Genomic DNA, 115,343 nt, shown 5'->3' on the forward strand with positions numbered 1-115,343 from the left:
ATAGTGACCAAAGCGCCATTAAGTGAAATGTCGTGGATAGTAACTGGATAATTCTGCTGTTCAACCTCTAATATCGCATTGATTGAAAACAAAACTCGCGTGAATTGACGTCTATTTTCCATTGCTTAAGTTCAAATTATAAATGGGTATCTTTAGCATAGCTCCCTTTTAGCAAAAAGGCACTTTATTCGTGTGGATTTTTATAAAACCACAAAAATAAAGTGCCGATAACTATTTAATAACTAATAGGTAATTTAAAAATTATCTATTAACTTTAGCTTAGCCAATTTTTTTGTATCTAATTCTGTGAGGCTCAGTAGCTGCAGGGCCCAATGTTTTCTTTAACCAAGCTTCATAGTCAGTAAAATTACCTTCATAGAAGTTAATTTTACCTTCATCACGGTAATCTAAAATGTGAGTTGCAATGCGATCAAGGAACCAACGGTCATGCGAGATAACCATGGCACAACCGGGGAACTCTAACAACGCTTCTTCAAGCGCACGTAAGGTTTCAACATCAAGATCGTTGGTTGGTTCATCAAGAAGTAATACGTTACCGCCGGTTTGCACTAGTTTAGCTAAATGAACTCGGTTACGTTCACCACCCGACAACTCACCGATGATCTTTTGTTGATCGTTACCTTTAAAGTTAAAACGGCTGACATAAGCACGGCTTGGAATTTCAAAATTACCAATTTGTAATATCTCATGGCCTTGAGATATTTCTTGGTAGACGGTTTTACTATTGTCCATGTCATCACGGAACTGATCTACACTGGCAAGTTTAACCGTATCACCTAGCTCTACATTACCCGAGTCTGGTTTTTCTGCGCCTGACATTATTTTAAACAATGTTGACTTACCTGCGCCGTTTGGTCCGATAATGCCAACAATAGCACCTTTTGGCACACTAAAACTTAAGTCATCAATGAGCACTCTGTCACCAAAAGATTTTGTTAAGTTATTAACATCTAAAACCTTATCCCCTAGACGAGGTCCAGGTGGAATGTAAAGTTCGTTGGTTTCATTACGTTTTTGATGATCTTGACTATTAAGCTCTTCAAAGCGCGCCATACGGGCTTTACTTTTTGATTGACGAGCTTTTGGATTTGAACGCACCCATTCAAGTTCTTGCTTAATGGTTTTTTGTAGTGCACTTTCACCTTTACTTTCTTGTGCAAGACGTGCGTCTTTTTGTTCTAGCCATGAAGAATAGTTACCTTCATAAGGAATACCGTGCCCTCTATCAAGCTCTAGAATCCAACCCGCTACATTATCAAGGAAGTATCTATCATGGGTAATTGCTACCACAGTGCCTGGGTAATCGTGTAAGAATCGCTCTAACCAAGCAACAGACTCAGCATCTAAATGGTTAGTTGGTTCATCAAGTAATAACATGTCTGGTTTTTCGAGCAATAAACGACAAAGCGCGACACGACGGCGTTCACCACCACTTAGTACCGCGATTTTTTGATCCCATTCAGGTAAGCGTAAAGCATCAGCCGCACGTTCTAAAACGTTATCAAGATTATGACCATCTTGCGCATTAATAATATCTTCTAAATCGCCTTGTTCTTTGGCTAAGGCATCAAAATCAGCGCCTTCTTCTGCATATTCGTTATAGACTTGGTCTAAACGAGCCATAGCATTTTTAACTTCAGCAACCCCTTCTTCAACAGCTTCACGCACTGTTTGGCTTTCATCAAGTTGAGGCTCTTGCGGTAAGTAACCAATTTTTGTACCGGCTAAAGACGTTGCTTCACCTTCAAAATCTTTATCAACACCTGCCATAATTCGAAGCAGCGTTGATTTACCTGAACCGTTTAAACCTAAAACACCAATTTTAACGCCAGGGAAAAATGAAAGACTAATATCTTTAAGTATTGTTCTTTTAGGTGGAACCACTTTTGATACGCGGTTCATCGACATGATAAATTTATCTGGTAATGGTTGTGCCATGAAAAACCTTATTATTTGAAGGAAAAATTAACTTGTCGATATTTTAGGTTAAAGGGGCTGGGCAAGCAAATGTGTTTGAATCGTTTTAGCGCTGGTGTTTAAAAAAAAAGCGGTTTGTAGATGATAAACTGGTTTTAAAAGAGAGCTTCTAAAACCAGTTATTCGATCTCACCGGTTATACACTTAATAATATGAATTAAAAAATCAGGTTAAACATGTACTTTTAATTGCTCAACGATAGCGATAAAGGTGGGTCTTTTAAACGTATCGGCTTGCATACAACGCTCTTTTATTATCAACAGCGCTTGGTATTGCGCAGTGTTTTCTAAATGAAGAGACAAAGGCAATAAATCATCTAATAAACAGCCTAAAGCTCTCACTTCTATCGCTTGCATTGCTTTTTGTTGTGTTGCAGGCAAAACCTTTAAGTTAGAAGCGGCGCCAAAATCACCAAACAGCATATTTGCGTTTTCATCGACCATAGTATTATGAGCATAGATATCACCATGGCTGACTTTATTTTCATGTAAATGACGTAAAGTATCAGCCATGCTAAGGACTATTTTTATTATCTGACTTGTTGTTAATGTGGCAGACTTAGGAAAAGTATCACGAGTACAGCTTGTTAACGAAGGGGGTAAACCTAAGTTATAAAAACGCTGAGGAATTAACTCCATAATTAAAGCAAGTTGCTCTTTCGACATGATTTTAGCAATGACTTTGATTAAGTTTTTATGTTCACCGGCTTGCAAGCAATTATTTAGTTCATCAATAGGGTAACCATCACTGGTTATTTCACCTTTAAAAATCTTTACTGCTATATCGTCATCTGAATCAATGGTGATAGGTTTAGTTAACCATGTTGCTTGATGAATTATCCCTGATGCGCCTTCACCTAATTTTTGTTTTAGTTGAAAGTCTTGCTGTGAAACACTTGTCATCTGATCAATCACTGGTTGAACACTGCGCGTTAACTTATTACCCGAAAAAGCTAGCCACGCCAATTTAGGTAGTTGAAAGAGCCAATCGGGAAGTGTGACTAATTGATTAGCCGAAAGACGTATTAATTCTAAATTTTTACAGTTCTGCATACTATCGGGCAGTTGCTGTAATTGATTGCCAGCCAATGCTAATTTTTGTAAACGGCTTAGCTTGCCGACTGAATGGGGTAGTGCTGATATTTTATTATCAGTTAATATCAACCAACGTGTTCCTGTTGGCAGCACGTCTTCATCTACTCGGCTTAATTGATTACCCTTGAAACTGATCATTTCTAGTTGTGGGCAAGCCGCTAAGACTTCAGGAATACTTTTAAAGTTATTATTAGTTAAAAATAATATCTTTAACTTCTTCATTGAAGAAAACTCACAGGGTAAAGCCGTTAATTTGTTATTTGCTAAGTCTAATACTTCAAGAGAGTTTGCTAATGAAAAGATTTTTTGCGGAAATTCAGTTAAATTCTCACTGAGGGTTAAATGCGTTATATCTGAATATTTACCTGAATTGAGCTGGGCTAATGTTTGCAAGATAAAGCCTAATAGGGCGCTAAAATTTGCCGCTATTTTACCGTTAAACTGAACTAAGCTAAAGTGCTTTAATATTTTTGGCGCTAAAATTTGCCGTTAAACTGAAATAAGCTAAAGCGCTTTAATATTTTTGGCGTAAATTGGCTGTCCTTATGCGAGTATGAATGATTGTTTCCTGTTTGGTTAACGTTAAAGCGATTATTGTCATAATGACTTAACTCCTTTATTAACCTTAGTTTACTCATTTACCTTTCGATAAAATAAGAGTCGCCATGTATAAAATACAAAAAACAATGATTATTACCAGTGTCGTGATAGCTTTTTTCGTTGGTGTTTCAGCGAACGCACAGCATTACCAACAAGATATCGATAAAAATAGTATTGTAACGTTTAAACAGGTTATGCAGGCATTGTTATCTGACACCAAGATGATCACACAAGGAATTATTTTAGAAGACTTTAGCCTTGTTGAAAGTGCAGCACAGGGGATTATTAATCACCCAAAACCGGCAATGTCGCAACGGAAAAAATTGATGAGAGCCTTAGGATCAAAAGTCGCTACATTTAAAGGTTTTGACAAAGTTGTTCATGGTGGCGCTATCAAAATTAAGCAAGCGGCCAAAGAAAAAAATATGGTTGTTATTGTCGCTGAATATCAAAAATTAATACTGGGTTGTCAATCTTGCCATAGCACTTTTAAAGCTTCACTGACGATAGCTTTGCAATAGTGAGTGCTAGCTTTTACCTGAGTAGATATTACTTTTTAATGATATTTATAAGTGAATAACCTAAATCAGCTTTTTGTTTGAAATGAATATTGCAATATAGAAACTGACAGTCAATAATTCCCTTTCAATTCTATTTTTCAATTAGTCGCTTATTTTGTCTTACTTAGATTTCAATATTGATAATAGCTTTTCTTCACAGTTACCTGAAGATTTAGAAGAGTCTATTTTTCCGCACCAAGTTCATGCCGCTGCTTTTTCTTGGGTATCGCCTAAAAGAACGTCAAATCCACAGTTGGTTACGACTAGTCGTGATGTTGCCTCAATATTAGGGTTAAGCGAAGAGCAGCTTAAAAGTGATGAATTTTTACAGTTGTTCACGGGGAATGTCGTGCCTGAAGAATTTGCCCCTTATGCGATGTGTTATGGCGGACACCAGTTTGGCCATTGGGCTGGACAATTAGGTGATGGCCGCGCCATTAACTTAGCTGAAGTAAACACCCCCTTAGATGGCCATAAAGTTCTCCAGCTAAAAGGTGCAGGACCAACACCGTTTTCACGAACGGCTGACGGCTTAGCGGTATTACGTTCATCGGTACGAGAGTTCTTATGTTCAGAAGCGATGTTTCATTTAGGTATTCCTACCACCCGAGCACTGAGTTTATCGTTAACCGGTGACAGTGTCGTTCGGGATATGTTTTATAACGGTAATGCGAAAGCTGAATTAGGCGCTGTTGTCTGTCGAGTGTCATCGTCATTTATGCGTTTTGGAAGTATTGAGCTACCGGCTTACCGTAAAGATAAGGCTTTGTTAAAGCAGCTCGTTGATTATTCGATAAAACGAGATTTTCCGCATTTATTAAATGACCACGAAAATGACTCGGTACAAGGTTACTTAGCTTGGTTTGATGAAATTGCCCAACGCACTTGTCGATTGATGGTGCATTGGATGCGGGTTGGTTTTGTTCATGGCGTAATGAATACCGACAATATGTCATTAATCGGTGAAACGATTGATTATGGTCCTTATGGTTGGATTGATAATTTTGATTTGTCTTGGACACCAAATACCACAGATGCCCAAGGTAAGCGTTACAGCTTCGGCAAACAGGGTGAAATTTCACAATGGAATTTATTTCAATTAGCGAACGCTATCTATCCATTGATAGAAGAATCTAAGCCACTAGAGGTGATATTAAATAATTACAGTAAAACGTATCAACAACAGTGGCATGAAATGATGTCGAATAAACTGGGTATTACGGCTGAAGATATAAACCATAAAGCGGACACAGCATTGTTTTTAGCACTTGAAACCTTGTTGGGTGATATAGAAACAGACATGACTATTTTTTATCGTTTACTGGCTGATTTTAGTTACGACAAAAAAGTTAAAGCAAATAACGTCAATCATTTTGCCGATTGTTTCTATCTAGACGAGCAGTTAACGCCACAGCATCAAGCACGTTTTTCTTCTTGGCTAGAAAGCTACGCTAATCGAATTCAGCACGACGAAAAAACAGCAGCACAAAGAAAAGCGGCGATGAATAAGGTGAACCCTAAATATGTATTGCGTAATTATTTAGCACAACAAGCCATTGAGCTTGCAGAGCAAGGTGATTTTAGTAAATTACATGAATTACAAAAGGTTCTGGAAAAACCTTATGATGAACAAGTTGAGTTTCATCATTACAGTGAGAAACGTCCTGAATGGGCGAGAAATAAGGCGGGTTGTTCGATGTTATCGTGCAGCTCTTAAAGCGTTGTTGAATAACGCTTAAAACTAAAACCTTACCGACCTGTGTTTTTCACGAGGTCGAGTAAGGTCAATATTGCTGGCGTAGAGACTTTATCAAAGCCATTAACTTAAAAGTTAAGCGACAACGGCTAAGCGTTTATCGCGCTACTTGGTACACTGGTTGGGCTAATATGTTCAATAGGATAACAGCCTAATATTTTAATGAAATTGGTAATTGAGGTTATTTCATTAATTGCCTCTTGCAGTACAGCACTCTTCAAATTGGCTTCAACATCAATATAAAACATTTCTTCCCATGGTCTCCCTTGAATAGGTCTAGATTCAAGTTTACACATGTTGATACCTTTTGCTTTTAAAATAATAAGACAATCAACTAAGGCACCTGCTTTTTGTCCTGTTGCCAAAATCAATGCCGTTTTAGCCGGGATTTGTTCAGCGACATCAATAGGTTTACGAGCGACTAAAATAAAGCGACTGTGATTTTCTGCTTGGTTAGCAATCGACTTTTCTAAAGCATGAAGCTTGTAGAGATGACCACCTTCTTCACTGCCAATAACGGCGACTGTAGGGTCTTGCAACTCATACGCTTGGGCCATTGCATCAGCGGTACTGTCACAATATTCGATGCGAATGTTTTTTTGTTTGTCGAGAAAATTACTGCACTGAGTAAAGGGTTGTCCGTGCGCGTAAATCGTTTTTATTTTGCTGAGTTGGGTATTTACTGCGGTTAATAAGCAGTGCTCAATAGGCTGAGTTATCTCACCAACAATTGACAAGTTAGTGTGTTGCAGGGCGTCATAAACTTCGTTAATACTACCTGAACTGGTATTTTCAATGGGCAGCATACCGTAATCTACATGGCCAGATTCGACTTGTTGCATAATTTCTTTGAAACTTTGGCAACCGTATTCATTGATTTTTGCTGCACGGCGTGAAAAATATCTATGACTGGCTAAATAGCTATAAGAGCCCTTATTACCTAGAAAAGCGACGCTAACCGTAGGCACTTGGATATTGGGGTTGGCCAATGTTTGTAAGTAGGCTTGTTGATTTAATACTGAATCTTCAATAATTGTTTGATAAACGCTGGTAACATAGTGAGCGTCTAAACCAAGCACTTTACCTTGGTTAATTAAACGTATTAATAATTCTTGCTCGCGTTGTTGATCGCGAACGGGGCGTATCTGATGCGCTTTACTTTTTGCAACACTGAGAGTGAGAGAACGGCGTTGAGCAAATAACTCTAATAATTGCTGGTCAAGTTTGGTTATTTTTTCACGAATTTTATTCAGATCTAAATCTTCACTCACAGTACTTCCACCCTATATATTATTTTCGAAAATGGTTAAAAAGAAAGAATCCTGATGTTTTAGTAAAGGAAAGTCATGAAGGCGACTAAAACAAGCTATTAGCTAGGATATATAGCATTACTTTAGCGAGGGCGAAGAAATTGTTCAAGCCTTTATTGCTAAAGGCTTGTATTAAAAAAATCTATAATAGAAATAGATTTTTAGCTTTGCGGAAAACATTGCCAAATAATGGCAAAAGAAGACACGGTTGCTACTCCCCAGACAATTGAGCGCAGTAGTCCAATATTGAATAAATATAATAAGTTGTAAGCCACTCGAGCGACAACGTGGGTAATTGCTAAGAAGGTTACACTGTCGGTTATTGTATTTGTGGTTATTGCGAGTAAAACCGCAGGGACAAAAATAATCAGTGATTCAAAAGCATTTTGGTGAGCGGCGAGTGCACGGGCTCCAAAGCCAGTTAGTTTTGCTTGTTGCGCACGCGGGTGGTTATTGTCATAACCATCGAGTTTACTCATAGCTATTGCGACAGGGGCTTTAGCTAAATAAGGCAATAGAGTGGCTGCAAATAAACACCAGATAAGAATCGTCATACTTTTCCTCTTTTTATATTGTAGATATTAATTTTAATGTTGAAAATTTAGCTTAATAGCTCAGTAATGTCAGTGTATATTTTGTCTCACCCGGTAAGAAAGGTGAGGGCTTTCCTTGTACCCAATCATCATGACCTAAACCATAATAAGGGCTCCACGGGTGGCCAGACTGGCTGGTTGGCATATGTAATATTCCTGAGGCCTCATGACCCGGTGAAACCACCATACGCTGAGAGGCACCAAAAGACTTTCCTTGGACACGAGGCATATAGCTATCGCCAGCAAGAGGTATTGGCAGCATATCTAACCAACGACCAATAAAGGGTATAGCGTTACTAAGTGGGTGTTGTATTTTACTGGTGTTTTGTTGCCCCCAAGTCGCTTTAGCCAATGGTTGGTCTTGGGTCATATCCGTTAAGGTGGTAGAGAGTGCTCGCTCAAAAACTTTTTGCCAGTTATCTTCGGGCAACCATAAAAAGTTGCTTGGTTGTTCATTAATCATTTGCCAAAGCGGTGTTTCTACTTGGTGGCGAATGGTGTGAAAAGAGTAGCCATTATCTAAGTGAGTTAAGTTTTCGTTGAGTAGGCTAAAAACATCATTACGCACATTCAAGCGAAAATTATTAACAAGGCGATAAGCAACCGAGTCTGTGCATGCACATAAATTATCAGTATTAAGGGTTTCTTTCACTGCTTGCCAACGCGGATGATTGATAATTGCGTCTGGTGTTAGTACTTTATCAATTAAAAATTTCTGCCAGCGTTTTAAAAAAATGGCGCGGTCATCCAGCGCAATATCAAGTAAGTTTTGTTCTGAAAATATCTCTTTTGCAAGCAATCCCTCTCTGATTTGTTGTGCCCTTGCACCAAGTGCATAACCGCCGTTGCCTAATTTTTCTAACATTTCCCCGCCAACCACACGAGCATTTGCGGTCCATAAACGATTATTTTGCGGATTTTTAATTTTAGGATACAGATCCGCTTTTAAATATCCCTGCCAATGATTGATACCGTCACCCCAATGTGTAGGCGTTTCGCCAAACGAGGAAGACTTTTTTGGAATAGGCCCCATGATTGTCCAGCCAATATTTCCCGCTTTATCTCCGACAACTAGATTTTGTGCCGGAATACCTGCATGGTTAGCAATGTTAAATGCCTCATCAACGCTAGTGGCTAATTCGAGTTGAGTTTGGTGCAGATTTACGGCTTGTACATCATGAGCAACCCAGCGATAAGCTAATAATTGTTGGCTGTTGTTCGTTCCTATAACTGGCCCCCAAATTGTTTCTTTGACTATGATTTCCTGCGCGTCTTGACCTTTTACCGCAATAACATGTTTATGCTCAGTAAAGTCTTGATAGCCTGCAGGTGTTAAGTATTGGCTCTTATCTGCATTGGTATCTAAAATAATTATATCGCTCCAATCGCCGTAACTATTAGTAAACCCCCATGCAATATTACCGTTACTGCCAGCAATGATATTAGGTGTTCCCGGGAGGGTCAGTCCTGTTACTTTGATGGCTTTATTGTTATCGCTTTGATATTCAAAGGTTGCCCGAAACCAAGTGTTTGGTACGCGTATTCCTAAATGCATATCGTTAGCAACAATAGCACTTCCTGTTTTACTTATTTCCCCCGATACCGCCCAGTTGTTTGAACCTGGGAACTCCTCACCTTGATACCTTTGCTCAGGTACATCTGTTACTAAATTTTGCACCGTATTAGCAGCTAAAGCATCTTGTTCAGATGAGGCTGAAGGCCATGCACGTGTTGGCATTTTACTTGATGGATATTGACTACCATCAATGGCTGCATCCCAGATACTGCCTTTAGGATTCAAAAATTTAAAGACATCTTCACCTAAGGTGTTTTTTATATTTCCTAAGGTTCTTTCACGGTCACCTGCCGCATATTGCAAGTCCATGTACATACTTAATACGGTTAATATGGTGTCTTCTTCTTGCCAAGAAACGGGAGCTTGTTGAAGTAATAAATATTCAAAAGGAGGTGAACTTAAATTATTTATGCCCTGATTCACACCACGGGTATAGGCTTTTAATAAGGCTAAATCTTTTTCAGGAAGTTGTGCAACTATGGCTCTAGCACGCTCACGAAAACGATGACGGCGGATCTCTTTATCATGTGGCAAGGCTTTTTCGCCAAATAAGCTGGCGAGTTCACCTGCTGAATTACGGCGCAGTAAGTCCATCTGAAAAAAACGTTCTTGGGCATGTATAAACCCTGTGGCGACTGCAACATCGTTACGTTTCTTCGCTTTTATGGTGACAATACCCTGACTATCGCGCTCAACAATGGCCGTATCACTCAAGCCAAGTAATGTTCGCTTTCCTTCAAGTACCGGTAACGCGCTATCAATTTGGCTGTAAATCCAAGTACCTAAACTTGTAACAACTAAAAATAAGATCAGCAAGAAACCAATTAATATATGTTTAAATCTATTCATAATGTGGTGTATTTAGGATATTTAGACGTGCTAGATTACCTTATTATTTATAAAGTTAACATTTAATGATAGAAGATTATTATCGGTTTATGTACAAAGAAAAGCCGAGCTACTTTTTTATTGCTATTTTTCCCGATAGAATAGCAACAATTACTATTGATAAACCTAATTAAGGAGTTTGTATGGCATCTTTACAAGATCAGCTATTAAAAGCAGGCTTAACGACTAAGCAAAAAGCGCGACAAGCAAATACAAGCCAGCGTAAATCAAATAAACAAAAACGCAGTGGCGTAGCAAAAGACGAAAGTTTACAAGAACAAGTAAAGCAAGACTTAGCTAAAGCTCAAAAAGAAAAATTGGCGAAAGACACCGCGCTCAATGAAGAAAAAAAGCAACAACTCGCCAACAAAGAAAAAATGCTACGCATCCAACAAATACTCGAACACCATCAAATAAAAAATGTTAGTGGTGAAACAGAATATAATTACACCTTTAACAGTAAAATTAAAAAGTTATTTGTTAACGCGGTTACCCATAGAGCTTTAGTTAATGGACGATTAGCGGTTTGTGGGTTAACCGAACAGAGTTATTTAGTGACAGCTGAAACCGCAGCAAAAGTAGCGACTTTAGATGCTAGTGTTATTTTAGTACAAAATGATAAAGTGGAAAGTGATTTAGTTGAAGCTGACGATCCTTATGCCGATTATCAAATTCCTGACGATATGATGTGGTAGATAGCCATTTGCGCGAAATGAAAGCAGTGTTAACCAAGTAGTTATGTTAAACTCGCGCAAAATTAGGGTGGCTGTTTTTAGACAGTCTAGTGTTTTTTTTTAAATAAAGAGAAGTTGATTTATGTTTATTGTTCGCTGGATTATTGGTCGTATTATCTTATTGTTAAATTTTGTTTTTTCACCGAGCGGCCCAAAAAGAACAACTCAATTGCAAGCTGAAATAGATACAAGCACACAACACTTGAGCTTATATCAATTACCCGCTTGTCCTTTTTGTGTGAAAGTTCGTCGTTCTATAAAACGCGATGGTTTAAATATCGAATTACGTAATATTAATCAAAATGAGAATTATCGTGAAGAGTTAATCAAAGAAGGTGGAAAACGTACGGTACCTTGTTTGAAAATCACTGATGAAAACCAAAAGGTTACTTGGTTATATGAATCTTCTGCTGTGGTTGATTATTTACATCAATTTGCCCGTTAATTGATAGAACAGTAATATTATTTTATAAATAATGAAGTATTTCTCTATTTCTCGGGTCTATTGGTTTATCGTTAGTTAATTAATAACCTGAGAAGTCGCTTTATGTTAATTAAATCTCTTGGAAAATCTGCACTAAAAGAACATCAAGTTACCAACGAAAGTGTTTACTTAAAGCGTAGGCAGCTTATTAAGCAAATGGGTTTCTTCGGTGCCGGTACTTTATTATCTTCAACTATATCTAGTACTGTAAACGCCCAAGGTTTAGATTTTTTTTCATCAGAACCAGAAAACACCTTTCAACGTTATCCTTTAAAGTTCACGGCTGACGCTACTAATAATACTGAAGTGCTGACACCTGAAGCTAAGGTAACCAGCCATAATAATTTTTATGAATTTGGTATAGGTAAAAACGATCCCGTTAATAATGCGCAAAACTTCAATATTAAACCTTGGCAGCTCACGATAAGTGGTGAGTGTGATAAGCCTTATACTTTAGATTTAGATGATTTAACGAAAAGTTTTGCCCTTGAAGAGCGTATTTATCGGCTGCGATGTGTAGAAGCTTGGTCAATGGTTATCCCATGGGTTGGCTTTGAATTATCAAAACTATTAAAAAAGGCACAGCCGAACTCTCGGGCTAAGTATATTGCTTTTGAAACCTTACACGACCCAGAACAAATGCCAGGACAAGCAAGTAGACGGATGGGCGGCGGTATTGATTACCCTTATGTGGAAGGGTTACGTATTGATGAGGCGATGAACCCACTTACCTTAATGAGTGTCGGTCTCTATGGCAAAACATTACCAGCACAAAATGGTGCGCCAATCCGTTTAGTGGTGCCATGGAAATATGGTTTTAAAAGTATTAAATCGATTGTTGCAATAAAATTTGTTGAACATCCTCCTGCGTCAACATGGAATATTTTAGCCCCTAACGAATACGGCTTTTATGCCAATGTTAATCCTGACGTTGACCATCCAAGGTGGAGTCAAGCCAGTGAACGAAGATTAACTTCTGGCGGATTGTTTGCGCGTAACCGTATCGATACTTTGCCTTTTAATGGCTACGGTGAGGAAGTTGCCGATCTATATAGAAACCTTGATTTACGGAAAAACTTTTAAAAATAGCGACAGGGTAAAATCGTGAGTAGGGGCTTTATTGCCCCACTAATCTGTAGTAATAACTTGAGTCGTATCATCTCTATGAAGTATAAAGTTATTTTGTTTAAAGTTTTTGTCCACCTCGCGGCTTTTTTACCGCTAGCCAATGCTTATTATCTGGCTTTTACTGATCAACTAGGCGCTGATCCAGTTGAGGCCATTATTCATTTTACCGGTATTGGTGCGTTTAATTTATTGTTGTTAAGTTTAATGATAACGCCTTTAAGTAAGCGTTTTAAAATATCAATATTATTAAAAGTTCGCCGTTTAGTAGGCTTATATAGCTTTACTTATGCTTTCCTACATTTAACCAATTTCCTAGTGTTTGAAGTGCAGTTTGATTGGTCACTATTTGTGAGTGAAATACTTGAACGACCTTATATTACTATTGGTATGGCGGGGTTATTGATTTTGTTAACGCTTGCGATAACATCAATTTCGTTATTAAGAAAAAAAATGGGTAAAAATTGGCAAAAGCTCCATAATTGGGTTTACTTAGCTGTTGTTCTTGTTGGGATTCATTTTTATTGGTCGGTAAAGTCTGAAATCATAGAACCGAGTATTTATCTTTTTATTACTTTTCTTCTTTTAGCACTTCGTTTTAAAAAACTAAATAAGTGGATAAAAAAAGACTAGCCAAAAGCACCGGCTAGTCTTAACTTATTTATTATTTATAAAGTAATGACTATAAGTAAGTTTATGGATTTGCTTGCAATGTTAACGTCATACCTGAAGCTGTACTATAGCCAAATATATCTATATACCATGTACCTGCAGCAGGGTTTGTAAAGCTACAGCTTTCATTGTTACCATTTTTATAAGGTCGACAATCATAGGCAGAAGCTGTTGATTGTGCTCCTCGGCGAATATATAAGTCAGCATCACCTGACCCTCCTGAAAGGCTAATAGTCAGATCGGCATAACCTGCAGGTAAAACTTGAGTAAAGCGCTTCCACTGTCCTTTTGATACAGCAACATTCGACTCTGAACCATTAAGCGCAGGATTTCCTGTAGCAGCTTCTGTAAAACTACCTGTTAAGCTAACTCCCGAAAATGCTGAATAGGCTTTGACTCGAACATAATATGTTCCACCCGTTGATGTACCTGCACAAGACTCTACATTTCCGCCTTTATAAGGACGACAGTCATAGCTTGAATCGGTAGGTGCTGAACCAAACTTAACATACATATCAGCATCACCAGAACCACCCGTTGTTAAAAAGCTGATATCTGTTGCGCCCGATGGAACTTCCATCGTGTAAACAACGTCTGCATTTGTTGACGCACTTAGGTTCGTGGCAGCAACACCATTGGTTAATACATTACCCGTTGGAGGTGTTCCTGTTGTCGGACAAGCACCAACACCTACAGCACACCAAGCCGTTTCTACTGCTGTTTTTTCGGTAGCACCATATAAATCTTGTGCGGCTTGAGCTGTTGCCGCTCTTGCACCCGCAAAATTAGTATTTTGATTCATGTAGGTAACAAGTGCACGATAGAAAATCTTTTCGGCCTTTGCCATACCTATACTGGGTACTTGTGCCGTTGATTTGTTGCGCGGATGAGTACCACCGTCTACCAACAAAACATAAGCTAAATTAGCAATACCTGAGTTACCGTGAACACCACCTTGGTCATTACTATTACTTGGGTTACTTACAAAAGGAATGCGCTCTGGGTACCAATCTTTTGAGTAATTATCTTGAGTTGGATTATCCATGTAACGTAAGGCCTGACCTTGAGTGTTATATAAACCATCTCCCAATAACCATGAAGAACTTGTTGTGCCATTACGGTAAGCTTCGGCTGAGATACCAAGAATATCTGACCAAGCTTCGTTTAAGGCGCCTGATGCATTGGCATAAATTAGGTTTGCCGTTTTATCTGTGACACCGTGTGTTAATTCATGACCTATGATATCAAAGTCACTGGTAAAGTCGTTCATGCCACTAGATGCTTGACCATACATCATTTGTGAGCCCGTCCAATAAGCGTTGACTACACCTAAATCAACACTAGATACGAGTGTCATTCCATTGTTATCAAGGCTGTCGCGACCAAATTTACTTTGATAATAGTCATATACTTTTGACGCGCCATCATGTGCACGTTGTGCTGCGGCGTTACTGCCACAACTTTGTGTGTTAGTACATAACAAAGTACCTGGAGCCGAGTTTGCCGAACCGCCATTAAGCGTGTATGTCCGCCAATTTTTAGCAGAATGTACTTGTGGCTCTCTCGCTAAGATTTCAGAAGTATTCACATCAAAGTATATAAAATCACGACCAAAGTCTTCACCGCCATTATCCCATGATACTTCTAGTCTATAAGCGAGTTTAGTTTCTTCTGAAAGTGGTAGGTACACGTAAGCAAGCTCAGGAATATTTAACACGTCTCCAACACTTTCAGCAGCAACCAGTGCTTGTGCAGAGTCATTGCTTAATGCACTAGCGTTGTTCATTACTGAAAACGAAGGTAATGAATTAGTGGCTAATTTACCCGTAACTTTATAAACGCTACTTGCACTGTTACTTGCGTTAAAAGTATTTATTGGCGAATTAGTATGCATAATCATACTTGTACCATAAACTTTAATACCGTTAATCGTTTGATCAAAGTGAGTATGGCTTTTACCTAATTCATCAGTCCATTGGCGTCGAACTTTAAATTTTTCATTACCAACTGAGCCGTATGAGCTTTGATTTGAAATGATGTTTTGAAAGGCTTGTTCTGCAGGGTTTTTGATTACCAGTGGGTAATTTCCAAGCACTGGACTTGGGCTTGTTGGTGCCATAACCGGTGTTCCGGTGTTTGTTTCTTGTTGCAGTGAACTGGCGCTCATTTCAACAGCTGTTGCGTTCATTGTTGCAGCGGTAAGTGCTGCGCCAATAAGGAATGAAAGTTGAGAAATCTTATTATTTTGCATTAAGTGTTCCTAATTTTACTTAATTTATACTTGCATTAAAAGCCAAGTGATATTTTTATTTTCCTCCCTCATTCCTTTGATTAATTTGTCCTCCAATGGCCTTGAGGATTTTTTAGCCAGTCTTTGCTGACAAATCAACCGTAACATTGATTTAACATCTTTAGCAACAAATTGATCTATTATTAATATTTGATTAACAACTATATCAATAAATTATTGTTTAAAAAAATTTATGCGAAGTGATATTTGTGAAATAGGCAATGATTTATATAAGGAAAAATAAATAAAGATTCGAGAAAATAATAAAAGTATCTAACAAATTAATAAGGTATTAACGCGTTCGTTAATTAATAAAGGTTAGCGTGTTGGGTAGGCTATTGTTTAACGTTACAAAGGTAACCTTAGGTTGTTCTTGGTTATTAGGTACTATGCCTTCAACAAGCGCGACAATGGTTGTTGATGGTGCATTAGCACTTCTAGACGTTACGACGACAGAAACGAGTTTTCGCCACTGGCAACCAACAAATCCACAAATATCACCAAGCTCGAGTTGCTGGTAAGTTATTTGAAAGTTAGTGATAGATTTATCAGCAAGGTAATGAATTATTTTTTTATCTGCTTTTACCGCGTCAATTGCAATAGAATTAGCTTGGCAGTGATTTGAAATCGATAAAAGAAGCATCAATATTATAATTTTTGCCATTGATAACCTTTCCTTTATCGATTTTTGAGCAAACTGACTATTAAGAGCGAGCCGTTACTTCTAATAAATGATAACCAAATTGCGTTTTTACTGGTCCTTGAACTGTGTTTAAATCAGCAGTGAAAACCACTTCATCAAATTCTGGTACCATTTGACCACGGCCAAATGATCCTAAATCTCCACCTTGCATTTTTGAAGGACAGTTTGAGTGCTCCTGCGCTACAACCGCAAAATCTGCTCCATCTTCGATTTGTGCTTTAAGCGTTAAACATTGCTCTTCTGTATCTACTAATAAATGACGTGCTGATGCTTGTGACATGTTGCTTCCTATATGATGGTGTAAATTAATCCTCTAACTTTACCGTATCTTTAGAAAAAATTAAAGAAATCGATGGATTGAATTAATATTCATCAACTTTATACTCGATTTATTGATTAAAATGACAAGTTAACAATAAATTTATACTTTTGTCCTAGGGTCCTTATTCGGTGTTTGTTAAATCATAATCGTTTTATTTAATTGTGATGTGATAAATTAATCGTCATTACCCTTTGGACTTTGCCTTATGTTTTTACCGAATCTTAAACATTTACGCTATTTAATTGCGCTTTACCAAGAACAAAATTTTCATCGAGCAGCTAGTGCATGCTTTGTTAGTCAGTCAACCTTAAGCAGCGCTATTCTAAAATTAGAAGAACAGCTAAATTGTCAATTAATTGAACGTGACAACAAATCTTTTTTATTTACTACTCAGGGCATTGAAGTTGTTGAAAAATCCCGACAGTTATTAGTCTCGGCCAACGAATTAGTCAACTTTGCAAAACAACAAGGTAGTGAGTATACCGGCACCGTACGTATTGGTTGTATTCCAACGATTGCGCCATTCCTATTAACCGATTTTGTACGCGCCTGCCAAAGTAAACTTCCTGATTTAGCCTTGTTTTTACGTGAAGATACTACTGAAAACTTAATGAAGATGCTTAATAATGGTGAAATAGATGTGTTGATTCTAGCGTTGCCAATAGCAGTAAACAACTTTCATTGTCGATTAGTAGGTAAAGACAGGTTTTTTATGGCAGGTAATAAAAGGCTAGTAGAGACCTTTCAAAAAACAGACAGTTATAAACATTTACCAGAACAGAGTATTTTCTTATTATCATCAGAACATTGCCTTACTGAGCATGCCTTGTCGGCATGTAAACTTGCTGATAAATCGCGTATTCATTCTTTTTCTGCGTCAAGCTTGTCAACATTGGTACAGATGACCGCTTTTCATCAAGGTTTTACTTTTTTGCCTGAAATGGCGGTAAAGAAAAATATTGGGGAAAATGAGGGGTTAACCATTGCACCATTAGATCAAGATTATTATCGAGAAATTGGTGTGTTATGGCGAAAAACGTCAATGAGAAATGTTTTATATAATCAATTGTCAGCTGTGATAACTGACTTATTAATTTAATTAATCAAACTAACTAATCGATAACTCAGCTCACGGTAACGATTTATTGAACAATAGCTAAAGCATTATTTGCTAGTTAATTATAGTTAAGTGGTCTTTGTTTGTTCTAGCATAAGTTAATTTTTATACTGCTTGTTATTATAATTGGGTTATCGTTATTTTAGGAAGTTGTAGATGTTATTTTTGTATTTATATATTGGCTATTGTTTGGTTAAACTTTACTCAATTATTAATGTTCTATCACAGCAAAGTCTTGCTTTGTCAGCCATTATATTTTCAATAGTGGTCTTCTTTATTTGGTCTTTTATACCTGTGTTAGGCTATTTGTTGGCCAAACTTATCGGAGCAAAAGGGCAGTCTAGTGGCTATATTTTATTTATTATCGGTGTGGGTGTTGGCTTATTAGAGAATGCTTTATTTTATTTAAATGTTATTACACCTTATCAGGGAGACACCGGCACATTAATCGTTATGGGCGTATTTTTTATCACCGCTTATTTTTCTTTTAAAACGCCAAGATGTTTTACTCATAATAAAGCCTAAAGCATCACCTTAGACTTTATAACAGGGGTGCTATTCTATCTGGCTAAAAACCATATTAATGTAATCAACCATGCCAACAATTTCATTGTCTGCAACAACGGGGGCTAAGTGAATGCTAAAGCGTTCAAATAACCGAGCGCAATATCTTACATCCATATTTGGGTTAACACTTAAGATAGGTTTTGCCATTATTTCATATAAGTTTACCCGGTCGGGCGAACGGTCTTTTGCTAAGACCTCTTTCGCAATATCAGCAAGCATCACTAAACCGTATTCATCTTGAGGATTACGCTTATTGATAATTAAGGCATTAACATTATGCTTTTTTGCTAATTTAATACCTTCAGCAACAGTCATCATGCCATCAGCAAATTGATAGTTATCAGTGGTCATTGCATCTTTAACTTGTACTAATTTATGGATCATAGTTCTTCCTCAACTTTGCCTTTTAAGCGTTCTACTTGATGAGCTACGCCAACAGCATCTTCGACATTTAGTTGAATCGCAATACCTTTACCCGGATCTTGGTCAAACCCTGCGATTTTACTGATCCGTTCTAGAATTTTTCTTGATAAATGTTCTTCAACGACAAAAAGTAATACGTCTCTTTGTGTCTCAAGTTGCATACCAAAAAAGGTTCTTTGGCGTTTAATACCTTCACCTCTAGCATTATTTATTATCGTTGCGCCAGTGGCTCCAGCCATTCTGGCGCCTTTCATAACTTCGTCTGTTACACCGTCGTCAACAAATGCGACAATTAGTTTGAATTGCATGTGATCACCTGTTTAATTTATCTTGTCTTGAGCTTTTTGAGGGCTCTTGTTTTTTTCTTAAGCTGCGTTTATTAATATTAATTCGTTTTCTGTTTTCACTTTTTCGTTCGATTTGTTGGGCTTTTGCTTGGGTTAATTGTGCATAAGCCATTACAGCAATAATAGGAAATAAACTGGCAAAAGCGATTAAGCCAAAACCATCAATCAGTGGACTACGTCCCGGAATGGTACTGGCTAAACCTAAGCCTAAAGCGGCAACTAAAGGGACTGTGACTGTTGATGTGGTTACACCGCCAGAGTCGTAAGCCAGAGGCACAATTAGCTTAGGACAAAAAAAAGTTTGAATGACGACAACGATATAACCAGAGATAATATAGTAATGAATAGGATGACCAACCACGATTCGATAACTACCAAGGGCGATACCGATAGCAACACCAATCGCCACAGATATTCGTAAACTATTGGCCTTTATGGCTCCACCAGAAACTTCTTCTGCCTTTATTGCTACAGCAATCAATGACGGCTCAGCAATTGTAGTGCTAAAACCTATTGCAGCTGCAAAAATATATACCCAGAAGTAATCTGACCAATGAATACGAGTTAATACCTGTTCGCCAGTATGGATAAATTCTGGCGCTGTTAATTGTGTTGCCATCATTTTACCCAATGGAAATAAGGCTTTTTCTAGACCCAGTAAAAATAAAGCTAAACCAATTAATACATAAATAAAACCAAAGCCGACTTGTTTAATATGTGGAATGGGTTTGCGGATCACTAATAGTTGGAAACCTAAAATAATTGACAGTATTGGCAGTACGTCAATAATGGTGTTTTTTAAGGTAATTAAAAACTCAAAAAGTAAAGCCATTAATTGATCACCATGCCGTAAATCATCACAAAAACCATCGGGGTTAATGAAGCTAAAGCGATTAAGCCAAAACCATCGGTCATCGGGTTTCTACCTTTGATTGCAGAAGCTAAACCAACGCCCAGTGCAGTGACTAAGGGAACGGTAATGGTTGATGTAGTCACGCCACCTGAATCGTAAGCAATACCGATTATCCAACTTGGAGCAATCATTGTCATCATCACTACAAGTACATAGCCTCCCAAGATGAGGTATTGAATTGGCCAGCCACGTATAATACGTAATACACCAATCACAATGGCAAGCCCTACGGCAAATGCAACAGTAAAACGCAGTCCATTTGCATAGGAAATTTGTGCGGCTAAAGTATCTTTTATAATGCCACCAGAGGCGGCCACACTTGCTGCTTCTTTGGCTACAGCAATTAATGAAGGCTCGGCAACGGTGGTGCCAAAGCCCAGGCAAAAAGCGAAGGTAAGTAACCAACTAATGCTGCCTTTTTTTGCAAAGGCTTGTGCCATAGATTCGCCAATGGGAAATAGTCCCATTTCTAGGCCATAAATAAAAAAAGTCAGGCCGAGCACAACTAATGCTAAACCTACTAAAATATCACCAATATTTGGCATGGGTTGTTGGAGAACAGCAAATTGAAAAAAAGCGATCACTAAAATTATTGGCAGTAAGTCTTTGCAACTACCGAGTAATGCTTTTAAAAAAACGATAAGCTGTTGATTCATAAGAATAGTGTTTTAGTGGGTTTAGGGTATTATATAAAATGTGAAAAGTATTACTTTGTGCTGAATCAAACTAATTGTTTTATTTAAATTTAAGCTAAGCACAACGGATTAACCTTATATAAAATCAAGATGTCGCCTAACATTGTTAGGGTTTTCAATTATCTGTGCTAGAGTCATACTTTGATATATAACGGTTTGTGACTGGCTAAAGTAATTAACGCTTAGTCGTTAGCCTTATTTTATTTTACAAGTATCACTATTAATCATTAAGCGAGCAATAACATGAAAAAAATATCAATAGTATCCTGTGCAATATTTACTGTGTTGTTTAGCATCTCAAATGCTTTTGGCGCAGTTGTCCCTTCAAGCAATGTTATTCAACAGCAGCAAAGTTTGTATAACACCCAACAAGTTTTAAGCTTACTTGATGGTGCAGAAGTTCAAGAAAAGTTAGTTTCTTTGGGGGTTAATGTTGCCGATGCTCGAACTCGAGTGGCTAATATGACACAACAAGAACTCAATACTTTTAATTCAACCCTAAACGATATGCCTGCTGCTAGCGGAGTCGTTGGTACTATAGTCACTGTGCTAGTGGTTTTAGCTGTTTTGGATGTAATGGGTATAACTGATGTTTATTCATTCATTAGACCCATAAATTAAATTATAGGTGTTAAATTATACCTTTTGTAAAGCTGGCCTATTGTTCAGCTTTTTGTTTTTAGCTAATGGCTGTGCAACGCCACCGCAAAGCAAGGCACTCTTGGCTTCACCGCCTGACATTACGGCTAAACATCAAATTAACAACGTACCTTTCTTCCCCCAGCAAGATTTTTTTTGTGGTCCTGCAACGCTGTCTGAAGTTTTTAATTATTATGGGGTGGAAAAAGATCAACAAAGCTTAGCGGCTGAGTTATTTGTTCCAAAGTTAAAAGGTAGCTTTCAAATTGAGATGGTTGCTGCTGCTCGTCAAGCTGGTTTTGTTGCTTACGCACAAGAAGGTAATTTGGCTCAGTTATTGTCGTTAGTTAGCGAAGATATACCTGTTGTTGTTTTGCAAAATGTCTCAACGCCTTGGTATCCGATGTGGCATTATGCTGTGGTTACCGGTTATGACTTAAAAAAACAACTTATTACCCTGCATTCGGGTGACCTTGCTAATAGAGTTGCTGAGTTTAGTGTTTTTGAAAGAACATGGGCTAGAGGTAAATATTGGCTTTTAGCTGCGCTCCCCCCGACTAAAGCCAGTCAGTATTTGAAGCCATTCATTTATACGCGCGCAGCCCAAGATTTAATTTCAGTAGGGAAAAGCTCAGCGGGCATAACAGCGCTTACCCAAGCAACCAAGCAATGGCCAGATTATTGGCTACCTTATTTTTTATTGGGTAATTACTTTTTAAGCCACGATGTAAAACAAGCAAATTTTTGGTATCAACAAGGCTATAAATTAGCAACACAAGAGTCTGCTTACCTCAATAATTATGCTTATGCATTAAATGCGATAGGCTGTAACCAATTGGCAAAACAAACGATTGAACAAGCCTTAAGACTCGCACCGAAAGACGCTAACATTATTGATAGCCAACAAGCTATTTATCAAAGTAAAGAAACTGCACAATGTTCGATGTCATCTGTTTCACTGCATTAATGAGTTTAGCTTTTTCATGAACCTTTTAAAATTAATACTATGCGGTCAAGGAGACCTATTAATAACAAGTTCCCCCTTAGTGTTAGTACCGCTCAGTATTAGTTCACGCTAGTGCCAATCTAAGTAGGGGGTACTAATGGGGGTCACTTAAATAGTATGGTTGCTTTTTCTTTTGGTAATAAGGCGTCTGGCTGTTCTACTCGATAAAGACCATTAGTGTGCTTTTTTAATAACCAGAGACCCTCATTACCTATTTCTAAAACAACATCAGTACTCTTTAACATTCCATTAGCTGTGAAAGGTGGGAGTTCTATTAAAAGACTCTGTTGACTCGGTGATAGCCCTTTAAATACCTGTTCGATATAAATAGCACCCACACGAATAACTTGTTTGTTTGTAAGTGTTATATTTTGTTTATGTATTAGCTTTCCTGTTACAGCAACATCAGAAGCTTTAACAAGCGCTTGCGAGCTTAAAAATATTTGATCGCCATGAGCGACAAACGAATTTAGTAGCATAAATAAAAAAAGTAAACACGTACGTAGCTTAGTACAAAAGACTATTTTTTTTTGTACTATAGAACTATTTTTTAATAAAATAAAAGTCACCACTAATATTTTTTTCTTTTTACAACAAGCATAAGCAAGGCAGTTAACAATAACAAAATAGTGCTTGGTTCTGGAATAGCGGCGATTTGAACATCTCGAAGACCTACTCTCGTTATTAAAGTATCGAAATTTCTATTAGAGAAGGCACGGTCTAGTACTCGTTGGTTGTTTGGCATAGACGTTGGTGAAGCACCTGTTGCCATCAAACCATAATCCGACTCACCGGGGTTAAGTTCTTTGTTCGTTGGATGTGATAAGGAAAGAGAATGGCCAATTTCATGTGATGCTGTACCGGCTATCAGGTTAATCAGTTGTGTATTATTAGCGGCATAGCTGGCTAAGTATGTTGCTATATTATTGGTAAAAATTGAACCAATAACCTTCCCTTGCCCATACGATGTTAAAGCACATCCTGGGCAGGCATGACCTAAATATGACTCTCCACTGGTTACGTTACCGAATTGAAAATACGAGAATTGACTATCGCCATTGCTTGGGCCTGAACCTATTACGCCAACTTCGAAATTAATATTTAGCTCTTTGCCAGCCGATAAACCAGCATAGCTATAGCCAAAGAAGTCATTGCTGATCGCCGACGATATATTGTTAATAACGTCATTTAAGCCCATGTTACTAAAGCCATAGATAGATTCATCAAAAGCATTAGTCTTAGCGCCATACATATCAGTAGAGTCGATAGTCGTGAAGTCTAAAATGATCGTGGTTGCTGCAGATTTTGGCATAAATAATGCCATTGCAGTAACCAATAACAGTAAAGTGAATATTCTTTTTTTTATTATTTGGTGGTTTTGCATGGTAAGCCTTTGTGTTTGCCAAGTTATATATGAAAAAAATTACTCTATGGAGCTTAAAATCAATTAAAAAATGATTGTAGTTCGTTGTATAATACGACCAAGTTGTAGTTATCGCTATCTTATTGGTGATGTTATTGTTTAATATAATATTGCGTTATTTTAACGCATAAAAATGCCAAGTCCCAGTGTTGTATTGTAATCTCCATAGTTTTCTTCGTCATAAAAGGGTGTTGATGTTAATAACTTTATACGTCGATTAATGCCCTGTAATAGTTGTGTTACTTAAAGAATTTTTAACTAGCTGGCTAGTCTTTATTTTATTTGTCATTAAAAGGGTTATGGGGAAATTGACATTTAATAGTGCTAGCTGAGCTCTTTTCAAAGACAAGTAAACGGCTTTTAAAATAGGTGATTTCAGCAAGTGCTACTTTAAAGAGCAGATAATAATAATTAATAGAATTTATCCCTAATTAGAGGACAACTTAAAGGCCAATCTTGTTGCAAGTGAAATACTTTAATGTCGCGTAAAAATGATTTAGCGGTTGTCTATGAAATCATCATTTAATTGACAATAAGGTACCAACAGAAGTTGAAGTGTATTCATAAAAAAACAAGGTAAGCCATGCGTTTAGCGCTAATTAAATGGTCGTAATCACTGTTGGGAATGCAAATCAACTCCTCCCCCAATCATTGGTTATTAAAATCAGCCCTATGAGTCACTAACTAGATTATTAAGTCGGTAGGTTTGAAGTTATAACTTTCATTGATAACAACAATAAGCGGCTAATATTTGTTAGTCGCTTTTTTTTAGCTAATAAACCCTTATAATGTCAGCACACTTGCAAGAGAAGTACTTTATGACCATTGTTTATAAAACCCGAACTCAGTTAGTTGTTGAAACCCTTAGAGAGAAGATCCTCAGTGGCGAAATTCAAGCAGGACAACCTTTACGGCAAGCGGCATTAGCCGAAGAGTTAAATGTTAGTCGAATTCCGGTACGTGAAGCGTTACTACAATTAGAAGCTGAAGGTTTAGTTGCTTTTGAACCGCATAAAGGCGCTACAGCTACCGAGCTAAATGCTAGTCAAGTTGATGAATTATTTGAACTACGTGCTATGTTGGAAGCTGATTTGTTGGCGTCATCAATCCCTCGTCTTACGGTTGAAAAACTTGATGAAGCGACAGAACTTCTTGGAAAATTAGACAAAGCGCTTGGTAAAGAAAATGCGGCTAATACCTGGAGCGAATTGAACTCTGATTACCATAACTGTTTATACTCAGGGGCAAATCGTCCGCAAACACAAGACTTAGTAAACACCTTAAATAAAAATGCAGACCGTTATATTCGCATGCATTTATTATGGGCAGGGGGTATTTCAAAAGCAGAATCTGAACACAATGAATTACTCGCTTTATGTAAAGCCGGTAATATTGAAAAGTCTGTTGCTTTGTTAAAACAGCATATTTTGGGTTCTCGTGATGAAATAAAAGCGTTCCTTTGTGCAAGAGAGCTCGCAGAAGGATAATGTTAATTCAGCCTAACCAATAAAGTAGCGGCAAAATATTGTCTGTACTTTATATTGTTGGATAGTAAAACATAACGGCTACTATGTTTATTTGGGATGTATTAAATCACTTATAATATTTTTGCGTAGAATTTAGCCTGATAATATTGAGCATTGAGCATTGAGGCTAAGGTAACAGTCGAGCAGACACGGTAGAAATTTAATTATCCAAAAAATCCTTAGTAAGTTTATCGCGACAGTGTCAGAATATCACTCATAACACAGTGATTAAATAAAGTATCACTTTTCCATCGTCATCCTGAATGAATTTCAGTATCAATATGACGGCTTTAAGATCTCGGATCTATTTAAACAAGGACTAAAAATGAGTTTATTAATCACCGGCGGTACTGGATATATCGGTAGTCATACCGTGGTAGAGTTACTTAAATTAGATAAAGATATTGTTATCGTTGATAACTTATCAAATTCATCTACCTTAGTCCTTGATCGCGTTAAAGCGATTACCGGGAAAACAGTAACCTTTATTAAAGCTGATATTTGCGATGAAGCAGCGCTCGATGCTGTTTTTGAGCAATATAATATCGAAGCAGTTGTGCACTTTGCTGGCTTAAAAGCGGTTGGTGAATCAAACGAAATTCCACTGAGTTATTATCAAAATAATGTCTCAGGCTCTGTTACTTTATTTCAGGTGATGGCTAAACATGGCGTTAAAAATTTAGTTTTTAGCTCATCTGCAACTGTCTACGGTGAGAATAACCCATCACCATTAGATGAAACTATGCCAACTTCTGCGACTAACCCATATGGGCAAACTAAATTAATGGTTGAGCATGTGCTGTTTGATTTAGCGAAAAGTGATAGCGAATGGTCAATCGCATGTCTGCGTTATTTTAACCCGATTGGCGCACATGAATCAGGGACTATTGGTGAAAATCCTAATGGTATTCCTAATAATTTATTACCTTATGTTGCCCAAGTAGCTGTAGGACGTTTACCTCAACTACAAGTCTTTGGAGATGATTACGACACGCCAGACGGCACCGGTGTTCGTGATTACATTCATGTGGTAGATTTAGCGATTGGTCATGTTAAAGCGTTAGAGAGTTTAACAAAAATACAAGGCTGTAAAGCCATTAATATCGGTACGGGAAATGGTACATCGGTATTAGAAATAGTGAATACTTTTGAACAAATTAGTGGTCAAAACATCGCTTATAAAGTTGTACCGCGCCGCGCGGGTGATATTGGCACTGTTTACGCTAATGCATCATTAGCAAACAGCCTATTAGGCTGGCAAGCAACACGTAATTTAAATACTATGATTGCTGATACTTGGCGCTGGCAGTCACAAAACCCTAATGGGTTTGAGTAAGTTAATTTATTCAGTAAACCGCAATTTTAAGCATTGCACATCAAACTAAAAATCACTAAAGTAGCGGCCTTAATTGCCGCTATTTTTTTATGTTGGAATTGGTCTTAATTACACTTATGCACGCTGTACATAAACTTCATCATTATCGTATGAGTCTGAGCACGACGACTTACAAGTCTCGTGGGCAACGTGTTGTACGTTGTGACTTATGTCGTCTAGCAAAACCTCATTGTATTTGTTCATATTCGCCAAAATCTACCAGTAATGCCGGTTTTTTATTATTGATGTATGACACAGAAGTACTAAAACCAAGTAATACAGGCAAGTTAATTGCTGATGTCGTGCCAGATACCTTTGCATTTCTTTGGTCAAGAACTAAAGAAAATAAAGAAATGTTAGCCATTTTAAACGACGAGCAATGGCAACCTTATGTTGTTTTTCCTCAACAGTATGCACAGGCTGAACGTGAGGTTTTTTGTAATGAAATGACCATACCTTCAGGTAAAAGACCACTCTTTGTTATGTTGGATGGTTGCTGGCGTGAAGCGAAAAAAATGTTTCGTAAAAGTCCTTACTTGAACCAATTCCCCATTGCTGCTTTTGACCCACATTTACTTGACGAAGCGGCTAATACCTCTCGCTATCAAATACGCATTGCCGAAGAAAACTATCAATTTGCTACCGCAGAAGTCGCGGCAAAAATGTTAACAATGGCAAAAGAACCGGTCAATGGACAATTATTGGATCAATGGTTTGATATGTTTAGTTATCAATATCAAAAAAGTGTTTGCCAGAAAAATAAAGGTAACCCCAAAGCCTTAGAAGATTATCTTGATTTTACTAAGCAAAAGGGGATTAAATTAAAAGCAACACTATAGGGTAATACAACTAATGTCATTAACTGTTTCGGTATTCACTGTTTCGGTATATAATGCGACCGCGAATTTAATGAGGGTAAGTTATGAGAATATGTGGTGTTGAATTAAAAGGTAATGATGCAATTATTTGTATTATGTCACGTGAAAACGGTTTGTATGATATTCCGCAAACACGCGTGCAAAAAATATCTTTAGTAGATGCAGGTGATTCCGAAGCAGTACAACACTTCCAATTTACCTTTGCTAAATTGATGGAAGACTATCACGTTGATAAAGTTGTTATCCGTGGTCGTGCTTTAAAAGGTAAATTTTCTGGTGGACCGATTGGCTTTAAATTAGAAGCGTGTATTCAACTTATAAAAGAACTACAAGTAGAAATTATTGCGGGTAGTTTTGTTAAGAAAACCCTGGTAAGAAGTCAAATAGATATTGATTTTCGTGATACCGGCTTGAAGCAATATCAAGAACCTGCCTTTGATACCGTTTTTGCTTTTTTTGAAAGTGACCCTTACATGAAGTAAGTGTTTCTTTTAGTTTAAGCTGATAAAAACCCCAGTAAGTTTGCACTTACTGGGGTTTTTACGTTTAAGACGAACAGTAGGATATGGTGCTAATAGCCGGATTAATATGCTTCAAATGTGCTAACAGATAAAATGATGAGAAACGTTATCAGTCACTTTTGTTAATAACCGTTAATAACGCCGCAATAAGCTCATGGGTGCTAGATTTAATAGCGGCAGAATTTTTTTTCTTAATTTTGGACTCTAAGCTCATTGCGACTCGTGTTATGTTGCTATAACCAAACATTTGTGCGGCTCCAGCTAGTTTATGTGCTTGCTTAGCAAGTGCATCATTATCATTCGTTTGGTTCAACAATATGAAGTTTTTATGTTCTGCAATTAAACCCACTTCAAATTTAGCAACCAAATCAGATATATCAATGTTGCTATTAGTTAGCGAGCTATTGTCTTCGTGGTTGGTTTTGATAGGCTGTTCAAAATACTTAGCGATGGTATTGATAAAGTTTTGTCGCTCAAAAGGCTTAGCTTGAAATCCATTAAATCCTAGCGCTAAATATTGTTCTAGATCTTTGGCTAAGGTATTTGCCGTTAATGCAATAATCGGTACTTCACAAGATCTAGCTCTTAGAATTTTTATCGCTTCTATACCATCCATTTTTGGCATCTGAATATCAAGTAAGATTAAATCAGGTTTATTTTTAAAGTAAGACGCTATTACTTCGTAGCCGTTTGTCGCAGTATAAACCTCAAAACCTAGTCCGGTCAGTAGCCTGCTCATTAAATGCCTATTATCATCATGGTCTTCAGCCAATAAAATAGCGCCACTGAAGGTCTTCTTTGTTACTTCGAATTCTTTTACAATCTCAGTTGAACTGGTGGGAGTGAACGGTAATATCAAGGTAAAAATACTGCCTTGACCTATCTCACTTTCAACATCGATTATTCCCCCCATGAAGTCTGCTAATTTTTCAGATAAATTTAGCCCTAAACCTGAGCCACCAAAGCGCCGACTAATGCTGGTATCTGCTTGCGTAAAGGCGTCAAACACTCTTCTTAATTGTTCATCACTGATACCTATGCCTGTATCACGTATTTTGAAGGTTAATTCGTTGATATGATTATAATGTTGCGCGTATATTTCAATAGCAACATCCCCTTTTTCAGTGAACTTAATGGCATTTGAACAAAGGTTAATAAGAATTTGCTTTAAACGAAAGCCATCAATATTGATCATAAAAGGGGAGGGCAAAGTATGGTATATGGTAAAATTTAAGCCTTTAGATTTAGCTTGTTCTGAGAAAATATTTTTAATGTCGACAAGTATTTGTATCAGATCTAAGGCCGTTATTTCTAATTCAAATTTATTTGCCTCTATTTTGCTTAAATCTAGGGTGTCATTCAATAAGCTAAGCAAGTGCAAGCTATTATTATATATGACTTTTATGCTGTCAGCACTGTTATCAATATCACCATGTAATATCGCTTCAGTTTGGCCAATAATAGAGGTTAAAGGTGTTCTTATCTCATGGCTCATATTCGCTAAGAATTGAGATTTAACTTCATTCGCTTTAATAACCTTTTTCGATTCTTGTTTGATTGAAGCCGTTTGTGTGGAAACTTGATGCTCTAATTGCTTAATAAGGTCACGTTCAAAAATTGCTTTTTTTTGATGAGCCCTAATAAAAAAGACTAATATGAACAAAGATGAGATGAAATATAAGGTATATGCCCACCAAGAGTTCCAGAACGGTGGTTGCACGGTTATTTTAAGTGAAACACCTTCTTCATTCCAAATACCATCAGGGTTGCTTGCTTTTACTCTTAGTAAGTATTCACCACCAGATAGATTTGTGTACGTTGCTCGGCGATTTTTATAATCGGTCATTATCCAATGGTCATCAAAACTTTCAAGCTTGTATGCATATTGATTTTTTTTTGGGGCAGAAAAATGTAAAGCACTAAACTCAAACGCCACTAAATTTTCTTTGTGGGTTAAAGTGATTGCTGATGTTGCATGGATCCCTTTCTCCAAAAAAAATGTACCATCTTCTGGTTTTGCCTTATTTTTATCGTGTTCTTTATTGGCATCGATAGCGACTGATTGATTCAACAATAGCATTTCGGTGAAAACGACCACAGGTTTATTGTTATCCTGAATTAGCTTATTAGGAAAAAATCGATTAAAACCATTAATGCCGCCAAAAAACAATTCGCCACTGTCACTCTTATAAGAAGCGCCAGCATTAAATTCATTACTTTGTAAGCCGTCGGCAACATCATAATTTTTAAACGTTTTAGACTTGGGGTTAAATTGAGATAAGCCTTGATTGGTACTTATCCATAAATAACCTTGCTCATCAATCTCTATTGCATAAATGGTGCTATCAGGTAATCCATCCTCTTCGGTAAAACGTACAAACTCCCCCGACTTCATATCCATAAGGTTTAAGCCATTCATGGTGCCTACCCAAAGGTTACCCTCGTCATCTAAAGCTATTGAGCTAATATAATTATGACTTAAACTGTTTGGTTGAGTCATATCATGACGATAATGAGTAAATACTTCAGTCTTCGGATTGAAATAATTAAGGCCCTCAACAGTAGCCACCCAAAGATTTTTTTGGTTATCTTCAGTTATTGCTAAAACATGGTTATGGCTCAAACTGTTTAAATTAACTTCACTATGCTGATAGGTCCTGAATTTTGCAGTTTTAGGGAGAAAATAATCTAGGCCATTAGCAGTACCTACCCAAAGGTTATTTTGGCTGTCTTCAGTTATCGCTTGGATACCTCTGCTACCTAAACTGTCTGAATCATCCAAGTTATGCCGATAAGTACTGAATACCTCCGTTTTGAGGGTGAATTTATTTAATGCACTCCTAGTGCTAAACCAAATATTGCCTTGGTGATCTTTAGTTATTGCGTTAACCCAGTTATTACTTATATTTTCTGGGTTAGTTTTATTTATACTATAATGCTCAAACTGCTGAGTTTTTTTATTAAAGCGATTAATACCTTCTGAATCAACCCCCACCCAAAGATCGCCTTGCTGGTCTTCAACGATCGCAGCAACCCAATTACTACTTAAGCTCCCGGGGGTAAAGGCATCTCGACGGTAATGACCAAACTGCTCTATTTTTGGATTGAAGCGGCTAAGACCCGCTTTGTTAGTCCCTGACCAAATATTACCTTCTCTGTCCTCTAAAATAGCCATAACATTACCTGAGCCTAGGCTATTTATATTAGCCTCTTCATGACGGTAATAGGTGAAAGCCTCAGTTTCAAGGTTCAGTCTATTCAATCCCATATTTGTCCCAATCCAAAGGTTGCCGTTTTTATCAGCTGCTAACGTTAAAACTACTCCATCACTTAAACTATTAGCATTATTAGCCTCATGGCGGTAATGAGTAAATTGCTCAGTCTGCAGACTAAATCGATTTAAGCCGTTTTCAGTAATCATCCAAAGATTATCTTGCCTATCGGTAATTATTGACCAAACTGTTCCTTGAGTTATGCTATTGGGGTCGTTAGCATTGTGAACGTAATGAGTAAATTGCTCGGTTTTTGCATTAAAGCGACTAAGACCAGCATGAGTGCCAACCCAAATTTCGCCGTTATTATCCTCTAATATTGCCCAGACATTATTATGGCTTAAACTCTTTGGATTATTTATATTATATTTATAATGAGTAAACTGCCCTGTTTTTGGATCAAAACGATTAAGTCCGCCCCGAGTACCAATCCAAATATTGCCTAAGCGGTCTTGAGTTATTGCATTGACAACATCATGGCTTAAGCTATTTGGCTTATTAGCATTGTGACGAAAGTGGCTAAACTGTTCAGTTCTCGGATTAAAGTGATTAAGTCCAACTTCTGTACCTATCCAGAGGTTAGCACTTTTATCTTCAAATATAGTTCGAATCACATTGCCTGTTAGTGAGTTCTGATTTTTACCACTATGTTTAAATACTTTAAACGTATAGCCGTCATAACGCGCTAACCCGTTGGAAGTCCCTACCCATATAAAGCCTTGTCTGTCTTGTAGTATTTGAGTTACATCACTTTGTGGTAGGCCATCTTCAATAGATAGACGCTCAAACCGAGTTGATTGCACTGCAGCGAATGAAACGCAGGAAGGAAAAAGTATCAGCAAAAATAAAAACAGCGAAGGCTTTATTTTACGGTTATTGAAAATAACACTCATTTTTACAAAACCTTTCAATATGAGTAATACAGCAGATTTTAACTTCATAATTGGGGGTTAACTTTAGTGAGCTATATGGCGATGAAAGAATATTATTATTACATTATTAGGTTATAAACAATACAAATAAACTTTTATTAAAAATTTTTAAAGCTGGACGTTATTCCGCTGAAAAGGACTTTATTGGATATAAAATCAGCATGTAAATATAAGCACTTAGCTTTTTTAGCAACCATAAAGCGCTATGTCAGTTAATATCTTTTTCAGTTATAAATCGTCATGCTGAGACTCATATAAATCTAGTATCAGCATGACGGAGTCTTAAATAACGGATATTAATAATATTAGGGTTAACGTTACTTAGTTGTCGTTAAACCACGACGGTCAAGCAAAGGTTGAACTTTAGGGTCTTGACCTCTAAAGCGACGGTACATTATGGTAGGATCTTCACTACCACCGGGCTCTAAGATATGCTTACGGTATAAATCTGCAGTTTTCTCATCGAATATGCCATTTTCTTTAAACGCTAACCAAGTATCTGCATCATAGATATTTGACCAAATGTAGCCGTAATAACCTGATGAATAACCGCCAGAGAATATATGAGAAAAGTAACCTGTTCTATAACGAGGTGATATCTCTTTGATTAAGCCAATTTCTGATAAGACCTTTTTCTCAAATACTGCAGCATCTTGCAACTCTGCTGTTTCTAAAGAATGCCAACTCATGTCAAGTAAAGCTGCACCAAGGTATTCAGTGGTACCAAAACCTTGATTAAATTTACCTGAAGCTTGAATTTTATCAACTAATGCCATTGGAATAACTTCACCGGTTTTATAGTGCTTAGCAAAGTTTGCTAATACTTCTGGTTCAGTCATCCAATTTTCCATGACTTGTGAAGGATATTCAACATAGTCACGTGGTAAAGCAGTACCTGTTTGTGAGCGGTAATAACCGTTAGACAACAAGCCCTGAATTGCATGACCGAATTCATGAAATAAAGTTGACGCTTGATCAAAAGTTAATAATGTTGGCGTATCACCGACCGGGCGTGGATAATTTAATACGTTGTAGATAATAGGGGTAACTTCTTCACCATACATACGATGTTGTTTACGGAAGCTGCTCATCCAAGCACCACCACGTTTACTTTCGCGCACGTAATGGTCAGTCATATAAATACCAACATAGCTGCCGTCTTTATCAAAGACTTCAAAGGTACGTACATCTTCATGGTATTTAGGTAAGTCGTTGCGTTCTTTGAAGGTTACGCCCCATAATTTCTCTGCGGTGAAAAATATTCCCTGTAAAGTACCTTCTAGCGAGAAATATGGCTTAGTTTCTGCTGCATCTATATCGTAGCGAGCTTTACGAATTTTCTCAGCGTAGTACCACCAATCCCAGGCTTCTATTTCAATTTTAGTGCCTTGTGAGTTAGCCAGCTTTTGCATATCAGCTGACTCTTCTTTTGCTCTCGCTAAAGCAGCTGGCCATACTTGATTTAATAAACCAAATACGTTTTCAGGTGTTTTAGCCGTCGCATTTTCAAGGACAAAATGTGCGTGAGTTTTATAACCTAATAATTGTGCCTTTTGGTAACGTAAGCTGGCTGTTTCTGCAGCAATACTCTTGTTATCAAACTCATCATCATTGTTACCGCGCATGGTGTAACCTTTATATAAGGTTTCCCGTAATTTACGATTAGTTGCATAGGTTAGAAAGGGGTTTTTGCTAGGACGATGAGTGGTGAATACCCATTTACCCTCATGGCCTCTATCGCTTGCCGTAACAGCGGCGGCGGCAATAATATCATCAGGTAAACCGTTTAGATCAGCCTTGTTATCAATAACCATTTCAAAGCTGTTCGTTTCGTGTAATAAATTTTCGCCAAATTTTAAGCTTAATTCACTCAATTGCGTATTAAATTGGCGTAATTTTACTTTGTCAGCATCTGATAAATTAGCACCACCACGGACAAAACCTTTGTAGGTTTTCTCAAGTAAGGTTAATTCGTTTACTTGTAAATTCAGTTGATCTTTTTTGTCATAAACCGTTTTTACCCGAGCAAATAATTTTGCATTAAGATTAATGTCGTCATTTAGCGCTGATAATTGTGGTGATACTGCTTTGGCAATATTACGCATTTCTTCGTCAGACATTGAACCGGTTAAACCGTAAAATACATTACTGACGCGGTTAAGAAAGTCACCTGACTTTTCCATCGCTTCAATGGTATTTGCAAATGTTGCTGTGTTAGTGGCATTGGCAATAGTGGAAATTTCTATTTTATTTTCACTAATAGCTTGCTCAAATGCGGGTAAGTAATCACTTTTTTTAATTTGATCAAAAGGGGGGATGCCGTGTGGCGTAGTAAATGCACTGAACAATGGATTTATATGTTCAGCTTTTTTAATTTTTTGCTGACTTTCTTTGGTTTGATTCTTGTTATCGTCGTACGACTGACAACCGGCTAATGCGATAGCAATAGCAAGCGGGGCGAGTAAGCGCTTTTTCATAAATGACCTTTATTAAATGTTAGACAATTAAATGACTTTGTTAATATCGTATAGACAAAGCTAATGAATTTATTCTATGTTGCACTCGGCCAAGCTACAAGATGCAGCACGTTTAAAAACGGTGAGTAACCGGTTAAAAAAGCTGAATTGTTAAGTTGTCAGCTTTTACCTTGATTATTTTTGTAAAATACAGAATAAGATAAATAAGTAGGCTTTAGTGGAAATAAAAATCCCGTGCGAGCACGGGATTATATAAGTGCAATATGTAGCTGAGCTTAATCAGGAATATAATCAAGTACTAAGCTATTTGCAGTTGAATTGTAGTGAATAATTCGCTGGTAGTTTGGCGATATATAACTGTCAACAGAACCAGCTGTATATCCGACGGTAAATAAAGCTTGTTGGTTTTCATCATATTTACTAAGAATAAAAACGCCACTACTATCGAAACGATAGAAATAACTATTATTAGCCGAGTCAATGGCTACGTTAACCGTTCGTATACTCGCTCGTAAAACGCCTTGGTCAGTAAAACTTGTACCATCAAAAGTTGTCCACTCTGAAGTGGTGCTCGCTGTATAAAGGTCTGCACCACGACTACTGGTGACTATATTTGATAAAACGCCACTATAAGCGCTGTTAATATTTTCATCACTGGCAATTTGTTGAACACTTTCAGCAGTAAAGGCATTGTACGCTAAGGTATATTGTAGCAATGCTGAGGTGTTAGCGTTATAAGCAATAACATGATTGCTTGCAGGTACGTCATAGATAATGGGTGAGTTGAAAGTATTTTCTCTATCCCAGAACTGCACCGCTAAGGCTAAGTTTGCATATTCTAACGCTTGGCTGATAACAATGGCTTTACCGGCGACCATCGCGATAGTTTTAGGCCTAAATTGTAGATCTATGTCAGCAGCTGGCAGTAAGTTAATACTGAAATCGTTAAGGTTTATTTGATAATGATTAATACGCGTTTGTGGCTGCCCATTTTCATCGTTGTAGTTTTCACTATTTGAAGCTAACAAGAGTGAGCCATCTGGGTGAATAACCAAGTCGGTTAAATCAGCACCGCCAAGTGGTGAATTAATCGTTGTTATTGCAGCGCCAGTAATAATATTAAACACTTTTATCACATCACCTTGGCCGATATAAATATTAGGACGCAGTGGGTCTAATACGACAGCTGAGGTATTAGGTGTAATATCAGTGATAACAATTTCACTGATGCTTGTTGTGTCAAAATCGCCTTTTTCAAAGCTGACTTTTATTGTACCCTTGACGCTTTCAGAACTATTGACCGGTGCTAAGGTGATTTCGCCATAGTACAAACCATTAGTCGTTATTTTACTTGGATCGGCGTCGATCGCTAGGGTATTATTAACGGTATCAGCCGTTAACGTTAACCAATTAACATTACTTTGTGCTTGCCAAGCTACCGCACTGGATTTATTGGTGACAATATCTACCGTATGACTGAGCGTTGACTTGTCCGCTTGTGAAGTAAAGGTTAGTGCTGAAGCGTTACTGAATAACCTTATTTCATCAACCGCTAACTCAACCACTACTTGTACATTGATGCCCGTCTCTGGGTCGGTAAAAGTAATGATACCGGTAAATAACCCCCAACCGATGATCTCATTTGAATCAATGGAAATAACAAGCGTTTTACTCTCTTGCGTTGTTGTTTGAGTCAAAGATAACCATGAAACATCTGTTGTTGCTTGCCATGAATCACTCACGCCTGAAATAGTCAATTCCTGGCTAGCAACGCTGGCATTGCCTAAGGTAGTATTAAAGGACAACTGAGATGCCGACACATCAAACTGCGCTAAAGTTACCATTTCTATTTGAGTACTATTTACCGCGTTCACTAACAAGCGTTTATTATCAGATGAAATATCAATGCTGGTGGGCTGTTGTCCCTGAGTTTCAATGGTAGCAGTCAGTGCTGATGCTTGGTTGTAAACATTCACAACGAAGCCGCTAGCGGGAACAAAACGAAGATAATGGGCAAAATTGTTATTCGACTTTTCAACAAATAACGTCGTTGCACCGTCTGCTTGGTTGAGTAATCCCATATCGGTAAAAGCGTTGCCATCAAAGCTAATGTGTTCACTTGTTGGGCTAATAAGATAAAGCGCCGTTTCGTTATCATTAACGACAAAGCTTGAAATACTATCGGCTTCAGCTAACCGTTCTGGTTTATATTCATGGGTTAAGCTCGTAATGATTTTATCTTGACTGAAGTCATTAATTTTTGCGTTATAGCGATTTAAGGTTGCTGTTTGAAAGTCTAATGCATATAAAGCTTCTGTTTCACTGGCTTGGTCAATGGTTTCCGTGAAAAAGATATTTTCACGATCCCAAAATAAGCGTTGTAACTCTTCATTTGCGTATTCAAGTGTTTGCGTGACAAGAAAGTATCGGCCAGAAAATTGTACGTAACGGCTAGGTTCAAACTCTATGGTTGGTGATGAAATTTCAGTAAAACTATAATCGCTTAAATTGATATTATAACGATGAACAACTTCAGTGGTGGTCTCGTCTTCATTGATAACAACTTCAAGCGCTTTTGCTAGTAATTTACTACCGTCAGGATGAACAATAAATTGCTCAAGTAGGGTGTTATCAGGAGCGATAGCGATGGTTGCAATTAATTCACCACTATATTGTTGATAAACAAGTAAGTTGTTTTCTGAGCCAACATAAAAGTAGGGCATGTTAGGTGCTGCTATCACGGTATCGATATTTGCGGCTATGTCCGTGATGACTTTAGTTTCTGTTTGCTCAGTACTTTGAAATAATGATACCGGTAGAACATGCCCAATAACAACTTCATTTTCAATGGCATTGAGGGTTATTTCAGTTTGACTTATCGCCGCTACCGGCATGGCATTAACATCAACAGCAACTTTAAGAAAATCATTGTCGAGTTTTGTTAAGGTTAACCAGGTTGAGGCGGAACTTGCTTGCCAATTTATTTCAGCGCTGCTGTTGGTACTGACTTTGATGGTTTGCTCAAGCACTGAAATATTCGCGGTTGACGTAAAAGCCAAGCTGGCTTGGTTGGCATACAAATATTGATTATCTAAACCAACTTCTACAGGGATAAGCTTAGTATCACCCGTTGTTGTTTCGGTGAGTATAATATTTCCGCTTGCTAACTGCGCGGCAGTAAAACTGCTAATATTCGGGGTAACGGTGACCGTTGCATCACCTGAGCCCGAAGATATGTCAAAAGTTATCCAGTCAATATCACTGCTTAACTGCCAGTTATTACTCTCACTGGTGATAGCGATTGTTTGGCTAGGAATGCTGACATCACCAAAGGTGCCACGAAAACTGACCAGCTCAGTATCTATATTTGCTTGCCAAATAAGTAATGAAACGTTGATGTCATGATGCACTAAGGTTGCGCCATTATCAGAGAGTTCGCCCGTTGAAAAACGCAGCTTTGTGACGTATTCACCTAAATTAATTTGGTCTGCTTGGGTTAAATCAATATGAACAGTAGCAGAATTACTGGTTAGGTTTTCAGTTCTAAAGGCTAGCCAGCCCACGGGTTGGGAGTCAGGGGCATAACCCACTAATAAACCGTCGCCAGCAAAAGTAACATTAACGGTTATTGAATCGTCAAACTCAGTAATTATCTCATTGCTAAAGCTAATCGTTGAAACATCAGCGTTGATGGCGTAATTTTTTGATTTATCATTAGAACCACCACAGGCAGAAAGCAATAATGTTATACAAAAAATGGTGAACATTTGACTGAGGTTCTTAAAACATACCTTCATACAGATCCCTGTTTTATTTTGCTGTTTATCTGCAAACTTTACGCTTACTTTTATAACAACTTATTCTGCGTGATTATTCACTCAAAGTAAAAACTTATTATTTATCTAAAATTTAAATAATTGAACACTATAATTATCCGTTAATTTAAAGGTAAAATAAGCGGTAAAACGTCTTTAAAGGTGATGAATCATTGAACAAAGCTATCTTACATTGTTCGGTAGGTATCCTCTCTCGTCGCGAGCATTCTTATGAAGAGTTAATGCAAAAGCTCAAATTTCGTCAACACAGTGAAGATGAAATTACGCCAGTCCTTGAATTTCTAATTAAAAAAAACTATTTGAGTGACCAACGTTTTGCCGAATCTTTGTTTGGTAGCCGCCTTAATAAAGGTTATGGTTGGCTTTATATTAGCAATGAATTGGAACAAAAAGGTGTTTGCGATACTATTATAGTTGAACTGAGTAAAAATCAGCAAATTGATTGGTATCTTCAAGCCGAGCTTGCGTATAATAAACGCTTTGGCGAAAGTACAATTAAAGACCAAAAAGATAAATTAAAACGCATTCGATTTATGCAGTCTCGAGGTTTCTCTTCGGATGAAATCATGATATTGATTAAATATACTCATAGCGATTAAACGAATAAATTCAAGAATTAACTTTTCAGAGAGTGAACATTCCCATGATTAAAACTAGTGCACAATTACGACAGACTTTTTTAGACTTTTATGCTTCGAAGCAACATCAAATTGTTCCAAGTAGTTCATTAGTTCCAGGTAATGACGCGACGTTATTATTTACCAATGCTGGTATGGTTCCTTTTAAGGACGTTTTTTTAGGGGCAGAGAGCAGAAGTTATACCCGTGCAACCTCGTCGCAACGTTGTGTTCGTGCGGGTGGTAAACATAACGATCTAGAGAACGTTGGCTACACGGCGCGCCATCATACTTTCTTTGAAATGTTAGGTAACTTTAGTTTTGGTGATTACTTTAAAGAAGACGCTATACGTTTTGCCTGGGAATTTTTAACTGTCAAATTAGCCTTACCTAAAGAAAAGCTATTAGTGACTGTTTATGACAGTGACGAAGAAGCCTTCGCTTTTTGGCGTGACGAAATAGGTATTCCGGTAGATAAAATTATTCGTATCGGTGATAAGTCACCCAGTAAAAAGTACGAGTCAGACAACTTTTGGTCAATGGGTGATACGGGGCCATGTGGACCTTGTTCTGAAATATTCTATGATCATGGTGAAAATATTTTTGGTGGACCTCCAGGCTCACCAGATGAAGATGGTGATCGTTTTATTGAAATTTGGAACTTAGTCTTCATGCAGTACAACCGTCATGCTGACGGTACTATGGAAAACTTGCCAAAGCCTTCTGTTGATACAGGTATGGGCTTAGAACGTATTTCAGCGATAATGCAAGGCGTGCATAGCAATTATGAAATTGATATTTTTCAAGGATTAATTAAAGATACTGCTGAGTTATTACAGTGCAATGATTTAGAACATAAGTCTTTGCGTGTAATTGCCGATCATATTCGCTCATGTAGCTTCTTAATAGCAGATGGTGTTATGCCTTCAAACGAAGGTCGTGGCTATGTATTACGTCGTATTATTCGACGTGCCGTACGCCACGGTCATAAATTAGAAGCAAAATCACACTTCTTTCATCGACTAGTTGTTTCATTAGGTAAGCAAATGGGTGAAGCCTACCCTGAGCTTATTAGCCAACAAGCGGTTATTGAAAAAATATTACGTATCGAAGAAGAGCAATTTGGCCGCACCCTAGATCGTGGCATGATCTTACTTGAAGATATTTTAGCGAATCTTAAAGGCGACACTATTTCAGGTGACGATACCTTTAAACTTTATGACACCTATGGTTTTCCTGCCGATTTAACGGCAGATATTGCCCGAGAACGTCAATTAAAAGTCGACCACAATGGTTTTGACATTGCTATGGGACTTCAACGCGAACGTGCTCAGCAAGCAAGTCAGTTTGGTTCTAACTATAACGACCAGCTTAAATCTGATCACAACACGCAGTTTAAAGGTTATACCCGTAATGAATTCTCCGCAACTATTGTTGAATTATTCAATAACGAAGCGTCGGTTGCTGAATTAAAAGCAGGCGAGCAGGGCATTGTTATTTTGGACAAAACACCTTTTTATGCGGAGTCGGGTGGCCAAGCAGGAGACCAAGGCCTTCTTCATATTGATGACGGTATATTTGAAGTACATGACACCACTAAAATGGGTAACGCCTTTGCTCATAAAGGAATTGCTCGCGTAAATATTGGCTTAAATCGCCTAGTAAAAGCAGAAATAAATACTGAGCGACGCGCAGCTATCGTTAAAAACCACACGGCTACTCACCTTCTTCATGCCGCTTTACGTAGCGTCTTGGGTGAACATGTTACGCAAAAAGGTTCGTTATGTGATGCTGAAAAGTTACGCTTTGACTTCTCTCACTTTGAAGGGGTTACCGCGCAAGAGTTGCAAACTGTTGAACGTCTAGTTAACCAAGAAATACGTAATAACTTGTCTCGTGAAACCAACTTAATGCAGATAGACGAAGCTAAAGAAAAAGGCGCTATGGCTTTATTTGGTGAGAAATACGACGATGAAGTACGAGTGGTTACTTTAGGTGGTTTTTCTACCGAGCTTTGTGGTGGTGTTCATGTTGAGCGTACTGGCGATATTGGCTTTGTTAAAATAGTGTCAGAATCAGGTATAGCTGCAGGTGTTCGTCGTATAGAAGCTGTTTCCGGTGAGTGTGCACTTGCTTTTACTGAGCAGCAAGGTTCAAATCTAAGCTTAGTTGCCTCAATGGTTAAATCTGATGTGGCGAGTATGCCAGGAAAAGTTGAGCAATTAATTAGTCGTGGTAAGCAACTCGAAAAAGAAATTCAAATCCTAAAACAGCAAGTGGCGGCTCAAGCCGGTTCTGATTTAATCAGTGAGGCTGTAGATGTTAATGGTGTGAAAGTACTTATTGCAGATTTAGCAGGTACCGAGTCTAAAGCGCTTCGTGGCATGATGGATGAACTCAAGAATAAAATAGGCTCAGGGATCATTTTATTAGGCACAGCATCAGACGGAAAAGTAGGTTTGATCGCTGGTGTAACTAAAGATCTCACTGGACAGGTAAAAGCCGGTGATTTAGTTAATGCCGCAGCACAGCATGTCGGTGGCAAAGGAGGTGGGCGTCCAGATATGGCACAAGCTGGTGGCAACAAGCCAGAGAATTTACCTATGGCATTAGACACAGCGAAAGCATGGCTAATTGACCAGTTATCGTAATATTATAGTAAGCTAATATATTTCATTAAGGAGCGTTTTAGCTCCTTTTTTGTGGGTAAATCTTTTAAATAGTAAGTTAGGTTACTTAGCGGTTAATGCAGAGTTAACATACGTCAACTACAATATTAATAATAACAAATAGTTATAATTATTTCCAAAAAATAACTTTATTGCTTGAATAAGCTTGCTAGAATGCCAATATTGGTTATAAGTGCAAAGTTAATAACTGATTATCACTCGTGGTAATAAAATCTTTGTAAATAGTGGTAAAACTGGGTCTTAGTGAACTTAAGTAACTATTTTTTACAAAGTTTTTAATTTTTATTATGTACTTTTACCAAAATTAAACTAAATTTATTACTAGCTTATAATTTTTTAGTGGACTGGCTTTTAAACATAAAGGATATTTAGGATGTTAATTTTAACTCGTAGGGTTGGTGAAACGTTAATGATTGGTGACGAAGTTACCGTCACAGTTTTAGGTGTAAAGGGTAATCAGGTTCGTATTGGCGTAAATGCGCCAAAAGAAATATCTGTTCACCGTGAAGAAATTTACATGCGCATACAAGCAGAAAAAACAGGAAGTGACAGTAGCGAAGCCGAAACAGGTAATAAATTTTAGCTTTGTTGAACACCTTCATTAAAAAAAGTCGGCAATTGCCGACTTTTTTAATGACTAATATTAATTTTTTTCAGCATTAATTTAGTGACAATAATCTTTTTGAGCTTGAAAAATAGCCTTGTTGGTTGAAATCTCGGCAAACAGATTTAAAAGTACAGAAAAATAGAAAATATTGTTGACTTATTTTCTCGATCCATTAGTATTCGCACCCACTGGAGATGTGACCGATTGGTTGAAGACGCTCACCTGTTAAAGGAGTATCTGGCTACTAGCCTGATAGAGAGTTTTTTCTAAGATGTATTTCAAAGTACGTATTAGAACTCAACAGTAAAGAAGTAAAAATGGAGAGCTGTCCGAGTGGCCGAAGGAGCTCCCCTGCTAAGGGAGTAACGGCTTTAAATCCGTTCGAGAGTTCGAATCTCTCGCTCTCCGCCATTACTTTTATTAAAGGTAACTGCGGTAAAAGTAATAAATGCAAAGCAATTTGCTATCTTTAGACTAAGATATAAAAAATAGTTCATGTGAGGGCGCGTAGCTCAGCTGGATAGAGTACCTGGCTACGAACCAGGCGGTCGCAGGTTCGACTCCTGCCGCGCCCACCACTTTTCTTTATTGAAATGTGGACTAAGCAAATATCATCGCTTATAAAATTAATAGATATTATCTTCAAACGAGATATTAAATAAGGTTTAATGTGGGCGCGTAGCTCAGCTGGATAGAGTACCTGGCTACGAACCAGGCGGTCGCAGGTTCGACTCCTGCCGCGCCCACCACATTTGCTGTAAAGCTGGAATAAACCAATCTTCGGATTGGTTTTTTTTCTTCTGTAATATAGCAGTTAAAAACTCAAGTATCATCCTTAGGAGGTATTTTGAGTTGTTAAGCAAATACCAAGGCTTATAAAAATAATGGGTGTTATCTTTGAACAAGATAGTAAATAAAGTTTAATGTGGGCGCGTAGCTCAGCTGGATAGAGTACCTGGCTACGAACCAGGCGGTCGCAGGTTCGACTCCTGCCGCGCCCACCACATTTGCTGAAAAGCAGAAATAAACCAATCTTCGGATTGGTTTTTTTTCGTCTAGATTTTGCCTAGGATAAAGTGATAGTTTATCTAACCTGCTGGAGAGATCGAGCATATAATAGCAGCTACGAAACTAACCGCTTCCGGTCGCAGGTTCGATTCCTGCCGCGCCCACCACATTTGCTGAAAAGCAGAAATAAACCAACTTTCGAGTTGGTTTTTTTTCGTCTAGATTTTGCCTAGAATAAATATTATATAGAAGAGTCGCTACGAAACTAACCGCTTCCGATCGCAGGTTCCACTCCTGCCGCGCCCACCACATTTGCTGAAAAGCAGAAATAAACCAATCTTCGGATTGGTTTTTTTTCGTCTAAAGTAAAGTGAGAGTGTATCGAACCTGCTGGAGAGACCGAGCATATAATAGCAGCTACGAAACTAACCGCTTCCGATCGCAGGTTCGACTCCTGCCGCGCCCACCACATTTGCTGAAAAGCAGAAATAGACCAACTTTCGAGTTGGTTTTTTTTCGTCTAGATTTTGCCTAGGATAAAGTGATAGTTTATCTAACCTGCTGGAGAGATCGATTATATAAGAGTCGCTACGAAACTAACCGCTTCCGGTCGCAGGTTCAACCCTGCCGCGCCCACCACATTTGCTGAAAAGCAGAAATAAACCAACTTTCGAGTTGGTTTTATTTGCCTGGAATTTGGTTTGTTCCGTCTGTAAAAAGTTAAAGTCGCTTTGGAGGAAAGCTTGCTAGATAAACAGGGTTTTTTAATATAGCTATTTTAAACGGATCTATTTCTGCCTTGCTTTTTGGCTAAGTATAAATTTTCATCGGCTTGGCCAATAAGCTTTGTTATGAACGTTATACGTTCAGACCTATTTTTCAGGGGCTCTACAAGTGAATTTACTACGCCTACGCTAATGGTAATATTTGATGATACCGCAGAGTGTTCATGGTTTATGCCTAATGTATTAATGGATTTTATGCAAAGGTCGGCAAAATTTTTAGCTTGTTGTTGGTCAATTTCTGGTAATGCAATAATAAATTCTTCCCCGCCGTATCTAGCCAAAATGTCACCGCTACGGTGCAAGCAAGATAAAAGATTTTGTGCAACCAGCTTTAAGCATAAATCACCAGCTAAGTGACCATAATTATCGTTATACTGCTTAAAATAATCTATATCTATCATTAGAATACTAAAGTGATACTTATTTCGGCTGGCTCTTTTTATTTCTTCATCCACGAAATTTTGAAAGGCCCTACGGTTATTTATTCCAGTTAATTGATCTTTGTTTGACAGTAGCTCTAATGATAGATTCATCTCCTGCAGTTTTTGATTGGCAATTGACAAATCTGCCGTTCTTTTTTCGACAATCCTCTCTAGTTCTAAATGACTTTCATATAGTTTCCAAAAATTTTTGCGCTGTTTAATTTTTATGATACTGGTTGCTATGGCTTTTTTTATCCATGTTAAAAGCTTAAAAATAGTCCCTTTCCTGATCACTTTTATTAAAAGTAGTTTGATCTTTTGATTTGACTGGGCTAAACCGCACTTAACCTGAACTTCTAGTAAATATTCTCCAGAAGGAAGGGCTGAGTACATTATTGGTTCGTGTTTGGTTTTTCGCCAATTATCGTGAAATCCAACCAGTCGATAGTGATAACTAATGCTTTTTTCTTTCCACAACCAATAAGAACAAAGCATAATGTCGAGGTTCCAACTACCTTCTTCTATGGTTAATATATTGCCATCAAGCAGGAATTGGCTACTGCTCGAAACAGATTTTATCTCAGGTATTGGTGCTTGTACGGTATCAATTAATCTGGGTATTTCAATGACGTTTAAGCTTTCATTGAGACCACACCAGTAACTATCTTCACCTTTCCTCAATAGGCTACGGCTGGTTGTAAACTCCCAAAACTGACGTTCGGGAACATTATTAATAACGTACTTTGGTTGCCGACAATTGATGTCAAACAACTGCAGACCTTGCGACGTACCAATGAGTATTTCATCTTGATTGTGCCATCGGCAGGTCCAGGCTGCGATAGAATCGCTAGACTCGAAAATTTCGGTGACTTGTGAGTCAATCATCAATAATAGTTTATTGTCAGCTGCTATCGCGTATGCACCCTCTTTATTAACGTTGATATCGTAGATGTTAAGGTATTTATTCTTTAATTCGACAGAAATGAGCGTGTTGTCATCGGTGTTATAGATCCACAGTCCTCGACCAAGTGTTGTAACAAAATAGTTATTTGTATCTTTTGGGACTATTGTGTAGATATAACTTAAGGTTTTTCCTAATGAATCATTGATAGGTTCAAACTTTTTACTGCTTGGATAAAATATGAATAAACCGTAAACACTGCCATATAGATAATTTTCTCCAATATTCTGAATACAACGTCCAGCACCAATGTTTTTGTCAGTAAAAAGTTGTACAGAAGAATTATCTGTCATTTCACAGATGGCTAGCCCTTCATTACAGGCAGCAAAGATTTTTAGCTGTTTGTCTTGGTAAATATCCCAACAAGTTAAGTTTTTTAAGCTGCTTATTTCACTCTGTATCGCATCATTTTGCGATGAAAGTGAATAACTATGGCCTGTGCCTCCAATAAGAATGTCTTGTCCATTTTGAGCCAGTCGAAGCGTTAGTATTGATGTAGCTTTTTTAGGTACAAACGTTCGAATATAGTCATTCAAAGCTGGATACTTAATTAATCCACTGAAGTCGGTAGTAGCCCAAAGATTGTTGAATGAATCGTAACAAAGATCGGTGATTTTTGCGGTGGTAAATAGCGTCTTTCCTTTTTTCCAAATGTAATCGTGCTTTATTAGTTCGTATACACAGGTTTTCTCTGCAATGATCATATGATTTGAATGAGGAAACAATATACGGACAATCGTTGACTCTATATCAGGGAGTTGGATATGCTCTTTAAGTTTTAAATCAAAATCTAAAATGATGATGCTCTTGTTATTAGCAATGAGAAAGCCTTGCGTCGATGCACTAATATGGTTCGCCGAGTTAAAGCTCTTGGTGTATTGATTAATAAGAGGTCGAATCATTTCATTTTGGTACACCCAAATGCCTGACTGTGACATTTGAATAAGAATAGTTTGATCTTTGCTTTTAACAATACTGAGTACGCCTTCGCCGGAAACGTCAAGGCTTACTTTGTTCAATTCATCCGACTTGCTATTCCATCGATATAGCCCTTTGGCGCATCCTAATAAATAGTCGTTGTTATCAATAGATATCGCGCATTGGCACCAACCAAGGCCAAGGTCAACTGTATTAAGATCAACGATGGATTGATGGGTTTCAGCGTTTATAATTGAAATGCCTAAATCTGAGCAGGCTAAAATAGTATCTCTATTTGAAGTAACTGAACGTTGACCGTGAGTTAAAAGTCCTGAATGTTGATTAAGAATTTCAACGTGTTCACCATCATATATAGCTAATCCATTAGGTGTGCTTAGCCAAAATTTTCGGTGAGAATAACACAGACTATGTATTTGTTGTGATGGCAGTCCTTCAAGGCGGGAGATATTCTCGATTATTAAAGAAGGCTTAAGGGGGTGACTATTCATAGAATGACCATAGTATATTTCAGATAAGCCTTATAACGTATTCTTTCAAAACCAGTAACAACGAAGTGAATCAACGAGTAATAAGATCAGTACCTGTAACAATAGTTTAAATTTTACTTTTTAGCATAGATAAGTTCATAAATTCAGTAGTTAAAGTAAATCAGTCAATTAATAATTACCTGATGGTTTGTGTATTTAAGATAAGTTTCAATTGAAATATGAATACCGCAGATATCGTTAATCAATACGCAAATGATTACGTAATAACATGTGTGTAAAAGATGTTTTTAAATAAAAGCCACGAGGCAGTGTTCGAAAGGGCTCGCCGTGTTTATTAAAGGCTTGTGTTTTAGCTTGGCTATTGGCCGCTTTGGGGCGAAGTTGTAACACTTGGCCATGTTTTCCTGAGATGTTTTCTACTTCACCTAATACAATCATATCGGTAAGCTCTTGCCAGTCTAGGGCGAGTAATTGTTCTTCTTCATAAGACGGGGACCAAATAAAAGGGGTGCCAACTATACGCTCGCCTATTGGTATATGTCGTTCAGAAATTACCGGTACCCATAAAACACGTGCCATTTTGTTGCGTATATGGCTGGTTTTCCAACTAGCCCCTACTAAGCCAGTCAAAGGTGCAACACATACAAATGTTGTCTCTAAAGGTTTGCCTTGCATGCTAATGGGTAACGATTTTAATTCAATACCTAAATGTGGAAAGTCAGGTTCAGGTTTTGACCCCGCACTAGCGCCAAGAACCTGCTCAAGTAAAAGACCTATCCAACCTTTTTCTCTCGTTAAATTCTCAGGGACTACTACGCCTGCTTGTTCAGCTATTTCAGCTAAATTAAGTCCAGCAAGCGCTTGCGCTCTTTTTAGTAAATCATCTTCGTTAGTAGGGATATTAATTTTAATGAGTAAACTCTTTAGTCGTGACTTTTCTTTACTCAGTATAAAGATTCATAACTTTTGACGCTATGGTCTAGATAAAATAAAAAATTAATTAATTGCCCGCAAGCCCATATTATGGAAGAATCAAGATATATTTTATGAAAGTTATTGGGAATTCCTTTGATAGATGCCGAAGGCTATAGAGCTAATGTCGGCATAGTCATAATCAATGATAGAGGACAAGTATTTTGGGCTAGGCGTTATGGTCAACACTCGTGGCAATATCCACAAGGGGGGGTTGATGAGGGAGAAACAGCAGAAGAAACCATGTACCGAGAATTACACGAAGAAGTGGGATTAAAACCGGAACATGTCAGTATTGTTGCTTCGACCAAACACTGGTTGAGATATAAATTACCAAAACGTTTAATTAGGCATGAAAGTAAACCTGTTTGTATTGGGCAAAAACAGAAATGGTTTTTACTTAAGCTAACTTCAGAAGAGTCTGCGGTTGATTTACTTCACTCTGATCATCCAGAGTTTGATGATTGGCGTTGGGTAAGTTACTGGTACCCAGTGCGTCAGGTAGTGTCTTTTAAACGTGAAGTTTACCGTAAAGTGATGAAGGAATTTGCTCAGGCGTCTATGCCTTCTTATCGCCATCAAAACCGTAAACGTCGTAGTTGATTATTATTATGTAGCAGTTTTATACGACAAAACAAAAATGTATAATATACCCGTATCACTTAAAGATGACCCTATATCTTAAAGTGAACGGGCATTTTTATTTAAGGAGCCGTATGTTAACTATCCTACGGAGAATTGTTCTAGAATTTAGCCAAAACGCTGAACTCGACAGTGCATTACATCGTATGGTGGAACAAATAAAAGAAACGATGAATACTGACTGTTGTTCAATTTATCTTGCTGACCACCTCAAACAACATTTTTTATTGGTTGCCTCTGACGGTTTGGCAGAAGGTTCATTAGGTCAAACAACCATCGGTTTTACTGAAGGCTTAGTCGGTTTAGTGGGCCAGCGAGAAGAACCACTTAACATTGCTAATGCGCAAAACCATCCTCAATTTATTCATGCCCCTGAAGTTGAGGAAGACGAATTAAATGCCTTTCTGGGGACCCCCATTATTCATCGACGAAAAGTGCTGGGCATACTGGCGATTCAACAAAAAGAGGCTAGGCATTTTACTGAAAATGAAGAAGCATTCTTAGTTACCTTATCAGCCCAACTAGCTACTTCATTGGCCAATGCTGAAGCTAATGTGTTAATCACAGAGCAAGATGCTAATAGTCATTGGACTAAAGCATTACAGGGTGTTGCTGGCTCCTCAGGGGTAATGATTGGTGAAATGTTTGTTGTGTATCCAGCGGTAAGTTTAGCTTCTGTTTCTTTACAACGAACTAAAACCCCAACGCTAGAGTTACAATTTTTTGAAGAAGCCGTGGCGAAAACACGCATAGATTTTGATTTCATGGCCAGTAAGTTACAAGGGATTATTGCGGAGAGTACTTTAGATATTTTCGATATGTATAAGCAATTATTAAATAATGCAAATATTACTAAAGAAGTTACCCAGAAAATAATATCAGGTTGGACTGCTGAAAGTGCTTTAAAACAAATCATTGATAGCTATATTATTCAGTTTGAAGCCTTAGATGACCGTTATTTGCGTGAAAGGGCCAGTGATATACGCGATTTAGGTAATCGATTATTACTTAACTTAAAAAAACTAAATATAAAAGAGCAACAACTTCCACGAGAATTTATACTAGTTGCTGAAGAAGTAACGGCAGCTATGCTTGCACAATACCAGCACCAAGGCTTAAAAGGTGTAGTCTCGCTTCAGGGCTCCAATAATTCTCATGCTGCTATTTTAGCAAGAGCACTAGGTGTGCCAGCGGTAATGGGTATTGAGAAAATTTCGCTTAGTCGATTACACCAGAAGAACTGTATTGTAGATGGCTTTAGTGGTGAGCTTTTTGTTCAGCCTAATGAAGCCTTACAACGTGAATATCAACACTTAATCACTCAAGAGATATTACTCGCCGATAAGGTTAAAAAAGTAGCGCAATTGCCTGCTATTACCAAAGATGGTCAAACCATTGAGTTGCAACTTAATGCTGGGCTTTCATCAGGGTTTGAATATTCAAAAAATTCAGGTGCTGTAGGGATCGGTTTGTATCGTACTGAAATTCCTTTTATGAACCGCAGCTGCTTTCCCTCTGAGTCAGAGCAAACTGAACTTTATCGTCAAGTATTAAGTGCTTTTCCTGATCAACCTGTAACTATGCGTACCTTAGATGTTGGTGGTGACAAGTCGTTACCCTATTTTCCGATAAATGAAGATAATCCATTTCTTGGTTGGCGTGGTATTCGCATTACACTTGATCATCCTGAAATTTTTCTCTTACAAGTACGAGCAATGTTGCGAGCGAATGTTGGCTTAAATAATTTAGAAATTATGTTGCCGATGATTTCAAGTACTTTAGAGGTAGACGAAGCAACTCGTTTAATCAATCAAGCTTATTATGAACTGTCTGGTGAACTTGATTTTATCGGTGAAGAAAAGCTCACTCGTCCAAAAGTTGGTATAATGATCGAAGTGCCAGGTATTATTTATCAATTGCCTGAATTAGCCAGTAAAGTTGATTTCTTTTCGGTGGGCAGTAATGATTTAACTCAATATTTATTAGCAGTTGACCGAAATAATGCCCGCGTATCAGCGTTATATAATTCATATCATCCAGCTGTTTTAAGAGCGCTTAACCATATTGCAGAACAATCAGCTCGCTCATTGGTACCCTTGAGCCTATGTGGCGAGCTAGCCAGTGAACCAGCAGGCGCTTTATTATTATTAGCGATGGGATATGACAAATTGAGTATGAACGCGCATAATATCGCAAAAATTAAATGGGTGATCCGCCATGTTGATTTTCATCAAGTAAAAATGATGTTGGCACATGTGTTAACCCTTTCAACATCCAAACAAGTACACAGTTATTTAAATGAACAACTTGAACAATTCGGTTTAAGTAGTTTCGTACGTGCCGGTAGGTAATGTATCCGGTTAATTTAACTTAAAAAGCAGTAAACAATGTTATTAAGTATCTTTCTAATTTGCGTGTTACTCGGCTCAGTGGTCGGTTTCTCTGCTGGTCTTTTAGGCATAGGTGGCGGGTTGATAATTGTACCCGCTTTGGTGTATTTATTACCGCAGCTAGGCATTGAACCGAACTTAGTTATGCCAATGGCGCTTGCGACCTCGTTAGCCACTATTGTTGTTACTTCACTTTCCGCGGCATTAGCTCATCACCGTAATAGCAATATACCTTGGCCACTTGCTAAGCAACTCATGATGGCGATTGCATTAGGATCGTTACTTGGCGGATTTATTGCTGATATGCTTTCTGTTGTTGCACTAAAAAATACTTTTGCTATTGCTGTTTTTTTACTTTCGTCTTATATGTTTATTGCTATAAACCGAGCGAAGAAAAATAAATTAATTAATCACAACGATGATGAAAAACTACCCAAAAATATCATTGTTAAAGGTATTGGCTTTTTTACTGGTATTTTAGCAAGTCTAATGGGCATTGCTGGTGGTGCTATTCTAGTCCCGATATTAAGTTACTTTAAAGTTCCTTTACGCCAATGTATTGGTGTTGCCACGGTCAGTGGTATGGTTGTGGCCATATTCGGTGTTAGCGGCTATGTGATTGCTGGTTGGGGAGAAGAGAACTTACCCAAATATAGCTTAGGCTATGTTTATTTACCTGCCTTGCTTGGTATCATTATTACGTCTTCTCTTTTTGCTCCAATAGGTGTTAAAGCGGCGAGTAAGTTACCGGTCGGTACTATCAAGAAAGCATTTGCGATATTTTTGATGCTAGTAGCAGTTAAAATGATATTAAGTTAGTACAATAGCGTTTGTTTAAAATTAAAATTTTTTAGAGAAGGAAAGACAGTGAAAGAATATTTAGATCTCATGCGACATGTTCGTGATAACGGCGTACAAAAATCAGACCGCACAGGTACAGGCACCAAAAGTATTTTTGGTTATCAAATGCGTTTTGACTTAGCAAAAGGCTTTCCACTGGTCACCACTAAAAAATGTCATCTAAAATCAATTATTCATGAATTATTATGGTTTATTAAAGGTGAGTCTAATATTGCTTACTTAAGTGAGAATGGCGTTAAAATTTGGGATGCTTGGGCAACAGAGTCGGGCGAACTAGGGCCTGTATATGGAGTACAGTGGCGTAATTGGCCATCAGCCAATGGCGAAACAATTGATCAACTTACACAATTGATTGATGATTTAAAAAATAACCCAGATTCACGACGTCATATTATTACCGCTTGGAATCCTGCATTATTACCTGATACATCTATAAGCCCTGCAGAGAATGCTGCACAGGGCAAGCAAGCATTACCCCCGTGCCATACGCTTTTTCAATTCTATGTACTCAATGGCAAGCTGTCGTGTCAATTATATCAACGCAGTGCCGACATCTTTCTAGGTGTACCCTTTAATATTGCAAGTTATGCACTATTTACCATGATGATCGCCCAAGTCTGTGATTTAGAGCTAGGTGATTTTGTTCATACTTTCGGAGATGCTCATTTATACTCAAACCATATGGAACAAGTTGATGAACAACTAAGTCGCACTCCGCTACCTTTGCCAACTATGAAAATTAATCCTGAGATAAAAAGTATTTTTGATTTTACTTTTGAAGACTTTGAATTAGTGAATTATCAATGCCACGCTCATATAAAAGCCGCTATATCTGTCTAAATACAAACTTAATCGACTGAGCAATTGCACGTTATTGTTTCAGTCGTAGTAGGTGCTGTTAACCATGCATAGCGATAAATTTAGCTAATAACGTTTGCTCATTTTCATTATGCTTTGGATCTTTTTTGATACAATCAATAGGACATACGCTAATACAAGTCGGCTTGTCATAATGGCCAACACATTCAGTACATTTATCCACGTCAATTTCATAAATCATGCTACCCAATGCAATGGCCTCATTAGGACATTCTAGATCACACATATCACAGTTAATACATGCATCTTCTATAATCAGTGCCATGGCCCTATTACGCTACTTGATTTTGTGTAAACGGTTGGCGTGTTGTGCCACCTTCATTAAGGTAGCGCATAATAATACCAAAAGTTAAATCGTGCTCGCTTACTAGCGAAATTGATACTTTATGACCGGACCCTTTTGCGTCAATAATAACTTCACCTTTGGCGTTCTCCATATGAGATAAAACAAAAGATGTATTACCTAGCGGTGTCATTAACTCTAAACGGTCACCGACTAGAAATTTATTTTTTACTTCTATTTCTACTAAACCTGTTATTTCGTTGCGGCCTAATATTTCACCAACAAATTGCTGAGTATCACTTTTTGAATAACCGTAATCAGAATTTTGTGTGTCACTATGGCGGTGACGTTTTAAGAAACCTTGGGTATAACCTCGGTGAGCAAGATGTTCTAAATCGGTATTTAAATTTTGATTAAAAGGTTTATTACTTAAAGCATCAGAAATAGCTTGGCCATAAATTTGTGCTGTTCGAGCACAGTAATAAAATGATTTAGTTCGACCTTCAATTTTTAATGAATGCACGCCTATTTTTATTAAACGTTCTACATGTTCAACGGCACGTAAATCCTTTGAATTCATTATATAAGTACCGTGCTCATCTTCAAATGCTGGCATATATTCACCGGGTCGACCTTGCTCTTGCAATAAAATAATATCCTCAATTGGTTGTTGCTCTGGAATAATGATTTTAGCTGAATCAGGGATAAATAGTTCTGGTTTTACTTTAGTGTCTGGCTGTACCGCTATTATATCACCGGTTTCGTTTTCTTTTGCTTGGTGGCTATCATATTTCCAACGACAAGCATTTGTACATGTTCCTTGATTTGGGTCGCGTTTATTAATGTAACCAGACAACAAGCAACGACCAGAATATGCCATGCATAAAGCACCATGAACAAAAACTTCTAATTCCATTTCAGGGCATCGAAAACGAATCTCTTCAATTTCATCAAGCGATAATTCACGTGATAAAATAACGCGCTCAACACCTTGTTGATACCAAAACTTTACGGTTGCCCAATTAACCGCATTAGCTTGCACAGATAGATGAATTGGCATATCAGGGAATTTTTCCCGTACCATCATGATAAGGCCGGGATCAGACATGATCAGGGCATCGGGCTGCATTGCTATAACGGGCGTAATATCTTTAATAAACGTTGTTAATTTACTGTTATGTGCAGCAATATTATTGACTAAGTAAAACTTTTTACCTAGGGAATGAGCTTCATTAATACCAATTTTAAGATTCTCTAAATTGAATTCATTATTTCTCACCCGTAAAGAGTAACGGGGTTGCCCTGCGTACACAGCATCAGCTCCGTAAGCAAAAGCATAACGCATATTTTTTAAGGTTCCAGCAGGCGATAATAATTCAGGTTTTAGCATAATGAACAACATAGATGATTTATATTAGCGGTATTATAAAAACATCGTTTGTCATAGGTAAACAGCTTATCAGGCGGTTCTTTGATGAAAATCATATTAAGTGATTAAAAACTAGAATTTTAAATATTTGAGCATTTGTCTAATAAAGATACAGTATTGAAAAATTTACTAATATTTGACCTAAAATAATAATATAAGCAAAAAACTGTGCTACTTTTTAATGTAATACAATTGATAATTGACAAATGATAATAATAATTAAGGTGAGACTATGGGAACTGAAAATGCCCTTTATACAATTTTAGTAGAAAAAATTAAACAAGATGCGCTTGTACTTCCAACCTTGCCAGAAGTAGCACTGAAAGTGCGCCAAGCGGCGGATGACCCAAACATTAACTTAAAACAAATGAGTGATATTATCGGTCATGACCCTGCTTTATCTTTGGGTATGTTGAAAGTAGCGAATAGCGTTATTTTAGGACGTTCTGTTAAAGTTGAAACAGTCAACCAGGCTGTAACTCGCATTGGTTTGCGCCAAATCAAAAGTATCGCAACAGCGATGGCGTTAGAGCAAGTATTTGTTTCAAAAAATGAAATAGTTTCAATGTATTTGAAAAAGTCATGGAAAAAAACCGTCGATGTAGCCGCAGTTGCCATCAGTTTAATGACTTTTTATATCCAAGACCATAAACACACATCATTAACGTTAGACACCTTAACATTGGCGGCACTGGTTCATAATATAGGTGTTTTACCCATTTTAACTGAAGCTGAAAATCATCCTGATGTTTTCGCTAACCCGACTTTTTTACAGCAAGCTATTGCTAAGTTAGCTGCGGATATTGGTGGAGAAGTGACTAAAGCGTGGGGATTCTCAGATGAATTTGTCACTTTAGTAACCAGTTGGAGTGATTTAACGGTATTACCTTCTGAAACTCATTATTTGGACTTCATTCGTGCAGGTGCTATTCACAACGGTATTTTCAAGAATGTATCAACCTGTGAAGTGTTATTAAAAAGCTATGTGAATAAAGGTATTTTACCTGACGTGGACTTTATGAAAAGTGAAGAATTTCAACAGATGGTTACTGATGTAAAAACTATGTTTAGTTAATAACAATAAAGTTGTAGACAATAAAAAACCCTGAAATATCAGGGTTTTTTTATATCTATAACTTTTAAACCTACAATTAATACTTCACAAAGGAAGTTTAATAAGCTTACTTAGCGGCACTTAACCCTTGATTGATGTTGATTAAGTCTTGCTCACTGATTGTACCTGCCGCACGTTTTAACGATAAAATTGATTGTACATAATTATAGCGCGTTGATGATAAGTTACGTTTTGCGTTATATAAATTACGCGTGCTATCTAACACATCAACAATAGTACGAGTTCCTACTTCAAAACCAGCTTCCGTTGCTTTTAATGCACTATCAGCACTAACAACAGATTGCTCAAGGGCTTTGATTGCCGAAACAGCAGCAATAACGGTGTTGTAAGCATTACGTGTATTACGAACAACATTACGATAAGTTAACTCTAAATCTTGGCTGGCAGCAACATAGTTGCTCTGTGCTTCGCGAACAGCACTTGACGTAGCGCCACCAGAATAAATAGGTACGTTTAACGTTATGCCGATAGACTGACTATCTAAAGCAGGGTTTTCAAAAGTGGCATTGTTTACTTCGTTATCTTGATCTCTAGCACCATAACTGCCCGATAAACTTAATGTTGGATAATGACCAGATCTTGCGATATTAATATTTTCTTTAGCAACATCAACCGCTATTTTTTGGCTAATTAAATCTAAATTTTTTGCTTCTGCTGTTTGTTGCCATTCATTTGCACTGTCAGGTATCGGGCGTGAGGTACTGAAACGTTCAGTGTTTAAAACACTTAAGTCTCTTGGATACACATTGGTAATTACCCTTAACGCTTCTTCTGCAGTGTAAACACTGTTTTCAGCGCGAATTTCAGAAGTAACGGCATTATCGTATTGCGACTGTGCTTCATGCACGTCTGTTACTGCTTTTAGACCAACAGAGTAACGTTGTTTTGTCTGTTCTAATTGACGCTCAATAGCCGCTTTCTCAGCTTTAGCAAAATCTAAATCGTCTTTAGCACTTAAAACATCAAAATAAGCGGTCGTTACTCTAACAATCAATTCTTGTTTTGCTGCTTGATAAGAAACATCACTGCGGTGCGCGGCTTTTTTGGCATTATCTAATCTTAACCATGTACTATGATTGTATAATGACATACTTAAACTCAAGCCATAGCGCAAAGTATCAGATTTATTGGTCAATGTTCTATTTGATGATTGCCCATCATCCGATGTTGGAATAAATTGATCTTTACTCATTGTGTAGCTAGCTGAAGCACTGATCTCTGGTAATAAAACAGCTCTGGCTTGATCTATGCCTTCTTTTGATGCGTTAAATAAAGCCTTTGATCTCAATACGGTAGGATCATTTTTTTGTGCTTGTTGATAAACGCCCAATAAATCTTCAGCGTTAACTAACGTAGTATTAGTTACACAAACCAAACCAATGATCAGTGCCGTAATTGTTTTTTTCATGAGTGAGCTATTCCTTTGAGTGTGCCATGTACGCTATATTATTATGATACTATCGTATCTTGATTTTTGAATTAGCTAAATAAAATAAGTGTTTGCGAATGCATTCTAGTGTAACAAAATGTTTTATGCTAGTGCTCGCTTTATTATAGTATCTTCATTTATTTTAAATTTTTATATGGGAAATAAAGCCACTCAATGCCTAACAAAAATACAAAACCATCAAAGTTTTCAAATAAAGACGTCACCATTTATCAACAAAAAACCTGCTACCAAGGTGTGTTTAAAATGGATGAGTATCAACTTAGTCATCGACTATTTGATGGTGGCGAAAGTAAAGTATTAACGCGCGAAGTTTTTGAACGTGGTCATGCGGTAGTCGTTATTCCTTACGATGCGACCTATGATCGTGTTGTGTTAATCGAACAATTTCGAGTTGGCGCTATTGGTCAAGGAGACACGCCATGGCTATTAGAGTTTGTCGCCGGTATGTTTGGTCAAGATGAATCGCCTATTGATGTTGCTATTCGAGAAGCTAAAGAAGAAGCCGACTTAACGTTAAATGCTAATCAACTCGATAAAGTGCTGGAGTATTTTTCAAGTCCTGGTGGTATGAGCGAAGTTATACATTTATATGTTGCTAATATAGATAGCAAAAATGTCTCAGGGGTGCACGGTTTAGAAACTGAAAGTGAAGATATTTTGTTGCATGTCATGTCAAGAGAACAAGCCATGTCGTTGTTAGAAAATGGAAAAATCACCAATGCAGCAACAATAATTGGGTTACAATGGCTACAGAATAACTTTCATCAACTACAGCAGAAATGGTCTTCGTAAATGATACAGCAAAGTAAAAAATATCAGCCAAGATTATCAACCTTAATGAATCTTTGTGAAGTTAACTATATGTTTTTAGTTCGCTTATTGGCCAGTCATAACGATGAAGAAGCGGTTGGTGATGAGCGGTGTTTTTTTATTTCTGATTTTTTATCTTACAAGATAACAATACTCGAAATTACTCGCTACACCAGCTTGGTGAGTATTCGCCAAGAACTGCCTAAGACAAAAGCAGTCGTTACTGGAGAAGATAACAATAATAAAACGGTATTTGACCACATTTTACGTCCCAAAATGATTATCCGTTTATATCATGATGCTCGAATGGCTGAGGTGATCAGTAATCAAGACATCAAACAAGTTAAACCTCGTTACGATTATCCTAATAGTAAAATGCATTTACCTGATGAAAAAGAGCAAATTAATCAGTTTCTTAAAGAATGGCTGCAACTTTGTTTAAAGTTAGGCCAAGTCAACTTATCACTTTTTGAGTAATCCTTTTGTCTTCTATTTTTAAAATTGCGCAAATAAGCGACTGCCATTTGTTTTCTCAAACAGATGGTTTGCATCATGGTGCTAATGTTTACCATAATTTAGTCAGTGTTTTAGACGACATTAAAAATCAGCATTTAGTCGATGCTATTGTATTCACCGGTGATATAACTCAAGACCATAGTGAAAAGTCTTATCAACTTTTTGTGCAAGCTGTTGTTGAAAGTGACATAGCGATACCTTTTTATTATTTGGCGGGGAATCATGATGAACTCGAGTTATTGGATAAATATTTATCTGTTCCTCCTTTCAATCATGAAAAAGTCTTTAATGATAAATATTGGCAAATTGTTTTACTTAACAGTAAAAGTGAAACACCGAAAGGTCTGGTAACACCAAGCGATTTATCTGCATTTGAGTCACTAATTGATGATAAAAAACATCAATTAGTGATGATGCATCATCACCCATTAGATGTTGGTTATTTTATTGATCAACACGGTTTAGAAAATCAAGCAGAGTTTTGGCAAACGATTAATAAGTTTTCGAGTATCAAAGCTATTACCTGTGGTCATGTGCATCAAGCATTAACCTTGTATTCAGACCAATCACCAGCCATTCCCTTATTTACTTGTCCCGCTACATCGATTCAATTTGACACCAATAAAAGCGCTGGTGCTTCAAATGGACAAGGGCCAGGCTATCGTGTTTTTTCGCTATTTACTGATGGAAAAATAAAGTCAGACAGCTACTTTTTAACAAAGGAATAAAATGTCTAAACAGGTTAATATTTTATATCTACATGGTTTTAATTCATCACCACAATCGATGAAAGCACAACTGACAAAGCATTACTTTAATGAACATTTTCCCGAAGTCTCATTTTTTAGCCCTCAGTTAGCTTCGTCACCAACGGCTGTTATCGAACAATTAACGACACTAATAGACTCAAAAAGCGATAAAGAAAACATTTGGTATTTTATTGGTTCGTCACTAGGTGGCTATTTTTCAACGTATTTATCAGAGAAATATCAAGGCAAAGCCGTATTAATTAATCCGGCGGTAAAGCCCTTTGAATTATTAGTTGATTATTTAGGTGAACAAACTAATCCTTACACACAGGAAGTTTATTACATTGAAAAGCATTTTATTGAGTCATTAAAAAGCCTTGAACAACAATTTATTTCGAAAAATAATTACTTGGTCATGGTACAAACAGGCGATGAAGTGTTAGATTATCAAAAAGCTGTCGATAAATATTGTGACTGCCAAATAATTGTCCAGCAAGGCGGGGATCACAGCTTTATTGATTACTCGAAAGTGTTACCTAAAATTGCGATGTTTTTTAATTTATACCCAACGAGTCAATAAAGTAGACCGATAGGTATTAAAACATTTTTTAATCATAATCATTATTAGAATAGTTAAATGAGCGAACAATATAATTCAGACTCCATTGAAGTCCTCAGTGGTTTAGACCCAGTACGACATCGTCCAGGTATGTACACAGATACTTCTCGCCCTAATCATTTAGGCCAAGAAGTTATTGATAACTCGGTTGATGAGGCTTTGGCTGGGCATGCGCAAAATATCACCGTTGTGCTCGATAAAGACCAATCACTGGAAATTATTGATGATGGTCGAGGCATGCCAACCGATATTCATCCCGAAGAAGGTGTCTCAGGTGTTGAGCTTATTTTCTGTAAACTTCATGCCGGTGGTAAATTTTCTAATAAAAATTATCAATTTTCTGGTGGTTTGCATGGTGTTGGCATTTCTGTGGTTAACGCACTTTCTACCCGAGTTGATGTTTCAGTTCGCCGTGACAGTAAAGTGTATGAAATGGCTTTTGAGCATGGTGAAAAAGTTGAAGAGTTACATGAAACCGGTACGGTTGGCCGAAGAAATACCGGTTCACGCGTAAAGTTTTGGCCTGATCCTAAATATTTTGACTCAGCAAATTTTTCAGTGCGTCGCTTAGTACATTTATTAAAAGCGAAAGCTGTTTTATGTCCAGGCTTGACCATCAAGTTTCATGACAAGAATGAAGATAAAAAATATCAATGGTATTACGAAGATGGTTTAGTCGACTACCTGAAAGATTCTCTTAAAAGCTGTATTTGTTTACCTGAAGACCCTTTTGTTGGGACTTTTTCTTCTTCGCATGAAGCCGCTGATTGGGCCGTAACTTGGCTCTCTGAAGGTGGAGAGGGCATTGGAGAGAGTTATGTCAATTTAATTCCAACCATCCAAGGTGGCACACACGTCAATGGTTTACGTCAAGGCTTATTGGAGTCAATGCGCGAATTTTGTGAATTTAGAAACCTCATTCCTCGCGGTGTAAAATTAACGCCAGATGATATATGGGACAAATGTTCATATATTTTATCGGTGAAAATGCAAGAACCACAATTTGCAGGACAAACTAAAGAACGTTTATCTTCTCGACAATGCGCCGCTTTCGTTACCGGTGTGGTAAAAGATTCTTTTAGTTTATGGTTAAATGAACACACTGAAATCGCAGAAAACCTTGCTGAATTTTGTATTTCAAATGCTCAGCGACGCTTGCGTGCCAGTAAAAAAATTATTCGTAAAAAAATTACTCAAGGACCTGCTTTACCCGGGAAATTAACTGATTGTGGCAGTCAAGATATTGCCCGAACAGAATTGTTTTTAGTGGAAGGAGACTCGGCGGGAGGTAGTGCTAAACAAGCTAGAGACCGTGAGTTTCAAGCAATTATGCCGCTTAGAGGTAAAATTTTAAATACCTGGGAAGTCGATTCCGGACAAATACTGGCTTCACAAGAGGTCCATGATATTTCAGTGGCATTAGGCATAGATCCAGATAGCGATGATTTATCAGAATTACGCTACGGTAAAATTTGTATTCTTGCCGATGCCGATTCCGATGGTCTTCATATCGCAACGTTATTATGTGCTTTATTCATGCAACACTTTTTACCTTTAGTGCAACGTGGCCATGTTTATGTGGCTATGCCACCACTTTATCGTATCGATGTCGGTAAAGAAGTTTTCTATGCCTTAGATGAAGCCGAAAAAGACGGTGTTTTAGATCGAATAGAAGCTGAGAAAAAACGTGGTAAAGTTAATGTACAACGTTTTAAAGGTCTGGGTGAAATGAACCCTCTGCAACTACGCGAAACGACTATGGATCCAAATACACGTCGTTTAGTGCAATTAACGGTAGATGAGCACTCTGAAACGATGGAGTTAATGGATATGCTACTGTCAAAGAAACGTAGCCCAGATAGAAAAACATGGCTGCAAAGTAAAGGTGATATGGTCGAAATTTAGCCATATTTAGTTTCTTAACACCAAAGCATGAGTTAACTCATGCTTTTTTTTGCGCTTTTATCTAACAACTGTTTTTTTAAAGGTTATTTGCATACTCTCTCAATATGAAATAACATATGTTTTTCCATATATATGAAAAAACATATGTTAAATGTGTGTTGTTATTTTATGTATGTTCCAAATAAGCTTTCGAATTAATGCGGTGCCAGTTATGAATAATGATAGGGTGGTTCAATTTTTTAAAAATTTAGCTGATGATACTCGGCTAAAAATAATTTTACTTATACAAATGGAAAAAGAACTGTGTGTCTGTGAATTAACGGCCGCTTTGTCTTTATCTCAACCTAAAATATCACGTCATATTGCCCAACTTAAATTACATCATATTCTCAGTGAACGAAAAGTAGGACGCTGGGTTTTTTATAGTCTCGTTGATGCAATGCCATTTTGGCAAAAAGAAGTCATCGAGTTATCAAGTCTTAACAATCAAGCATATTTAACCGCATGTGTAACAAACCTTATTGATATGGGCAATCGTCCGAGCAGACAGCAAACATGTTGCGAATAACCTTAATAAATAGGAATAAATCATGACAATTAAAGTAGGAATTAATGGCTTTGGCCGCATCGGACGTTTAGTTTTACGTGCGGCATGGCAATGGCCAGAAATAGAGTTTATTCAAATTAATGATCCCGCAGGTGATGCTAAAACATTAGCACACTTACTGAATTTTGACTCTATTCATGGTCGTTGGAAATTTGATGCACAAGTCGACAATAACCAAATGATCGTCTGTGATGAAGATGGTGAACATCACATTAATATTAGTCATAATTTAACCATAGCTGAAACTGACTGGTCACAATGTGATGTTGTTGTAGAAGCTTCTGGAGTGATGAAAACGACCAAACTATTAAGCGCTTATTTAGCACAAGGTGTTAAACGGGTTATGGTTACAGCACCCGTAAAAGAAGAGGGCGCCTTAAATATTGTCATGGGCGTTAATCATCATCTTTATAACAAAGCACAGCATAAAATTGTCACTGCTGCTTCTTGTACCACTAATTGTTTAGCGCCAGTGGTTAAAGTTCTCCAAGACAGTGTTGGCATAAAACACGGCAGTATGACGACTATCCATGATATTACCAATACGCAAACAATCCTTGATGCGCCTCATAAAGATTTACGTCGAGCGCGAGCTTGTGGCCAAAGTTTAATTCCAACGACTACCGGGTCTGCAACCGCTATTACCCATATTTTTCCTGAGCTAAAGGGAAAATTAAATGGTCATGCCGTGCGAGTTCCGTTAGCGAATGCCTCAATTACTGACTGTGTATTTGAGCTAAATAGAGCCGTAACAGTTGAAGAAATTAATCAATTGATGTCTACGGCGGCACAAGGAGACCTAAAAGATATACTTGGCTATGAAGAGCGTCCTTTGGTCTCTGTTGATTATAAAACGGATCCACGTTCATGTATTGTTGATGCGCTATCAACCATGGTTGTTAATGACACCCAATTGAAAATGTATTTGTGGTATGACAACGAATGGGGTTATGCCAATCGAGCTGCAGAGTTAATGTTGTTAGTTGGACGATCTGATATTAAGGACTAGTCTTTGAGAATATCGACATAGACTGCGTTTTTAAACGAATAATATCTTGGCGTTACGCTAATGTTTAATACTCTTGATTATTTATTAGCATACGCCAACATCAATCGAAAATACCATCATTGGTACCTTTATGTTAAACAAAATAACTGCACTGCCTAGTGCGGTAAAACAGTACCTATTAATTACCGCTAACTATTGGTTTTTCACCTTAACCGATGGTGCTTTGCGTATGCTGGTATTATTACATTTTCATCATCTAGGTTATTCCCCGCTTGCCATTGCGATGTTATTTCTATTTTATGAAGTTTTTGGCGTGATAACCAACCTAGTTGGCGGGTGGTTAGGAGCAAAAATTGGTTTGAATAAAACCATGAATATTGGTCTGTTCAGTCAAGTTTTTGCTTTATTAATGCTAACAGTTCCTGAACAATACTTAACCGTTATCTGGGTTATGTTGGCACAGGCGCTGTCGGGTATAGCTAAAGATCTTAATAAGATGAGCGCTAAAAGCAGTATTAAAACGTTGGTACCAACGAGCAATAACAACCAAGATCACGCTGTTCTTTTCCGTTGGGTTGCTTATCTTACAGGATCAAAAAACGCCTTAAAGGGTATCGGTTTTTTCCTAGGTGCCTGGTTACTAAGTACCGTGGGATTTTCAGTAGCCATGCTAATAATGGCGAGTGTGCTAGCGATTGTTTTTGTGCTTAGTCTGTTATTATTGCAAGGTGATTTAGGTAAGGCAAAGCACAAAGTTAAATTTAAAGAGATATTCTCAAATCACTCATCATTAAATTATTTGGCGGGCGCGCGCTTATTTTTATTTGCTGCTAGGGATATTTGGTTTGTTGTCGGATTACCGATATATTTGGTCAGTAATTTAGGTTGGCAACATACTAATGTTGGGATATTTATGGCGTTATGGATTATCGCTTATGGTATTGTTCAAGGCTCAACACCTAAATTTTTTATTAAAAATAACCAACATAATATCAAGGGTCATTTGTTATTTACTTGGGGGATGATTTTATCCGGTGTTACCTTGTTGTTAGCACTGTTGATGTTTTATGCGACCAAGCTCAACATCAGTACTGAAATCATTATTATTGCAGGCTTATTTATTTTTGGGGCTGTTTTTGCTATTAATTCTGCGCTACATAGCTATGTGATTGTAGCCATGGCGAAAGAAGATGGCGTTTCTATGGATGTTGGCTTTTATTATATGGCTAATGCCCTGGGAAGGTTATTAGGGACTGTTATGTCAGGTGTTATTTATCAATTTACTAACTTAATTACCTGTTTAATCATTTCCGCTTTGTTTGCTGGACTTTCAGCCTTATTGATTAAACGTATTAGTCTGTCAAACGAATAAGGCGCAAAACAGTGACAATGTTAACGTTAACAGCATGCTGGTAACGTTAACATTCTATATAGCGATGAAGTTAGTAACGCACCGCTAAATCATTTAATTGGATGTTACCCAATAATTGCCCGTCAGTAGTCATTGCCTGTGCGCTTTGCTGAGACACTTGGGTTATTTTTACTGTGTAAGGGCTAACGTTAAAACCTGCATAGGTTTTTCCTGAGTCAGTAATGATATTATTTAAGTGTAATAGAGAAAACTCATCTCCAACTTTTACGCCATGCCTTTTACCTAAATTAATCGTTAACGAATTACCAGCTATTTGCACTACCTTGCCACGAGTAGGTTGACACATCATATTTTCGTCGATATCAATGATCATATCCCCTAACACTTTTTCAATGGCCATTCCGTATTGGCTTTGCCAGAATACTTCGCTATGAACATCAACTTGCTGACGTTTGCCAAATTCCCATGGGGCAGAACTACGGTACTGCTTAGTGAAGACAGATTCACCATTAGTACCGTTGTAAATATATAGGCTGACACTAAACTGACGGTTAAAAACATCTTCTTGCCAGAACTGCCAACCGTTGGTTGAGGCTTGTGCAAAGCTAATGTCATTAATTTCAGAATACATGACATACTGAGTATCGCTGATATTAGCTAACGACATGGTGAGATTTTTTATTGCTTCAACTTGTAAGCTGTTATTTAATCTTGAGAACTGAGACTTCTCTTTTAATAACAATCTGGTGTCTAGATAAATACCTTGGTTGTTAATTTTATAAGCAAGTTTAGCCATCAATTTATTATCAAGAGCATAAATTTTACCGATACTCGCTTGCTCTCTATGCATTAAGTTACTACGGGTAATTAATAAAGACTTTCGATAATCAGAAGAGAAGCACTGTTTACTTTGTGGGAAGATGTCAGCACGAATGGTTACGGTGACCAAATTGCCCTCATAATTTTCATCAACCAGCTCAAAAGAGTTTACGGTACCGCTGGCGCGAATATTTATTTCATTTTGTGTCAATAATCCGTTAACCGTTTTTTGCACACTCGATACGGAAGCTCCGGCAACGAGTAAGGCTTTTTTTAATGCATTCTCTATGGCTAATGTTTTTGCTCGTTCGGCATTGCCCTGCATTATTACTGACTTTCCCTGAGCTTCATACCACTGGGCATCAGCAGAATGAGTGATAAAAAATAAAAGTAGAGCTGATATAAATAAGCGCATATGAAGTCCGTCAGTAAAAAAGGTTTAATATCTACTGTCGAATATGCAGTTTCTATGCCCACTTATTTTAATACGCAAGTAACTTTATAGATTGGCGCGATTTGTGCTTTATTTATATTAGAAACTATTTGATGTCGTTTATCGATATTACTGCAAAACTGATTATTCGCTTTCAGAGCGATCAAGGGGAGCTCAATGAAAAAGTGGCTTATTCCATTATTTATTCCAACGTTGATGTCGTGTTCATCAATGAATATGATGAGTGATGAAGATAATTTTTATAAATCAAAGCAAGAAGTACGAGGTGAAATTGACAGTTTCAATCTACCTCGACATGCGATAGCAGATGTTGTTAAAGGGCTTACTTATCAGATGCTTGAAAGCAGCTCTTTTGTAAACCCTAAAACACCTATCGCGGTAGCTTCTTTTGTCGAATTAGAAAACCTTGAGTCAACTAATTGGCTGGGTAATCAAATATCAGAGAACTTTGTTCATGAATTACAGCGCCATGGTTTAGTTGTTATTGATTTTAAAACGACGGGACATATTCGTGTCACTGCTCAAGGTGATTATGTTTTTAGTCGCGACTGGAAAGAGCTGCCAGAGCGGCAGATTATTGACTATGTTGTAACCGGTACCATGATGGAACAAGAAAATGGTGTGATGATTAATGCTCGGATGATTGGTATGCAATCACGTGTTGTTGTTGCCACGGCACAATCTTTTATCCCAAGCTGGGTAATTGGTGAACAGATTAATCAAGATGAAAGTGTTCGGATAAAAGATGGATTAATCATTCGAAACAGCGTTATGTTAGCAGAAGACGAACGTTCAATTAAAATTGTTAATTAGTTTTTTATATTGATGTAGGACTAACTTTTGGTATTTATGATGAAAAAAATTATTCTTAATATATTAACCGCTGGTAGTTTAGCTTTGTTACTTGCCAGCTGTTCTAGTGTTTATGACAAACACGTACAATGGCAAAGTGTTAAGCCTGAAACCTTCCCTGTGTTACATGCTATTGGCCAAGCGCCGATAAGTTTGCAAAACTCACAACATGAAACGCAGCGTATGTTGATGGCGATTAATGCCTCAAAGCTTGCCGCTTATGCAGAACTTGCAGAACAAGTTTATGGGCAAAAGATAAATGGTGAAATGACCATGTCACAACTGATAATGGGTAAAAATGAAGTGTCAGCGTCAGTTCAAGGTGTCATCCGCGCAGCTAAAGTGATTAAAAGCTATCCTGTTGGCGACAGTTACACCACAGAGTTAAGTTTAGACTTTGAAGATGTTTATAATATTTATTTAGCTTCTTCACCCAAACGTGAAATTAAAGCGGTTACCTATTATTAAGTGTTAACAGCACACCCTTAAAAATCATATTGCAGACTTGCATAAAAATATGCGCCGTTAAAACCGAAAGGAGCTGATCGGCGTGAATATTTGAATACACCTGTGCTATCAACAATGATATTACCTTGTTGATCTTCAATTGTGCCTCCTCGAGAGTTTCCTATACGATTTTTGTCAGGCATAACATCAAATAAATTATGACTACCCACAGTGACCGCAAGATTTTTTGACATTTGATGGCTAACGCTAATATCAGTTAATAGCTCTGCGCCATAAGTTTGTTTACCACCATCGGTTATTGTATATTTACCATAGTGATTGAACAATATATTGATGGTCCAGTGCTGGTTTTTATAAAGGGTGTTTACACTTATTTTATTGCGTGGTTGCCACTCTTCAATGATAGAAATATCTTGCTGTGAAAAAATTTCTTCAACGCTAATGGTATGCAGTGTGCTGTGATCAGGTGTAAATAACTTGGTTACCTCTGTATTGGTAAAGTTTGCCGCTAAGGTGAAGTTAATATCTCCAGAAAAAGCTTGAGTCTGCCAAGTAGCAACAATATCTGTGCCTTGAGTTGCGGTATCTGCACCATTTAAGAAAAACTGTCCTTTGGTAACAGACTCCTCAGTAAAAGCTTGGTCGAGTAGAGGTGATATTCCCATACCCAATTTACTACTAATGACAATACGATTATCAATATCAATCTGATAAAAATCAAAGCTAATATCTACATTTTCAGTAGGGCTATAGATAAAGCCAACACTGAGGTTGTCAGATTCTTCTTCTTTTAAAGAAGGCACCCCGAGTCGAGTGGTCAAAGTACTATCATTTCTGAATGTTTCCACTTCCTCACTCAACAATGAGCCACTTTCGTCAACAATAAACTGTGTACTGATATTATTGAAATACATTTGCTGCATAGAAGGTGCACGAAAACCTGTGCTATAGGCTCCGCGCAAAATAAGTTGCTGGTGTGCTTGCCAATGCACCGCAAGTTTTGTATTGGTGCTGTTACCAAATATATCATAATCATCATAACGAATGGCCGCACTGAGCTCGATAAAGTCATTGATTTGGGTCACAGACTCCGCAAAAAGTGAAACAACATCACGGCTCTCGTTAACCGCAAGTTCAGGTGCAACCCCCGGAAAACCTTGAATACCACCAGCGGCATCTTGGTCAAACAATGCTTGATTATTGTCGGTATCATAATCCTGAAAGCTGTAGGGGTTACCTGGTATTATTTGGTATATTTCTTGGCGAAACTCTGCGCCTAACGCGAGTGAATAATTTTCATAGTCTTGGCTAAAAAGTAAATTTACTGTCTCAAGTGACAAGGATAGCCCGTAAGCAAAAGCAGACTTTGGTAATTGAGCACGTAATTCATCTACTGTTAAGTCACTGGTTTGTAATAGATAGTTAGTGTAAGAAGCATTAAGTGAATCTTTAGTCGTATAGTCTATTTGGTTCTTTCCATAGGTATATGAAATATCAATGGCGCTGTCATTATCGAAAGCCACTTTATAGCCAAAATTGTATGACATATCTTTTATATCTGAATCTATTTTGGGTAAATAACCCTGAGGAATCGTTGCTTGACCATCGCTTAATAGTGGGTTTTCATTGTTATTCGCGCTGTGACGAAAGAATGCGGCAGATTGGTTTTCTCGATGTGAATAGGTTAAAAAGCCATAAAGTTGCCCGTTATTCAGTTCAAATGTACTGTTTGCGGCAAAAGAAAGTTGTTGATACGAAGGGTCGCCAATACGAAATGTTGCTCGGTTAGCGGATAACTCTCGAGGATCATCGGTTTGCCAATGACCATTGTCCAATTGAGTGCACTGGCCAAATTGGCAGGCACCATGTAAACCTGAGCGGTTGGTACTTTGATGGTCGACTAAACTTAATGTGGCATTGATAAAGCCATCATCACCCAGCGGTAAACCTTGCGTATAAGATAGCTGAAAATCTTGACCATCACCTTGCTGATAAGCACCAGCTGATGTTATTAAGGTCGCTTGCTCATTACTATCGTTTAGCACAATATTAATAACACCCGCTATGGCATCCGAGCCATATTGTGCGGCTGCACCATCACGTAAAATTTCAATACGTTTAATGGCTCTTACTGGAATGGCGTTCATATCTGTACCAGCTGTACCTCGGCCAACAGAGCTATTAATATGAATTAAACTCGCTTGATGACGACGCTTACCATTTAATAAAATCAGTGTCTGATCCGGTCCTAAACCACGCAATGTTGCTGGCTGTAATACGTCACTGCCATCACTTATTGCTGAACGAGAAAAATTAAAAGAAGGTACTAGTGCTTGCAATATTTGACCAAGGTTAGTCTGGCCACTATTACGCAGAGTGTCCGCAGATATAATATCAACAGGAACAGGTAACTCTTTTACGGTTCTGCCATTAATATGACTACCAACAATAACTATTTTTTCAATGGCTTTGACTTTTTCTGTGGTCTTAATTTCTTGTTTAGATTTGCTCTGCGCTGTAACGTTATTTTTCTGCTTTATCGACCATTGGCCTTTATTATTTATTTCTGCATGAAGCCCCGTGTTTTTAAGGAGCTTCCTCAAAGCCAAAGAAACTGAGTAATAACCCTCTATGGCATTACTGTTAAAACTTCGGGTTAAATCATAAGAAAATATAATGGTCTGATCGGCCTGCTGGGCAAGTTTAATTAATGCTTGATCAACGGATTGAGCGGCGACAGTAAAGTGCGTTATATTGGGTGCAATAGCTTGTACTTTAGCTTGAGTGGTTAAACTAAAAGATAATGGAAAAATAATAAAGAATGAACAAAAAAAATGTGTCAATAGTTTTGTTAAAACGGCACGGTGTTGCTGTTTTTTTCTTTCTTTAAATAAATAGTTTAGCAAGGTGTCAACTAGTGCTTTGATTGTGATCGTTGAATACAGAAAGCTCACCTTCTATTTATAATTTTTATTCATTGTACTTATCTATAGCCTATTTGAGGCGTTGACCATTAAATTATGGCGTCAGTTGCTTTGGTGATAACTACAGTGTTGTGACTTGTCTTGGTATATTTTAGGTCGAAATTATAGCTAATTGAATCTAATAAAGTACCAACATCGTCTGACTTAAAATAACCGGACACTTTCATTTGGGCAAGCGCTTTATCTTTGATGGTAAATTTAACATCGGTATAGCGACTAATTTCATCAAGTGCAGTGGCCAGTGATTCACCATCAAAAATAAGTATGCCTTTTTTCCAGGAAAGTTCCTGAGATAAAGTGAGTGATGAAATTTTATTTGTCGGTGATTGAATTTTGTTGATTATAGTCGATTTTTCACCTGCAACTATAATGCTATTTTTTTGCGGAAATTGAACCGTACTGGCTATTTTTTTCGTTAATGCCGGTAATGTTTCATTCGAATCAGCGATTAATACTCGCCCTTCGGTAACAATTAACTCTAACTGATTATTATCGCTTTTTTGTACATTAAAAATGGTGCCTAAAGCGGTAAATGATTGTTGCCCAGACGTGACACTAAAGGGGCGTAATTTATCTTTTGCGACTTCAAAAGAGGCTTCGCCTTTGATCAAATTTAATTGACGATGTTCTTCACTGAAGCTAATAGTGAGTAAACTATCAGTGTTTAACTCGACATTTGAACCATCGGGTAAGGTCACTTTTTTATGCTCGCCTATTTTTGTTGAAAATTGATCATAAATAACTTCAGATGACGTTGATTGAAAAAACGAAAATATAGGTTTATTTAAAAAAAACTCACTGGTAATGATACCAAAGAAAATAACACTGGCAGCCATTGATAATTGCATGAATAATTTTTTAGAGTGAGGAGAATGTTTTTTTTCTAAAGGAAATAAACCATTAAACTCGGCAAGTAACTTAGAAATTTTGGTCGAAGGTGAGTACTTATGAAGGGCTAAGTGATGATTGTTTTCTTGATTAACCCAAGCAACAAAAGCTTGTCGCTCTTGTTGCGATAATCCTTGTTCAATGCGAGATAGCCAATACTTGGCCTGCACTTCTATTTCATTATTATATTGTATTTTAGCCATAATAAATATTTTGTCTTCATTCAATTCACGCAAACATCGATATATTTATTCGACCATGCCGTGCATCCTAGCGTAATAGCAAACGGTTTTTTATTATCAAGTAAAACTTACTTTACCTAACAAATCAATATGATAATCAGGGCTTTCAAAACTAGAAAACCCTCCTATATTTTCTACTCTACCTTTATTTCTTTTTGTTTGCACGTTTTGCTTGTTTTTTCGCCTTAGCTTTTTTCTGTGATTTACTAATTTTGATCTTAGGTTTTTTCAAGGCAACTTTAGACTCTTTATATTGTGGTTTTAAGCCTTCAATATTTCGACGTGATAAACGCTCGTCCATGTAACGTTCAATCTTGGCAATGACAGGCATATCGTGTGCTTCAACTAAAGAGATAGCCGTACCTTTATTACCCGCTCTGCCTGTACGACCAATACGATGTAAATAAATATCTGCTTTGCGTGGCATATCAAAGTTAATAACATGAGTAATGTCATCAATATCTAAACCACGAGCAGCAACATCAGTAGCAACCAATACTTTTACCATACCTGAGCGTAAACGGTTAATGGCATGATTACGTTTGTCTTGTGGCATTTTACCTTCAAGCCAAGCACAGGGGATTTCTTCAGCGTAGAGTTTTCCTGACAAATGCTGGACCGTTTCACGTTTGTTGGCAAAAACAACCGTGCGTTCAAAGCCTTCTTGTTTTAACAAGTTGATTAATAATTTAAATTTATGTTCTTTGTCATCTGCTAAGTGAAGCCATTGGTGAATTTTGGCTTTTTCTTTTCGTGATGGGTGAGACTCTAAAAATACTGGCTCGTTAAGTACTTCTTTTGAAAAACGTAAAACACCCGCACCTTCGAGGGTTGCTGAGAAAAGCATGGTTTGCTTACGCCAGCGAGCTTCACCAACAATACGGTTAATCGCATCAGAGAAACCCATATCAAGCATACGGTCAGCTTCATCAAGTACAAGAATTTCAATGTCGCGGGCTTCAAATTGTTCTGATTCAAGATATTCAAGTAGACGGCCTGGCGTAGCAACTAGAATATCGGTGTTCTTAGTTAAGACATCTTTATGGCTGTCATAACTAACACCACCAGTGATCAACCCAGTTTTAATATCAGTTAATTCAGTTAATTGTGTACATTGCTCACTGGTTTGAATAGCAAGCTCGCGCGTTGGTGACAAAATAAGTACCCGAGGAAAACCTGGGCTTTTACGCGGGTAATCTAGCAGATGTTGAGCGATAGGTAATATAAAAGCAGCTGTTTTACCTGTGCCCGTTGGCGCTGAAGCTAAAACATCTTTACCTGTCATGGCGACAGGTAAAACCAACTCTTGAATAGATGTTGGTTTTTTATAGCCAGCATTTGTAATGCCGCCTAGTAGTGCTGAATCTAGGTCAAATTGCTCAAACATAAAGTATAATTTCGGTCAGGATAATATTGCCGTGAATTATAAAGCGAAACAGGCTATTTAGCTAAAGCTAAAGCTATTTATTTTTAGTTTTTATTCACTTTCAATAATCTCAGCTATTTCTCTTTGAATTTGTTGACACCACAATGCAATACGTTCATCACTTTGTTCGTATTGATTGTCTTCATCTAATGCCAAACCGACAAATTGACTATTATCTTCGGTGAGCGCTTTAGAGGCTTCAAACTCATAACCTTGGTTGGGCCAAAAACCAATAACAAAACCATCTTGGGCGATGACTTGTTCATGCAACATGCCCAGCGCATCTTGAAACCACTCGGTATAACCAATTTGGTCACCCATGCCATAAAGGGCGATAATTTTTCCTGATAAATCTAAAGTCGCGATATCATCCCAGTGGCCCTCCCAATCTTCTTGAATTTGACCATAATCCCAAGTAGAAATACCCATGATAACCAGATCGAAATCGTCAATCTTACTTAGTGGTGTCTCTTTGATATTAAACAATTCAACGTCGAACTCTGTCTTGAACTTTGCTTTGTCAGCAAAATATTGTTGAATTTTCTCCGCCGCCATTTCAGTATAACAAGTGGTAGAACCGTAAAATAAACCAATTTTCATGAGGTAGCCTTTAGCATCTTTTTTGAGCTTAGAAGTAAGATATTGACCGATTAACATTAGGGTCACTATTTTTGCGAGAGTTTAACAGATAGTTTATATCAAGGCAGTAAAATATATATATCGTTATAAAGTGGCTGTTTACACTTATTAATAGAGTGATATGACTAGGTTTATTGCATTTTATTTCAATTCCCTGTAATTTTACTCACTAAGAAACGGTCATGTTATATAGCTCAATTAATCTTGTGTAATCACTGAGATTACCGATTGTTAGTTCTACTTTTAGGAAGTCATTAATGTTTAAGAAAATTTCCCTTGCCCTTACGGCGGTTTGTATCGGTGTTGCTGGTTTAGTGTTTGCTGTAGAGCAGCCGACTGTGGTTGCAAGTAGCGCCTCAACCACCACATCTACCATCAATAATCCTACCGAATTCGATGCGGTTCAATTAAAAGCAAAGCTTAGTTTAATGTTAGGCCTAGAAATTGATGCGGTTAAACCATCAGCTATGCCTGGTTTAGTTGAACTTATCACTAACCAAGGTTTATTCTATGCGAGTGCCGATGGTCAATTTTTCATTCAAGGTAAACTTTATGGTTTAGGCGGCAAGGTTGTCAATTATTCAGAAGCAAGTTTAGCGCAAGTTCGACTTGATGGTTTGGACAAGTTTGCTGATGCGATGATTGTCTATCCAGCAAAAAATGAAAAGCATGTTGTTACCGTATTCACCGATATCACTTGTGGCTACTGCCGTAAGATGCATGAACAAATGGATGAATATAATGAAAAAGGTATCACGGTACGTTATTTAGCTTACCCTCGTTCAGGTGTGAAAGACCGTTCGGGTCAATATTCTCAAGGCTTTAAAGATTTACGCTCTATTTGGTGTCACGAAAATCCAGCAGATGCGTTAACAAAAGCTAAAATGGGTTCAAATGTTGCACAACGTATATGTGATAAACCCATTGAAGATGAGTTTGATTTTGGCCGTCAAGTTGGGGTTAGTGGCACACCGGCTGTTATTTTAGAAAACGGTATGATGTTACCTGGCTATCAAGAACCGGATGCGCTTGTTGCTATAATTGAACAGATGAAAGCGGCAGGATAAATTATAATCGTTTGTTAATGATTTAACCTAAGTGGCAGGCCAAATAGCCTGCCATTTTGCTCTCTTAACCTCATTCAATTAATCATCAGAAACTCTCCTTATGCAAAAGCAAATAGTACGCCGTGTCAAAGTTGAAGATAACCATCTTCCCAATCATCTTCATCCACTTATTAAGCAGATATATGCCAGCCGCGGTATTGATAAGGCAATTGAACTCGAACTTAATGTCAGCCAACTCTGTGCCATTGAAAGTTTAAAAGGGATTAATCAAGGCTGTGAGGTTTTATATGAAGGCTTAGTCGCGAATAAAAACATTGCCATTATTGGGGATTTTGATGCAGATGGTGCGACTAGCACTGCATTAATGATGGAAGCTTTACGTTTGTTTGGCTGTGATAATTATCAATTCCTAGTACCTAATCGATTTATATATGGTTATGGTTTAACACCTGAAATTGTCGAAATAGCTGCTAAGCAAGGCGCTGAGCTATTAATAACCGTTGATAATGGTATTAGTTGTGTTGCCGGCGTCGCTAAAGCCAAGTCATTAGGATTAGGTGTTATTGTTACCGACCATCACTTACCGGGCATGACACTACCTGATGCCGACGCTATTATTAATCCAAACCAAGTTGGCTGTGACTTCGCCAGTAAAGCGCTGGCGGGTGTTGGTGTTGCTTTTTATTTTATGATGGCAATGCGTAAATATTTACGTGACAAGAACTGGTTCGTTGACAAAAAAATAGCAGAGCCTAATATTGCTCAACTCCTTGACTTAGTTGCCTTGGGGACCGTAGCCGATGTTGTTTCTCTTGACAACAATAATCGAATTTTGGTTGAACAAGGCTTGAAAAGAATTCGTGCGGGAGTTACGCGCCCAGGCATTCAAGCGTTGCTCGAAATAGCCGGTAAAGATCAGAAAAAGATAGTTGCTAGTGATTTTGGTTTTGCTTTGGGTCCAAGAATAAATGCCGCAGGGCGTTTAGACGATATGTCTTACGGTATTAATTGTTTGCTTGCCAAAGACCTTGCTTCTGCTCGAGTAATGGCTGCTGATCTTGATGATTTAAATAAGTCGCGCCGAGAAATCGAGCAGGGCATGCAGCAAGAAGCAGAACAAGTGCTGAAAAGCTTAAATTTTTCTGATGATAACTTACCGCACGCGATTTCTTTGTTTCAAAAAGATTGGCATCAGGGGGTTATCGGTATTGTTGCTGGTCGTTTAAAAGAAAAGTATCACCGACCCAGTATTGTTTTTGCTGGCACGAGTGATGACCTTTCACTTGAGAAAACAGGAAAAACCAGTGAAATTAAAGGTTCAGCACGCTCTATTCCTGGTTTACATATTAGAGATTTACTGGAACATATTGACACGCAGCACCCAAATATCATTATTAAATTTGGTGGCCACGCCATGGCAGCTGGCTTATCAATAGCAGAAGAAAACTTTGAAGAATTTCAGCGCTTATTAAATCAATATGCCGAGCTTTGGTTAAGCAGTGACGATCTCAAAGGTACGCTCGCCTCCGATGGCGAACTACCCACCAATGAAATGACCTTATCTTTTGCTCAGCTATTACGTGATTCTGGCCCTTGGGGACAAAACTTTATCGAACCTTTATTTGACGATAAATTTAAGCTGGTTCAGCAACGTATTGTCGGCCAGAAACATCTGAAACTGGTTGTTGAAAAAGCGGGGCAAGTTTTTGATGCTATCGCTTTTAATGTTGACTTAAGCCGTTGGCCTGACCATCAAACTCAACAAGTCCACCTTGCTTACCGTCTCGATATTAATGAATTTCGTGGCAAGCAAAGTGTGCAATTTATTGTGGAATACCTTGAATAAAAGCCTGGCGATTCATTGCTTTATTTTCAGCCAGTTTAGTCAGTTAAATCGTTTATTTAGCGATGAAATTACGCTATAATGCGCGACTATTTTATTTTATTCTTTCGGGCGTGCATCTTGACGCCAAATTTGCGATGTAAAATTATAAACTATGATTGAAGCTAACCCGGTATTAAACAAGATTAAAGACATCCGCGAGCGTACAGATATGCTTCGGGGGTATCTTTGACTACGACCAAAGATCAGAACGTTTGGTTGAAGTGGTGCGTGAATTAGAGTCACCTGAAGTTTGGAATGATCCTGAACGAGCACAAGCACTCGGTAAAGAGCGCTCTTCTCTTGAAGCCATCGTTGAAACCATTGATGAAATGGATCGAGGCTGTGAAGACGTTGAAGGTTTAGTTGAACTTGCTCTAGAAGAAGACGACGAAGAAACCTTTAACGATGCGAACGATGAAATTCAAGCGCTAGAAAAAAGTTTAGAAAAATTAGAATTTCGCCGGATGTTTTCTGGTGAACATGACGAAAACAGCTGTTATTTAGATATTCAATCGGGCTCTGGTGGCACTGAAGCACAAGACTGGGCTGAAATGTTAATGCGTATGTATTTGCGTTGGGGTGAAGCACACGGTTATAAAACAGAAGCGATTGAAGTGACTGACGGTGATGTTGCCGGTATTAAAGGGTGTACGATTAAGTATACCGGTGAATACGCTTATGGCTGGTTACGTACAGAAACAGGTGTTCATCGCTTAGTAAGAAAATCACCATTTGATTCCAGTGGTCGTCGTCATACCTCATTTGCTTCGGCATTTATTTATCCTGAGATTGACGATAATATTGAAATCGATATTAATCCTGCTGATTTACGTATTGATACCTTTCGTGCCTCGGGCGCTGGTGGTCAACATGTTAATAAAACTGATTCAGCTATTCGTATTACCCATGTTCCAACGGGCGCTGTTGTCGCTTGTCAAGCTGACCGCTCTCAACATAAGAACCGTGCAACGGCGATGAAGTTGTTAAAAGCTAAGCTCTTTGAAATGGAAATGCAAAAGAAAAATGAAGGCAAGCAAGAATTAGAAGATGGTAAATCTGACATTGGCTGGGGTAGTCAAATACGCTCATACGTTTTAGACGACAGCCGAATTAAAGATTTACGCACAGGCGTTGAAAATCGAAATACCCAAGCAGTTTTAGATGGCGATTTAGACAAATTTTTAGAAGCCAGCCTAAAATCTGGTTTATAAAGTAGAAGAGCCTTGCGTGGCAAGGTTCGACAATCAAAACTTAAAAAGTTAACGAGAAAAAAAATGACCGACCAAGCACAAGTAAATCAGCAAGATGAAAACAAATTAATCGCCGAACGTCGCGGTAAATTAGCGAAAATTCGTGAAAACTGTCCGGCTAATGGCCACCCAAACAAGTTTGACCGAAAACACTACGCTGCTGATTTACAAGCTGAGCATGGTGAGAAAGATAAAGAAACACTTGAAGCTGAAACCGCAACCTATAGTATTGCTGGTCGAGTTATGGCTAAGCGTGGGCCATTTTTGGTACTACAAGATATGTCTGGTCGCATCCAAGCTTATGCACATAAAACAGTGCAAAAAGATATTAAAGAGCGTTGGGGCACTTTAGATATCGGCGATATTATCGGTGTTACCGGCACTATGCATATGTCTGGTAAAGGCGATTTATATGTCAATATGGACGAATATCAATTACTCACTAAGTCATTGCGTCCGTTACCTGAAAAATTCCACGGTTTATCTGATGTTGAAACTAAGTATCGTCAACGCTATGTTGATTTAATCATCAATGAAGAAACGCGTAATACTTTCCTTATTCGTTCAAAAATTGTTGAAGGTATTCGTCAGTTTTTAACTGTTCGTGGTTTCATGGAAGTTGAAACGCCAATGTTACAAACTATTCCTGGTGGCGCAACGGCTAAACCTTTTGAAACTTTTCATAATGCCTTAGACATTCAAATGTATATGCGTATTGCCCCTGAGCTTTATTTAAAGCGCTTAGTCGTTGGTGGTTTTGAAAAAGTATTCGAAATTAACCGTAACTTCCGTAACGAAGGCTTATCTTCACGTCATAACCCAGAATTCACTATGATTGAATTCTATCAAGCTTATGCAGATTACATTGATTTAATGAATATCACTGAAGATATGTTACGTACTCTTGCTGAAAACGTACTAGGTAGCTCTGTTATTCGTAACACAGTTAAAAATAGTGATGGCGAAGTCGTTGAAGAGAAATTTTATGACTTTGGAAAATCGTTTACGCGCTTATCTATGGTTGATGCTATTTTATTATACGGTAACGACCTAGACGAAAACATTTTACGTAACCCAGAAGCAAACTTCGACGCACTTAAAGCTATGGCCAAAACTGTCGGTGTTAAAGAAACAGAAGCATCAAAAGTATGGGGCCCAGGTAAATACATTTGTGAAATATTTGAAGAAGTTGCTGAGCATATGCTTGATCAACCTACTTTCATTACAGAGTACCCTTGGGAAGTTTCACCATTAGCACGTCGTAATGATGACAACCCATTTATTACTGACCGTTTTGAATTTTTCGTTGGTGGCCGTGAATTAGCGAATGGCTTCTCTGAGCTTAATGACGCAGAAGACCAAGCAGCACGTTTCCGCAACCAAGTTGAAGGCAAAGATGCTGGTGACGATGAAGCGATGCATTATGATGAAGACTATATTCAAGCGCTTGAATATGGTTTACCGCCAACTGCGGGTGAAGGTATTGGTATTGACCGTTTAGTGATGCTGTTTACTGACTCACCAACGATCAAAGATGTTATTTTGTTCCCTCATATGCGTCCTTTAGCTGAGTAACCTTTATAAAGAACGCTTTTAGAAGCGTTCATTTTATTTTATAAAAGCCGGATAAGTTAATTACTTATCCGGCTTTTCTGTGTAGAAAGAACGAAGGTGTTATCAAAATGACTGAGCCTTATCCCTTTATCGTCATGCTGAATTTATTTCAGTATCTGCTTTTTGTGTTGTTAACGACGAGATCCTGAAACAAGTTCAGGATGACGGAGGTGGTATCAGGATGACGACGGACGTGTTATCAGGATGAAGGAGGTGTTATCAGAATGACTGAGGCTTATCCCTTTACCGTCATACTGAATTTATTTCAGTATCTGCTTTTTGTGTTGTTAACGACGAGATCCTGAAACAAGTTCAGGATGACGGGTGTGGTATCAGGATGACGACGGATGTGGTATCAGGATGACGGATGTGGTATCAGGATGACTGAGGCTTATCCCTTTACCGTCATGCTGAATTTATTTCAGTATCTGCTTTATGTGTTGTTAACGACGAGATCCTGAAACAAGTTCAGGATGACGGATGCTTATCCCTTTACCGTCATGCTGAATTTATTTCAGTATCTGCTTTTGTGTTGTCAACGACGAGATCCTGAAACAAGTTCAGGATGACGGGTGAGTTATCAGGATGACTTAGGTGGTATCAGGATGACGACGGATACGGTATCTGGTTGACGGAATCCATATCAGCATAACGGGCTTGTATCAGGGCAGGGTAACTGAAACTGTTAGTTAAATATCTGTTAAGCCCCAAACGAAGGCAATTACACCTGTGAAGCCAATAAGTATCATATAGGCGGTGCCGATAAACGAATATTTGATAAAGGTCAAAAAATAACCCTGTTTATAGACGCGCTTTTGCATGATAAATAAATATATCGGGATCCAAATTAATAAGGCTTTACTGGCAAATTCAATCGAGCCAGTAAGTACAGGGAGGACTGTTTCACTATAGCCAGCAAACACATCTAGTAACTCTACCAACAATATAGTAAAGAAAATAAAACTATGGCTGTGCAAGGCAACCGTTAAATGTTCCATATACAGTCGTTTGGAAAATATAAACATTATTTTTAATAAAACAGCAAAAAGAGGTAGTAAAACAAACATTAATTGCGGTAATTTTCCAATAACTTCTTGCACTAGTGGCGTTGCATCAGAGCGGAAGGCATTTTCTGCTTTCTTGATCAAAGACTTTGTAAACACATTAAGGCTTTTATTATTCTCGTCACTTAAAAAATCAAAAGACAAGGTACCATCGGCATTATTGCCTATGGTCGTAGAAGTTTTTTCTACATTATCTAGTTCCTCACCATTTTTAAATTTTGCAATATTTGAGGTTAATAAATCATAACGTTCTTTTTTATTCCCACTAAGTGCTTGTCCATCTTTAAATTGTCTTAATTCTAAATCGACAAGTGTTTTGGTCATATCAATTAACCGTTTATTTTTTTCAATACTGTAATCTTTATTAATATCGGTTAAATAGGTTTCAAATTTTGCGATACTTTTTGTTGTTTCTGACAAATCAACGGTATTGTCTGGTGAGCCATCAATGGCTTTAAGCTTGTTTTTTTCAAGTAAAATAAGCTGATCTTTGATTTGAGTGATTGATGTCTGATTGTCGCTTACCGCGAGAAGAGTATTACTGTCTGAGAGCACAAAAAATTTTAAGGTAATAAAAAAGACAATACTCACAAAAAGGTACAGACGTAGCGGAGGCACGTAATGCACGCGTTTTCCCGCAATATACTCATTAGTTAAAAAACCAGGACGAGCAACTAATGGCAATATAGTTCGGGCGGCACGAGAATCAAAACTAAAAATATCATCAAGAAGGTGTAATATCACCACCCAAAAATATTTCAATGTTGATTCTGCTTGTTGACCACACTGACCACAAAAAGGACCGTTGAGTGGCTGATGACAATTATCACAATTGTTATTTACTGAACTTCTCATGGTATCAGGCTGTTCAGAGACTGATGGCGTGATATCAAGATCACTATTTTTTTTAACTAACTCGGTATTTTGCATAAAAGTTTCAGAATAAATACAAACAATAGAACAAAATCATAGCATTATGTTTATAAAAGTGTGAATGAAAAGTTATAAATATTTACAAATTAATTGAGTTAACTGCGTGCTGTTTGTATAACTATCTGCTAAATTTACTCTAATAAGAAAAATAGGGTTGAATGTACTATGTTTACTATTATGCAAAAAAGTAAATAATAAACAAAGTGTAGTAATAGAAAAGCCAAATACAGGAGAATTATAATGGCGTTTGAAGTTAAATTTGAATTAACAGAGTCAGACTTAGACCACTTCCGTGATGTAATGCGTAAAGCACAATCAGGAGCTGCAAAACTTAGTGAAGCAGTTATTTTAAGTAACGCTAAGAGTATTAGCCAAGATATTAAAGGAAGTGTTCCAGAATTTGTCAGCGAGCGCATTAAAAAACTAGAAACTTTAGTGGCGATGATAGAAGACTCTGAATGGAAAATTCCAGCAGAAGAGCGCAGTGATGTGCTAAGTGCATTGGCTTATTTTAGTGATCCAGAAGATTTAGTACCTGACCATATTCCTGTATTAGGCTTTTTAGACGACGCCATCATGATTGAATTAGTTGCCGAAGAACTGAAAGACGATATCGAAGCGTTTCTAGAGTTTTGTGCTTATCGTAGCCGAGAAGAAGGTCGTAGTGGTGATGCTACAGTGACTCGTGAAGAGTGGCTAGATTCTAAACGTCGCGAACTTCATAGTCGTATGAGAAACCGACGCTCTACTCGTCGTAGCGGTCGCTCATCATTTCGTTCAGTTTTTTAAACACTACTTTAAAAACATTGAATTCTAAAAGCTTACTCATTTTTTGAGTAAGCTTTTTTTATGTGTTTTTTATGAGGAGATCCTGAAACAAGTTCAGGATGACGACGGACGTGTTATCAGGATGAAGGAGGCTTATCCCTTTGCCGTCATGCTGAATTTATTTCAGTATCTGCTTTTTGTGTTGTTAACGACGAGATCCTGAAACAAGTTCAGGATGACGGATGTGGTATCAGGATGACGACGGACGCGGTATCAGGATAACGGCGGTGTTATCCGAATGACTGAGGTTTATCCCTTTGCCGTCATGCTGAATTTATTTCAGTATCTGCTTTTGTGTTGTCAACGATGAGATCCTGAAACAAGTTCAGGATGACGGAGGTGGTATTAGGATGACGGAGTTGTTATCAGGATGATGGGTGTGTTATCAGGATGACGACGGACGCGTTATCAGGATGAAGGAGGCTTATCCCTTTGCCGTCATGCTGAATTTATTTCAGTATCTGCTTTTGAATTGTTAACGACGAGATCCTGAAACAAGTTCAGGACGACGGACGCGTTATCAGAATGAAGGAGGGGGTATCAGAATGACTGAGGCTTATCCCTTTACTGTCATGCTGAATTTATTTCAGTATCTGCTTTTGTGTTGTTAACGACGAGATCCTGAAACAAGTTGAGGATGACGGAGGCGGTATCAGGATGACGGCGGACGCGTTATAAGGATGAAGGACAACGGAGGTGTTATCAAAATGACTGAGGCTTATCCCTTTACCGTCATGCTGAATTTATTTCAGTATCTGCTTTTGTGTTGTTAACGACGAGATCCTGAAACAAGTTCAGGATGACGGAGGTGGTATCAGGATGACGACGGATGTGGTATCAGGATGAAGGAGGGGGTATCAAAATGACTGAGGCTTATCCCTTTACCGTCATGCTGAATTTATTTCAGTATCTGCTTTTTGTGTTGTTAACGACGAGATCCTGAAACAAGTTCAGGATGACAGAGGTGTTATCAGGATGACTGAGGCTTATCCCTTTTCCGTCATGCTGAATTTATTTCAGTATCTGCTTTTGTGTTGTCAACGATGAGATCCTGAAACAAGTTCAGGATGACGGATGTGGTATCAGGATGACGACGGACACGTTATAAGGATGAAGGAGGTGTTATCAGAATGACTGAGGCTTATCCCTTTACCGTCATGCTGAATTTATTTCAGTATCTGCTTTTTGTGTTGTTAACGACGAGATCCTGAAACAAGTTCAGGATGACGGATGTGGTATCAGGATGACGACGGACGCGTTATAAGGATGACGGATGAGTTATCAGGATGACGACGGATGTGGTATCAGGATGAAGGAGGTGTTATCAAAATGACTGAGGCTTATCCCTTTGCCGTCATGCTGAATTTATTTCAGTATCTGCTTTTGTGTTGTTAACGATGAGATCCTGAAACAAGTTCAGGATGACGGATGTGGTCTCAGGATGACGACGGACGCGTTATCAGGATGACGGAGGGGGTATCCGAATGACGGATGAGTTATTAGGATGACGGATTAGTTATCAGAATGACTGAGGCGGTATCTGGTTGACGAAGGTGGTCTCAGAACGATGGGTTTGGTATCAGGGTATCAGCACTCGTCATCCGTGAGTAACGTATATCATTACCACTAAAAATCCAATGAGTACGGTATTTAAAGCAATAATATAAGCAAAACCTTTCACACCTTCTTTTACACTAAAGCCTTTAGCATCTAGATATCGCCACCAAAAAAGGCACATGATAATAGGGAGTAGAAAGAACAGTTTAATCATATTAATTCCTCGGTTTTATTTTTTGTTTCGAAAGGGACTTTTTCGCTCCAAGGAGCAACTTTAAATAACATAAGCATTCCTGGGATCGCAAGGAAAGTACAAAGAAAGTAGAACGATGTCCAACCTATTTGCTCTACAATAAGGCCAGTTGTTGCATTGGCAAAGGTTCGAGGCAAAGCGGTTAGCGCCGTAAATAGTGCAAATTGCGTTGCAGCAAAAGCGGGGTTGGTTGTTCTTGCTATAAAGGCAGTAAATGCAGCAGTACCTAAACCAACACCTAAGTATTCAAAGCCCATCGCAAAAGCTAGAGCGTAAGTATTATGACCTATTTCTGCTAAAGCGGCAAAGCCTAATATGCTGATGATTTGCACAAAGCCAAACAACCATAATGCCTTATTTATACTGAGCTTTATCATTACAATGCCGCCAACAGCAAGCCCGATAGTCATCGCAATAAGCGACGCTGTTTTAGCAACCACACCAATTTCTGTTTTAGTAAAGCCTAAGTCTATAAAAAAGGGAGTTTGCAGGGCTGTAGCCATACTGTCGCCTAATTTGTATAAAAATAAAAAAATGAGAATTTGTAAGGCACTTTTAAAACCTTTTCGTGAAATAAAATCTCTAAAAGGCAATACAACAGCATCATGTAATGTTTTAGGAGCAAGATGTTCGCTTTTACTCTCTTTAATACATAAGGTCAGTAAAATACCGATGAGCATAAACGCAGCAACAATAAGAAAAACTGATTGCCAGCTGATATGGTCAGCCAATATAAAAGCTAACGAGCCCGGCACTAAGCCAGATAGACGATAAGCCTGTACATGGATAGAATTACCTAAGCCCAGTTCGTGTTCTTGCAATAACTCCCTGCGATAAGCATCAAGAACAATATCTTGGCTTGCACTAAAAAAAGCAACAGCAGCGGCAAGATAAGCGACAGACCAAATATTTATAGTAGGGTCTATAAAACCAAAACCAGCGATTGAGAAGAGTAATAAAACTTGCGTAGCGAACATCCAGCTTCGACGTCGACCTAGCATCGGAAAAGAATACCTGTCCATCAATGGTGACCAAATAAACTTCCAAACATAAGGAATGCCAATTAATGAGAATAAACCTATCTCAACTAGACTTACTCCTTCTGATCTTAACCAACCAGGTACCAGTTGATATAAAATAAATAACGGCAAGCCCGAAGTGAATCCGGTGAAGATACAAATCAACATTCTTTTATTGAGAATAGCTTCTTTGAATGTTTGTTGAGTGGTCATGCAATTGCCTACAAAAATCTTAGTAGGCATAGGCTATCAAAATGTTATTGAAAACAGAAGTTTATTCTTGAGTTCTGTGAGCAAGTGTCGAGGATTTTACTAACGTTAGCCTAAGGTAACGGACGCCAACCAATACAGTCAATAGGATAACTGCCAGTACCTGTGAAGAAATCTAAACAGGTCGTTATTTCACTTTTAAAATACAAGTCATGGCTCAGTGATTGTGCTCCATGTAAACTCATCTCATGGACTAAGTGCCAAAAAACGCGCTCTTTTGCACTACTCGGCATTTCATCATTTACCTTGAGCAATGTCCATTCCTCCATGGTATCAAGGATGAATGTGTCGAGTTCGGTATAATGCAATGATTGGTTAATCACAGCTTTAATATAGTAAGCTATTTGTTGTGTTTTTTCGTTGATAAACGGCTCAATTATCATGGCATCCTCAGTTCACTTTCGTATTTAAATCATTCGAGTAGGAAAGTAGCTACCACTTTATTGAAATGGTGAAAATAGTTGTTATTGTTTATTTACTACCTTATATATCGTAGATTAAAAACAGTTTGTCAAAGGTGTAGGCAATTTAATTTTCATTTAATTGTAAGAACGTACAAAAAAGAATGTTTATTATGGCATTATTATAGTCAGAAATATTGCCTCCTGACTATAATTTACAGCTGAAATTTTATTGGATAAATTTATTCTTCTGGTAATAAAGTGGCTTTAATTAAGGTAATAGGTTCTACGGGCACATCGTCCCAGCCCATCGCATCGCTATAGTGTGTTTTAGCTAAATTCATAGCATCAACAACTGCCTGACCTTCAATAATGGCGCCGAATACGGTATATCCCCAGCGACGGCCTGGATCTAAACTTTTATTGTCAGCCATATTAAAAAAGAATTGACGATTTGCGGTATGTGGGCGATTTTCTTTTGCCATAGCAATAGTGCCACGTTCATTTTTTAAACCATTACCTGATTCATTAACAATATTTCCAGTGACTTTTTTAAAATTGAAGTCCTCATCATAGCCACCGCCTTGTACGATAAAGTCTGAGACAATACGATGAAAAATCGTATTGTTGTATTCACCTTTAACCACATACATTAAAAAATTATCAACAGTTAATGGCGCACGAATGCGGTCTAATTCAACAATGATGACTCCTTTTGATGTTTCTAATTTCACTTTTGGAAATAAGTTATTAGGATCAATGGCAATATTATTCGCTGATAGAGTGCCAGATAAAAATATAAGTAAAAAAAATAAACCTTTCATTATCATTTCTTCTTTTAAAGGAGCTGTTAAAAATTACTTTATAAAACGCTGAATTTCAATGTTATTAATAACTTGAGATAATAACTGAGTAAGTTGTTGACTAAAGTCTCGCTCTAATACCGCAATATCTGCGCCCAATGGGCCTTCACTAGTTCCGCGAACTTTAAAGGTGTTGCTCAACGTTTGTGAGCCATTGTTTACAGTTACGCGGATCACAAGTTCATTGTTAACTTGATATTTCATCATTTCTTGTTGCACGCTGCTCAAGCCATTATCAATAATTATTTCAATTGCATTACCCGCTTGAGCGTTAATGTCTAAGCCCTGTTTTTTAAATTCAGCGGCTAACGCTTCCTCAACAATACGGTTTAATGGTTGCTGACTAGAATAAACCTCTGCTGCTTCATCTTTTCTTAATACTTGCACAACATGCTGGGCACTTCGCAAATCAGTGACCGTTAAACTCGCTTGTTTATTTTGATAAGCACTTTGGCTAGATGCACCATTATTTATGCTTAAATCTGGAGCAATAACCACGTAAGTGGGTTTGTTGGCACAAGCCGTCAGTACAAGCAGTAAAGTTGTTGCGGCTAATGTTTTAATTTTATTGTTAATGAATATATTTTTCATGATCTGATTAACTCCATTATTTTATTGATGAAAGCGTGACAAATTTATCATTGCTGGCAATGAGTTTTTCATTACCAAAAAGTCGTTTAAGTTTAATATGGTATCCGAGTTGCCGATTACCAATAATGCGTAACTCACCACCGTTCTTTAATGCTCTATGGCTATCGCGAAACATCTGCCAAGCGATATGGTCTGTGGTTGCATTTTGCTGGTGAAAAGGAGGGTTACACAAAATCAAATCAACACTATTAGGCTCCATATCGGCTAAGCAGTCATTTATCATGAACTGACACTGTTCGAGTTGCTCTGGTAAGTTTTTACTGATATTAGTCTTAGCAGAATCAACAGCCATATAAGATTCATCAACAAAAGTAACTAATGCCTGGGGTTGCTCTGCCAGTACGGCTAAACCAATCACACCATTGCCGCAGCCTAAGTCAATAACACGACTACCTGCTTTGACTTCAGGAAGGTGCTTAATAAAGTGGCGAGCACCAATATCAAGTTTTTCACGAGCATAAACCCCTGAATGATTACTGATAATAAAAGCGCTATCTTCTAACGGCCAAACTGTTGGAAAAGGTGAAGATAAAACTTGCTTGTTATCAAGTTGAGAGAATACTAAACGTGCTTTCTTTACCGCTAAAGACGTTTTTGTTGTCCCTAAATATTTTTCAAATAATTTTAACGTCGAGCTATGGATATCTTTGGCTTTATCGCTAGCAATAAAAATAAGCTCTTGATTATATTTAGCTTTAATCGATAAAAGTTGATCGATCATTAATGACTTACTTTTAGGTATCTTGTACAACACCACGGTAATATTATCGGGTAGGTCATCCAAACTCGTTATTTGGCTAATATTGTCAAGCGACAAACCGTTTTGCTCAATATTATATCTTAACCCTTGGTGGCTTATCCAAGAATCGGAAACCGTAGTCACATTTGACTGAGTAAAGTTAGCGGTAATAGCGCCAAAGCTATCATTGAAAATTAGTAAGTTGTGCTGGCTATCCGCTAAACTTTGCTCATTAACATAATTAATTAAATACTCGTCGGCTGAATCCCAAGCAACTAGTGCACGGTTAACTTGACCAACGGGGTAGCGATCTAAAAAAAGGTTCTTGTCATAAACGCCATCTGCGTTAACAATAAAAGGGCTGATCATAATAAAGAGGTTCGATTTTCACCTAGAAGAATGTCAGCTATTGTGACAAAATATAGGGAATTGAGCCAGTGATAGTTGCCTCGAGCGCTTAAAAACTATTTTATAAATAAATGAATTTTTTTTTATCAATAATGGCAACTGTTTACTCGCCATTAATGCCAATGAAACGACTATAGCCATCCAGACTGATGGCATATTGTCTGTAACAAACTAAAATTACTCCACTACAGAAAAACACATCAGGGATTTAATAATGACCATTGAAGCTGTAATAGAACAAAAACTTCTTTCCGCATTTTCTCCAATACATCTCGATGTTATTAATGAAAGCCATCAGCATAATGTTGCACCGGGCAGTGAATCTCATTTTAAAGTGATTATTGTTACCGACGACTTTATCGGAGAGCGCTTAATTAAACGTCACCGAGCCATTAATTCGTTGCTTTCAACAGAGCTTGCCGAAAAAATACATGCGTTAGCGCTTCATACTTATACTAAAGATGAGTGGGACAAGTATTATGCAGATAATACCCCTTTGTCGCCTAAATGCTTAGGCGGTGGTAAAAAAACAGCGTAACTTTTGCTAATAAATGGGGTAAAACGCTAGCTAACCATGATTCGCGATTTTATCCCTAATTTATTCTACCCTCATAATTGTATTCACTTTTCGTGAAATACCTGTTATTTACTCTTATCATTATCTATGTAAAATGAATAATATTTGGCAACAGCTATGTTACTTAATGGGTTAATTTAGCTAACAAGGTTATTGATGGGTCACCGATAACCCGAAACAATCATTTCAGGATTATTATGACTGATGGTGTGATTTACTTTGCTCATTGTGGTGTTGCGATTTAACTTTAATGTTGGTGGGATGCGGTACAATATTTTGCATTGTACTTCCATGCTAGGGTCATTATGTTAGGCGCTGTTTATACGTTAAAAGCTGATGGCCGGGTTTAGGCAGATGTTTTTTATTAAAATAGCTAGCGGCTTTAATCCTTTATTTTGAGGTAAATGTTTACTGGTCATACCTCGTATTCTTTTTAGTAGCGTAAACTATGCGACAATTTTTAAATTTATGTCGCAATAAATATTGAATAATTACTAAATTGCCGAGTCGTTTGGCGATAAAAATAGTATTAATTAAAAGGTCTTCTTATGGTTATTAAACCTAAAATTCGTGGTTTTATTTGTACAAATGCACACCCAGCGGGCTGTGAAGCTCATGTCAATGAGCAGATTTCTTATGTAAAATCTCATCAACAGGCTAATGCCAAGCCAAAAAATGTTTTGGTTATTGGTTCATCTACTGGTTATGGCTTATCGTCACGTATAACCGCCGCATTTGGTAATAATGCTAAAACATTAGGTATTTTCTTTGAGAAACCGCCCACTGAAAAGAAAACAGCAAGTGCAGGTTGGTACAATACTTCGGCGTTTCAAAAGGCTGCTGAACAAGAGGGGCTTTGGTCTAAAAATATTAATGGTGATGCGTTTTCACATGAAATTAAAGCAAAGGCTATTGAAACAATTAAAGCTGAATTAGGTGAAATTGATCTAATCGTTTACTCACTTGCTTCGCCTCGTCGAACTGATCCAGATACCGGTGAAGTTTATTCATCGACGCTTAAACCTATTGGTCAAAGTGTAACCACTAAAAACCTAAATACCTCAAAGCGTGTTATTGATGAAATTTCTGTTGAAGCAGCAAATGAAGCTGAGATACAAGGTACCATTGATGTAATGGGAGGCGCTGACTGGGAACTATGGATTAAGGCATTGAATGAGGCTGGCGTTCTTTCAGAAGGATTTAAATCAGTAGCTTATACCTATATTGGTAAAGAATTAACTTGGCCAATATACGGAAAAGCGACCATAGGTAAAGCGAAAGAAGATTTAGACCGTGCTGCATCGGCAATTAACAAAGCTACTGCTAACCTTAAGGGCGAAGCCCATGTTACCTCATTAAATGCGGTCGTTACGCAGGCGAGTTCAGCAATACCTATCATGCCACTTTATATTTCAGCAATGTTTAAGGTGATGAAGGCAGATGGCACTTATGAAGGGTGTATCGAACAAATTCAGAACCTATTTGTTGATAACATCTACAGTGAAACACCTCGCTTAGATGATAAAAATCGTTACCGTCAAAATCATAAAGAGCTTGAAGATAGCGTTCAAAAACGCGTGACAGACATTTGGAATACCGTTGATTCTGATAATATTGATGAGTTAACTGACTATGTTGGCTATCATCAAGAGTTTTTAAAGTTATTTGGCTTTAGTGTTGCAGGTGTTGATTACGAAGCTGATGTCGATACAATGGCAGAAATTAAGCATCTTTTATAACGATTAACTTTCATTATTTACGATTAGCATCAATAATAAAAAGCCGACATAAAATGTCGGTTTTTTTAGGTCTGACAAAATTTTTGGCTGATAAATGAGCGAAATCAATAATATTCAACTAATTTGTAATTTAAGTAACTGAGATCGTAGATAGCCTTAGAGTTTTTGTGTTAAAATCGCGCTAGAAATTTTAACTTAGAGCCAGTGGGTCTTTTTTATTCTAAAGCAACTTCCTTTGTTGCCAAGAAAGAAGTACTTACTGAAATACACTGAAATCGATAATTTGCTTTACCTAAATAATATTGATTACAAGTCATCGTAAAATAGTTTGTTTAGGTAAGTAGATGATTGGTTTTGATACTCCCATCAAAAGTAGTGCATGTGTTTATGATTACAATAAAAAAAGGTCTGGATGTTCCTGTCGTTGGTTCTCCCCAGCAGGTAATCCATGATGGCAACGCCATCAAAACCGTTGCAGCATTAGGTGAAGAGTTTGTGGGTATGCGACCAACCATGTTTGTTAAAGTGGATGATCGTGTTAAAAAAGGTCAGATTCTTTTTGAAGATAAAAAGAACCCTGGCGTTAAATTCACAGCTCATGCTGCCGGTGTTGTTAAAGAAATCAACCGTGGTGAAAAACGTGTTTTGCAATCAGTCGTTATTAAAATTGACGGCGATGAGCAAATTACATTTCCTTCATACACAGCGAATGAACTTAACTCAATAAAACGTCAAGATGTTGTTGATAACCTTGTTAATTCAGGTTTGTGGACAGCATTGCGTACACGTCCATTTAGTAAAGTTCCTGCCGTTGATTCAACGCCAACCGCCATTTTTGTTAGTGCAATGGATACTAATCCGCTAGCCGCTAACCCTGAAGTGATTATTAATGAACAAAGTGAAGCCTTTAAAAATGGCTTAACAATACTTACTCGTTTAACGAGTGGTGAAGTGTTTGTTAGTAAAGCGCCGGGTGCTAATATTCCCGTCGAAGCTAATGTGCAAGTTAACGAATTTGCAGGAAAACATCCTGCTGGTTTAGTTGGCACACACATGCACTTTTTAAAGCCGGTTAGTGCAGAGAAGTCTTCATGGAACTTAGGCTATCAAGACGTGATTGCTTTTGGACAGTTATTTACTACTGGTGAGTTAAATAACACCCGTATTATTTCACTTGCTGGTCCTGCTGCTAAGAACCCTCGTTTAGTGCGTACTATTTTAGGTGCAAATACTGACGAATTAATCGCTGGTGAATTTGCCGACGGTGAATTACGTATTATATCGGGCTCTTTACTTTCAGGAGCAAAAGCAAAAGGTGTTCACGCTTATTTAGGTCGCTACCATGTGCAAATTTCGTTGATTTTAGAAGGTCGCGAGAAAGAGTTTATTGGTTACATGTATCCTGGACCTAATAAATTCTCGGTAACACGTGCATATATGTCTCATTTCTTCCCAAAGAAATTATTCAATATGACCACAACAACTAACGGTAGTCCTCGTGCCATGGTGCCAATTGGTAACTTTGAACGTGTGATGCCATTAGATATTCTCCCAACAATGTTATTGCGTGATTTATGTGCCGGTGATACCGACAGCGCGCAGCAACTTGGTGCTTTAGAGCTTGATGAAGAAGATTTAGCCTTGTGTACATTTGTTTGCCCTGGCAAAACAGATTACGGCGTTATTCTTCGTGAATGCCTAACCACAATAGAGAAGGAAGGTTAGACATGGGCTTGAAAAAGTTTATTGAAGATATTGAACCGCAATTTGAAAAAGGCGGTAAGCTAGAAACGTGGTACGCTTTGTATGAAGCTGTAGCCACCGGTTTATTTACTCCTGGTCAAGTGAACAAAGGTGCTACTCACGTTCGTGACAGTATTGACTTAAAACGCATCATGATAACGGTATGGTTAGCTGTTTTTCCTGCTATGTTTTTTGGTATGTACAACATTGGTTTTCAAGCAGCTGATGCCTTAGCTGCTGGTTATGCTTTACCTGATACTTGGCAAGTAGGCTTGTTCGAATTCCTTGGAGGTAGCTTATCTGCTGACTCGAGTGTCTTCGGTATGATGCTTTATGGAGCAATGTTCTTCTTACCTATTTATGCGACTACCTTTATTGTTGGTGGCTTTTGGGAAGTTCTCTTTGCTTCAGTACGCAAGCATGAAGTTAACGAAGGTTTCTTTGTTAGTTCAATCTTGTTTGCCTTGATCTTACCTGCAACAATTCCATTATGGCAAGTTGCTATTGGTATTACTTTCGGTATTGTTATTGCTAAAGAAATCTTTGGTGGTACAGGTAAAAACTTCTTGAACCCTGCGCTAGCGGGTCGTGCATTTCTGTTTTTTGCTTATCCAGGTGAATTATCAGGTGATGCTGTTTGGGTTGCTATTGATGGTTACTCAGGTGCGACACCATTAAGTGCAGCAGCAGCAGCCATTCCAGGATCGGTTGATTTTGCAATCAATACTAACTGGTGGAATGCATTCTTGGGCTTTATCCCAGGTTCTATGGGTGAAGTATCAACAGCTGCTATTTTCCTAGGTGGTGCATACATTCTGTATAAAGGTATTGCTTCGTGGCGTATTGTTTTAAGTGTTTTCGCCGGAATGGTGTTCACTTCATTACTGTTTAACAGTATTGGTAGCGATACTAACGCAATGTTTGCTATGCCATGGTACTGGCATTTAGTCACCGGTGGTTTTGCTTTTGGTATGATGTTTATGGCTACTGACCCTGTCACTATGTCTTTTACTAATACGGGTAAATACTGGTTTGGTGCATTAGTTGGTGTAATGGTTGTACTCATACGTGTAGTTAACCCGGCATACCCTGAAGGAATTATGTTAGCTATTTTATTCGCTAATTTATTCGCCCCTCTTTTCGACTATTTTGTTGTTCAAGGGAATATCAAACGGAGGCTCGCTCGTAATGTCTAGTAATAAAGAAACTCCAATTAAAACAATCGGCTTTGTGTTTTTAGTTTGTCTGGTTTGTGCTGCGTTAGTCTCTGTTGCTGCGATTAGCTTAAAACCGTTACAACAAGCTAATAAACTACTTGATAAGCAAACTAAAATTCTTGAAGCTTCCGGCTTATTAGAAAAAGCAGGTACTGATATTGTTGGTACTTACAACAAGTATGTTGTTGCTAAAATGATTGACCTAGATTCAGGGAAAATTATTGAAGGTAACACCGATATATTTGACGAACGTGCAGACGCTCGTGATGCTGCTAAAAGCTCAAAGCTTACTAACGATACCGCAGGTATTAATCGCCGTGCTAACCGCGCTGTTGTTTACTTAGTTAATAACGAGCAAGGTCAGCTAAATACTTTAGTTTTACCTATTGTTGGTTCAGGGCTGTGGGACTTAATGTACGGTTATATTGGTTTAGCGCCAGATTTAAATACCGTTCGTAGTCTTATTTATTCTGACTTAAAGGAAACTCCGGGTTTAGGCGCTGAAGTACTTAACCCTAAGTGGAAAGCTTTATGGCCAGGTAAGAAAATTTACAATGATAGCGATGAAGTGGCTATTAAAGTGATTAAAGGTGGTGCTAAAGCCGGTGATGTTCACGGCGTTGACGCATTGTCAGGCGCTACATTAACCAGTAATGGCGTGCAAAACACCTTACATTTTTGGTTAGGTGAGCAAGGTTATGGACCTTTTATTACTAAATACCGCAGTGTTGCTAGCGAAGGAGAGATGAACTAATGTCTTCAGATACTAAAAAAGTACTATTTGGACCTATTGTAGATAACAACCCTATCGCTTTACAGGTACTAGGTGTTTGTTCTGCTCTAGCGGTAACCAGTTCAATGGCAAACGCTTTGGTTATGACCATAGCGGTAATGCTAGTTACTGGCTTTTCTAACTTTTTTATCTCACTTGTGCGTAATCATATTCCATCAAGTGTGCGTATTATTGTGCAAATGGCGATTATAGCGTCATTAGTAATTGTGGTTGACCAAGTATTAAAAGCCTTCTCTTATCAGTTGTCGAAAGAGTTGTCAGTTTTCATTGGTTTGATCATTACTAACTGTATTGTAATGGGCCGTGCAGAAGCCTTTGCTATGAAAGAAAAGCCGGGTGTTAGCTTTTTAGATGGTATTGGTAACGGTTTAGGTTACGGCGCAGTTTTGATGATTGTTGCTTTTTTCCGTGAATTATTTGGTTTTGGTGAGATCTTTGGTATTGAAGTGTTTAAATTAGTTCAAAACGATGGTTGGTACCAAGGTAATGGCTTATTAGTCTTACCATTTAGTTCATTCTTCATTATTGGTTTAATCATCTGGGCTGTACGCCAGTGGAAACCAGAACAAGTAGAGAAGGATTAGCCCCATGGAACATTATTTAAGTATTTTTATTAAAACCATATTTATTGAGAATATGGCGTTAAGCTTCTTCTTGGGTATGTGTACTTTCTTAGCTGTGTCTAAGAAAGTAAGTACAGCCATTGGTCTAGGTGTTGCGGTTGTGGTGGTATTAGGTTTAGCTGTTCCAGCTAACCAAATTATTTATCAAGCTATTTTAGCGCCAGGTGCTTTAGACAGCATGATGGGAATTACTGAACAGAAAGATTCAATTGATTTAAGCTTTTTATCATTTATTACCTTTATCGGTGTTATTGCTGCTTTAGTACAAATTTTGGAAATGATTTTAGATAAATATTTTCCTGCTTTGTATCAAGCCTTAGGTATATTTTTACCTTTAATCACTGTTAACTGTGCAATTTTTGGTGCGGTTTCTTTCATGGTAGCGAAAAACTTAACTTTGGGTGAAAGTGTTGTTTACGGCATTGGCTCTGGTGTTGGTTGGATGTTAGCTATTGTGCTATTGGCTGCCATACGTGAAAAGATGAAATATTCTGACGTACCAGACGGTTTGAAAGGTTTAGGTATCACGTTTATCTCCGCTGGATTGATGGCTTTTGGCTTTCTTTCTTTTGGTGGTATTTCACTTTAAAAAATATCGGTCTAAGTCACTTATTACCAAAATAATTTGAACTTAGGCCCTAGATAATTTAAGGAAAAGTCGATGGAAATCATTCTCGGCATATCGATGTTTACCGCGATAGTGCTAGCATTAGTTTTAGTTATTTTGTTTGCTAAATCTAAGTTAGTCTCTTCAGGTGACGTAACAATTAGTATAAATGGTGACCCAAATAAATCAGTAGTAACCGCTGCTGGTGGCAAGCTTCTTGGCGCTTTAGCAGATCAAGGGATTTTTATTCCTTCTGCTTGTGGTGGTGGTGGTACTTGTGGTCAATGTCGTGTTGACGTGCATTCAGGTGGTGGCGATATTTTACCAACTGAAACGGGTCATATCACTAAGCGTGAAGCTAAAACAGGTTGTCGTTTAGCCTGTCAGGTTGCTGTTAAGCAAGACATGGTTATTGAAGTAGAAGATGAAATCTTCGGTGTTCAACAATGGGAATGTGAAGTTATCTCTAATGATAACCAAGCAACTTTCATTAAAGAACTTAAACTTCAAATACCCAATGGGGAATCTGTTCCGTTTAAAGCCGGTGGTTATATACAGATAGAAGCTCCAGCTCATCATGTGAAATATAGTGATTTTGATATTGATGATCAGTACAAAGGCGATTGGAACCATTTTGGCTTTTTTGATGTTGAATCAAAAGTTAATGAACCAACGTTACGTGCTTACTCAATGGCTAATTATCCAGAGGAAGAAGGCATTATTATGCTTAACGTGCGTATTGCTACGCCTCCTCCAGGACGTTTACATTTACCAGCAGGTAAAATGTCATCATATATATTTAGCCTTAAGCCTGGCGATAAAGTCACTATTTCTGGTCCGTTTGGTGAGTTTTTTGCTAAAGAAACAGATAATGAAATGGTGTTTATCGGTGGTGGTGCTGGTATGGCGCCAATGCGTTCGCACATCTTTGATCAACTTAAACGTTTACAATCTAAACGTAAAATGTCGTTCTGGTATGGCGCTCGCTCTAAACGTGAAATGTTCTATGAAGATGATTACAATGGTTTAGCCGCTGATAATGATAACTTCAAATGGCATGTTGCGTTATCAGACCCACAAGCTGAAGATAACTGGGAAGGCATGACAGGTTTTATTCATAATGTACTTTATGAAAACTACTTAAAAGATCATGAAGCACCAGAAGATTGTGAGTACTACATGTGTGGTCCTCCAATGATGAATGCTGCCGTTATTCATATGCTTAAAGATTTAGGCGTAGAAGACGAGAACATCATGCTAGATGACTTCGGCGGCTAATCGTTTATTTTAACTTGCCTATTGGCTTTATTTCGTCGGCTGCTGTGCTCATTGACTAACGTCAACTCCGCGCAGCCTTCTCGAACTAAAGGCAATATACAGCGTTTAAATTAAACATTTACTCAATGAATGAAAGCTTCAAATAAAAGACGACTTTGGTCGTCTTTTATTATTTATATAAGACGTTTTCCCTAGACGTTTTACCTAAATAATAAATTTATAGGTATCAAAATGATTAAAGTAAAAGTATTGATGATCAGTTTTATGCTGGTGTTTTTTGCCGGTTGCTTTCCAAGTAGTGATTTAAGTAAGCAAGAAGTCTTGTTGCAAGGTCGTACTATGGGGACTACGTATAATATTAAAGTGGTCATCGAGAATAATGCGATTGATACTAAACAAGTCCACACAGGCATTGATGCACTATTGGTGCAATTAAATCAAGAAATGTCGACCTATATCGTTGACTCTGAATTATCACGATTTAACACATCGACATCACTTACGCCTGTTGCAATATCTGTTGGTTTACAACGCGTTATTAAAGAAGCGATTCGCTTGGGGCAATTAAGTGAAGGCAATCTTGATATTACTGTCGGGCCTTTAGTCAACCTTTGGGGATTTGGCCCAGAATATCGGCCAAATACTATACCAACGGCGGAGGATTTACTGTTAGCGCGCCAACAAATAGGTTTGTCAAAGCTGGTGTTAGACGGGAATAAACTTTCTAAAAAAACGCCTAGCCTTTATGTTGATTTATCAACCATTGCCAAAGGTTATGGGGTCGATTTAGTCGCAGAATATTTAGAAGAAAAAGGCATTAATAATTACCTAATAGAAATTGGTGGAGAAATGCGTTTAAAAGGTTTTAAACACACCGGTGAACTTTGGCATGTCGCGATAGAGAAGCCTATTCAGGATGCAAGTGGTGAGCATCGCTCTGTTTATCAAGTGATCATTCCAAAAGACAATGCAGTGGCAACATCAGGCGATTACCGTAATTATCACCAAGCCAAAGATGGTCAACGTTTTTCACATATTATTGATCCAGCGACGGGCAAACCCATCAATCATAAGTTAGTCTCAGTAACGGTCATTCATCCGTCTTCTATGACCGCAGACGGTCTGTCTACCGCGATGATGGTTATGGGTGAAGTAAAAGCCATCGACTTTGCAGAGAAAAATGGTATAGCTGCTTACATTATTGCTAAGACAGAGCATGGCTTTGTTGAGCAAAGCACGGTAAAATTCATGCAGTATTTAAAGTAACTGGTTAAAGCGAGTTACTGTTTATTCATCTTAATAGATAAAGAAAATAAGTAGGTTAGTTTATGATGATATTTATGATCACTTTAGGTTTTTTCCTTGTAGTTGTTGTTGCTATGTCGGTTGGCTATATCTTTCAACAAAAGTCGTTAGCAGGCAGTTGCGGCGGATTAGCAACAGTGGGTATTGATAAGTCGTGTAATTGCGATAACCCTTGTGAGAAACGCCAAGAGCGCGAACGTATTGCTGCGGCTAAAGAGCAAATGATTGATATTAAAATTATCTAGCTGAGTAACACTTTTATTTTAGCTTGAGAAACATAATCAGTATCTGCTAACTGTGGATACTGTTTAACACTAATGATTTTAATAAAATTGGTTATTAATTTACAACACCAATAACTTGCTAAGCCACACTTAACTTATTCATAATAAGAATTACCATCCCCTCCAATGCTACATTTCGCCTACGATTAAAAATTATATGATTAACAAGCTCGACAGCATACTTGCAGGTATGCGCAGTTAATAAACGACTACAAGTATCGACAAAGCTTACCTGAATATTCATCTTCTAAGTCATTGTTACCCGGGGTGATGAGCGCTTTTGCAGTACTCAACTATAAACTTAGATAAGCATTACTATATAGGTTAAATCACTGCGTAATTTAGGTGATAGCTAGCATGTGTAAACGTCTTAAAGAAGTGCTTAGTTATTACTTAGTCGCGATTATGATGGGTGTAACACTAAGTGCAAGATTGTTGAAAAGTGGTAAATCATTGAAGTCCGCAGATGTGTCTATGCGCGTTATTGTTATTAGAAATTTACAGCGAACTGTTTAATACCATCGCTTAATCATCATAGGATAGAATTAGGCGACTTAGATAAAAATCGTCTTCTCTTACTAGGCGCGATAGTGTCAAATGTTTGTACTTTTTAATTCTTGCCGATTTTTTGTGATAAATACGGAAAATTGTTATTGTGTTCGGCTTACCTAGCCAAATTAAATTCACCTCTATTCTTGTATCCTACATCGTTGATTTACTGTTCAAGCCCGCGTATACACTGGATCCTACTAACTATACTTATAGATGTTAGTTTATTTTTTTATGACCACTTCCCTTACTGGGCATAATTTTTGCTTTATTATTTTTATATAAGCTATTATCTAGATAACACATTATTTTTAATGATATTTCTTACTGATGTTATTTCATTACAAATTAATTTATAGTAGATTTACTACATAGAAAGTAAATGATTATTTCTTTCAATTCATTGCATATCACAAGTGTTACTAAAAGAAATTAAAGCAGATATGACTACAGATTTTTTAAAGTACCAAAAGATAATTGAACAGTTTCGTGGGAAGGTTTTAAAGAACGATTTTGAAACAAATTTTTCTGCGATGACTCAACATATCCCCAAAACAGAGCGCTTTTTGCTTAAAATGGAGCTCAAGCGTTTAGCTGTTCCATGTACGCGTCTAATCGATTTGCGTGGTCATGTTGATGGTGAATGTCGATCTTTTGAGCATGATGGACGCGTTCACTATCTTGATGATATTGCGATTAAAGTTTATCAAGAAAATATAGGTTTTTATCAGGGATATACTTTTGGTGTTTACGAAGCAGTAATGAACACTGAAAATAACTTTCGGGTTATATATCAAAAAGAAAAAAGTAACATGGGTAAACCGGTACAAGTTGAGACGACTAAAGCCAGTAAGACCTTTGAAAAAACGCAGTACCCAGCAAGTTTGTTTACTTTTGGTCCGTATCATAATCGTAGTGAAGAGCGAATGAATTTCGCTATTACCTTAGACATACTGCTTGAAAACGATAAAAATGAATACGAGTGTACGAGTTCAGATATCAGTGTTGAAGGGTGTAAGTTTCGCTTTAATTTCAAAAATACAATTACGGTTGGACAACATATAAGTATTCGGTTTCGAGGTCTCGAAGACGAATTTCAATTTGGTAAAGAAAAAAGTTTTCATTTTGAAGTTAAAAACATACAAAAAATTGAGAAAACTCAGTTAATTGGCTGTCAGAGAGTTTACTCGAAAGATAAACGCGTTGACGGTTTTCAAACTTTTCTTCAGGGCTTCATCCAAGGCAATAAACGCCGTTATAAAGTTAACCTAGACAATACTATTCATGCTATTCAATCACGTAGCTTTGAGCAATATAGTTTACCTAAATTAAATGAATTACCGATTTTTGTAGAAGATAACAAAGGCGATCTTTTACCTAGATACGCGCTCACCTGTCATAATAACCAAGCCACTTTTCAATATTGGCAAGATGAAAATCGCCACTCAACCTTATACTGTCTGATAACACCTGAACGCTTGCTCAGAATGAGAAAAGCCCATGCTTTAGGTAAGTCATTATTAGTCTATAGTTTCGTGCACAAAAGCCAAGGTAAATCATTTTTTTATACGGCAGATGTGGAGCAATTAAATAATGATAGTGATTTTAAGGTACAATTTTTAGGATTTGCTGCGTCAAAGCCGAGCTTTGCTATTACTCAACTATCGATTATGGACGTTGATAATGATAAAGCGCATTCGCCGTTAACGTTATCGAATACGCTAACAAAAAAGAATGAATACTTAAATCTCCCTATCCCTAGTGATGCAATAGAAACCCTTCATAATCTGCAAAGTATCGTGGTCGCTAGTGATGTAACCAACCCAGCATCAACTAGGCAGTATCAACAACTATCATTTGAAAACATTGATACAATTCGGTTAAAAAACTTTGGTCATAAACGACTTACATTACCGCTATTGATGGATGAAGTAGGCATTAATTATAAAAATCAACGACAAGAGTCAAGATTTAAATATGTTACTCCTGTTGAACTTGAAATTGCAGGTGTTCGTTGCTCAGGTAAATCGCATGATTTTTCCATTTTAGGTTTAAAACTAGAACTTGATAAACCTTCGGTATTAAACAAAGGAGACGTTGTCTATTTAACTTTTCCTGGCTTGCAAAAAATTACCTCTGCCTTTGATTTAAAAGGTTTGCCTTATGAAGTTATGCGAGTTAATAAAAAGAAAAACATACTTAACTTACGGGTTTATGTTGAAAAGCATCAACACATGGGAAGAGCATTCTTTAAAGCATTAATTACAAAAAATCGTGATAAGTTAACGCCAGATGAATATGCCTTAATGATACCTGGCCTTGCTAAGGCATTGAGAAATATTTACAGTAGAAGTTTAACTATTCCGACATTAATGGTACAAACCAGTGGCAGTCGCTATAAGTTAGAAGCTATCGTTTGTGGTACTGTTAAAGATAAGTTATTGCCGGTTATGAAACAGTTAAGTGATTCGCCATCACAGTATAATCTATACCCATTACTCAATAATTTACAAGCAACTAGTACCTTAACCTTACCATTGAAGAAAATGCAAACCGATGATACTCCGGTGCTTGAAACATTATATATTGCTGTAAATTTAGATAATGAAATCATTGATCAAGCGGTTACGACCAAAACATCAAGCGAATTAGAGTCGCCGATGTTGCAGCGAATGTTTATATCGCGGGCATTAAATCGTGGTTTATTCTTTTGCGTACAGGTTAGATTATCTCGAACAGATGACCCCGATATGGACCATCTTAATCCAGAATTAAGCTACATAAGTTCCTATGCTATTCACCGTGGTAAACAAATAGAGCAAGATATTTGGAGTGTTGCTGGGGTTATGCAGTTTCTTGATATTACTCAAGAAACTTTAGTTCGTCATGAGCTATTAAGTAACGTTATTTAAAGGGTCCTACGCAAGCCAATGTAAAAGACAATCAAGACCATCGGCATTAATGGCAGTGTCTGCCTTTGCTAAAACTAGTGGCTTAGCATGAAATGCTACGCCCAAATGTGCAGCGGCCATCATGACTAAATCATTGGCACCATCACCCATAGCGACGGTTTGCTCCTTAGCTAAGTGATATTTCTTTTGTAAAGCGACTAAACAATCTGCTTTTGCTTGTGCATCAACAACATCTCCTAAAACTTTACCCGTTAACTTGCCATCAATAATTTCTAAGGTATTAGCGTGGGCGGCATCAAGTTCCAGTAAACCTTTTAAGTGATCGGCAAAGTAAGTAAAGCCACCTGAGGCAATCGCAACTTTCCAACCATGGGATTTTAATGTACTAACAAGTATCTCTAAACCAGCCATTAACGGGATATTCTTAGCAACCTCAGCCAAAATGTTTTCTGAGGAACCTTTTAAGGTGGCGACCCGTTGATGCAAGCTTTGTGCGAAATCAAGTTCACCAAGCATAGCAAGTTCAGTAACGGCTGCCACTTGTTCTCCAACACCGGCAAGTATTGCGATCTCATCGATACATTCAATCTCTATGGTCGTGGAGTCCATATCCATAACCAAAATACCTGGTTCTGATAATTTTGGCGCGTTTTCAATCAGTGCGGCTTCGATTTTATTGCTGAGGGTAAAGTTGACTAAGCTTTCTCTTGCAGTTTTTAAGTTTGCACAAGTAACGCTAAAGCGATAGCTAGTAAGATTATTCCTTAGATTGATAGCATTTACCGCCCAAATTGATAGTTGGCATTGACTGATTAAATTACTGAGCATACTAAGACTAATTTCACTGAAAACTACAAGCTCTAAGGCTGTTTTAGCGTGTATCTTTTCGGCTAAACACGTTTGACCACCTTGTTGTTGGGTAAGGCGCAGATCAACGCACCAGTCACTACCTTCGAAAGTGGTAAAGCAAGGCAAACATTTTTCTGATGTTGTTGAAGAAATAAACTCAGCCAAAGTAAGTTGTTGAATATGCTCAAGGGAAAAACGTTTAATAGCAATGGACACAGTACCGCCTTTTATGTGAATGTTAGTTTTAGCGATTATTTTCAATGAATAATGCTATAGTATAAAAATGAACGTAATGATAAATTTTATACATTTGTAGTGCTTATGACACAAATAGAACAGCCTTTATACCCTAAATTATCATCCATTTATAATAAAATTATGCAATTAGCTATAGCGATTGTCTTTATTGTCGTGCTAATGAATCTATGGATATACAGCCAGACACAAAATAAGCAAACTATCGATCAACATTTTTATGATGTTGGTCAGCAGTATTTGCAACAAGCTTCAGCAGGTTTATCTGTATTAATCACCGAGGTTAACACGAAAGAGAGTCGACAATTACTGCAAAACTACGTTGATGAATTGCAACTGGCTGAGGTAATAAAAGAAATTCATCTCTATGATTTATCAGGGCAATTAATTATTAGCAGTCAAAATGCAAAAAGCGTCAAAGCTCTTTTTGGGCTGTCTGAATATAAATTAAATAAGAGTGAATTCGCCGTGCCTTTCGTTAGTGAAATCCGTAAAGAAAGATTAATTGGCTACGTTCGCTTAACCCTAGACAAAAACTATTTAACCACTAAGTTATTAAAAAATAATGATCAACAGTTTACGCTGTTACGTTTAATGATGATAATCGCTGGCGTCGTTGGCTTTCTGCTTACCAGAGGTCTCAACCGGTTTAGTCGTCAGGGGTTTAGATTAGTCGATAAAGATAAAAGGCTGACTTAAGTAGGCATCATTTGATGGAGCTAGTTAATCCGTTTCATCGCTGAGCCAACTGAAAGAGGGTTGAAATATTATCTTCAATTTTTTCGGCTATTTCTTCTTTGCTCTCTTGGCGCAATTCGGCTAATCTTTCAAAAACATCAATAACACGCAGAGGTGAGTTATCTTCGCCTTGAAAACCATTTAGCGGCATCGAAGGTGCATCTGTTTCTAATACTAGGCTACTCAAAGGTAAGCGCTTAATGGCTTTTATTGTTTTCTCCGCTCTAGGGTAGGTGATTGTGCCACCGATGCCTAACTTAAATCCCAAATCTATATATTGGCAAGCCTGCTGGTAGCTTCCTGAAAAAGCATGAATAATACCTCCTCGGGAAACTTTTATTTGTTTTAATAGTGTGATCGTTTCGTTGTGCGTGCGCCGGTGATGAACAATAATCGGCAGTTGATGCTGTTGTGCAAGGTTAAGTTGGAATTCAAAAAATAACATTTGTTGGTTAATATTATCTTGCTGCTTTGCGATAACGCCATCAAGCCCAGCTTCGCCAATTGCAATTATTTGCGTTTTATTCTCTAATATTTTTTGCGCTAAGTCATCGAGATTTTTTTGCGCTAATCCCTCTAAAAACCAAGGATGAATACCTAAGCAGGCAAAAACATTGCAATCACTCAAAGGTTGGTTTTTATTATGATGGGCTAAGGCTAAAACATTTTGCCAGTTATCTGGTCTAACCGCAGGAACAATAATTTGATGAATACTTTCCTTTGCACATTGCTCAAGCAGTAAATTTGTTGAAGCACTACCTTTATGGGTAAAAGCTTTGAAATCTAAATGACAGTGGCTATCGGTAAATTTCATAAATTAATCGGCTTTACTTGAAGTGTAAATAATGGATGTGTGAAATTATAGCTTATCTAAAGTTTAGCTTGGTGATTACTGCCTTAGCTTTGCTGCTCTTTTTTCCAAAGCGCCAAGCACATTTTCTAATTTAAAATGCTCGATAAATTTTGGCTCGGGTTGTTGCTCTCTTAATAATATATCGGCTAGATAAACGGCTTGTGCGATACCAAATGATTTTTTTAAGAGCTTCTCCGGCTGATGATGCATAACTACCGCCTCAATTAAATGATAAGAAAAGCTCCACAGGTGCAGGAGATAGCCACCAACATGGTTATGATCTGTGCCAAATATTTTTTGCTCTAAGGCATTATTGTTGGCATTTTTAAGCCGATATTGAAAATATGTTTTTGTAAGTGTTGGGTCCATCTCAAATAGTACAATTTTACCAATGTCGTGCAATAAACCCGCAAGTAGAGCATCTCGCTTAAGTTCTACTTTCACCATTGAAGCGGCCAAGCGGGCCGTTGATAAACAGTGTAGTTGTTCTTTGATCAATGAAAAGTCAGCAATGTCGGGTTCATAAGAAAAAAGTTCAGCCGTCATAACAATACAGCAGAGTGTTTCTAGTCCCATACGTGTTATTGCTTCGCTAATGTCGTTGATTGGCTTGCCTTGCTTCATAAAGGAACTATTGGAAAACTGCAATACTTTAGCGGCTAATGCTGGGTCTTGAGAAATTATCTCTGATATTTTTCCTGAATCGGTATTACTTTCTTCTAAAATTGCATTGAGTTGTAAATAGACTTTGGGTGGGCTTGGTAATGTTTTAACTTTGGCAACTGCCTTGATAATATGATCTTTGGTGATCGCTTTATTATCATCGCCAAGGGCTGTGATGGTTTGATGAATATTTTCAACGTTAAGCGGCAGTGCGTAAGTGTAATGGCAATTATTAGCGGCTTGACCATTAAGCTGGCTCTGTGCGATGTTATCATTAGTAATTGCTATTCGTATCATAGCAGGATGTTTAAGTGCTATGGCTTTAAGAAGATCTAAGCCACTTATTTGTCCTAAATCCAATACGCTAATAATAGCGTCAAATTTATATTTCTTTAAGGCTTTCAGGGCATGTTTGCCGTTATCAACATAAGCGGTTTGGCAAGGACCATTATAAAATGCCTGCTTTAATGGCAAGAGTTTTTGGTCTGTACTATCAACGATTAGCACTTTCATTTATTGACACTTCCTACCTTAATACTTGCTCTATGCTGAAACTATTTCAATTTTTTGGCATTGACCCTTGAGTAAACAAGGGCTAATGCCATATGTGCTTTTATGCAGACTACATGCGTTCCATAACGTCAATGCCAAGAATATCTAAGCCTTGTTTTAAGGTTTTCGAGATACTTAAACAAAGTGCTAAGCGAGACTGTTTTACATCTTGGTCAATACCCTCTTTGAGAATAGGGCAAGCCTCGTAGAAGCTCATGTATAAACTCGCTAACTCATATAAATAATTACACAATAGGTTAGGCATAGATTCGCTAATGACCGCATCTAGCACTTCTTCAAGCTGGAGTAATTTTAACGCTAAGGCTTTTTCTTGTGGTTCAATAATGGTGATATCAGCGCTAAAGTTTACTTGTTCAATTTTTGCCTTGCTGAAAATACTTTGAACACGTGAATAAGCATACTGCAAGTAAGGAGCCGTAGCGCCTTCAAAACTCAACATGGTTTTCCAGTTAAAAATATAGTCGCTGGTTCTATTCTTAGATAAATCAGCAAATTTAACCGCACCAATACCTACTTTTACTGCAATTTCATTTAGCTTATCTTCAGGATAATCTGGATTTTTTTCTTTAATGACCGCTTTTGCACGAACAATGGCTTCATCAAGTAATTCTGCTAATTTTATAGTACCGCCAGTTCTTGTTTTAAATGGCTTACCATCGTCACCCATCATCATACCAAACGGGCAGTGATCATAACCAACATGTTCTGGCAGTAACCCTGCTTTACGCGCTACAATTTCTACTTGTTTAAAATGTAAGCTTTGACGGGCATCGGTAAAAATAATGATACGGTCAGCTTTTAGTTCATTGCTACGGTAGCGACAAGCAGATAAATCTGTGGTCGCATATAAATAGCCACCACCGGTTTTTTGGATGATAAAAACGGGGGCATCACCGTCTTTATTCGCCATTTCATTAATGAAAACCACTTTTGCGCCTTCGCTAACTTCAGCAATACCCTTAGTCATTAATTCATCAACAACCTTGGGTAAATCTTCGTTATACGCACTTTCGCCCATGATATCGTCGCGGGTTAAAGTAACATTAAGTTTTTGATAAATATCTTCACTGTGGGCAATAGATATATCAATGAATAATTTCCATAAGACTAAGCAATCTTTGTCGCCACCTTGCAGTTTTACCACATAATTACGAGCACGGTCAGCAAAGCCTTCTTCGTTATCAAAACGTACTTTCGCTTCGCGGTAAAAGTTTTCTAAATCAGAAAGTGCAGTTTCAGCAACTTCGTTGGCATTGAGTTTGTCGCTTAAGTGCGCCAATAACATGCCAAATTGTGTGCCCCAGTCACCCATGTGATTCTGGCGGATGACTTTGTCACCACGAAACTCTAATGCACGTACTACTGCATCACCGATAATGGTTGAACGCAAGTGGCCAACATGCATTTCTTTGGCAAGGTTTGGCGCTGAATAATCAACAATAACCGTTTGTTTTTTGTCTTCTTCAGTGGCACCACGTTGGGTTACACCTAATTTTTCATCATCAGTCATTTTAGCGAGTTGAGCGGCTAACCATGATTTGTCTAAATGAATATTAATAAACCCCGGTCCGGCTAATTCTATATGGTCAGCAATACCAGCTAAATCTAAGTGGTTAACAACGGTGGTCGCTAATTCGCGTGGGTTCATTTTCAGTTTTTTAGCTGCACCCATAACACCATTTGCTTGGTAGTCACCAAAATTAGGGCGACTTGACAGGCTTACCGCTGGGTTAGTGCCTTCAGGCAATCCAGCCAAAACCATGGCCGCAGATACTTTTTCACTTAGTAATTGCTTAATATTCATTTTGATCTCTGTTTTCTTTTAATAGAAATTATTTGCTCATTTTTTGCAAGTATATGGCATTTTAGCAAAGCGTTTGTTACTTTTTATTGGTGAGTTTAGTTTACTAAATAAGCCAATAAAAAGTATCGAACAACGCGGGTAAAATACCTACTACGCAGAAAAACTTAGTGTTCTCGGGTCTTGTGGAACTGAATGTCAGGATGACGCTCTTGTGCCAAATTCAAATTCACCATAGTTGGAGCAATATACGTTAAGTTATTACCACCATCTAGTGCTAAATTGTCATAAGCTTTTTTGCTAAATTGCTCTAGTGTTCTTTCATTATCACAAGTACACCAGCGTGCAGTTGCTACACTTATCGGTTCGTATATAGCGTCAACTTTATATTCAGTTTTTAAACGTTGTACAACGACTTCAAACTGCAATACACCGACCGCGCCAACTATCATCTCGTTTGAGTTGAAAGGTCTGAATACTTGCACAGCACCTTCTTCTGAAAGTTGTATTAAACCTTTTTGTAATTGTTTAGCTTTTAATGGATCACGTAAACGAATACGACGAAACATTTCAGGGGCAAAGTTTGGAATACCACTAAATTTCATCATTTCGCCTGAAGTAAAGGTATCACCGATTTGAATACTACCGTGGTTATGTAAACCGATAATATCGCCGGCATATGCTTCTTCTACATGTGCACGGTCTCCAGCCATAAACGTTACGGCATCGGCAATTTTTACATCTTTGTTAATACGTACTTGACGCATTTTCATGCCTTTTTCGTATTTACCTGAGCAAATACGCATAAAAGCAATACGGTCACGGTGTTTTGGATCCATGTTCGCTTGAATTTTAAAAACAAAGCCAGTGAATTTTTCTTCTTGAGCGGTTACTTCTCTAACATCAGTTAAACGAGGTAAAGGTTTTGGTGCCCATTTAGTTAAACCATTAAGCATATGGTCAACACCAAAATTACCTAAAGCCGTACCAAAGAATACTGGCGTTAGTTCACCTTTTAAAAACTCTTCCAAATTAAATTCATGTGATGCACCCGCAACCAGTTCTAATTCTTCACGTAAATCGTCAGCATAAGTTCCAATGACCTTATCTAACTCTGGGTTATCAAGCCCTTTGATAATTCTTTCTTCTTGGATCATATGGCCAAGTCCTGACTTATATAAAAATATTTCGTCAGTTAAAATGTTATAGACACCTTTAAATTCTTTACCCATACCAATCGGCCAAGTAATAGGGGCACATTTTATTTTCAGCACATCTTCCACTTCATCCATAACTTCCATTGGGTCACGAACATCACGATCCATTTTATTCATAAAAGTAATGATGGGCGTATCACGTAAACGCGTTACTTCCATTAACTTAACAGTTCGTGCCTCAACACCTTTAGCTACGTCGATAACCATTAAGCATGAATCAACCGCGGTGAGTGTTCTGTAGGTATCTTCTGAAAAGTCCTCGTGACCAGGTGTGTCCAGTAAATTAACTAAACAACCGTTATAAGGAAATTGCATTACAGAGGTCGTGATAGAAATACCACGCTCTTTCTCCATTTCCATCCAGTCAGACTTTGCATGCTGGCCTGATTTTTTACCTTTTACCGTGCCGGCTCGTTGTAAAGCCTGACCAAAAAGTAATACTTTTTCAGTGATGGTGGTTTTACCCGCATCAGGATGAGAGATAATTGCGAAAGTACGTCTTAGATTGACTTCATTAGCCTGTAGCGTTGTCATGTTTTAAAAGTTCTCTTTGGTGTACATGCTGATGCACATAAAATGCTTTTTTTAAATACTGAAAGGACATGTGAACAATCCTAAATTTTGCGCGCATTGTACCATAAATATAAATAGCCGCATTAGGGGACTGTCTTTAAATGATTATTTTTAGCAAGAATCCGAGACATTAACACTTTTTCTTTTGTTATTTGATTAAGTGGTAAGTGATCGTGCAGATAATAATTATTTGATTGGTTATTTTTAAGGTTGAGATTCAATAATAAATTCAATACAAGCTGATTTTTTTGAATTTAATAAAGAGATTAATAGTCATGTTATTTGAAAGTCTTGATCGAAATCAATATCTCACCTTCGAGTATAAGATAAATTACTCTTTGGGTAGAAAGTCTGAAATATGATGTAAAAATAACGAGATAGCATGGTTGATTTAGCTAGAAGAAACTTTTTTAAAGCAAAAAAATTAACAACCGCTCCGGCAATCAGATTGCCTTGGGTGCTCAATGAAGCCACTTTTATTGATGGCTGCACACAATGTGGTGACTGTTTAACGTCTTGTCCTGAAAATATCATTCAAAAAGGTGATGGCGGTTTCCCTGAAGTTAACTTTTTAAAAGGAGAGTGTACTTTTTGTCAAGCGTGCGTTGAAAGTTGTCAACAGCCACTTTTTGCCGAACGTGCACTTGCTCCAGAAGTAAATGCTTGGGATTTAGATATCTCCATAAAGGGCGATTGCTTAGCGGTTAACGATGTGTTTTGTCAAAGTTGTCAAGATAGCTGTGAGACAGAAGCTATATCTTTTAAATATATAAATTCATCAGTACCACAACCCCAGATAAAACTTAGTGACTGCACAAATTGTGGGGCCTGTGTTGCTATTTGCCCGCAATCATCTATTGAATTAACACCAAAAAATTCTGTGGGTGAGCAACCCACACATACTAATAGGAGAGTTATATGAGCGCTCTTGAACAAATGATTTGGAATATCTTAGGATATTCATCGATGCCTGTTATTTTTTTAGCTGGTTTTGCCGGTACCGCTTTAGTCGCTATCGCACTTTTAAAAATGTTAGGTATTAAGCCGGCAGGGGAATAATCGTGATCAATCTACTAGAAGAAAAACCTATTAATATTGCTGGTGTGCTTTTTGTTGCTCAGCCAAGTAATACCGCGAAAGTGGCCGAAGAACTGGGCGGATTTCCTGGCGCTGAAGTGCATGAGATTGCTGATAACGGCTCTATGGTGGTTACCATAGAAGAAAATGATTTAAACAGAGGTGAAAAAGGCAAAGGCCTTATTAACACCATTACAGATATGAGTAATTTACCGGGTGTGATCTCTTCATCATTGATTTTTCATCATAATGATTATGGGCTACCACAACATCAGGGGATAAAGGTATGACATTAACAAGACGTGATTTTATAAAAGCGAACGCCATTGCAGCAACAGCTGTCGCCGCAGGTATCGCCGTGCCATCTTCAGCTTCAAACTTGCTGACTAAATCGTCGGATACTACCATTAAATGGGATAAAGCCCCTTGTCGTTTTTGTGGCACAGGTTGTAGTGTGCTTGTTGGAACACAAGAAGGAAAAGTGGTGGCGACTCAAGGTGACCCTCAAGCAGAAGTTAACAAAGGTCTTAACTGTATTAAAGGTTACTTTTTATCCAAAATTATGTATGGGAAAGACCGATTAACTCAACCGTTATTACGGATGAAAGATGGTGTTTATGCCAAAGAAGGTGAGTTTACACCGGTAAGCTGGGATACCGCCTTTGATGTTATGGCTGAAAAATTTAAAGCCGCTTTAAAGAAAAAAGGCCCAACCTCAGTTGGTATGTTTGGTTCGGGTCAGTGGACTGTTTGGGAAGGTTATGCCGCTTCAAAATTAATGAAAGCGGGCTTTTTAACCAACAATCTTGATCCTAATGCTCGTCACTGTATGGCGTCAGCTGTGGGTGGTTTTATGCGTACCTTTGGTATCGACGAACCTATGGGTTGTTATGATGATTTAGAACACGCCGATGCATTTGTCCTTTGGGGTTCTAATATGGCGGAAATGCATCCTATTTTATGGTCGCGTTTAGCTGACCGTCGTTTAAGTCATCCTCATGTAAAAGTAAACGTATTATCAACGTATAAGCATCGAAGTTTTGAACTTGCTGATAACGGTATGATTTTTACACCACAAACAGATTTAGCGATATTAAACTTTATTGCTAATTATATTATTCAAAATAACGCCGTTAACGAAGATTTCATGAAAAAGCATGTCAATATTCGCGAAGGTGTTACTGATATTGGTTATGGTTTACGTCCTACTCATCCATTACAAAAAGCGGCTAAAAATCCTGACAGTGGCGCATCTAAACCGATGAGCTTCGATGACTTTGCTAAATTTGTTAGCACTTATAGTATTGAATATACATCAAAACTTTCGGGTGTTTCTGAAGATAAATTATTAACGCTGGCTAAACTTTATGCGGATCCTAAAGTTAAAGTGACTTCGTTTTGGACGATGGGTTTCAATCAACATACTCGTGGTGTTTGGGCAAATAACCTCATGTACAACGTGCATTTATTAACGGGTAAAATATCTGAACCGGGTAACAGCCCGTTTTCATTAACCGGACAGCCGTCAGCCTGTGGAACGGCGCGTGAAGTAGGGACTTTCTCACATAGATTACCTGCCGATCTCGTTGTTAAAAACCCTAAGCATAGAGCGATAGCTGAAAAAATATGGAAATTACCTGAAGGCACTATTCCACCTAAACCCGGTTACCATGCAGTTCTGCAAAATCGTATGCTTAAAGATGGCGAATTAAATGCATATTGGGTTATGTGTAATAACAACATGCAAGCCGGACCAAATATTAATGAAGAAGGGATCCCTGGCTATCGTAATCCAGAAAATTTCATTGTCGTTTCAGACCCTTACCCAACGGTAACGGCACAGGCGGCTGACTTGATTTTACCTACTGCTATGTGGGTAGAAAAAGAGGGAGCGTACGGCAATGCAGAGCGCCGTACACAGTTTTGGCATCAACAAGTGAATGCGCCAGGTGAAGCGCGTTCAGATTTATGGCAAATAGTTGAATTTTCTAAACGTTTTAAAATTGAAGAAGTATGGCCTGAAGAATTACTTGCCAAGAATCCTGAATACCGTGGCAAAACTATGTTTGACGTGCTTTATGCAAACGGTAACGTAGATAAATTCCCAATGAGTGAATCCAAAGGTGATACTAACTTTGAAGGTGATTATTTTGGTTTCTATATTCAAAAAGGCTTATTTGAAGAATATGCAACCTTTGGCCGAGGACATGGTCATGATTTAGCCCCCTTTGATCGCTATCACGAAGAGCGTGGCCTTAGATGGCCGGTTGTTAATGGTAAAGAAACTAAGTGGCGTTTTCGTGAGGGGCACGACCCTTATGTAGAGAAAGGCAGTGAAGTGCAGTTTTATGGCCATAAAGATAAAAAAGCCAATATATTTGCCTTACCCTACGAACCAGCGGCAGAGTCACCTGATGAAGAATTCGACTTATGGCTGAGTACCGGTCGTGTTCTTGAACATTGGCATTCAGGCTCTATGACTGCGCGTGTACCTGAACTTCATAAAGCATTTCCTGATGCGGTGTTATTTATCCACCCTGACGATGCTAAAGCAAGAGGTTTACGCCGTGGTGATGAGGTTTTGATTGAATCTCGTCGAGGTGAAGTGAAATCTCGTGTTGAAACTCGTGGCCGTAATAGACCCCCGAAAGGTTTAGTTTTTATGCCTTGGTTTGATGCAAAACAATTGGTTAATAAGTTAACCCTAGATGCTACCGATCCCTTGTCTAAACAAACTGACTTCAAAAAATGTGCGGTGAAAGTGAAAAAAGTCACTGTTTAGCACTAATTAAATTTACTTAATCTACCGGGTAGAGGTAAAAAATGAAAATATTATCAATAATAATGATAACAGCCAGTTTAGCCATGGCATTAAGCGTACAAGCTTATCAAGAAGTAACGACAGGCGGTTTAGAGACTATTCGTGGCATAGCTAAAATTAATGAAACCAAAAGTGCAGAAGCGCTTAAACGTGTCATTAAAGATAAAAATCCTATTCAGCGTAATTATGTGCATCAACCACCTGTTGTGCCTCATCAAACACGTGGTTATCGGGTCAATAAAGACAGTAATAAGTGTTTAACTTGTCATGGTTGGAAATATGCGAGAGAAACCGGCGCAACCAAAATAAGTTTAACGCACTTTGAAACACGTGACGGTAAAACACTGTCAGATGTTTCTCCGCGTCGCTACTTTTGTTCTCAATGCCATGTTACACAAGCTGATGCACCTGAGTTAGTTGATAATCTTTTTAAACCCGTTGAATCGTTAGGTAATGATTAAATAATGGTTTATCTAAACGTAATTTAGGGGATTAACATGACCAAAAAATCAAAAATAAAAAGCTTACTTTCGTATTTAAAGTCGCCAAGCAGTGCCGCCTTATGGTTTATTTTAGCTATCGGCTTTGCTGGCGGTGTTATCTTTTGGGGGGGATTTAATACCGCCCTTGAAGTGACCAATACCGAAGAGTTCTGCATTAGTTGTCATGAAATGGAAGATAATGTTTATGAAGAATACAAAGAAACTATTCATTACTCTAACCGTTCTGGCGTTCGTGCTACTTGTCCTGACTGCCATGTTCCCAAAAAATGGACTCATAAAATCGTTCGTAAAATTGCGGCGAGTAAAGAAGTTTGGGGTATGCTTACTGGCTTGATCGACACAAGAGAAAAGTTTCAAGATCATCGCCGTGAATTGGCAGAACGTGAATGGAAACGCATGAAAGAGAATGATTCACTGGAATGTCGTAATTGCCATAACTTTGAGTACATGGACTTTTCAGAACAAGGTAATCGAAGTGTTAAAATGCACTCAAGTGCACTGGCTTCTGGCGAAAAAACCTGTATAGATTGCCATAAGGGTATCGCCCATGAATTACCAGACATGAAAGGTGTTGAAAATTGGTAGTTTACTTACTTGTGTGAATAGCTTAAACGCTTATTCGTGAAACCGTGATATGTAAAAGCCTCTTTAATTGTCATGATTAAAGAGGCTTTATTTTGTTTCGTGTATGATGGTTTTAACTCTTGTCGCTCTTATTGTTGAAGCAGCTTTTTTACTGAACCCTATTAACTGGAATCTCATTTATGCCTGCTTTATTAGGTATTAGAGCACTTTTTTCATGACTATAGCGTCTTCATAACCGAAACCAGAGGCACTTGGGTAGTAACCTGTTCTTCTGCCAGTTTCAATAAAACCACTATTGATATACATCATTTGAGCACTGATGTTCTTTGCTCGAACTTCTAACCAAATAACTGTATTGTTAAGTTGTTTTGATTGCATAAAAAAGTGTTCTAGTAATGCTTTACCATAACCCTTGCCCTGCAGTGTTGGTAATACACAAACATCCATTAACGTTGCTTCACCAGCGACATGCTCGCCAATATAAAACCCCACTAACTTATTATCCACTTGTAAGTAATGACCAAAATATCGCGCGCCAATACAGCTGTTAAAGGTTTTTTCACTCCATGGGTGAGAGTGACAAGCATTCTCTATAGGGATTAATAAGTCTACGTCGTTACTTGATATTTTATGATAGCTAAAGGTCATTTTATTGAATTTCTTGTAGTTTTTGCCAAAGTGTTTGTTTTAATAGCGGAGAATTTTTCAAAACGTTAATCGACGGGGTAACCAAGTGATGCTTTGTTAGTGATATATCAGTCTGTTCACTAAATTGCCAGGTTAATAAACCTATCGATAAGGCATTATTATTGCAACTTACTTCACCAATAGAGCAAC

At 37.8% G+C, this 115,343-nt stretch carries 98 protein-coding genes and 4 tRNA genes (2 of these 102 running past the window's edge); 60 read left to right on the top strand and 42 right to left on the bottom strand.

What is annotated here, in order from left to right; genetic code table 11:
* The 3 genes from H4J70_RS05855 to H4J70_RS05865 form a co-directional block, all read right to left on the bottom strand.
* A protein-coding gene (locus tag H4J70_RS05855) for a PilZ domain-containing protein (RefSeq protein WP_070375936.1) crosses the window boundary here: on the bottom strand, positions 1–122 show its beginning. It extends 259 nt beyond the left edge of the window; only the first 122 of its 381 coding nucleotides appear in the window; it begins with the start codon at positions 120–122; its stop codon lies beyond the left edge, outside the window.
* 157 nt (positions 123–279) lie between these two features.
* Positions 280–1,959, bottom strand: coding sequence for an energy-dependent translational throttle protein EttA (gene ettA / locus H4J70_RS05860; protein WP_070375937.1), 1,680 nt, complete (start codon positions 1,957–1,959; stop codon positions 280–282).
* A gap of 209 nt (positions 1,960–2,168) precedes the next feature.
* Positions 2,169–3,485, bottom strand: a complete 1,317-nt coding sequence (locus H4J70_RS05865; RefSeq protein ID WP_182250771.1) for a leucine-rich repeat-containing protein kinase family protein — start codon at positions 3,483–3,485, stop codon at positions 2,169–2,171.
* 272 nt (positions 3,486–3,757) lie between these two features.
* Between H4J70_RS05865 and H4J70_RS05870 the strand changes: the two genes are divergently transcribed.
* Positions 3,758–4,213: a hypothetical protein gene (locus H4J70_RS05870; RefSeq protein WP_182230254.1), complete on the top strand. Its 456-nt coding sequence runs from the start codon at positions 3,758–3,760 to the stop codon at positions 4,211–4,213.
* A gap of 154 nt (positions 4,214–4,367) precedes the next feature.
* On the top strand, positions 4,368–5,969 hold the full coding sequence (locus H4J70_RS05875) for a YdiU family protein (RefSeq protein WP_182230253.1): 1,602 nt from the start codon (positions 4,368–4,370) through the stop codon (positions 5,967–5,969).
* Positions 5,970–6,097: 128 nt separating this feature from the next.
* On the opposite strand, the gene H4J70_RS05880 is transcribed toward H4J70_RS05875, so the two are convergent.
* The 3 genes from H4J70_RS05880 to H4J70_RS05890 form a co-directional block, all read right to left on the bottom strand.
* A complete protein-coding gene (locus H4J70_RS05880; protein ID WP_146796287.1) occupies positions 6,098–7,279 on the bottom strand; it encodes a chorismate mutase in 1,182 nt (393 codons plus the stop codon).
* Positions 7,280–7,479: 200 nt separating this feature from the next.
* Positions 7,480–7,872 carry an MAPEG family protein gene (locus H4J70_RS05885; protein ID WP_070375942.1) on the bottom strand — a complete coding sequence of 131 codons (393 nt, stop codon included), beginning with the start codon at positions 7,870–7,872 and terminating at the stop codon, positions 7,480–7,482.
* Positions 7,873–7,924: 52 nt separating this feature from the next.
* Positions 7,925–10,336, bottom strand: a complete 2,412-nt coding sequence (locus tag H4J70_RS05890) for a penicillin acylase family protein (protein WP_182230252.1) — start codon at positions 10,334–10,336, stop codon at positions 7,925–7,927.
* 182 nt (positions 10,337–10,518) lie between these two features.
* Between H4J70_RS05890 and H4J70_RS05895 the strand changes: the two genes are divergently transcribed.
* The 4 genes from H4J70_RS05895 (at position 10,519) to msrQ (ending at position 13,351) form a co-directional block, all read left to right on the top strand.
* Positions 10,519–11,070: a DUF2058 domain-containing protein gene (locus H4J70_RS05895; RefSeq protein WP_182216498.1), complete on the top strand. Its 552-nt coding sequence runs from the start codon at positions 10,519–10,521 to the stop codon at positions 11,068–11,070.
* A 121-nt stretch (positions 11,071–11,191) separates the two neighbouring features.
* Positions 11,192–11,554, top strand: a complete 363-nt coding sequence (locus H4J70_RS05900; RefSeq protein ID WP_182216499.1) for a glutaredoxin — start codon at positions 11,192–11,194, stop codon at positions 11,552–11,554.
* Between the two features lie 102 nt (positions 11,555–11,656).
* The gene (gene msrP / locus H4J70_RS05905) at positions 11,657–12,676 is read left to right on the top strand and encodes a protein-methionine-sulfoxide reductase catalytic subunit MsrP (RefSeq protein ID WP_182230251.1); all 1,020 of its coding nucleotides are present in this window, start codon (positions 11,657–11,659) and stop codon (positions 12,674–12,676) included.
* 81 nt (positions 12,677–12,757) lie between these two features.
* Positions 12,758–13,351: a protein-methionine-sulfoxide reductase heme-binding subunit MsrQ gene (msrQ, locus tag H4J70_RS05910; protein WP_182221838.1), complete on the top strand. Its 594-nt coding sequence runs from the start codon at positions 12,758–12,760 to the stop codon at positions 13,349–13,351.
* Between the two features lie 61 nt (positions 13,352–13,412).
* On the opposite strand, the gene H4J70_RS05915 is transcribed toward msrQ, so the two are convergent.
* From H4J70_RS05915 to H4J70_RS05925, 3 genes are all read right to left on the bottom strand, one after another.
* Positions 13,413–15,641, bottom strand: a complete 2,229-nt coding sequence (locus H4J70_RS05915; protein ID WP_182230250.1) for a M4 family metallopeptidase — start codon at positions 15,639–15,641, stop codon at positions 13,413–13,415.
* Positions 15,642–15,984: 343 nt separating this feature from the next.
* The gene (locus tag H4J70_RS05920) at positions 15,985–16,344 is read right to left on the bottom strand and encodes a hypothetical protein (RefSeq protein WP_182230249.1); all 360 of its coding nucleotides are present in this window, start codon (positions 16,342–16,344) and stop codon (positions 15,985–15,987) included.
* A gap of 40 nt (positions 16,345–16,384) precedes the next feature.
* Entirely contained in the window at positions 16,385–16,663 is a 279-nt protein-coding gene (locus tag H4J70_RS05925) for a peptidylprolyl isomerase (protein ID WP_070375959.1), read from the bottom strand.
* 247 nt (positions 16,664–16,910) lie between these two features.
* Here H4J70_RS05925 and H4J70_RS05930 point away from each other — a divergent pair, with 247 nt between their 5' ends.
* Both H4J70_RS05930 and H4J70_RS05935 read left to right on the top strand, forming a co-directional pair.
* Positions 16,911–17,804, top strand: a complete 894-nt coding sequence (locus tag H4J70_RS05930; protein WP_182230248.1) for a hydrogen peroxide-inducible genes activator — start codon at positions 16,911–16,913, stop codon at positions 17,802–17,804.
* Between the two features lie 174 nt (positions 17,805–17,978).
* Positions 17,979–18,347, top strand: coding sequence for a hypothetical protein (locus tag H4J70_RS05935; protein ID WP_182250772.1), 369 nt, complete (start codon positions 17,979–17,981; stop codon positions 18,345–18,347).
* 30 nt (positions 18,348–18,377) lie between these two features.
* Here H4J70_RS05935 and H4J70_RS05940 read toward each other — a convergent pair whose 3' ends face one another.
* Genes H4J70_RS05940 through H4J70_RS05955 form a run of 4 tightly spaced genes read right to left on the bottom strand, consistent with a single transcriptional unit; the run spans position 18,378 to position 20,728 of the window.
* Positions 18,378–18,773, bottom strand: coding sequence for a CBS domain-containing protein (locus tag H4J70_RS05940; RefSeq protein ID WP_182221833.1), 396 nt, complete (start codon positions 18,771–18,773; stop codon positions 18,378–18,380).
* Complete coding sequence (locus H4J70_RS05945; RefSeq protein ID WP_070375962.1) at positions 18,770–19,120, bottom strand: P-II family nitrogen regulator; 351 nt, start codon at positions 19,118–19,120, stop codon at positions 18,770–18,772. The genes H4J70_RS05940 and H4J70_RS05945 overlap by 4 nt, the downstream gene beginning before the upstream one ends.
* 4 nt (positions 19,121–19,124) lie before the next feature.
* Positions 19,125–19,991 (bottom strand): DUF1538 domain-containing protein, encoded by an 867-nt coding sequence (locus tag H4J70_RS05950; protein ID WP_182216510.1) that lies wholly within the window; start codon positions 19,989–19,991, stop codon positions 19,125–19,127.
* The gene (locus tag H4J70_RS05955; protein ID WP_182216512.1) at positions 19,991–20,728 is read right to left on the bottom strand and encodes a DUF1538 domain-containing protein; all 738 of its coding nucleotides are present in this window, start codon (positions 20,726–20,728) and stop codon (positions 19,991–19,993) included. Before H4J70_RS05955 ends, H4J70_RS05950 begins: the two co-directional genes overlap by 1 nt.
* 282 nt (positions 20,729–21,010) lie before the next feature.
* Here H4J70_RS05955 and H4J70_RS05960 point away from each other — a divergent pair, with 282 nt between their 5' ends.
* Positions 21,011–21,388, top strand: a complete 378-nt coding sequence (locus H4J70_RS05960; RefSeq protein ID WP_182230246.1) for a PA2779 family protein — start codon at positions 21,011–21,013, stop codon at positions 21,386–21,388.
* Positions 21,389–21,428: 40 nt separating this feature from the next.
* Complete coding sequence (locus H4J70_RS05965; RefSeq protein ID WP_220465996.1) at positions 21,429–22,373, top strand: PA2778 family cysteine peptidase; 945 nt, start codon at positions 21,429–21,431, stop codon at positions 22,371–22,373.
* Between the two features lie 143 nt (positions 22,374–22,516).
* On the opposite strand, the gene H4J70_RS05970 is transcribed toward H4J70_RS05965, so the two are convergent.
* Both H4J70_RS05970 and H4J70_RS05975 read right to left on the bottom strand, forming a co-directional pair.
* The gene (locus H4J70_RS05970; RefSeq protein ID WP_182250773.1) at positions 22,517–22,981 is read right to left on the bottom strand and encodes a hypothetical protein; all 465 of its coding nucleotides are present in this window, start codon (positions 22,979–22,981) and stop codon (positions 22,517–22,519) included.
* 2 nt (positions 22,982–22,983) lie between these two features.
* Complete coding sequence (locus H4J70_RS05975; protein WP_182242534.1) at positions 22,984–23,796, bottom strand: PEP-CTERM sorting domain-containing protein; 813 nt, start codon at positions 23,794–23,796, stop codon at positions 22,984–22,986.
* A gap of 857 nt (positions 23,797–24,653) precedes the next feature.
* On the opposite strand from H4J70_RS05975, the gene H4J70_RS05980 reads away from it, so the two are divergent.
* From H4J70_RS05980 to H4J70_RS05995, 4 genes are all read left to right on the top strand, one after another.
* Positions 24,654–25,322 carry a GntR family transcriptional regulator gene (locus tag H4J70_RS05980; RefSeq protein ID WP_070375969.1) on the top strand — a complete coding sequence of 223 codons (669 nt, stop codon included), beginning with the start codon at positions 24,654–24,656 and terminating at the stop codon, positions 25,320–25,322.
* Between the two features lie 364 nt (positions 25,323–25,686).
* Positions 25,687–26,697 (top strand): UDP-glucose 4-epimerase GalE, encoded by a 1,011-nt coding sequence (gene galE, locus H4J70_RS05985; protein WP_182216924.1) that lies wholly within the window; start codon positions 25,687–25,689, stop codon positions 26,695–26,697.
* Positions 26,698–26,846: 149 nt separating this feature from the next.
* A complete protein-coding gene (locus H4J70_RS05990; protein ID WP_259368005.1) occupies positions 26,847–27,575 on the top strand; it encodes a tRNA-uridine aminocarboxypropyltransferase in 729 nt (242 codons plus the stop codon).
* A gap of 83 nt (positions 27,576–27,658) precedes the next feature.
* A complete protein-coding gene (locus tag H4J70_RS05995; protein WP_070375975.1) occupies positions 27,659–28,096 on the top strand; it encodes a DUF3010 family protein in 438 nt (145 codons plus the stop codon).
* A 148-nt stretch (positions 28,097–28,244) separates the two neighbouring features.
* Here the strand turns inward: H4J70_RS05995 and H4J70_RS06000 are convergent, their stop codons facing one another.
* The 3 genes from H4J70_RS06000 to H4J70_RS06010 form a co-directional block, all read right to left on the bottom strand.
* Positions 28,245–32,300, bottom strand: coding sequence for a hybrid sensor histidine kinase/response regulator (locus H4J70_RS06000; protein WP_220470361.1), 4,056 nt, complete (start codon positions 32,298–32,300; stop codon positions 28,245–28,247).
* A gap of 356 nt (positions 32,301–32,656) precedes the next feature.
* Positions 32,657–34,816: a M3 family metallopeptidase gene (locus tag H4J70_RS06005; RefSeq protein ID WP_182221826.1), complete on the bottom strand. Its 2,160-nt coding sequence runs from the start codon at positions 34,814–34,816 to the stop codon at positions 32,657–32,659.
* A gap of 275 nt (positions 34,817–35,091) precedes the next feature.
* Complete coding sequence (locus H4J70_RS06010; protein ID WP_182221825.1) at positions 35,092–38,613, bottom strand: BACON domain-containing protein; 3,522 nt, start codon at positions 38,611–38,613, stop codon at positions 35,092–35,094.
* Positions 38,614–38,804: 191 nt separating this feature from the next.
* Between H4J70_RS06010 and H4J70_RS06015 the strand changes: the two genes are divergently transcribed.
* The 7 genes from H4J70_RS06015 to H4J70_RS06045 all read left to right on the top strand — a co-directional run bounded on the left by H4J70_RS06015 (position 38,805) and on the right by H4J70_RS06045 (position 43,570).
* On the top strand, positions 38,805–39,251 hold the full coding sequence (locus H4J70_RS06015) for a regulatory protein RecX (protein WP_182221824.1): 447 nt from the start codon (positions 38,805–38,807) through the stop codon (positions 39,249–39,251).
* A gap of 44 nt (positions 39,252–39,295) precedes the next feature.
* A complete protein-coding gene (alaS, locus tag H4J70_RS06020) occupies positions 39,296–41,920 on the top strand; it encodes an alanine--tRNA ligase (RefSeq protein ID WP_182221823.1) in 2,625 nt (874 codons plus the stop codon).
* Between the two features lie 412 nt (positions 41,921–42,332).
* Entirely contained in the window at positions 42,333–42,542 is a 210-nt protein-coding gene (gene csrA / locus H4J70_RS06025; protein ID WP_070375981.1) for a carbon storage regulator CsrA, read from the top strand.
* A 343-nt stretch (positions 42,543–42,885) separates the two neighbouring features.
* A tRNA-Ser gene (locus H4J70_RS06030) sits at positions 42,886–42,977 on the top strand.
* A gap of 90 nt (positions 42,978–43,067) precedes the next feature.
* Positions 43,068–43,144, top strand: a tRNA-Arg gene (locus H4J70_RS06035).
* Positions 43,145–43,238: 94 nt separating this feature from the next.
* A tRNA-Arg gene (locus H4J70_RS06040) sits at positions 43,239–43,315 on the top strand.
* A 178-nt stretch (positions 43,316–43,493) separates the two neighbouring features.
* A tRNA-Arg gene (locus H4J70_RS06045) sits at positions 43,494–43,570 on the top strand.
* A gap of 782 nt (positions 43,571–44,352) precedes the next feature.
* On the opposite strand, the gene H4J70_RS06050 is transcribed toward H4J70_RS06045, so the two are convergent.
* Positions 44,353–47,169 carry a diguanylate cyclase domain-containing protein gene (locus H4J70_RS06050; protein WP_182221822.1) on the bottom strand — a complete coding sequence of 939 codons (2,817 nt, stop codon included), beginning with the start codon at positions 47,167–47,169 and terminating at the stop codon, positions 44,353–44,355.
* Positions 47,170–47,406: 237 nt separating this feature from the next.
* Entirely contained in the window at positions 47,407–48,075 is a 669-nt protein-coding gene (gene mutH / locus H4J70_RS06055) for a DNA mismatch repair endonuclease MutH (protein ID WP_310733524.1), read from the bottom strand.
* A gap of 162 nt (positions 48,076–48,237) precedes the next feature.
* On the opposite strand from mutH, the gene rppH reads away from it, so the two are divergent.
* The 4 genes from rppH to H4J70_RS06075 all read left to right on the top strand — a co-directional run bounded on the left by rppH (position 48,238) and on the right by H4J70_RS06075 (position 52,874).
* Positions 48,238–48,744: an RNA pyrophosphohydrolase gene (gene rppH / locus H4J70_RS06060; RefSeq protein WP_182216909.1), complete on the top strand. Its 507-nt coding sequence runs from the start codon at positions 48,238–48,240 to the stop codon at positions 48,742–48,744.
* A 113-nt stretch (positions 48,745–48,857) separates the two neighbouring features.
* The gene (ptsP, locus tag H4J70_RS06065) at positions 48,858–51,134 is read left to right on the top strand and encodes a phosphoenolpyruvate--protein phosphotransferase (protein ID WP_182216907.1); all 2,277 of its coding nucleotides are present in this window, start codon (positions 48,858–48,860) and stop codon (positions 51,132–51,134) included.
* 36 nt (positions 51,135–51,170) lie between these two features.
* Positions 51,171–51,992, top strand: a complete 822-nt coding sequence (locus tag H4J70_RS06070) for a sulfite exporter TauE/SafE family protein (protein ID WP_070375985.1) — start codon at positions 51,171–51,173, stop codon at positions 51,990–51,992.
* Positions 51,993–52,040: 48 nt separating this feature from the next.
* Entirely contained in the window at positions 52,041–52,874 is an 834-nt protein-coding gene (locus tag H4J70_RS06075; RefSeq protein ID WP_182216905.1) for a thymidylate synthase, read from the top strand.
* Between the two features lie 58 nt (positions 52,875–52,932).
* Here H4J70_RS06075 and H4J70_RS06080 read toward each other — a convergent pair whose 3' ends face one another.
* Together H4J70_RS06080 and yegQ are read right to left on the bottom strand one after the other, a co-directional pair.
* Positions 52,933–53,178: a YfhL family 4Fe-4S dicluster ferredoxin gene (locus H4J70_RS06080; RefSeq protein WP_182216903.1), complete on the bottom strand. Its 246-nt coding sequence runs from the start codon at positions 53,176–53,178 to the stop codon at positions 52,933–52,935.
* A 7-nt stretch (positions 53,179–53,185) separates the two neighbouring features.
* Complete coding sequence (gene yegQ / locus H4J70_RS06085; RefSeq protein WP_182221821.1) at positions 53,186–54,586, bottom strand: tRNA 5-hydroxyuridine modification protein YegQ; 1,401 nt, start codon at positions 54,584–54,586, stop codon at positions 53,186–53,188.
* Between the two features lie 271 nt (positions 54,587–54,857).
* On the opposite strand from yegQ, the gene H4J70_RS06090 reads away from it, so the two are divergent.
* Positions 54,858–55,700 (top strand): HDOD domain-containing protein, encoded by an 843-nt coding sequence (locus H4J70_RS06090; protein ID WP_182216900.1) that lies wholly within the window; start codon positions 54,858–54,860, stop codon positions 55,698–55,700.
* A 106-nt stretch (positions 55,701–55,806) separates the two neighbouring features.
* On the opposite strand, the gene tolC is transcribed toward H4J70_RS06090, so the two are convergent.
* A complete protein-coding gene (gene tolC / locus H4J70_RS06095) occupies positions 55,807–57,168 on the bottom strand; it encodes an outer membrane channel protein TolC (RefSeq protein WP_182216898.1) in 1,362 nt (453 codons plus the stop codon).
* Positions 57,169–57,363: 195 nt separating this feature from the next.
* Between tolC and H4J70_RS06100 the strand changes: the two genes are divergently transcribed.
* From H4J70_RS06100 to arsJ, 8 genes are all read left to right on the top strand, one after another.
* Positions 57,364–58,002: an NUDIX domain-containing protein gene (locus tag H4J70_RS06100; protein ID WP_182216896.1), complete on the top strand. Its 639-nt coding sequence runs from the start codon at positions 57,364–57,366 to the stop codon at positions 58,000–58,002.
* Positions 58,003–58,497: a DUF1249 domain-containing protein gene (locus H4J70_RS06105; protein ID WP_182242520.1), complete on the top strand. Its 495-nt coding sequence runs from the start codon at positions 58,003–58,005 to the stop codon at positions 58,495–58,497.
* Between the two features lie 5 nt (positions 58,498–58,502).
* Positions 58,503–59,264, top strand: coding sequence for a metallophosphoesterase (locus H4J70_RS06110; protein ID WP_220470362.1), 762 nt, complete (start codon positions 58,503–58,505; stop codon positions 59,262–59,264).
* Position 59,265: 1 nt separating this feature from the next.
* On the top strand, positions 59,266–59,865 hold the full coding sequence (locus H4J70_RS06115; protein ID WP_182216893.1) for a YqiA/YcfP family alpha/beta fold hydrolase: 600 nt from the start codon (positions 59,266–59,268) through the stop codon (positions 59,863–59,865).
* A gap of 57 nt (positions 59,866–59,922) precedes the next feature.
* On the top strand, positions 59,923–61,809 hold the full coding sequence (gene parE, locus H4J70_RS06120) for a DNA topoisomerase IV subunit B (protein WP_182175801.1): 1,887 nt from the start codon (positions 59,923–59,925) through the stop codon (positions 61,807–61,809).
* 211 nt (positions 61,810–62,020) lie between these two features.
* Positions 62,021–62,377, top strand: a complete 357-nt coding sequence (locus H4J70_RS06125) for a metalloregulator ArsR/SmtB family transcription factor (protein ID WP_182216891.1) — start codon at positions 62,021–62,023, stop codon at positions 62,375–62,377.
* A 22-nt stretch (positions 62,378–62,399) separates the two neighbouring features.
* Positions 62,400–63,425, top strand: a complete 1,026-nt coding sequence (locus H4J70_RS06130; RefSeq protein WP_182216890.1) for an ArsJ-associated glyceraldehyde-3-phosphate dehydrogenase — start codon at positions 62,400–62,402, stop codon at positions 63,423–63,425.
* 130 nt (positions 63,426–63,555) lie between these two features.
* Positions 63,556–64,797 carry an organoarsenical effux MFS transporter ArsJ gene (gene arsJ / locus H4J70_RS06135; protein ID WP_182250775.1) on the top strand — a complete coding sequence of 414 codons (1,242 nt, stop codon included), beginning with the start codon at positions 63,556–63,558 and terminating at the stop codon, positions 64,795–64,797.
* 70 nt (positions 64,798–64,867) lie between these two features.
* Here the strand turns inward: arsJ and H4J70_RS06140 are convergent, their stop codons facing one another.
* Positions 64,868–66,031, bottom strand: a complete 1,164-nt coding sequence (locus H4J70_RS06140) for a flagella assembly protein FlgT (RefSeq protein WP_182216887.1) — start codon at positions 66,029–66,031, stop codon at positions 64,868–64,870.
* Between the two features lie 195 nt (positions 66,032–66,226).
* Here H4J70_RS06140 and H4J70_RS06145 point away from each other — a divergent pair, with 195 nt between their 5' ends.
* Together H4J70_RS06145 and H4J70_RS06150 are read left to right on the top strand one after the other, a co-directional pair.
* On the top strand, positions 66,227–66,883 hold the full coding sequence (locus H4J70_RS06145; RefSeq protein WP_070375998.1) for a FlgO family outer membrane protein: 657 nt from the start codon (positions 66,227–66,229) through the stop codon (positions 66,881–66,883).
* A 39-nt stretch (positions 66,884–66,922) separates the two neighbouring features.
* Entirely contained in the window at positions 66,923–67,390 is a 468-nt protein-coding gene (locus tag H4J70_RS06150; protein ID WP_070375999.1) for an LPP20 family lipoprotein, read from the top strand.
* A gap of 17 nt (positions 67,391–67,407) precedes the next feature.
* On the opposite strand, the gene H4J70_RS06155 is transcribed toward H4J70_RS06150, so the two are convergent.
* The 4 genes from H4J70_RS06155 to fldB form a co-directional block, all read right to left on the bottom strand.
* Positions 67,408–70,296 (bottom strand): TonB-dependent receptor, encoded by a 2,889-nt coding sequence (locus H4J70_RS06155; protein WP_259368006.1) that lies wholly within the window; start codon positions 70,294–70,296, stop codon positions 67,408–67,410.
* 107 nt (positions 70,297–70,403) lie between these two features.
* Positions 70,404–71,465 (bottom strand): FecR family protein, encoded by a 1,062-nt coding sequence (locus tag H4J70_RS06160; RefSeq protein WP_182242516.1) that lies wholly within the window; start codon positions 71,463–71,465, stop codon positions 70,404–70,406.
* A 184-nt stretch (positions 71,466–71,649) separates the two neighbouring features.
* On the bottom strand, positions 71,650–72,891 hold the full coding sequence (gene srmB, locus H4J70_RS06165; protein ID WP_070376001.1) for an ATP-dependent RNA helicase SrmB: 1,242 nt from the start codon (positions 72,889–72,891) through the stop codon (positions 71,650–71,652).
* A gap of 90 nt (positions 72,892–72,981) precedes the next feature.
* Positions 72,982–73,530, bottom strand: coding sequence for a flavodoxin FldB (gene fldB, locus H4J70_RS06170; RefSeq protein ID WP_182216882.1), 549 nt, complete (start codon positions 73,528–73,530; stop codon positions 72,982–72,984).
* 296 nt (positions 73,531–73,826) lie between these two features.
* Here fldB and dsbC point away from each other — a divergent pair, with 296 nt between their 5' ends.
* The 4 genes from dsbC to lysS all read left to right on the top strand — a co-directional run bounded on the left by dsbC (position 73,827) and on the right by lysS (position 79,346).
* Complete coding sequence (dsbC, locus tag H4J70_RS06175) at positions 73,827–74,636, top strand: bifunctional protein-disulfide isomerase/oxidoreductase DsbC (protein ID WP_182221815.1); 810 nt, start codon at positions 73,827–73,829, stop codon at positions 74,634–74,636.
* 100 nt (positions 74,637–74,736) lie between these two features.
* Positions 74,737–76,482, top strand: coding sequence for a single-stranded-DNA-specific exonuclease RecJ (recJ, locus tag H4J70_RS06180; protein ID WP_182221814.1), 1,746 nt, complete (start codon positions 74,737–74,739; stop codon positions 76,480–76,482).
* A gap of 151 nt (positions 76,483–76,633) precedes the next feature.
* A protein-coding gene (gene prfB / locus H4J70_RS06185) for a peptide chain release factor 2 (protein ID WP_182221813.1) occupies positions 76,634–77,732 on the top strand; the annotation gives its coding sequence in 2 pieces (ribosomal slippage) (positions 76,634–76,708 and positions 76,710–77,732; 1,098 coding nt in all).
* A 63-nt stretch (positions 77,733–77,795) separates the two neighbouring features.
* Entirely contained in the window at positions 77,796–79,346 is a 1,551-nt protein-coding gene (gene lysS, locus H4J70_RS06190) for a lysine--tRNA ligase (protein WP_070377186.1), read from the top strand.
* A gap of 728 nt (positions 79,347–80,074) precedes the next feature.
* Here the strand turns inward: lysS and H4J70_RS06195 are convergent.
* Positions 80,075–81,379 (bottom strand): DUF3667 domain-containing protein, encoded by a 1,305-nt coding sequence (locus tag H4J70_RS06195; protein WP_182250777.1) that lies wholly within the window; start codon positions 81,377–81,379, stop codon positions 80,075–80,077.
* A 243-nt stretch (positions 81,380–81,622) separates the two neighbouring features.
* On the opposite strand from H4J70_RS06195, the gene H4J70_RS06200 reads away from it, so the two are divergent.
* On the top strand, positions 81,623–82,171 hold the full coding sequence (locus H4J70_RS06200) for a YkvA family protein (RefSeq protein WP_182217566.1): 549 nt from the start codon (positions 81,623–81,625) through the stop codon (positions 82,169–82,171).
* 1,636 nt (positions 82,172–83,807) lie between these two features.
* On the opposite strand, the gene H4J70_RS06205 is transcribed toward H4J70_RS06200, so the two are convergent.
* The 6 genes from H4J70_RS06205 to H4J70_RS06230 all read right to left on the bottom strand — a co-directional run bounded on the left by H4J70_RS06205 (position 83,808) and on the right by H4J70_RS06230 (position 88,332).
* Positions 83,808–83,981, bottom strand: coding sequence for a hypothetical protein (locus H4J70_RS06205; RefSeq protein ID WP_170246384.1), 174 nt, complete (start codon positions 83,979–83,981; stop codon positions 83,808–83,810).
* A complete protein-coding gene (locus tag H4J70_RS06210; protein WP_182217568.1) occupies positions 83,978–85,252 on the bottom strand; it encodes an AmpG family muropeptide MFS transporter in 1,275 nt (424 codons plus the stop codon). Before H4J70_RS06210 ends, H4J70_RS06205 begins: the two co-directional genes overlap by 4 nt.
* Positions 85,253–85,362: 110 nt before the next feature.
* Complete coding sequence (locus H4J70_RS06215) at positions 85,363–85,692, bottom strand: hypothetical protein (RefSeq protein ID WP_182217569.1); 330 nt, start codon at positions 85,690–85,692, stop codon at positions 85,363–85,365.
* A 260-nt stretch (positions 85,693–85,952) separates the two neighbouring features.
* Positions 85,953–86,534, bottom strand: a complete 582-nt coding sequence (locus H4J70_RS06220; protein ID WP_182217571.1) for a peptidylprolyl isomerase — start codon at positions 86,532–86,534, stop codon at positions 85,953–85,955.
* Between the two features lie 33 nt (positions 86,535–86,567).
* Positions 86,568–87,164, bottom strand: a complete 597-nt coding sequence (locus H4J70_RS06225) for a YajG family lipoprotein (RefSeq protein ID WP_182217573.1) — start codon at positions 87,162–87,164, stop codon at positions 86,568–86,570.
* Positions 87,165–87,180: 16 nt separating this feature from the next.
* Positions 87,181–88,332, bottom strand: a complete 1,152-nt coding sequence (locus tag H4J70_RS06230) for a methyltransferase (protein ID WP_182222703.1) — start codon at positions 88,330–88,332, stop codon at positions 87,181–87,183.
* A 253-nt stretch (positions 88,333–88,585) separates the two neighbouring features.
* Here H4J70_RS06230 and H4J70_RS06235 point away from each other — a divergent pair, with 253 nt between their 5' ends.
* From H4J70_RS06235 to H4J70_RS06290, 12 genes are all read left to right on the top strand, one after another.
* The gene (locus tag H4J70_RS06235; RefSeq protein ID WP_182217577.1) at positions 88,586–88,909 is read left to right on the top strand and encodes a BolA/IbaG family iron-sulfur metabolism protein; all 324 of its coding nucleotides are present in this window, start codon (positions 88,586–88,588) and stop codon (positions 88,907–88,909) included.
* Between the two features lie 587 nt (positions 88,910–89,496).
* Positions 89,497–90,687 (top strand): enoyl-ACP reductase FabV, encoded by a 1,191-nt coding sequence (gene fabV, locus H4J70_RS06240; RefSeq protein WP_182217578.1) that lies wholly within the window; start codon positions 89,497–89,499, stop codon positions 90,685–90,687.
* Positions 90,688–91,074: 387 nt separating this feature from the next.
* Entirely contained in the window at positions 91,075–92,412 is a 1,338-nt protein-coding gene (locus tag H4J70_RS06245; RefSeq protein ID WP_182217580.1) for a Na(+)-translocating NADH-quinone reductase subunit A, read from the top strand.
* Between the two features lie 2 nt (positions 92,413–92,414).
* A complete protein-coding gene (locus H4J70_RS06250; protein WP_182217581.1) occupies positions 92,415–93,626 on the top strand; it encodes an NADH:ubiquinone reductase (Na(+)-transporting) subunit B in 1,212 nt (403 codons plus the stop codon).
* Positions 93,619–94,401 carry a Na(+)-translocating NADH-quinone reductase subunit C gene (locus H4J70_RS06255; RefSeq protein ID WP_182217583.1) on the top strand — a complete coding sequence of 261 codons (783 nt, stop codon included), beginning with the start codon at positions 93,619–93,621 and terminating at the stop codon, positions 94,399–94,401. Before H4J70_RS06250 ends, H4J70_RS06255 begins: the two co-directional genes overlap by 8 nt.
* Entirely contained in the window at positions 94,401–95,024 is a 624-nt protein-coding gene (locus H4J70_RS06260) for an NADH:ubiquinone reductase (Na(+)-transporting) subunit D (RefSeq protein ID WP_146800034.1), read from the top strand. The genes H4J70_RS06255 and H4J70_RS06260 overlap by 1 nt, the downstream gene beginning before the upstream one ends.
* Positions 95,025–95,028: 4 nt before the next feature.
* Entirely contained in the window at positions 95,029–95,652 is a 624-nt protein-coding gene (nqrE, locus tag H4J70_RS06265) for an NADH:ubiquinone reductase (Na(+)-transporting) subunit E (protein WP_182175777.1), read from the top strand.
* A gap of 72 nt (positions 95,653–95,724) precedes the next feature.
* On the top strand, positions 95,725–96,948 hold the full coding sequence (gene nqrF / locus H4J70_RS06270) for an NADH:ubiquinone reductase (Na(+)-transporting) subunit F (protein WP_070376018.1): 1,224 nt from the start codon (positions 95,725–95,727) through the stop codon (positions 96,946–96,948).
* A gap of 231 nt (positions 96,949–97,179) precedes the next feature.
* Positions 97,180–98,214 carry an FAD:protein FMN transferase gene (locus H4J70_RS06275; protein ID WP_182222704.1) on the top strand — a complete coding sequence of 345 codons (1,035 nt, stop codon included), beginning with the start codon at positions 97,180–97,182 and terminating at the stop codon, positions 98,212–98,214.
* Positions 98,215–98,276: 62 nt separating this feature from the next.
* Positions 98,277–98,498 carry a (Na+)-NQR maturation NqrM gene (nqrM, locus tag H4J70_RS06280; protein ID WP_070376020.1) on the top strand — a complete coding sequence of 74 codons (222 nt, stop codon included), beginning with the start codon at positions 98,277–98,279 and terminating at the stop codon, positions 98,496–98,498.
* A gap of 396 nt (positions 98,499–98,894) precedes the next feature.
* On the top strand, positions 98,895–99,053 hold the full coding sequence (locus H4J70_RS06285) for a hypothetical protein (RefSeq protein WP_182222705.1): 159 nt from the start codon (positions 98,895–98,897) through the stop codon (positions 99,051–99,053).
* A 476-nt stretch (positions 99,054–99,529) separates the two neighbouring features.
* Positions 99,530–101,998, top strand: coding sequence for a PilZ domain-containing protein (locus H4J70_RS06290; RefSeq protein ID WP_182222706.1), 2,469 nt, complete (start codon positions 99,530–99,532; stop codon positions 101,996–101,998).
* 6 nt (positions 101,999–102,004) lie between these two features.
* Here the strand turns inward: H4J70_RS06290 and serB are convergent, their stop codons facing one another.
* Positions 102,005–103,063: a phosphoserine phosphatase SerB gene (gene serB, locus H4J70_RS06295; protein WP_310740314.1), complete on the bottom strand. Its 1,059-nt coding sequence runs from the start codon at positions 103,061–103,063 to the stop codon at positions 102,005–102,007.
* A 105-nt stretch (positions 103,064–103,168) separates the two neighbouring features.
* On the opposite strand from serB, the gene H4J70_RS06300 reads away from it, so the two are divergent.
* On the top strand, positions 103,169–103,801 hold the full coding sequence (locus H4J70_RS06300; protein ID WP_182217587.1) for an AhpA/YtjB family protein: 633 nt from the start codon (positions 103,169–103,171) through the stop codon (positions 103,799–103,801).
* 34 nt (positions 103,802–103,835) lie between these two features.
* On the opposite strand, the gene H4J70_RS06305 is transcribed toward H4J70_RS06300, so the two are convergent.
* The 4 genes from H4J70_RS06305 to prfC all read right to left on the bottom strand — a co-directional run bounded on the left by H4J70_RS06305 (position 103,836) and on the right by prfC (position 109,481).
* Complete coding sequence (locus H4J70_RS06305; RefSeq protein WP_182222707.1) at positions 103,836–104,654, bottom strand: TatD family hydrolase; 819 nt, start codon at positions 104,652–104,654, stop codon at positions 103,836–103,838.
* A gap of 75 nt (positions 104,655–104,729) precedes the next feature.
* The gene (locus H4J70_RS06310) at positions 104,730–105,869 is read right to left on the bottom strand and encodes an HDOD domain-containing protein (RefSeq protein ID WP_182250778.1); all 1,140 of its coding nucleotides are present in this window, start codon (positions 105,867–105,869) and stop codon (positions 104,730–104,732) included.
* A gap of 109 nt (positions 105,870–105,978) precedes the next feature.
* On the bottom strand, positions 105,979–107,733 hold the full coding sequence (argS, locus tag H4J70_RS06315) for an arginine--tRNA ligase (protein ID WP_182250779.1): 1,755 nt from the start codon (positions 107,731–107,733) through the stop codon (positions 105,979–105,981).
* A 164-nt stretch (positions 107,734–107,897) separates the two neighbouring features.
* A complete protein-coding gene (gene prfC / locus H4J70_RS06320) occupies positions 107,898–109,481 on the bottom strand; it encodes a peptide chain release factor 3 (RefSeq protein ID WP_070376025.1) in 1,584 nt (527 codons plus the stop codon).
* A 421-nt stretch (positions 109,482–109,902) separates the two neighbouring features.
* Between prfC and napF the strand changes: the two genes are divergently transcribed.
* The 6 genes from napF to H4J70_RS06350 are packed head-to-tail and all read left to right on the top strand — an operon-like array spanning position 109,903 to position 114,506.
* Entirely contained in the window at positions 109,903–110,442 is a 540-nt protein-coding gene (gene napF / locus H4J70_RS06325) for a ferredoxin-type protein NapF (RefSeq protein ID WP_182222710.1), read from the top strand.
* A complete protein-coding gene (locus H4J70_RS06330; protein WP_070376027.1) occupies positions 110,439–110,579 on the top strand; it encodes a TIGR02808 family protein in 141 nt (46 codons plus the stop codon). Before napF ends, H4J70_RS06330 begins: the two co-directional genes overlap by 4 nt.
* A gap of 2 nt (positions 110,580–110,581) precedes the next feature.
* A complete protein-coding gene (locus tag H4J70_RS06335; protein WP_182217595.1) occupies positions 110,582–110,887 on the top strand; it encodes a chaperone NapD in 306 nt (101 codons plus the stop codon).
* On the top strand, positions 110,884–113,379 hold the full coding sequence (gene napA, locus H4J70_RS06340; RefSeq protein ID WP_182217597.1) for a nitrate reductase catalytic subunit NapA: 2,496 nt from the start codon (positions 110,884–110,886) through the stop codon (positions 113,377–113,379). Before H4J70_RS06335 ends, napA begins: the two co-directional genes overlap by 4 nt.
* A gap of 41 nt (positions 113,380–113,420) precedes the next feature.
* Positions 113,421–113,879 (top strand): nitrate reductase cytochrome c-type subunit, encoded by a 459-nt coding sequence (locus H4J70_RS06345; protein WP_182217599.1) that lies wholly within the window; start codon positions 113,421–113,423, stop codon positions 113,877–113,879.
* 36 nt (positions 113,880–113,915) lie between these two features.
* Positions 113,916–114,506, top strand: a complete 591-nt coding sequence (locus H4J70_RS06350) for a NapC/NirT family cytochrome c (RefSeq protein WP_182217601.1) — start codon at positions 113,916–113,918, stop codon at positions 114,504–114,506.
* A gap of 198 nt (positions 114,507–114,704) precedes the next feature.
* Here the strand turns inward: H4J70_RS06350 and rimI are convergent, their stop codons facing one another.
* Complete coding sequence (gene rimI, locus H4J70_RS06355; RefSeq protein WP_182250780.1) at positions 114,705–115,154, bottom strand: ribosomal protein S18-alanine N-acetyltransferase; 450 nt, start codon at positions 115,152–115,154, stop codon at positions 114,705–114,707.
* 1 nt (position 115,155) lies between these two features.
* On the bottom strand, positions 115,156–115,343 hold the 3' portion of the coding sequence (locus H4J70_RS06360; protein ID WP_182217604.1) for a DNA polymerase III subunit psi. Its footprint extends 163 nt past the window's final position; the window shows 188 of its 351 coding nt (coding positions 164–351); its start codon lies off the right edge, out of view; the stop codon is at positions 115,156–115,158.

This window comes from Colwellia sp. BRX8-9 (genome assembly GCF_014077245.1).
GTDB lineage: Bacteria > Pseudomonadota > Gammaproteobacteria > Enterobacterales > Alteromonadaceae > Colwellia_A.

Coding starts and splice junctions, on each gene's coding strand:
- ettA (WP_070375937.1), bottom strand. CDS start 1,959: ATGGCACAACCATTACCAGATAAATTTATCATGTCGATGAACCGCGTA.
- H4J70_RS05870 (WP_182230254.1), top strand. CDS start 3,758: ATGTATAAAATACAAAAAACAATGATTATTACCAGTGTCGTGATAGCT.
- H4J70_RS05885 (WP_070375942.1), bottom strand. CDS start 7,872: ATGACGATTCTTATCTGGTGTTTATTTGCAGCCACTCTATTGCCTTAT.
- H4J70_RS05890 (WP_182230252.1), bottom strand. CDS start 10,336: ATGAATAGATTTAAACATATATTAATTGGTTTCTTGCTGATCTTATTT.
- H4J70_RS05895 (WP_182216498.1), top strand. CDS start 10,519: ATGGCATCTTTACAAGATCAGCTATTAAAAGCAGGCTTAACGACTAAG.
- H4J70_RS05900 (WP_182216499.1), top strand. CDS start 11,192: ATGTTTATTGTTCGCTGGATTATTGGTCGTATTATCTTATTGTTAAAT.
- msrP (WP_182230251.1), top strand. CDS start 11,657: ATGTTAATTAAATCTCTTGGAAAATCTGCACTAAAAGAACATCAAGTT.
- msrQ (WP_182221838.1), top strand. CDS start 12,758: ATGAAGTATAAAGTTATTTTGTTTAAAGTTTTTGTCCACCTCGCGGCT.
- H4J70_RS05915 (WP_182230250.1), bottom strand. CDS start 15,641: ATGCAAAATAATAAGATTTCTCAACTTTCATTCCTTATTGGCGCAGCA.
- H4J70_RS05920 (WP_182230249.1), bottom strand. CDS start 16,344: ATGGCAAAAATTATAATATTGATGCTTCTTTTATCGATTTCAAATCAC.
- H4J70_RS05925 (WP_070375959.1), bottom strand. CDS start 16,663: ATGTCACAAGCATCAGCACGTCATTTATTAGTAGATACAGAAGAGCAA.
- H4J70_RS05930 (WP_182230248.1), top strand. CDS start 16,911: ATGTTTTTACCGAATCTTAAACATTTACGCTATTTAATTGCGCTTTAC.
- H4J70_RS05935 (WP_182250772.1), top strand. CDS start 17,979: ATGTTATTTTTGTATTTATATATTGGCTATTGTTTGGTTAAACTTTAC.
- H4J70_RS05940 (WP_182221833.1), bottom strand. CDS start 18,773: ATGATCCATAAATTAGTACAAGTTAAAGATGCAATGACCACTGATAAC.
- H4J70_RS05945 (WP_070375962.1), bottom strand. CDS start 19,120: ATGCAATTCAAACTAATTGTCGCATTTGTTGACGACGGTGTAACAGAC.
- H4J70_RS05950 (WP_182216510.1), bottom strand. CDS start 19,991: ATGGCTTTACTTTTTGAGTTTTTAATTACCTTAAAAAACACCATTATT.
- H4J70_RS05955 (WP_182216512.1), bottom strand. CDS start 20,728: ATGAATCAACAGCTTATCGTTTTTTTAAAAGCATTACTCGGTAGTTGC.
- H4J70_RS05960 (WP_182230246.1), top strand. CDS start 21,011: ATGAAAAAAATATCAATAGTATCCTGTGCAATATTTACTGTGTTGTTT.
- H4J70_RS05975 (WP_182242534.1), bottom strand. CDS start 23,796: ATGCAAAACCACCAAATAATAAAAAAAAGAATATTCACTTTACTGTTA.
- H4J70_RS05980 (WP_070375969.1), top strand. CDS start 24,654: ATGACCATTGTTTATAAAACCCGAACTCAGTTAGTTGTTGAAACCCTT.
- galE (WP_182216924.1), top strand. CDS start 25,687: ATGAGTTTATTAATCACCGGCGGTACTGGATATATCGGTAGTCATACC.
- H4J70_RS05990 (WP_259368005.1), top strand. CDS start 26,847: ATGAGTCTGAGCACGACGACTTACAAGTCTCGTGGGCAACGTGTTGTA.
- H4J70_RS05995 (WP_070375975.1), top strand. CDS start 27,659: ATGAGAATATGTGGTGTTGAATTAAAAGGTAATGATGCAATTATTTGT.
- H4J70_RS06000 (WP_220470361.1), bottom strand. CDS start 32,300: ATGAGTGTTATTTTCAATAACCGTAAAATAAAGCCTTCGCTGTTTTTA.
- H4J70_RS06005 (WP_182221826.1), bottom strand. CDS start 34,816: ATGAAAAAGCGCTTACTCGCCCCGCTTGCTATTGCTATCGCATTAGCC.
- H4J70_RS06010 (WP_182221825.1), bottom strand. CDS start 38,613: ATGAAGGTATGTTTTAAGAACCTCAGTCAAATGTTCACCATTTTTTGT.
- alaS (WP_182221823.1), top strand. CDS start 39,296: ATGATTAAAACTAGTGCACAATTACGACAGACTTTTTTAGACTTTTAT.
- csrA (WP_070375981.1), top strand. CDS start 42,333: ATGTTAATTTTAACTCGTAGGGTTGGTGAAACGTTAATGATTGGTGAC.
- H4J70_RS06050 (WP_182221822.1), bottom strand. CDS start 47,169: ATGAATAGTCACCCCCTTAAGCCTTCTTTAATAATCGAGAATATCTCC.
- ptsP (WP_182216907.1), top strand. CDS start 48,858: ATGTTAACTATCCTACGGAGAATTGTTCTAGAATTTAGCCAAAACGCT.
- H4J70_RS06070 (WP_070375985.1), top strand. CDS start 51,171: ATGTTATTAAGTATCTTTCTAATTTGCGTGTTACTCGGCTCAGTGGTC.
- H4J70_RS06080 (WP_182216903.1), bottom strand. CDS start 53,178: ATGGCACTGATTATAGAAGATGCATGTATTAACTGTGATATGTGTGAT.
- yegQ (WP_182221821.1), bottom strand. CDS start 54,586: ATGCTAAAACCTGAATTATTATCGCCTGCTGGAACCTTAAAAAATATG.
- H4J70_RS06090 (WP_182216900.1), top strand. CDS start 54,858: ATGGGAACTGAAAATGCCCTTTATACAATTTTAGTAGAAAAAATTAAA.
- tolC (WP_182216898.1), bottom strand. CDS start 57,168: ATGAAAAAAACAATTACGGCACTGATCATTGGTTTGGTTTGTGTAACT.
- H4J70_RS06100 (WP_182216896.1), top strand. CDS start 57,364: ATGCCTAACAAAAATACAAAACCATCAAAGTTTTCAAATAAAGACGTC.
- H4J70_RS06105 (WP_182242520.1), top strand. CDS start 58,003: ATGATACAGCAAAGTAAAAAATATCAGCCAAGATTATCAACCTTAATG.
- H4J70_RS06115 (WP_182216893.1), top strand. CDS start 59,266: ATGTCTAAACAGGTTAATATTTTATATCTACATGGTTTTAATTCATCA.
- parE (WP_182175801.1), top strand. CDS start 59,923: ATGAGCGAACAATATAATTCAGACTCCATTGAAGTCCTCAGTGGTTTA.
- H4J70_RS06125 (WP_182216891.1), top strand. CDS start 62,021: ATGAATAATGATAGGGTGGTTCAATTTTTTAAAAATTTAGCTGATGAT.
- H4J70_RS06130 (WP_182216890.1), top strand. CDS start 62,400: ATGACAATTAAAGTAGGAATTAATGGCTTTGGCCGCATCGGACGTTTA.
- arsJ (WP_182250775.1), top strand. CDS start 63,556: ATGTTAAACAAAATAACTGCACTGCCTAGTGCGGTAAAACAGTACCTA.
- H4J70_RS06140 (WP_182216887.1), bottom strand. CDS start 66,031: ATGCGCTTATTTATATCAGCTCTACTTTTATTTTTTATCACTCATTCT.
- H4J70_RS06145 (WP_070375998.1), top strand. CDS start 66,227: ATGAAAAAGTGGCTTATTCCATTATTTATTCCAACGTTGATGTCGTGT.
- H4J70_RS06150 (WP_070375999.1), top strand. CDS start 66,923: ATGAAAAAAATTATTCTTAATATATTAACCGCTGGTAGTTTAGCTTTG.
- H4J70_RS06160 (WP_182242516.1), bottom strand. CDS start 71,465: ATGGCTAAAATACAATATAATAATGAAATAGAAGTGCAGGCCAAGTAT.
- srmB (WP_070376001.1), bottom strand. CDS start 72,891: ATGTTTGAGCAATTTGACCTAGATTCAGCACTACTAGGCGGCATTACA.
- fldB (WP_182216882.1), bottom strand. CDS start 73,530: ATGAAAATTGGTTTATTTTACGGTTCTACCACTTGTTATACTGAAATG.
- dsbC (WP_182221815.1), top strand. CDS start 73,827: ATGTTTAAGAAAATTTCCCTTGCCCTTACGGCGGTTTGTATCGGTGTT.
- recJ (WP_182221814.1), top strand. CDS start 74,737: ATGCAAAAGCAAATAGTACGCCGTGTCAAAGTTGAAGATAACCATCTT.
- lysS (WP_070377186.1), top strand. CDS start 77,796: ATGACCGACCAAGCACAAGTAAATCAGCAAGATGAAAACAAATTAATC.
- H4J70_RS06195 (WP_182250777.1), bottom strand. CDS start 81,379: ATGCAAAATACCGAGTTAGTTAAAAAAAATAGTGATCTTGATATCACG.
- H4J70_RS06200 (WP_182217566.1), top strand. CDS start 81,623: ATGGCGTTTGAAGTTAAATTTGAATTAACAGAGTCAGACTTAGACCAC.
- H4J70_RS06205 (WP_170246384.1), bottom strand. CDS start 83,981: ATGATTAAACTGTTCTTTCTACTCCCTATTATCATGTGCCTTTTTTGG.
- H4J70_RS06210 (WP_182217568.1), bottom strand. CDS start 85,252: ATGACCACTCAACAAACATTCAAAGAAGCTATTCTCAATAAAAGAATG.
- H4J70_RS06215 (WP_182217569.1), bottom strand. CDS start 85,692: ATGATAATTGAGCCGTTTATCAACGAAAAAACACAACAAATAGCTTAC.
- H4J70_RS06220 (WP_182217571.1), bottom strand. CDS start 86,534: ATGAAAGGTTTATTTTTTTTACTTATATTTTTATCTGGCACTCTATCA.
- H4J70_RS06225 (WP_182217573.1), bottom strand. CDS start 87,164: ATGAAAAATATATTCATTAACAATAAAATTAAAACATTAGCCGCAACA.
- H4J70_RS06230 (WP_182222703.1), bottom strand. CDS start 88,332: ATGATCAGCCCTTTTATTGTTAACGCAGATGGCGTTTATGACAAGAAC.
- H4J70_RS06235 (WP_182217577.1), top strand. CDS start 88,586: ATGACCATTGAAGCTGTAATAGAACAAAAACTTCTTTCCGCATTTTCT.
- fabV (WP_182217578.1), top strand. CDS start 89,497: ATGGTTATTAAACCTAAAATTCGTGGTTTTATTTGTACAAATGCACAC.
- H4J70_RS06245 (WP_182217580.1), top strand. CDS start 91,075: ATGATTACAATAAAAAAAGGTCTGGATGTTCCTGTCGTTGGTTCTCCC.
- H4J70_RS06250 (WP_182217581.1), top strand. CDS start 92,415: ATGGGCTTGAAAAAGTTTATTGAAGATATTGAACCGCAATTTGAAAAA.
- H4J70_RS06255 (WP_182217583.1), top strand. CDS start 93,619: ATGTCTAGTAATAAAGAAACTCCAATTAAAACAATCGGCTTTGTGTTT.
- H4J70_RS06260 (WP_146800034.1), top strand. CDS start 94,401: ATGTCTTCAGATACTAAAAAAGTACTATTTGGACCTATTGTAGATAAC.
- nqrE (WP_182175777.1), top strand. CDS start 95,029: ATGGAACATTATTTAAGTATTTTTATTAAAACCATATTTATTGAGAAT.
- nqrF (WP_070376018.1), top strand. CDS start 95,725: ATGGAAATCATTCTCGGCATATCGATGTTTACCGCGATAGTGCTAGCA.
- H4J70_RS06275 (WP_182222704.1), top strand. CDS start 97,180: ATGATTAAAGTAAAAGTATTGATGATCAGTTTTATGCTGGTGTTTTTT.
- nqrM (WP_070376020.1), top strand. CDS start 98,277: ATGATGATATTTATGATCACTTTAGGTTTTTTCCTTGTAGTTGTTGTT.
- H4J70_RS06285 (WP_182222705.1), top strand. CDS start 98,895: ATGTGTAAACGTCTTAAAGAAGTGCTTAGTTATTACTTAGTCGCGATT.
- H4J70_RS06290 (WP_182222706.1), top strand. CDS start 99,530: ATGACTACAGATTTTTTAAAGTACCAAAAGATAATTGAACAGTTTCGT.
- H4J70_RS06300 (WP_182217587.1), top strand. CDS start 103,169: ATGACACAAATAGAACAGCCTTTATACCCTAAATTATCATCCATTTAT.
- H4J70_RS06305 (WP_182222707.1), bottom strand. CDS start 104,654: ATGAAATTTACCGATAGCCACTGTCATTTAGATTTCAAAGCTTTTACC.
- H4J70_RS06310 (WP_182250778.1), bottom strand. CDS start 105,869: ATGAAAGTGCTAATCGTTGATAGTACAGACCAAAAACTCTTGCCATTA.
- argS (WP_182250779.1), bottom strand. CDS start 107,733: ATGAATATTAAGCAATTACTAAGTGAAAAAGTATCTGCGGCCATGGTT.
- prfC (WP_070376025.1), bottom strand. CDS start 109,481: ATGACAACGCTACAGGCTAATGAAGTCAATCTAAGACGTACTTTCGCA.
- napF (WP_182222710.1), top strand. CDS start 109,903: ATGGTTGATTTAGCTAGAAGAAACTTTTTTAAAGCAAAAAAATTAACA.
- H4J70_RS06330 (WP_070376027.1), top strand. CDS start 110,439: ATGAGCGCTCTTGAACAAATGATTTGGAATATCTTAGGATATTCATCG.
- napA (WP_182217597.1), top strand. CDS start 110,884: ATGACATTAACAAGACGTGATTTTATAAAAGCGAACGCCATTGCAGCA.
- H4J70_RS06345 (WP_182217599.1), top strand. CDS start 113,421: ATGAAAATATTATCAATAATAATGATAACAGCCAGTTTAGCCATGGCA.
- H4J70_RS06350 (WP_182217601.1), top strand. CDS start 113,916: ATGACCAAAAAATCAAAAATAAAAAGCTTACTTTCGTATTTAAAGTCG.
- rimI (WP_182250780.1), bottom strand. CDS start 115,154: ATGACCTTTAGCTATCATAAAATATCAAGTAACGACGTAGACTTATTA.